General features: G+C 64.0%; 126 protein-coding genes and 1 pseudogene (1 of these 127 running past the window's edge). 52 read left to right on the top strand and 75 right to left on the bottom strand.

Going from position 1 to position 107,567, the window contains the following annotated elements; translation table 11 throughout:
* The 4 genes and pseudogenes from MTR64_RS14725 to MTR64_RS14740 form a co-directional block, all read left to right on the top strand.
* Window positions 1–79 (top strand): annotated as a pseudogene (locus MTR64_RS14725) (electron transfer flavoprotein subunit beta/FixA family protein); the annotation flags it as partial.
* Window positions 79–1,008, top strand: a complete 930-nt coding sequence (locus MTR64_RS14730; protein WP_243994939.1) for an electron transfer flavoprotein subunit alpha/FixB family protein — start codon at window positions 79–81, stop codon at window positions 1,006–1,008. The pseudogene MTR64_RS14725 and the gene MTR64_RS14730, both read left to right, overlap by 1 nt.
* Window positions 1,009–1,127: 119 nt before the next feature.
* On the top strand, window positions 1,128–2,003 hold the full coding sequence (locus MTR64_RS14735; RefSeq protein ID WP_243994941.1) for an energy transducer TonB: 876 nt from the start codon (window positions 1,128–1,130) through the stop codon (window positions 2,001–2,003).
* Between the two features lie 100 nt (window positions 2,004–2,103).
* Window positions 2,104–2,637 (top strand): nuclear transport factor 2 family protein, encoded by a 534-nt coding sequence (locus tag MTR64_RS14740; protein ID WP_243994943.1) that lies wholly within the window; start codon window positions 2,104–2,106, stop codon window positions 2,635–2,637.
* A 14-nt stretch (window positions 2,638–2,651) separates the two neighbouring features.
* Here the strand turns inward: MTR64_RS14740 and MTR64_RS14745 are convergent, their stop codons facing one another.
* The 6 genes from MTR64_RS14745 to MTR64_RS14770 all read right to left on the bottom strand — a co-directional run bounded on the left by MTR64_RS14745 (window position 2,652) and on the right by MTR64_RS14770 (window position 10,063).
* A complete protein-coding gene (locus MTR64_RS14745) occupies window positions 2,652–3,188 on the bottom strand; it encodes a GNAT family N-acetyltransferase (protein WP_243995206.1) in 537 nt (178 codons plus the stop codon).
* Window positions 3,185–4,405 carry a DUF445 domain-containing protein gene (locus MTR64_RS14750; protein ID WP_243994945.1) on the bottom strand — a complete coding sequence of 407 codons (1,221 nt, stop codon included), beginning with the start codon at window positions 4,403–4,405 and terminating at the stop codon, window positions 3,185–3,187. The genes MTR64_RS14745 and MTR64_RS14750 overlap by 4 nt, the downstream gene beginning before the upstream one ends.
* Window positions 4,406–4,485: 80 nt before the next feature.
* Window positions 4,486–7,920 (bottom strand): efflux RND transporter permease subunit, encoded by a 3,435-nt coding sequence (locus tag MTR64_RS14755; RefSeq protein ID WP_243994947.1) that lies wholly within the window; start codon window positions 7,918–7,920, stop codon window positions 4,486–4,488.
* A 7-nt stretch (window positions 7,921–7,927) separates the two neighbouring features.
* A complete protein-coding gene (locus MTR64_RS14760) occupies window positions 7,928–9,127 on the bottom strand; it encodes an efflux RND transporter periplasmic adaptor subunit (protein ID WP_243994949.1) in 1,200 nt (399 codons plus the stop codon).
* 298 nt (window positions 9,128–9,425) lie between these two features.
* Window positions 9,426–9,725 carry a DUF1153 domain-containing protein gene (locus MTR64_RS14765; RefSeq protein WP_243994951.1) on the bottom strand — a complete coding sequence of 100 codons (300 nt, stop codon included), beginning with the start codon at window positions 9,723–9,725 and terminating at the stop codon, window positions 9,426–9,428.
* Between the two features lie 2 nt (window positions 9,726–9,727).
* On the bottom strand, window positions 9,728–10,063 hold the full coding sequence (locus tag MTR64_RS14770; protein WP_243994954.1) for a hypothetical protein: 336 nt from the start codon (window positions 10,061–10,063) through the stop codon (window positions 9,728–9,730).
* A gap of 153 nt (window positions 10,064–10,216) precedes the next feature.
* On the opposite strand from MTR64_RS14770, the gene mnmA reads away from it, so the two are divergent.
* Window positions 10,217–11,380, top strand: coding sequence for a tRNA 2-thiouridine(34) synthase MnmA (mnmA, locus tag MTR64_RS14775; RefSeq protein WP_243994956.1), 1,164 nt, complete (start codon window positions 10,217–10,219; stop codon window positions 11,378–11,380).
* Window positions 11,380–12,075, top strand: a complete 696-nt coding sequence (locus tag MTR64_RS14780; RefSeq protein WP_243994958.1) for an aspartate/glutamate racemase family protein — start codon at window positions 11,380–11,382, stop codon at window positions 12,073–12,075. The genes mnmA and MTR64_RS14780 overlap by 1 nt, the downstream gene beginning before the upstream one ends.
* A 40-nt stretch (window positions 12,076–12,115) precedes the next feature.
* On the opposite strand, the gene MTR64_RS14785 is transcribed toward MTR64_RS14780, so the two are convergent.
* Entirely contained in the window at window positions 12,116–13,009 is an 894-nt protein-coding gene (locus MTR64_RS14785) for an SPFH domain-containing protein (RefSeq protein WP_243994960.1), read from the bottom strand.
* A 393-nt stretch (window positions 13,010–13,402) separates the two neighbouring features.
* Window positions 13,403–13,756 (bottom strand): hypothetical protein, encoded by a 354-nt coding sequence (locus tag MTR64_RS14790; protein ID WP_243994962.1) that lies wholly within the window; start codon window positions 13,754–13,756, stop codon window positions 13,403–13,405.
* A gap of 74 nt (window positions 13,757–13,830) precedes the next feature.
* Between MTR64_RS14790 and MTR64_RS14795 the strand changes: the two genes are divergently transcribed.
* Entirely contained in the window at window positions 13,831–14,979 is a 1,149-nt protein-coding gene (locus MTR64_RS14795) for a serine hydrolase domain-containing protein (protein ID WP_419144953.1), read from the top strand.
* 5 nt (window positions 14,980–14,984) lie between these two features.
* On the opposite strand, the gene MTR64_RS14800 is transcribed toward MTR64_RS14795, so the two are convergent.
* Together MTR64_RS14800 and pdxH are read right to left on the bottom strand one after the other, a co-directional pair.
* Window positions 14,985–15,917: a cation diffusion facilitator family transporter gene (locus MTR64_RS14800; RefSeq protein WP_243994966.1), complete on the bottom strand. Its 933-nt coding sequence runs from the start codon at window positions 15,915–15,917 to the stop codon at window positions 14,985–14,987.
* Window positions 15,918–15,927: 10 nt separating this feature from the next.
* Complete coding sequence (gene pdxH, locus MTR64_RS14805; protein ID WP_243994968.1) at window positions 15,928–16,539, bottom strand: pyridoxamine 5'-phosphate oxidase; 612 nt, start codon at window positions 16,537–16,539, stop codon at window positions 15,928–15,930.
* 222 nt (window positions 16,540–16,761) lie between these two features.
* Here pdxH and MTR64_RS14810 point away from each other — a divergent pair, with 222 nt between their 5' ends.
* The 3 genes from MTR64_RS14810 to fabI all read left to right on the top strand — a co-directional run bounded on the left by MTR64_RS14810 (window position 16,762) and on the right by fabI (window position 19,624).
* The gene (locus MTR64_RS14810) at window positions 16,762–17,700 is read left to right on the top strand and encodes a DnaJ C-terminal domain-containing protein (protein ID WP_243994970.1); all 939 of its coding nucleotides are present in this window, start codon (window positions 16,762–16,764) and stop codon (window positions 17,698–17,700) included.
* A gap of 125 nt (window positions 17,701–17,825) precedes the next feature.
* Window positions 17,826–18,824 carry a YihY/virulence factor BrkB family protein gene (locus MTR64_RS14815; protein WP_243995208.1) on the top strand — a complete coding sequence of 333 codons (999 nt, stop codon included), beginning with the start codon at window positions 17,826–17,828 and terminating at the stop codon, window positions 18,822–18,824.
* Entirely contained in the window at window positions 18,821–19,624 is an 804-nt protein-coding gene (fabI, locus tag MTR64_RS14820; protein WP_243994972.1) for an enoyl-ACP reductase FabI, read from the top strand. The genes MTR64_RS14815 and fabI overlap by 4 nt, the downstream gene beginning before the upstream one ends.
* 87 nt (window positions 19,625–19,711) lie before the next feature.
* Here the strand turns inward: fabI and MTR64_RS14825 are convergent, their stop codons facing one another.
* The 9 genes from MTR64_RS14825 to MTR64_RS14865 form a co-directional block, all read right to left on the bottom strand.
* Complete coding sequence (locus MTR64_RS14825; protein ID WP_243994974.1) at window positions 19,712–20,308, bottom strand: hypothetical protein; 597 nt, start codon at window positions 20,306–20,308, stop codon at window positions 19,712–19,714.
* Window positions 20,309–20,420: 112 nt separating this feature from the next.
* Window positions 20,421–20,936, bottom strand: a complete 516-nt coding sequence (locus tag MTR64_RS14830; protein ID WP_243994977.1) for a demethoxyubiquinone hydroxylase family protein — start codon at window positions 20,934–20,936, stop codon at window positions 20,421–20,423.
* Complete coding sequence (locus MTR64_RS14835) at window positions 20,933–21,421, bottom strand: disulfide bond formation protein B (protein WP_243994979.1); 489 nt, start codon at window positions 21,419–21,421, stop codon at window positions 20,933–20,935. The genes MTR64_RS14830 and MTR64_RS14835 overlap by 4 nt, the downstream gene beginning before the upstream one ends.
* A 25-nt stretch (window positions 21,422–21,446) precedes the next feature.
* Window positions 21,447–22,811, bottom strand: a complete 1,365-nt coding sequence (locus MTR64_RS14840; RefSeq protein ID WP_243994980.1) for a S41 family peptidase — start codon at window positions 22,809–22,811, stop codon at window positions 21,447–21,449.
* A gap of 150 nt (window positions 22,812–22,961) precedes the next feature.
* Complete coding sequence (locus MTR64_RS14845) at window positions 22,962–24,197, bottom strand: murein hydrolase activator EnvC family protein (protein ID WP_243994981.1); 1,236 nt, start codon at window positions 24,195–24,197, stop codon at window positions 22,962–22,964.
* Window positions 24,198–24,264: 67 nt separating this feature from the next.
* The gene (locus tag MTR64_RS14850; protein ID WP_243994984.1) at window positions 24,265–24,690 is read right to left on the bottom strand and encodes a 23S rRNA (pseudouridine(1915)-N(3))-methyltransferase RlmH; all 426 of its coding nucleotides are present in this window, start codon (window positions 24,688–24,690) and stop codon (window positions 24,265–24,267) included.
* Between the two features lie 101 nt (window positions 24,691–24,791).
* On the bottom strand, window positions 24,792–25,190 hold the full coding sequence (rsfS, locus tag MTR64_RS14855) for a ribosome silencing factor (RefSeq protein WP_243994986.1): 399 nt from the start codon (window positions 25,188–25,190) through the stop codon (window positions 24,792–24,794).
* 114 nt (window positions 25,191–25,304) lie between these two features.
* Complete coding sequence (locus tag MTR64_RS14860) at window positions 25,305–25,982, bottom strand: nicotinate-nucleotide adenylyltransferase (protein WP_243995011.1); 678 nt, start codon at window positions 25,980–25,982, stop codon at window positions 25,305–25,307.
* A 4-nt stretch (window positions 25,983–25,986) separates the two neighbouring features.
* The gene (locus MTR64_RS14865) at window positions 25,987–27,288 is read right to left on the bottom strand and encodes a glutamate-5-semialdehyde dehydrogenase (protein WP_243995012.1); all 1,302 of its coding nucleotides are present in this window, start codon (window positions 27,286–27,288) and stop codon (window positions 25,987–25,989) included.
* Between the two features lie 300 nt (window positions 27,289–27,588).
* Here MTR64_RS14865 and MTR64_RS14870 point away from each other — a divergent pair, with 300 nt between their 5' ends.
* Window positions 27,589–28,728 carry a M23 family metallopeptidase gene (locus tag MTR64_RS14870; RefSeq protein WP_243995015.1) on the top strand — a complete coding sequence of 380 codons (1,140 nt, stop codon included), beginning with the start codon at window positions 27,589–27,591 and terminating at the stop codon, window positions 28,726–28,728.
* Window position 28,729: 1 nt separating this feature from the next.
* Window positions 28,730–29,149 carry a bactofilin family protein gene (locus MTR64_RS14875; protein WP_243995017.1) on the top strand — a complete coding sequence of 140 codons (420 nt, stop codon included), beginning with the start codon at window positions 28,730–28,732 and terminating at the stop codon, window positions 29,147–29,149.
* A 32-nt stretch (window positions 29,150–29,181) separates the two neighbouring features.
* Here the strand turns inward: MTR64_RS14875 and MTR64_RS14880 are convergent, their stop codons facing one another.
* Genes MTR64_RS14880 through MTR64_RS14920 form a run of 9 tightly spaced genes read right to left on the bottom strand, consistent with a single transcriptional unit; the run spans window position 29,182 to window position 35,627 of the window.
* Window positions 29,182–29,535, bottom strand: a complete 354-nt coding sequence (locus tag MTR64_RS14880; RefSeq protein ID WP_243995019.1) for a HesB/IscA family protein — start codon at window positions 29,533–29,535, stop codon at window positions 29,182–29,184.
* A complete protein-coding gene (locus MTR64_RS14885) occupies window positions 29,532–30,041 on the bottom strand; it encodes a GNAT family N-acetyltransferase (RefSeq protein WP_243995021.1) in 510 nt (169 codons plus the stop codon). The genes MTR64_RS14880 and MTR64_RS14885 overlap by 4 nt, the downstream gene beginning before the upstream one ends.
* On the bottom strand, window positions 30,038–30,550 hold the full coding sequence (locus MTR64_RS14890) for an SUF system Fe-S cluster assembly protein (RefSeq protein WP_243995023.1): 513 nt from the start codon (window positions 30,548–30,550) through the stop codon (window positions 30,038–30,040). The genes MTR64_RS14885 and MTR64_RS14890 overlap by 4 nt, the downstream gene beginning before the upstream one ends.
* Window positions 30,547–31,746: an aminotransferase class V-fold PLP-dependent enzyme gene (locus MTR64_RS14895; RefSeq protein ID WP_243995025.1), complete on the bottom strand. Its 1,200-nt coding sequence runs from the start codon at window positions 31,744–31,746 to the stop codon at window positions 30,547–30,549. Before MTR64_RS14895 ends, MTR64_RS14890 begins: the two co-directional genes overlap by 4 nt.
* Window positions 31,743–32,492 (bottom strand): SufD family Fe-S cluster assembly protein, encoded by a 750-nt coding sequence (locus MTR64_RS14900; RefSeq protein ID WP_243995027.1) that lies wholly within the window; start codon window positions 32,490–32,492, stop codon window positions 31,743–31,745. Before MTR64_RS14900 ends, MTR64_RS14895 begins: the two co-directional genes overlap by 4 nt.
* Window positions 32,489–33,229: a Fe-S cluster assembly ATPase SufC gene (sufC, locus tag MTR64_RS14905; RefSeq protein ID WP_243995210.1), complete on the bottom strand. Its 741-nt coding sequence runs from the start codon at window positions 33,227–33,229 to the stop codon at window positions 32,489–32,491. Before sufC ends, MTR64_RS14900 begins: the two co-directional genes overlap by 4 nt.
* A gap of 2 nt (window positions 33,230–33,231) precedes the next feature.
* Window positions 33,232–33,723 (bottom strand): endonuclease domain-containing protein, encoded by a 492-nt coding sequence (locus MTR64_RS14910; RefSeq protein WP_243995028.1) that lies wholly within the window; start codon window positions 33,721–33,723, stop codon window positions 33,232–33,234.
* Window positions 33,723–35,219, bottom strand: a complete 1,497-nt coding sequence (sufB, locus tag MTR64_RS14915; RefSeq protein ID WP_243995030.1) for a Fe-S cluster assembly protein SufB — start codon at window positions 35,217–35,219, stop codon at window positions 33,723–33,725. The genes MTR64_RS14910 and sufB overlap by 1 nt, the downstream gene beginning before the upstream one ends.
* On the bottom strand, window positions 35,220–35,627 hold the full coding sequence (locus tag MTR64_RS14920; RefSeq protein ID WP_243995032.1) for an SUF system Fe-S cluster assembly regulator: 408 nt from the start codon (window positions 35,625–35,627) through the stop codon (window positions 35,220–35,222). It lies immediately after the preceding gene.
* Window positions 35,628–35,977: 350 nt separating this feature from the next.
* On the opposite strand from MTR64_RS14920, the gene MTR64_RS14925 reads away from it, so the two are divergent.
* Window positions 35,978–37,036, top strand: a complete 1,059-nt coding sequence (locus MTR64_RS14925; RefSeq protein ID WP_243995212.1) for a quinone-dependent dihydroorotate dehydrogenase — start codon at window positions 35,978–35,980, stop codon at window positions 37,034–37,036.
* Window positions 37,037–37,148: 112 nt separating this feature from the next.
* A complete protein-coding gene (locus tag MTR64_RS14930) occupies window positions 37,149–38,981 on the top strand; it encodes an AMP-dependent synthetase/ligase (protein WP_243995033.1) in 1,833 nt (610 codons plus the stop codon).
* Between the two features lie 72 nt (window positions 38,982–39,053).
* Here the strand turns inward: MTR64_RS14930 and MTR64_RS14935 are convergent, their stop codons facing one another.
* The 6 genes from MTR64_RS14935 to MTR64_RS14960 form a co-directional block, all read right to left on the bottom strand.
* Window positions 39,054–40,034 carry a ParB/RepB/Spo0J family partition protein gene (locus MTR64_RS14935; RefSeq protein ID WP_243995035.1) on the bottom strand — a complete coding sequence of 327 codons (981 nt, stop codon included), beginning with the start codon at window positions 40,032–40,034 and terminating at the stop codon, window positions 39,054–39,056.
* Window positions 40,031–40,807 (bottom strand): ParA family protein, encoded by a 777-nt coding sequence (locus tag MTR64_RS14940; RefSeq protein WP_243995037.1) that lies wholly within the window; start codon window positions 40,805–40,807, stop codon window positions 40,031–40,033. The genes MTR64_RS14935 and MTR64_RS14940 overlap by 4 nt, the downstream gene beginning before the upstream one ends.
* Window positions 40,804–41,445 (bottom strand): 16S rRNA (guanine(527)-N(7))-methyltransferase RsmG, encoded by a 642-nt coding sequence (rsmG, locus tag MTR64_RS14945; protein ID WP_243995039.1) that lies wholly within the window; start codon window positions 41,443–41,445, stop codon window positions 40,804–40,806. Before rsmG ends, MTR64_RS14940 begins: the two co-directional genes overlap by 4 nt.
* Entirely contained in the window at window positions 41,442–43,289 is a 1,848-nt protein-coding gene (gene mnmG, locus MTR64_RS14950; RefSeq protein WP_243995041.1) for a tRNA uridine-5-carboxymethylaminomethyl(34) synthesis enzyme MnmG, read from the bottom strand. The genes rsmG and mnmG overlap by 4 nt, the downstream gene beginning before the upstream one ends.
* 69 nt (window positions 43,290–43,358) lie before the next feature.
* The gene (mnmE, locus tag MTR64_RS14955) at window positions 43,359–44,636 is read right to left on the bottom strand and encodes a tRNA uridine-5-carboxymethylaminomethyl(34) synthesis GTPase MnmE (RefSeq protein WP_243995043.1); all 1,278 of its coding nucleotides are present in this window, start codon (window positions 44,634–44,636) and stop codon (window positions 43,359–43,361) included.
* A 38-nt stretch (window positions 44,637–44,674) separates the two neighbouring features.
* Window positions 44,675–44,944: a DUF6489 family protein gene (locus tag MTR64_RS14960; protein ID WP_243995045.1), complete on the bottom strand. Its 270-nt coding sequence runs from the start codon at window positions 44,942–44,944 to the stop codon at window positions 44,675–44,677.
* Window positions 44,945–45,045: 101 nt separating this feature from the next.
* On the opposite strand from MTR64_RS14960, the gene MTR64_RS14965 reads away from it, so the two are divergent.
* The 3 genes from MTR64_RS14965 to MTR64_RS14975 are packed head-to-tail and all read left to right on the top strand — an operon-like array spanning window position 45,046 to window position 48,331.
* The gene (locus MTR64_RS14965) at window positions 45,046–45,747 is read left to right on the top strand and encodes a dienelactone hydrolase family protein (RefSeq protein ID WP_243995047.1); all 702 of its coding nucleotides are present in this window, start codon (window positions 45,046–45,048) and stop codon (window positions 45,745–45,747) included.
* Window positions 45,748–45,750: 3 nt separating this feature from the next.
* Complete coding sequence (locus MTR64_RS14970) at window positions 45,751–47,331, top strand: FMN-binding glutamate synthase family protein (protein WP_243995049.1); 1,581 nt, start codon at window positions 45,751–45,753, stop codon at window positions 47,329–47,331.
* Window positions 47,332–47,362: 31 nt separating this feature from the next.
* Window positions 47,363–48,331, top strand: a complete 969-nt coding sequence (locus MTR64_RS14975) for a quinone oxidoreductase family protein (RefSeq protein ID WP_243995051.1) — start codon at window positions 47,363–47,365, stop codon at window positions 48,329–48,331.
* Between the two features lie 169 nt (window positions 48,332–48,500).
* On the opposite strand, the gene MTR64_RS14980 is transcribed toward MTR64_RS14975, so the two are convergent.
* The 5 genes from MTR64_RS14980 to MTR64_RS15000 all read right to left on the bottom strand — a co-directional run bounded on the left by MTR64_RS14980 (window position 48,501) and on the right by MTR64_RS15000 (window position 51,127).
* A complete protein-coding gene (locus tag MTR64_RS14980; RefSeq protein WP_243995054.1) occupies window positions 48,501–49,028 on the bottom strand; it encodes a hypothetical protein in 528 nt (175 codons plus the stop codon).
* A 305-nt stretch (window positions 49,029–49,333) separates the two neighbouring features.
* Complete coding sequence (locus MTR64_RS14985) at window positions 49,334–50,116, bottom strand: bifunctional sulfur carrier protein/thiazole synthase protein (protein WP_243995214.1); 783 nt, start codon at window positions 50,114–50,116, stop codon at window positions 49,334–49,336.
* A 5-nt stretch (window positions 50,117–50,121) separates the two neighbouring features.
* Window positions 50,122–50,511 (bottom strand): hypothetical protein, encoded by a 390-nt coding sequence (locus MTR64_RS14990; protein WP_243995056.1) that lies wholly within the window; start codon window positions 50,509–50,511, stop codon window positions 50,122–50,124.
* 3 nt (window positions 50,512–50,514) lie between these two features.
* Complete coding sequence (gene thiS, locus MTR64_RS14995; protein ID WP_243995058.1) at window positions 50,515–50,739, bottom strand: sulfur carrier protein ThiS; 225 nt, start codon at window positions 50,737–50,739, stop codon at window positions 50,515–50,517.
* A 16-nt stretch (window positions 50,740–50,755) separates the two neighbouring features.
* Window positions 50,756–51,127: a MerC domain-containing protein gene (locus MTR64_RS15000; RefSeq protein WP_243995059.1), complete on the bottom strand. Its 372-nt coding sequence runs from the start codon at window positions 51,125–51,127 to the stop codon at window positions 50,756–50,758.
* A 137-nt stretch (window positions 51,128–51,264) separates the two neighbouring features.
* Here MTR64_RS15000 and MTR64_RS15005 point away from each other — a divergent pair, with 137 nt between their 5' ends.
* From MTR64_RS15005 to rpsI, 4 genes are all read left to right on the top strand, one after another.
* Entirely contained in the window at window positions 51,265–52,359 is a 1,095-nt protein-coding gene (locus tag MTR64_RS15005) for a COX15/CtaA family protein (RefSeq protein ID WP_243995061.1), read from the top strand.
* Window positions 52,356–52,694 (top strand): divalent-cation tolerance protein CutA, encoded by a 339-nt coding sequence (gene cutA, locus MTR64_RS15010; RefSeq protein WP_243995063.1) that lies wholly within the window; start codon window positions 52,356–52,358, stop codon window positions 52,692–52,694. Before MTR64_RS15005 ends, cutA begins: the two co-directional genes overlap by 4 nt.
* Before the next feature lie 146 nt (window positions 52,695–52,840).
* On the top strand, window positions 52,841–53,320 hold the full coding sequence (rplM, locus tag MTR64_RS15015; RefSeq protein ID WP_243995065.1) for a 50S ribosomal protein L13: 480 nt from the start codon (window positions 52,841–52,843) through the stop codon (window positions 53,318–53,320).
* Window positions 53,320–53,832: a 30S ribosomal protein S9 gene (rpsI, locus tag MTR64_RS15020; protein WP_243995067.1), complete on the top strand. Its 513-nt coding sequence runs from the start codon at window positions 53,320–53,322 to the stop codon at window positions 53,830–53,832. Before rplM ends, rpsI begins: the two co-directional genes overlap by 1 nt.
* Window positions 53,833–53,926: 94 nt before the next feature.
* Here rpsI and MTR64_RS15025 read toward each other — a convergent pair whose 3' ends face one another.
* Window positions 53,927–54,619 (bottom strand): hypothetical protein, encoded by a 693-nt coding sequence (locus MTR64_RS15025; protein ID WP_243995069.1) that lies wholly within the window; start codon window positions 54,617–54,619, stop codon window positions 53,927–53,929.
* Between the two features lie 400 nt (window positions 54,620–55,019).
* Between MTR64_RS15025 and MTR64_RS15030 the strand changes: the two genes are divergently transcribed.
* Genes MTR64_RS15030 through MTR64_RS15040 form a run of 3 tightly spaced genes read left to right on the top strand, consistent with a single transcriptional unit; the run spans window position 55,020 to window position 56,686 of the window.
* The gene (locus MTR64_RS15030; protein ID WP_243995070.1) at window positions 55,020–55,394 is read left to right on the top strand and encodes a PadR family transcriptional regulator; all 375 of its coding nucleotides are present in this window, start codon (window positions 55,020–55,022) and stop codon (window positions 55,392–55,394) included.
* Window positions 55,384–55,950 carry a DUF1700 domain-containing protein gene (locus MTR64_RS15035; protein WP_243995071.1) on the top strand — a complete coding sequence of 189 codons (567 nt, stop codon included), beginning with the start codon at window positions 55,384–55,386 and terminating at the stop codon, window positions 55,948–55,950. The genes MTR64_RS15030 and MTR64_RS15035 overlap by 11 nt, the downstream gene beginning before the upstream one ends.
* A gap of 25 nt (window positions 55,951–55,975) precedes the next feature.
* Window positions 55,976–56,686 (top strand): GIN domain-containing protein, encoded by a 711-nt coding sequence (locus MTR64_RS15040; RefSeq protein WP_243995072.1) that lies wholly within the window; start codon window positions 55,976–55,978, stop codon window positions 56,684–56,686.
* A 227-nt stretch (window positions 56,687–56,913) separates the two neighbouring features.
* On the opposite strand, the gene MTR64_RS15045 is transcribed toward MTR64_RS15040, so the two are convergent.
* Genes MTR64_RS15045 through MTR64_RS15055 form a run of 3 tightly spaced genes read right to left on the bottom strand, consistent with a single transcriptional unit; the run spans window position 56,914 to window position 58,966 of the window.
* Window positions 56,914–57,801 carry a metallophosphoesterase family protein gene (locus MTR64_RS15045; RefSeq protein WP_243995073.1) on the bottom strand — a complete coding sequence of 296 codons (888 nt, stop codon included), beginning with the start codon at window positions 57,799–57,801 and terminating at the stop codon, window positions 56,914–56,916.
* Entirely contained in the window at window positions 57,791–58,660 is an 870-nt protein-coding gene (locus tag MTR64_RS15050; RefSeq protein WP_243995074.1) for a diacylglycerol kinase family protein, read from the bottom strand. The genes MTR64_RS15045 and MTR64_RS15050 overlap by 11 nt, the downstream gene beginning before the upstream one ends.
* A 36-nt stretch (window positions 58,661–58,696) precedes the next feature.
* Window positions 58,697–58,966 carry a hypothetical protein gene (locus MTR64_RS15055; protein WP_243995075.1) on the bottom strand — a complete coding sequence of 90 codons (270 nt, stop codon included), beginning with the start codon at window positions 58,964–58,966 and terminating at the stop codon, window positions 58,697–58,699.
* Between the two features lie 266 nt (window positions 58,967–59,232).
* Between MTR64_RS15055 and MTR64_RS15060 the strand changes: the two genes are divergently transcribed.
* Complete coding sequence (locus MTR64_RS15060; protein ID WP_243995076.1) at window positions 59,233–59,550, top strand: UrcA family protein; 318 nt, start codon at window positions 59,233–59,235, stop codon at window positions 59,548–59,550.
* Between the two features lie 82 nt (window positions 59,551–59,632).
* Here the strand turns inward: MTR64_RS15060 and MTR64_RS15065 are convergent, their stop codons facing one another.
* The 4 genes from MTR64_RS15065 to MTR64_RS15080 all read right to left on the bottom strand — a co-directional run bounded on the left by MTR64_RS15065 (window position 59,633) and on the right by MTR64_RS15080 (window position 63,552).
* The gene (locus MTR64_RS15065; protein ID WP_268740937.1) at window positions 59,633–60,388 is read right to left on the bottom strand and encodes a LytR/AlgR family response regulator transcription factor; all 756 of its coding nucleotides are present in this window, start codon (window positions 60,386–60,388) and stop codon (window positions 59,633–59,635) included.
* The gene (locus MTR64_RS15070; protein WP_243995079.1) at window positions 60,381–61,673 is read right to left on the bottom strand and encodes a sensor histidine kinase; all 1,293 of its coding nucleotides are present in this window, start codon (window positions 61,671–61,673) and stop codon (window positions 60,381–60,383) included. The genes MTR64_RS15065 and MTR64_RS15070 overlap by 8 nt, the downstream gene beginning before the upstream one ends.
* A gap of 88 nt (window positions 61,674–61,761) precedes the next feature.
* Window positions 61,762–63,282, bottom strand: coding sequence for a fumarate hydratase (locus MTR64_RS15075; RefSeq protein WP_243995081.1), 1,521 nt, complete (start codon window positions 63,280–63,282; stop codon window positions 61,762–61,764).
* Window positions 63,283–63,309: 27 nt separating this feature from the next.
* On the bottom strand, window positions 63,310–63,552 hold the full coding sequence (locus MTR64_RS15080) for a hypothetical protein (protein ID WP_243995228.1): 243 nt from the start codon (window positions 63,550–63,552) through the stop codon (window positions 63,310–63,312).
* Here MTR64_RS15080 and MTR64_RS15085 point away from each other — a divergent pair.
* Genes MTR64_RS15085 through MTR64_RS15105 form a run of 5 tightly spaced genes read left to right on the top strand, consistent with a single transcriptional unit; the run spans window position 63,505 to window position 66,967 of the window.
* Window positions 63,505–64,104 (top strand): protein-L-isoaspartate O-methyltransferase family protein, encoded by a 600-nt coding sequence (locus MTR64_RS15085; protein WP_243995082.1) that lies wholly within the window; start codon window positions 63,505–63,507, stop codon window positions 64,102–64,104. The genes MTR64_RS15080 and MTR64_RS15085 overlap by 48 nt on opposite strands.
* Window positions 64,105–64,106: 2 nt before the next feature.
* Window positions 64,107–65,567 carry a TolC family outer membrane protein gene (locus MTR64_RS15090; RefSeq protein ID WP_243995084.1) on the top strand — a complete coding sequence of 487 codons (1,461 nt, stop codon included), beginning with the start codon at window positions 64,107–64,109 and terminating at the stop codon, window positions 65,565–65,567.
* Between the two features lie 51 nt (window positions 65,568–65,618).
* Window positions 65,619–66,110, top strand: coding sequence for a DUF2497 domain-containing protein (locus MTR64_RS15095; protein WP_243995086.1), 492 nt, complete (start codon window positions 65,619–65,621; stop codon window positions 66,108–66,110).
* Between the two features lie 54 nt (window positions 66,111–66,164).
* Window positions 66,165–66,596, top strand: a complete 432-nt coding sequence (locus tag MTR64_RS15100; protein WP_243995088.1) for an acyl-CoA thioesterase — start codon at window positions 66,165–66,167, stop codon at window positions 66,594–66,596.
* Window positions 66,593–66,967, top strand: coding sequence for a (2Fe-2S) ferredoxin domain-containing protein (locus MTR64_RS15105; protein ID WP_243995090.1), 375 nt, complete (start codon window positions 66,593–66,595; stop codon window positions 66,965–66,967). The genes MTR64_RS15100 and MTR64_RS15105 overlap by 4 nt, the downstream gene beginning before the upstream one ends.
* Window positions 66,968–66,977: 10 nt before the next feature.
* Here MTR64_RS15105 and MTR64_RS15110 read toward each other — a convergent pair whose 3' ends face one another.
* Entirely contained in the window at window positions 66,978–67,274 is a 297-nt protein-coding gene (locus MTR64_RS15110) for a hypothetical protein (RefSeq protein WP_243995091.1), read from the bottom strand.
* Window positions 67,275–67,420: 146 nt separating this feature from the next.
* Here MTR64_RS15110 and MTR64_RS15115 point away from each other — a divergent pair, with 146 nt between their 5' ends.
* The 3 genes from MTR64_RS15115 (at window position 67,421) to xth (ending at window position 69,026) form a co-directional block, all read left to right on the top strand.
* Window positions 67,421–67,846, top strand: coding sequence for a CBS domain-containing protein (locus MTR64_RS15115; RefSeq protein ID WP_243995093.1), 426 nt, complete (start codon window positions 67,421–67,423; stop codon window positions 67,844–67,846).
* Window positions 67,847–67,920: 74 nt separating this feature from the next.
* Window positions 67,921–68,253, top strand: coding sequence for an iron-sulfur cluster insertion protein ErpA (erpA, locus tag MTR64_RS15120; protein ID WP_243995094.1), 333 nt, complete (start codon window positions 67,921–67,923; stop codon window positions 68,251–68,253).
* Window positions 68,250–69,026, top strand: coding sequence for an exodeoxyribonuclease III (gene xth, locus MTR64_RS15125; RefSeq protein WP_243995097.1), 777 nt, complete (start codon window positions 68,250–68,252; stop codon window positions 69,024–69,026). Before erpA ends, xth begins: the two co-directional genes overlap by 4 nt.
* A 38-nt stretch (window positions 69,027–69,064) precedes the next feature.
* Here the strand turns inward: xth and MTR64_RS15130 are convergent, their stop codons facing one another.
* The 10 genes from MTR64_RS15130 to MTR64_RS15175 form a co-directional block, all read right to left on the bottom strand.
* A complete protein-coding gene (locus tag MTR64_RS15130) occupies window positions 69,065–69,715 on the bottom strand; it encodes a cell wall hydrolase (protein ID WP_243995218.1) in 651 nt (216 codons plus the stop codon).
* 196 nt (window positions 69,716–69,911) lie between these two features.
* Complete coding sequence (locus MTR64_RS15135; protein WP_243995099.1) at window positions 69,912–70,241, bottom strand: DUF1491 family protein; 330 nt, start codon at window positions 70,239–70,241, stop codon at window positions 69,912–69,914.
* A 3-nt stretch (window positions 70,242–70,244) separates the two neighbouring features.
* Window positions 70,245–70,739, bottom strand: coding sequence for a PaaI family thioesterase (locus MTR64_RS15140; protein WP_243995101.1), 495 nt, complete (start codon window positions 70,737–70,739; stop codon window positions 70,245–70,247).
* A complete protein-coding gene (locus tag MTR64_RS15145; RefSeq protein ID WP_243995103.1) occupies window positions 70,729–71,190 on the bottom strand; it encodes a PTS sugar transporter subunit IIA in 462 nt (153 codons plus the stop codon). The genes MTR64_RS15140 and MTR64_RS15145 overlap by 11 nt, the downstream gene beginning before the upstream one ends.
* Window positions 71,191–71,307: 117 nt before the next feature.
* A complete protein-coding gene (gene hpf / locus MTR64_RS15150) occupies window positions 71,308–71,892 on the bottom strand; it encodes a ribosome hibernation-promoting factor, HPF/YfiA family (protein ID WP_243995105.1) in 585 nt (194 codons plus the stop codon).
* 27 nt (window positions 71,893–71,919) lie between these two features.
* Window positions 71,920–72,603, bottom strand: coding sequence for a DNA polymerase III subunit epsilon (dnaQ, locus tag MTR64_RS15155; RefSeq protein ID WP_243995108.1), 684 nt, complete (start codon window positions 72,601–72,603; stop codon window positions 71,920–71,922).
* A 50-nt stretch (window positions 72,604–72,653) separates the two neighbouring features.
* The gene (coaE, locus tag MTR64_RS15160; protein ID WP_243995110.1) at window positions 72,654–73,250 is read right to left on the bottom strand and encodes a dephospho-CoA kinase; all 597 of its coding nucleotides are present in this window, start codon (window positions 73,248–73,250) and stop codon (window positions 72,654–72,656) included.
* The gene (locus tag MTR64_RS15165) at window positions 73,247–74,098 is read right to left on the bottom strand and encodes a shikimate dehydrogenase family protein (RefSeq protein WP_243995220.1); all 852 of its coding nucleotides are present in this window, start codon (window positions 74,096–74,098) and stop codon (window positions 73,247–73,249) included. The genes coaE and MTR64_RS15165 overlap by 4 nt, the downstream gene beginning before the upstream one ends.
* 2 nt (window positions 74,099–74,100) lie before the next feature.
* Window positions 74,101–74,679, bottom strand: a complete 579-nt coding sequence (locus tag MTR64_RS15170) for a Maf family protein (RefSeq protein ID WP_243995112.1) — start codon at window positions 74,677–74,679, stop codon at window positions 74,101–74,103.
* Window positions 74,680–74,705: 26 nt separating this feature from the next.
* Complete coding sequence (locus MTR64_RS15175) at window positions 74,706–75,551, bottom strand: pyruvate, water dikinase regulatory protein (RefSeq protein ID WP_243995114.1); 846 nt, start codon at window positions 75,549–75,551, stop codon at window positions 74,706–74,708.
* A gap of 340 nt (window positions 75,552–75,891) precedes the next feature.
* Between MTR64_RS15175 and hemE the strand changes: the two genes are divergently transcribed.
* The 5 genes from hemE (at window position 75,892) to MTR64_RS15200 (ending at window position 79,968) form a co-directional block, all read left to right on the top strand.
* Window positions 75,892–76,917, top strand: coding sequence for a uroporphyrinogen decarboxylase (gene hemE / locus MTR64_RS15180; protein WP_243995116.1), 1,026 nt, complete (start codon window positions 75,892–75,894; stop codon window positions 76,915–76,917).
* A gap of 67 nt (window positions 76,918–76,984) precedes the next feature.
* Window positions 76,985–77,428, top strand: a complete 444-nt coding sequence (locus MTR64_RS15185; RefSeq protein ID WP_243995118.1) for a CopD family protein — start codon at window positions 76,985–76,987, stop codon at window positions 77,426–77,428.
* 12 nt (window positions 77,429–77,440) lie between these two features.
* Window positions 77,441–77,800: a hypothetical protein gene (locus MTR64_RS15190; protein ID WP_243995120.1), complete on the top strand. Its 360-nt coding sequence runs from the start codon at window positions 77,441–77,443 to the stop codon at window positions 77,798–77,800.
* A 182-nt stretch (window positions 77,801–77,982) separates the two neighbouring features.
* The gene (gene rho / locus MTR64_RS15195; protein ID WP_243995122.1) at window positions 77,983–79,239 is read left to right on the top strand and encodes a transcription termination factor Rho; all 1,257 of its coding nucleotides are present in this window, start codon (window positions 77,983–77,985) and stop codon (window positions 79,237–79,239) included.
* Between the two features lie 30 nt (window positions 79,240–79,269).
* On the top strand, window positions 79,270–79,968 hold the full coding sequence (locus MTR64_RS15200) for a YjbE family putative metal transport protein (RefSeq protein WP_243995124.1): 699 nt from the start codon (window positions 79,270–79,272) through the stop codon (window positions 79,966–79,968).
* Window positions 79,969–80,007: 39 nt separating this feature from the next.
* Here the strand turns inward: MTR64_RS15200 and MTR64_RS15205 are convergent, their stop codons facing one another.
* Together MTR64_RS15205 and MTR64_RS15210 are read right to left on the bottom strand one after the other, a co-directional pair.
* Window positions 80,008–80,664, bottom strand: coding sequence for a glycine zipper 2TM domain-containing protein (locus tag MTR64_RS15205; protein ID WP_243995126.1), 657 nt, complete (start codon window positions 80,662–80,664; stop codon window positions 80,008–80,010).
* A 131-nt stretch (window positions 80,665–80,795) separates the two neighbouring features.
* Entirely contained in the window at window positions 80,796–81,278 is a 483-nt protein-coding gene (locus MTR64_RS15210) for a GAF domain-containing protein (RefSeq protein WP_243995128.1), read from the bottom strand.
* 60 nt (window positions 81,279–81,338) lie between these two features.
* Here MTR64_RS15210 and MTR64_RS15215 point away from each other — a divergent pair, with 60 nt between their 5' ends.
* Window positions 81,339–82,823: a PQQ-dependent sugar dehydrogenase gene (locus tag MTR64_RS15215; protein WP_243995130.1), complete on the top strand. Its 1,485-nt coding sequence runs from the start codon at window positions 81,339–81,341 to the stop codon at window positions 82,821–82,823.
* A 22-nt stretch (window positions 82,824–82,845) separates the two neighbouring features.
* Here MTR64_RS15215 and MTR64_RS15220 read toward each other — a convergent pair whose 3' ends face one another.
* A complete protein-coding gene (locus tag MTR64_RS15220; protein ID WP_243995132.1) occupies window positions 82,846–83,685 on the bottom strand; it encodes a DUF815 domain-containing protein in 840 nt (279 codons plus the stop codon).
* A 49-nt stretch (window positions 83,686–83,734) separates the two neighbouring features.
* On the opposite strand from MTR64_RS15220, the gene MTR64_RS15225 reads away from it, so the two are divergent.
* Window positions 83,735–84,682 (top strand): L-threonylcarbamoyladenylate synthase, encoded by a 948-nt coding sequence (locus MTR64_RS15225; RefSeq protein WP_243995134.1) that lies wholly within the window; start codon window positions 83,735–83,737, stop codon window positions 84,680–84,682.
* Between the two features lie 9 nt (window positions 84,683–84,691).
* Here MTR64_RS15225 and MTR64_RS15230 read toward each other — a convergent pair whose 3' ends face one another.
* The 5 genes from MTR64_RS15230 to MTR64_RS15250 form a co-directional block, all read right to left on the bottom strand.
* Complete coding sequence (locus tag MTR64_RS15230; protein ID WP_243995136.1) at window positions 84,692–85,012, bottom strand: hypothetical protein; 321 nt, start codon at window positions 85,010–85,012, stop codon at window positions 84,692–84,694.
* 111 nt (window positions 85,013–85,123) lie between these two features.
* A complete protein-coding gene (locus MTR64_RS15235; protein WP_243995138.1) occupies window positions 85,124–85,657 on the bottom strand; it encodes a CarD family transcriptional regulator in 534 nt (177 codons plus the stop codon).
* Between the two features lie 355 nt (window positions 85,658–86,012).
* Window positions 86,013–86,351: a ferredoxin FdxA gene (gene fdxA / locus MTR64_RS15240; protein ID WP_243995140.1), complete on the bottom strand. Its 339-nt coding sequence runs from the start codon at window positions 86,349–86,351 to the stop codon at window positions 86,013–86,015.
* An 18-nt stretch (window positions 86,352–86,369) separates the two neighbouring features.
* Window positions 86,370–86,663 (bottom strand): RNA-binding S4 domain-containing protein, encoded by a 294-nt coding sequence (locus MTR64_RS15245; protein WP_243995142.1) that lies wholly within the window; start codon window positions 86,661–86,663, stop codon window positions 86,370–86,372.
* A gap of 16 nt (window positions 86,664–86,679) precedes the next feature.
* The gene (locus MTR64_RS15250; protein ID WP_243995223.1) at window positions 86,680–89,247 is read right to left on the bottom strand and encodes a helicase-related protein; all 2,568 of its coding nucleotides are present in this window, start codon (window positions 89,245–89,247) and stop codon (window positions 86,680–86,682) included.
* Window positions 89,248–89,458: 211 nt separating this feature from the next.
* Here MTR64_RS15250 and MTR64_RS15255 point away from each other — a divergent pair, with 211 nt between their 5' ends.
* From MTR64_RS15255 to MTR64_RS15275, 5 genes are all read left to right on the top strand, one after another.
* The gene (locus tag MTR64_RS15255) at window positions 89,459–91,105 is read left to right on the top strand and encodes a M23 family metallopeptidase (protein WP_243995144.1); all 1,647 of its coding nucleotides are present in this window, start codon (window positions 89,459–89,461) and stop codon (window positions 91,103–91,105) included.
* 68 nt (window positions 91,106–91,173) lie between these two features.
* Window positions 91,174–92,178, top strand: a complete 1,005-nt coding sequence (gene hemB / locus MTR64_RS15260) for a porphobilinogen synthase (protein WP_243995146.1) — start codon at window positions 91,174–91,176, stop codon at window positions 92,176–92,178.
* Complete coding sequence (locus MTR64_RS15265; RefSeq protein ID WP_243995148.1) at window positions 92,162–92,761, top strand: GNAT family N-acetyltransferase; 600 nt, start codon at window positions 92,162–92,164, stop codon at window positions 92,759–92,761. The genes hemB and MTR64_RS15265 overlap by 17 nt, the downstream gene beginning before the upstream one ends.
* Before the next feature lie 175 nt (window positions 92,762–92,936).
* Window positions 92,937–93,497, top strand: a complete 561-nt coding sequence (locus MTR64_RS15270) for a gamma carbonic anhydrase family protein (protein ID WP_243995150.1) — start codon at window positions 92,937–92,939, stop codon at window positions 93,495–93,497.
* The gene (locus tag MTR64_RS15275; RefSeq protein WP_243995152.1) at window positions 93,497–93,778 is read left to right on the top strand and encodes a DUF167 domain-containing protein; all 282 of its coding nucleotides are present in this window, start codon (window positions 93,497–93,499) and stop codon (window positions 93,776–93,778) included. The genes MTR64_RS15270 and MTR64_RS15275 overlap by 1 nt, the downstream gene beginning before the upstream one ends.
* On the opposite strand, the gene MTR64_RS15280 is transcribed toward MTR64_RS15275, so the two are convergent.
* The 4 genes from MTR64_RS15280 to MTR64_RS15295 form a co-directional block, all read right to left on the bottom strand.
* Window positions 93,762–94,406 (bottom strand): YoaK family protein, encoded by a 645-nt coding sequence (locus MTR64_RS15280; protein ID WP_243995154.1) that lies wholly within the window; start codon window positions 94,404–94,406, stop codon window positions 93,762–93,764. The two genes, MTR64_RS15275 and MTR64_RS15280, sit on opposite strands and share 17 nt — an antisense overlap.
* A 41-nt stretch (window positions 94,407–94,447) precedes the next feature.
* A complete protein-coding gene (locus MTR64_RS15285; RefSeq protein ID WP_243995156.1) occupies window positions 94,448–94,885 on the bottom strand; it encodes a group II truncated hemoglobin in 438 nt (145 codons plus the stop codon).
* Window positions 94,886–95,051: 166 nt separating this feature from the next.
* On the bottom strand, window positions 95,052–97,439 hold the full coding sequence (clpA, locus tag MTR64_RS15290) for an ATP-dependent Clp protease ATP-binding subunit ClpA (protein ID WP_243995158.1): 2,388 nt from the start codon (window positions 97,437–97,439) through the stop codon (window positions 95,052–95,054).
* 155 nt (window positions 97,440–97,594) lie between these two features.
* Window positions 97,595–97,813, bottom strand: coding sequence for a DUF1192 domain-containing protein (locus tag MTR64_RS15295; RefSeq protein WP_243995160.1), 219 nt, complete (start codon window positions 97,811–97,813; stop codon window positions 97,595–97,597).
* Between the two features lie 112 nt (window positions 97,814–97,925).
* Between MTR64_RS15295 and MTR64_RS15300 the strand changes: the two genes are divergently transcribed.
* The 3 genes from MTR64_RS15300 to MTR64_RS15310 all read left to right on the top strand — a co-directional run bounded on the left by MTR64_RS15300 (window position 97,926) and on the right by MTR64_RS15310 (window position 100,396).
* On the top strand, window positions 97,926–98,903 hold the full coding sequence (locus MTR64_RS15300) for an NAD(P)H-quinone oxidoreductase (RefSeq protein WP_419144952.1): 978 nt from the start codon (window positions 97,926–97,928) through the stop codon (window positions 98,901–98,903).
* 25 nt (window positions 98,904–98,928) lie between these two features.
* Complete coding sequence (locus MTR64_RS15305) at window positions 98,929–99,543, top strand: glutathione S-transferase family protein (protein ID WP_243995165.1); 615 nt, start codon at window positions 98,929–98,931, stop codon at window positions 99,541–99,543.
* Between the two features lie 145 nt (window positions 99,544–99,688).
* The gene (locus MTR64_RS15310; RefSeq protein WP_243995167.1) at window positions 99,689–100,396 is read left to right on the top strand and encodes a DUF1013 domain-containing protein; all 708 of its coding nucleotides are present in this window, start codon (window positions 99,689–99,691) and stop codon (window positions 100,394–100,396) included.
* A gap of 75 nt (window positions 100,397–100,471) precedes the next feature.
* Here the strand turns inward: MTR64_RS15310 and MTR64_RS15315 are convergent, their stop codons facing one another.
* Window positions 100,472–101,416 (bottom strand): hypothetical protein, encoded by a 945-nt coding sequence (locus MTR64_RS15315; protein ID WP_243995169.1) that lies wholly within the window; start codon window positions 101,414–101,416, stop codon window positions 100,472–100,474.
* 79 nt (window positions 101,417–101,495) lie between these two features.
* Entirely contained in the window at window positions 101,496–101,942 is a 447-nt protein-coding gene (locus MTR64_RS15320) for a hypothetical protein (RefSeq protein WP_243995224.1), read from the bottom strand.
* A gap of 133 nt (window positions 101,943–102,075) precedes the next feature.
* Between MTR64_RS15320 and MTR64_RS15325 the strand changes: the two genes are divergently transcribed.
* From MTR64_RS15325 to MTR64_RS15335, 3 genes are all read left to right on the top strand, one after another.
* Complete coding sequence (locus MTR64_RS15325) at window positions 102,076–103,071, top strand: adenosine kinase (protein WP_243995171.1); 996 nt, start codon at window positions 102,076–102,078, stop codon at window positions 103,069–103,071.
* A gap of 22 nt (window positions 103,072–103,093) precedes the next feature.
* Window positions 103,094–103,612: a hypothetical protein gene (locus MTR64_RS15330; protein WP_243995173.1), complete on the top strand. Its 519-nt coding sequence runs from the start codon at window positions 103,094–103,096 to the stop codon at window positions 103,610–103,612.
* A 154-nt stretch (window positions 103,613–103,766) separates the two neighbouring features.
* Window positions 103,767–104,282, top strand: coding sequence for a hypothetical protein (locus tag MTR64_RS15335; RefSeq protein WP_243995176.1), 516 nt, complete (start codon window positions 103,767–103,769; stop codon window positions 104,280–104,282).
* Here the strand turns inward: MTR64_RS15335 and MTR64_RS15340 are convergent.
* The 3 genes from MTR64_RS15340 to purD all read right to left on the bottom strand — a co-directional run bounded on the left by MTR64_RS15340 (window position 104,260) and on the right by purD (window position 106,990).
* Window positions 104,260–105,165 (bottom strand): helix-turn-helix domain-containing protein, encoded by a 906-nt coding sequence (locus tag MTR64_RS15340; RefSeq protein WP_243995178.1) that lies wholly within the window; start codon window positions 105,163–105,165, stop codon window positions 104,260–104,262. The two genes, MTR64_RS15335 and MTR64_RS15340, sit on opposite strands and share 23 nt — an antisense overlap.
* Window positions 105,166–105,233: 68 nt before the next feature.
* Window positions 105,234–105,713, bottom strand: coding sequence for a hypothetical protein (locus tag MTR64_RS15345; RefSeq protein WP_243995180.1), 480 nt, complete (start codon window positions 105,711–105,713; stop codon window positions 105,234–105,236).
* Window positions 105,713–106,990 (bottom strand): phosphoribosylamine--glycine ligase, encoded by a 1,278-nt coding sequence (gene purD / locus MTR64_RS15350; protein ID WP_243995182.1) that lies wholly within the window; start codon window positions 106,988–106,990, stop codon window positions 105,713–105,715. The genes MTR64_RS15345 and purD overlap by 1 nt, the downstream gene beginning before the upstream one ends.
* A 5-nt stretch (window positions 106,991–106,995) precedes the next feature.
* Between purD and xseA the strand changes: the two genes are divergently transcribed.
* Window positions 106,996–107,567 carry the 5' end (the start) of an exodeoxyribonuclease VII large subunit gene (gene xseA / locus MTR64_RS15355; protein ID WP_243995185.1) on the top strand. The gene runs 922 nt beyond the window's last position, so only the first 572 of its 1,494 coding nucleotides appear in the window; its start codon is at window positions 106,996–106,998; the stop codon falls past the right edge of the window.

The raw sequence follows: 107,567 nt of genomic DNA on the forward strand, positions 1-107,567 counted from the left end.
GCCGGTGCGCAGCGCGGGCATCAAGGTGCCCGACGTCGACACGCTGGTCGCCAAGCTCAAGGAAATGGGAGTCGCCTGATGAAGACGCTTGTTTGGGTCGAACACGACAACGCGTCGATGAAGGACGCGACGCTCGCCACTGTTACTGCCGCATCGAAGCTGGGTGAAGTCCACCTCCTCGTTGCCGGTTCGGGCTGCCGCGCGGTTGCCGAGCAGGCCGCGCAGATCGCGGGCGTGGGCAAGGTCCACCTCGCCGACAACGCCGCCTACGAGCACGGCCTTGCCGAAAACGTGGCGCCGCTGATCGTGGAGCTCATGGGCCACCACGACGCCGTGCTGTTTCCCGCCACCACCACCGGCAAGAACGTGGCGCCGCGCGTCGCAGCCCTGCTCGACGTGATGCAGCTCTCGGACATCATCTCGGTCGAGGGCGAGAAGACCTTCACCCGTCCGATCTATGCTGGCAACGCCATCGCCACTGTCGAATCGAGCGATGCCAGGCTGGTGATCACCGTGCGCGGCACCGCCTTCGAGAAGGCCGCCGCAACCGGTGGTTCGGCCGCGATCGAGGACGTCGCCGGGGCCGGTGACGCGGGTCTTTCCAGCTTCGTGGGCGCCGAAGTCGCCAAGTCGGAGCGTCCGGAACTGACCAGCGCCAAGATCATCGTCTCGGGCGGCCGCGCGCTCAAGGACTCGGCCACGTTCGAACAGTACATCATGCCGCTCGCCGACAAGCTCGGCGCTGCCGTCGGCGCCAGCCGCGCCGCGGTCGATGCAGGCTATGTGCCCAACGACTACCAGGTCGGCCAGACCGGCAAGATCGTGGCGCCGGAAGTCTACATCGCGGTCGGCATCTCGGGCGCGATCCAGCACCTCGCCGGCATGAAGGACTCCAAGACCATCATCGCGATCAACAAGGACGAGGACGCCCCGATCTTCCAGGTCGCCGACATCGGCCTCGTGGCGGACCTCTTCAACGCGGTGCCTGAGCTGACCAGCAAGCTCTAATCTCGCGTTAACATATTGAAAGAAACCCCCGGAGGCGACTCCGGGGGTTTTCTTTTGCGCGAATGCATGACGATAAGCATCGCCTTGCCGCCGGAAATTCAAAGGCCCGTATCCGCATCATGAAAAAGCTGCTCTCCGCTCTCCTGGGCATCGGACTGCTCCAGACCTCTTTCCCGGCGCATGCGGAAACGAAAACATACACGCTGCCCCCTGCATCGAAATGGGCCGTGGACTGGGGCCAGGACAGTTGCACTCTGATCCGGGATTTCGGCACGAAGGAACATCGTTTTCTCCTCGGCATGCGCAGCTATGCGCCCGGTTACAGATTCGAGATGACGCTGGCCGGCAAGGAAGCGACACCCCTGCGGGGAAGCTCGGCGCTCACCATTGCCTTCGGTGACGGGACCCCGGTTCCCATCCGACGGAAACAAATAGGGACGTCCGACCTCTACGGTCCGGCCGTGATCTTTTCGGCGCGAGTGGCGGACTGGGACGCCGGTGACAGCGGCGCCGGAGACATCTCCTACAAGCCCGGCCCGGACCCAGACATGGAAAAGAGGATCAATCGCATCACTGTCGAATCGCCTTCGACCAAGCTGGTCCTGCAAACCGGGCCGATGTCCGCGGCAATGGACGCCGTTCGCCAATGCACCGACGACCTTGCCCGCCAACTGGGCCTCGATCCTTCAAGCCTGCAAGGCATAGCGCGCCCGGTCAGCCCGATTAATCAAATTGCCTGGGTGCTCGATATCCAGTCGCTATTCCCCCAGGAATTGATAGCGCAGCGCAAGGATGCACGCGTCGAGCTGCGGGTGGTCGTCGATGCAAAGGGTACACCGGCCCGGTGCGATGCATTTCCCAGCTTCGGCAATGTCGATGTCAAAGACCGCGCCTGCTCGATCATCATGCACTTGGCGAAATTCAAGCCCGCATTGGACAATGCCGGTAACCCCACCGCAGCCATCTATTCCAACACGGTCTTGTACAAGAATTGAAGGCGGGGCCTCCGGCAATCCAGAAGAGAGGCACACTGCCCATGAAATATAGCAAATCCCTCACCGCAGTCTGCGCGCAAACAAGATGAGGAGAGGCTGGATGGGCGATGCCGACACGCGGCTGCAGGAACTCTGGGACCATCACGAGATCCGCCAGATGCTGGCCACCTACTGCCACGGCTGCGACCGCGCGGACCTGACCGAGATGGCCTCGGTCTACTGTGAGGACAGCTGGGACGACCATGGCCCGGACAAGTGTGACGGCAAGGCGTTCGCCCGGCTCATTCTCGACAAGGCCCGGGCGACGACCAAGGTGGTCAGTCATCTGCTGGGCCAGTCGCTGATCCGGATCGACGGGCAGAAGGCCGGGGCCGAAACCTACTTTGTCGCCACCTTGATTGCTGAAACGAAAGAAGGCGAGCGCATGACGCAGCTCGGCGGCCGCTATGTTGACGCCATAGAGCGCGAACAAGGCCATTGGCGTATCAAGGAGCGCCTCTGCGTGCGCGACTGGTCCTGCACGGGTGCGATTGACCCCAGCTATCTGGCGTGCGCAGGCTTCATCGAGGGCCAGCGCGGCCGTGCTGACGTTTCGTGGAACCGGCTAGGTCTGGTGCCCGGAACCACGGGATAAAGCCCCGTCCAGCGTTATGCGGGCAAACGCTGGAACAGGTTGATCACCGTCCGTTCGCCGTCTTCGGGCACGTGGCTGTCGTATTGCACGAACCCAAGCGCCGCAGCCAGCCGTTCGGAAGCGGTGTTGCCTGCCTCGATCATGCAGGCGACCCGCTGGCGCCCCTGCGTCTCGTCGAACCAGGGCATCACCGCTCGCATCACTTCGCCTGCAACGCCCTTGCCCCACCAGTCCTGGCGCACGATCCAGCCCGCCTCCGGCACATCGTCCATACCCTTGCCGAAGCCGCGCCAGGAGTGGAACACGCCGCAGCTGCCGATGATGCCGCTTTCCCCCCGGGGCCGGACGTAGAAAATGCCGTAGCCGTAGAGCGCCCAGCTTCCCGCGTTACGCAAAAGGCGTTCGGACTGCGACAGCACCGTGGGCCGTGCAGGACCCAGGAAGCGCGTCATGTCCTCGCCCGAGAGCAAGTGGACGAGATCGTCCAGATCGCCAGCCGCGGGTGTCCAGAGTTCGAAGCGCTCGGTGGCAAGTATCGGGCCGTGGGTCATAGCCACCGCTCTACGGCGTGGATGGCCAGACCGACAAGCCCGCCGACCACGGTGCCGTTTATGCGGATGAACTGCAGGTCGCGTCCCACCGCGCCCTCGATCCGGTCGGACACCGTCCTGGCATCCCATCGCCTGACCGTCTCGGACACCAGCCGCACGATTTCCGAACCGTAGCGCGAGGAAATGCCGACCAGCGTGCGGCGCGCGAAGCGGTTCACAAGCGCCTGCAGCCGCACGTCCTTATCGAGCGCCTGACCGAGCTGGCTCATCGAATCGCCGAGACTTCCCGCAAGCACCCTGTCCGGATTGCGCATGGCCCGCAGCAGCGCCTCGCGTGCACGCTCCCACATGGCATCCATCCACGCCGCAACGGCAGGGTTTGCCAGCAGTTCCAGCTTCACCCGCTCGACCTTGAGGCGCATCGCTGGATCATTGCGCAAATCGTTTGCCAGCTTCGCGAGCGCATCGTCGATCTTGCCCCGGAGCGGATGGTCGGGTTGCACGATCACTTCGGCCAGCAACCGGTAGGTTCCGTCGAGCACGCCGCTGGCGAGCCGTTCGTCGAGCCCGGTCCAGCGCATGATCGTATTCGCGCGCTGGTGGATCATCGACCGGATCATCGGCTCGTTGGCCTCGACTGTTTCGCCAACCTTGCGCAACAGGCTTTCCAGCACCGGCAGATGGCGTCTGTCGGCAATGGCATTGTCGAGCATCTGGCCCAGCAGCGGCGCAAGTTCGATTTTTTCCAGCTGCCGCCGCAGGCCCGCCTTGACCATGCCGCCCATCTGCTCGGGATCGAGTGATTCCAGAACGTCGGCGAACAGCCCTGCGGCACCCTCGCTCAGCCGCGACTGCTCGCCGCGCCGGGGATCGGCCAGGAATGCCCCCGCGCTCGCAGCCAGATTGAAGCCGTGCAACCGCCGCGCCACGACTTGCGGCGTCAGGAAGTTGTCACGCAGGAACCGGCCCATCGAATCGGCAATCCGGTCCTTGTTGACCGGGATGATCGCGGTATGCGGGATCGGCAGGCCGAGCGGACGGCGGAACAGCGCGGTCACCGCGAACCAGTCAGCCAGGCCGCCAACCATGGCCGCTTCGGCAAAGGCCGTCGCAAAGCCGAGCGGCACGCTCCATTCGGGGTGCAGCACCGCCAGACGCCGAAAAGTGAGGAACGCGGCTGCCATGCCCAGCAACAGACCAGTGGCGAACAGATGCATCCGCCTTGCCCTGGCGGGCATCATGCCTTGCGAAGTCGCGGCCGCTGTGCGCCGGGCTGGCGGCAAGGGTTTCCTTCCGGTTACTCCGCCGGGAACGCCTCGCCGCCCTGGTGGCCGCGATGCGCCTCTTCGGCATGATGGGGTTCGAAGGTCAGCAGCGACTTGCGCAGGCGCGGGCCGATCCGCTTTTCGAAACCGTCGGCAAGGCTGAAGGCTGCCGGCACGATCACCAGCGTAAGCATCGTCGAAAGCAGCAAGCCGCCGATCACGGTGAGCCCCATCGGTGCGCGGAAGGCGCCATCACCCGACAGCGAAAGCGCAGTGGGTACCATGCCCGCGGTCATCGCCACGGTCGTCATGATGATCGGCTGCGCACGCTTGTGCCCCGCATCCATGATGGCATGGAGCTTGTCGACGCCCTTGGCCATTTCCTCGATCGCGAAGTCGATCAGCAGGATCGAGTTCTTGGCGACAATGCCCAACAGCATCAGGATGCCAATATAGACCGGCATCGAAATCGGTTCCCCGATCACGGTCAGCGCGAGCAAGCCGCCGAGCGGCGCCAGCAGCAGCGAAGCCATGTTCACGAGCGGCGAGACGAAGCGCTTGTAGAGAAGGACCAGTACCGCAAAAACCAGGAAAATGCCGCTGATCACCGCGATGATGAAGTTCTGGATCATCTCGGCCTGCCACTTGTCCTCGCCGACGGCAGCGTTTGAAACGCCGCTAGGCAGGTTCTTCATGATCGGCAGGTTCTGAATCTGCTCCATGATCGGGCCCTTGACCTGACCCGAGCCGAGGTCGGCGCCCACGAAAATGCGACGGGCCTGATTATAGCGCTGAATCTGCGTCGGCCCCGCGCCGAAGCGTATCTCGGCGACCCGCTTGAGCGGCACCGAGCCCCCGCTCGCCGTGGCGACGGGGAGGTTTTCGATGGTCGAGAAATCCCGTCGCGAGGACCGGCCGAGAATGACGCGGATCGGCACCTGGCGGTCGCTGAGCGAGAACTTGGCGGCGTTCTGGTCAATTTCGCCCAGGGTTGCGATGCGAATGGTCTGGCTGAGCGCGGACGTGGTCACACCCAGCTGCGCCGCAAGATCGAGGCGCGGCACGATGACGAGCTCAGGGCGCTGCAGGTCGGCAGCGATGCGCGGTGCGACGACACCCGGAATCGTGCGCATCTGCTCCGCCAGCGTCTGCGCGGTCTTGTTCAGCAATTCGCTGTTGCTGCCCGACAGCATCACCGAAATGTCGCGCCCGCTTCCGAAGCCGCCCGACTGCGAAGCGAAGCTGACGCGGGCATCGGCAATCTGCTGAAGCTGTGGCGCAAGACGGCGTTCGAACTCGATGCTGGTCGCCTTGCGCTCATGTGCGGGCTTCAGGGAAACGTAGAGCGATCCCGAACCCTCGCGGCTCGCCTGCAGCACGTTCTGCACCTCGGGCTGCTGCTCTATCAGATGCGTAACCCGCGTCGCCACAGCATCGGTCTGCTCGATCGTGGTTCCGGGCACCATCTCGATGTTGACCTGGCTGTCATCATTGTTGGTGTTTGGCTGGAACTGCTGCGGCAGTCCCGCGAGCAGCGCGAATGTCACGACCAGCGCATAGATGCCGCCGCAGAACGCGTAGAAGCGGTGATCGTGCATGCGCGCACTGACGCGATCCGTGAAATATCGGTACCAGCGACCGAGCCCGCCCATTGCGGCGAGCACCACACGGGACACCTTGCCCAGGACCAGGACCCCGACCGGGATGCCGAGCGGAGCAATCACAGCAGCCAGAACGAACGCGGCCTTGTCCAGACCGAGGTGCTCCAGCCCCGTCTGCGTCATCCAGAATATGCCGCCTGCCAGCGCCATGCCCGCCCCCAGGATGACCACGGTCAGCAGCGTCGCGACGATGAAGTACCACCATTGGGCCGGCGCCGTTACCAGCGCCGCCTTGCGGCGGTGCGCCTCACGGGAATCCAGCGTCCAGGCGAGGACCTTCATGTAAAGATCCATGGCCTTGCCGCCGCCATGCTCCGCGTGGCCATGCGCCTTGAGGAAGTAGGCCGCGACCATCGGCGTGATCAGGCGTGCGACAGCAAGGCTCATCAGCACCGCGACCACGACCGTCAGGCCGAACGCCTTGAAGAACTGGCCGGGAATGCCGGGCATCAGGCCCACCGGCAGGAACACCGCGACGATCGAGAAGGTGGTGGCCACGACCGCCAGCCCGATTTCGTCAGCCGCGTCGATCGACGCCTGATAGGCGCTCTTGCCCATGCGCATGTGTCGCACGATGTTCTCGATTTCGACGATCGCGTCGTCGACCAGCACGCCGGCCACCAGACTGAGCGCCAGCAGCGACAGGAAGTTCAGCGTAAAGCCGAGCATGTCCATGAACCAGAACGTCGGGATCGCCGAAAGCGGGATCGCGATGGCCGAAATGAACGTCGCCCGCCAGTCGCGCAGGAACAGATAAACGATCACGATGGCCAGCACCGCGCCTTCGACCAGCGCCTCCATCGAACTGCTGTACTGGCCCTTGGTATAATCGACCGGTGCGAAGAGCCGTGTGATGTGAATGTTCGGGTTGTCTTGCTCGATCTTCTTCAGCTTCTCCATCGCCCCGTCGTAGACCGTGACGTCGGACGCGCCGAGCGCGCGCTTGAAGCTGAACGTGACGACCTGGCGGCCATGCAGCTTGGCGATCCGGGTCTGTTCGGAATAGCCATCGTAGACCTTCGCGATGTCAGTCAACTTGATCTGGCGGCCGCTGCCCAGATTGATCCGTGTCTGCGACAGGTCGAAGGCGGTATCCGCATTGCCCAGAACGCGCACCGACTGGCGCGATCCGGCAATCTCGGCCTGTCCGCCGGCCGCATCGGTGTTGACCTGGCGCAGGGCATTGTTGACGTCGCGCACGGTCACGCCAAGCGCATTCATCCGCTCGGGGTCAACAACGACTCGGATTTCCCGGTCGACGCCGCCATTGCGGTTTACTTCGGCCATTCCTTCAACGGATAGCAGCGACTTCGCGATGGTATCGTCGACGAACCAGCTGAGCTGCTCCATCGTCATGTCATCCGCGCTGACTGCGAAGTAGGCCAGCTCGTTGCCGCTCGACTCCACCTTGGTCACTTGTGGCTCAAGGATGCCGTCCGGCAGATCGCTGCGGATCTGGTCAACCGCGTTCTTGACCTGATTGGTCGCAACATCGGCATTGGTACCGACGGAAAAGAACACGACCGTCGTCGAGCCCCCCTCGGACGCGGTCGACTGGATTTCCTCGACGCCGGGCACCGAACGCGCCGCGCTCTCGATCTTCTGGGTGACCTGCGTCTCGATCTCGGTCGGCGCCGCACCCGGCTGGGTCACGCGGACGATCACGCCGGGAAACTCGATATCCGGCATGTTGTTCACGTCCATGCGATTGAACGAGACGATGCCGGCGATCATCACGCCGATGAAGAAGACGATGGGGATGATCGGGTTGCGGATCGACCATGCCGAGATGTTGCGCAGGCTCATGCGCCCCTCACTTGCCTTCGGTGACGAGCTTGGTTTTCACCTTGTCCCCGTCGTTGAGGAACCCGCCAGCGCGCAGCACGACTTTTTCCGAGCCCGTGAGCCCTGAACTGACGGCAATGCCGTTCGCCGTTACCAGACCGGTCTTGACCGGCGTGCGGTGGACCACGCCCTTGGCGTCAACGACATAGACGAACGAGCCTCTGGTATCGTTCTGGATCGCCGATTCCGGCAGCATTGGCGCCACCACGGTTCCGCTGTTGATAGTGGCGCTGGCAAAACCGCCGGGACGCAGCGCCTTGTCATAGCTGAGCGCAATGCGCGCCGTGCCCTGTCGGGTCTGCTGGTCGATGACCGGCGAAATCTGCCAGACCTGACCGGCAAAGCTCTGGCCCGATCCCACCGGCTTGACGCTGGCGGGAACACCGACAGAAATGGTTGCGAGATCATCCTCGCCCAACTGCGCCAGCAATTCCATCTGCCCGTCCTTGGCAATGCTGAACAGCACGGTGCCACCGCCGCCGACCACCTGCCCGGGCTCGACATTGCGAGTCAGCACGAGACCAGCTTCCGGCGCAACGATGTTGAGACGCGCGGCCTGGGCCTGCAGCTGCCGCAAGGTCGCCTGCGCGACCTTGACGCGGGCCACAGCGGCATCGCGGGTCGCAGTCAGCCGGTCGACATCGGCTGTCGAGATGAAGCCGCGATCCACCAGCTTGAGCGCGCGGTCGAGATTGGCCTGCGCCAGCTGCGCATCGGCCTCCGCCACGCTGACCTGCGCGGCCTGGCTGGCCTGCTGCTGGGTCTGGACCGAACGGTCGACCACCGCCAGCACCTGTCCCTTGTTCACCCAGTCGCCGGGCTCGACGAGGACCGAGCGGACCTCGCCACCCTCACCTACGGAACCGACCGGCATTTCGCGGCGGGCAGCCAACGTGCCGGTCGCATTGATCTCGCCGGCTACGGTCGTCTTGCCCGGGGCAATGACGGTCACGACAGGGATCTGTTCGGCAGCAGTGTTCGCAGCCGTACCCCCATCGCCGCGGTGCAGAAGGAACCAGATACCGATGATCGCGGCGACAGCGATCACAGCGACAATCCAGATCTTCCGGCCCGCCGCGCGATCCCTGTAAAAATCGCCCGCCAGTGGATTTCCGGGAGCCTCTTCCAGTTCCTCGTCCATCATTTCGATCTTGGTATCGTAATTCATCAAGTCACCGCACCAGTCACTGCCGCCCGGCGGGGCCTCGTGACCTTATTAGCCGCAAGAAGACATGTCACGCACGACATCGGCCACTTGCAAGGCCTAAAGCTATGCCTGCTGCCATATACGGGCAGCGGTAGAGTGGCAACGTGAACTCGGTTTGGAGCGGATCGGCATCGACGAACGACTTCATTGCGGAAAAGCACTGCAAGACGCTCCATTTATTACAAAAAACGACAAAAAAGCGGTGGCAAAATCGCTTTTGCCACCGCCTGATTGAACCTTTGAGCCTTGAAACGCCGTGTCAGTATTTCTGCTGGCGCTCGTAAAGGTCACGATAGTGTTGAATTCGGGTCACACGTAGTCCCTGCATCCCGGAACGGTCGACGGCGCGCTGCCACGACGCGAATTCCTCCAGAGTGAGCTGGTAGCGTTCGCACACTTCGTCAATCGAAAGCAGCCCGCCATTGACGGCCGCGACGACCTCCGCCTTGCGGCGCACAACCCAGCGGGTCGTGTTCGGCGGAGGCAGACTGTCCAGTGTCAGCGGCTCGCCGAGAGGCCCGATTACCTGCGCAGGACGGATTTTCTGGTTCTCGATCATCTTTACCCTCGTCCGCCGGTGCTGCTTGTGTCGGCGACTGGAGCGATTTTGGCCTCGCCAGACTTGCAATAGACTAAAGCAGTTGGGTTAACGGATCTTGATACATCTTCGTATGTGGTGAGCACGGATGCAGCGCAACCGTCGAAGCTGCCACGCAGCCTGAGCCGCAGAGGCCTTGCATCCCCGCTCATAACGGCGCCGACTTCATGCGCCGCGAACAGGCGCGAGCGCAGGTCCTGCCAATCGAGCGGCAACCGGAATTCTGTTAACGTATGGCCCGCCCCAACCTGTTGCGGCTGGCCTGTCATGCAGGTTTTGTGATCATGAGCGATGTTCATGACACAGCCTATAACCCGCAGTTGGTCAAAGGACGGTAAAGGAGAGCATTACACTTCTTTGACCAAGTTTAATGCAATCGTTAACTGCCTCGCCCGTCACGCCGGTGCCGTTCTGTGTAGGAAAGCGGCGCTGTCGGCTGTATGGGGCGCCTCATGAGCCTCCCGTTCCACCTGCCTGCCGGTTTTGATCCGGTCAAATTGTGGCAATTGCCCGGACCACTGTCCGAAAGCCGCATCGTTGTCGCCATGTCGGGCGGCGTCGACAGTTCGGTCGTTGCCGCGCTCGCTGCCGCCAGCGGCGCGGAAGTGATCGGCGTGACCTTGCAGCTTTACGACTATGGCGCCGCGACCGGCCGCAAGGGTGCCTGCTGCGCGGGCGACGACATCCGCGATGCGCGGGCCGTCGCCGATCGTCTCGGCATCGCGCATTACGTGTTCGACCACGAGAGCAGCTTTCGCGAGGAAGTGGTCGAACGCTTTGCCGACGATTACCTCTCCGGCCGCACCCCGATTCCCTGCATCCGCTGCAACATGGGTCCCAAGTTCACCGACCTGCTGGCCATGGCTCGCGAACTGGGCGCCGATTGCCTCGCCACCGGTCACTACGTGCGCCGCGTGACGGGGCATGCCGGGCCTGAACTGCACCGCGCCACCGATCCGGCCCGCGACCAGAGCTATTTTCTTTACGGCACGACCGAGGAACAGCTGGAGTTCCTCCGCTTCCCGCTCGGCGGTCTGCCCAAGACCGAAACCCGCCACCTCGCCGAGCTGGCGGGCCTGCGCGTGGCGGACAAGCCCGACAGCCAGGACATCTGCTTCGTGCCCGACGGCGACTATGCCAAGGTCGTTCGCTCGGTGCGCCCCGAAGGCGAAGCACCGGGCGAAATCGTCCACGCCGAGAGCGGCGAGATCCTGGGCACGCATCGCGGCGTGATCCACTATACCGTCGGCCAGCGCCGCGGGCTCGAGATCGGCGGCCAGCCGGAGCCGCTCTACGTCACCCGCATCGATGCCGAAACGCGCCGCGTCCTTGTCGGCGCGCGACGCCTTCTCGCCACAGCTTCGGCCCGAATTGCCGAGACCAACCGCATCGGCCCTCTGCCGGATGGGCTGCTCACGGCCAAAGTGCGCTCGCTGGCAAAGCCCGTGCCCGTCACGCTCGAAGGCCCGCTGGGAGATGGTGCTGAAGCGGTGATCCGTTTCGCCCAGCCCGAATATGGCGTCGCGCCCGGTCAGGCGGCGGTGATCTACGCCGGCGAGCGCGTGGTCGGCGGCGGCTGGATCGAAGAAACCACCCCCTGGGAGAACCCCGCCTGATGAAAACGATCGGACTGATCGGCGGCATGAGCTGGGAAAGCTCGGCAGAATATTACCGCATCATCAATCAGGCGGTGCGCGCCCGCCTCGGCCCCGAGGCTTCGGCGCAATGCCTGCTATGGTCGTTCGACTTCGCGGAAATCGCGGCGCTCCAGCGCGCGGGCGACTGGCAGGCCCTGACCAGGAAGATGATCGATGCCGCGCGGCGGCTGGAGGCAGGCGGGGCGGACATGCTGCTGATCTGCACCAACACCATGCACCGTATGGCCAGCGAAGTGCAGGACGCGGTTCCGCTTCCCCTGCTGCACATCGCCGATGCCACCGGTGCCGCAATAGCCGAACGGCAGCTGGACCGGGTCGCTCTGCTCGGCACCGCCTTCACGATGGAACAGCCCTTTTACCGGGAACGCCTGCGCGAACGGTTCGGGCTCGACGTCCTCGTACCCGATGAAACGGACCGCGCCACAGTGCACCGGATCATCTACGAGGAACTGATCGCGGGTCGGATCGAACCGGCCTCGCGGCAGGCTTACCGCGAGGTGATCGCCCGGCTGGTGGAACGCGGCGCGCAGGGGGCAATCCTGGGCTGCACCGAGATCCCGCTGCTGGTTTCGGACGAAGACGCAGCGGTGCCGCTCTTCGACACAACGCGGCTTCACGCCGAAGCCGCTGTCGCCGCCGCGCTGGACAGCTAGCGGGCGGCCGCTTCCCCCGGCACACCCGCCTGCCACGCCACTATTGCACCCCCAGAAACGGCACCGGCCCGCTGCCGCTGTAAGTCGGCAGCTTGCCGTCCCACTTCTCGACCGCGCGCAGCTTCACGATCTCCGGGTTGGTGCGGATCGCTTCGGCTTCCACCTGAATCGCCTTGGCATCGCCCTGCGCCTTGGCGACGCGCGCCTCGGCATCGGCCTTTGCCGTCGCGACATTGGCCTGTGCGGCAAGCGCGGCCTGTTCGTTGGCGATCTTGGCGTTGATCTGCTCGAGCACCTGCCTGGGCACGACGATATTGCCGGCCCAGTAGACCTGCTCCACCTGCAACCCGACCGGCGCGAAGAAGGCTTCCACTCGTTTCTGCGCGGTCTGGATCAGCTCCGCCTTGTGGTCGCCGTAGATCTGCTCGACGCCGAGTTGCGCCGCGCGCTCGACGATGGCATTGCGGATCGCGTTGCGCAGAGGGCCAGCGATAATCTGGTCCATGTCCGTGCGATAACGCTGGAACAGGATCGCCGCGCGCGCGGGATCGACGTGATAGCTCACCGCGACGTCGGCCGAGAGCGACAGGCCGTTCTTGTCCTGAAAGGTGAAGCTCTCGTCGATCGGGCTCTGCTCGGTAGGATTGGCCGTCCAGGTATAGGTGCGGGTGAACACCGGATACTCGTAGATATGCGTTCCTGGCGGCGCGAGATACCAGCCCACGCCGAGCGAATCCGGCGAGACGCCGCCCGCGATGTTGTTCACGCGAATGCCGACATTGCCCGGCTCCACGCGGGCCAGCGAGGTCGAAGCCAGCAGGCCCACGGCGACAAGCCCGGCCACCCATCCGGCCCGGCCGGGAAAGTGCCGCATCGCCCGGCCCAGCCTGGACAACGCGCCTCGGCGCGGATTCTCACTGTCGAGATAGCTCATTGTCATTCTCCATTCGGGGGAGAAGCGCTCCCCTGCCGTTGCCGACGGGCGGCACGCGAACGGGCATCCGGCAGACAGCCGGGTCCGGCCTTACGATGAAGGCATCATTGCTGGTGGGGTTTCGGGGTCGAGGGATGCGCGGGATGCCCGAAAGGGGCACCGCGCAGGCGCAGGACGACGAAAGCGACAGCCAAAATCACGTCGTGCAGAAGGGCTCATGCCCTCACGCACCGGACCTAAAGCTCAAGCCAGAACGCCGTTACACCTGCTCCTTTGCATGCCGGATGCATGCCTTACCGTTTCGACATGGGGAATTTACCAGCCCCCGCCCCCCGCGCAAGGAAAACCGGATGTGGCGTTGCCGATTTCCGGTGCGGCCGTGCGGCGAGGCGCTTACTCGTCCCAGGGTTCGAGCTGGCAGCCGGTCTTTTCGCTGAATACCGCGCTCTGGTGCGCCAGCAAGGGCAGTCCGGCACTGACCGTTTTCGTGGCCGGATCGTCCGACAGCGAAACGAGCCCAGCAACGCGCCCGAGACCGGCTGCCTTGAGATCGCCCTCGCAGCTCTTGAACGGCCTCTGTGAGACATAGCGGCACACGCAACCGACACGCGCGCCATAAGCCGCGCCAACGAGCGCCTTTTCATGCAGACCGCGCCAGTTCCAGCCGAGAAGTGCCAGCGCCGCCACGATAGTCAGCAAAATCAGGTTGCGAAGCCAGCGCGAAGGCTGGCGCGTGCGGTAAGACACGGCCTGTTTGTCCCCCATAGGCCATTTTCCGGGTGTTGCCATTCGCTCGCGCCTCGCACATCACACCGCGCGTCATGCCGGTGCGCCGCCTTCCCCATATCCTCGCCCTGCTCGCGCTGCCAACCCTGTGGGGCTGTGGACAGTCCGCGCCCGAAGGCCCACCCCCACCGAGCAATGCTTCGATTGCCGCGATCAAGGACGATGGCGGTGCCCCGCAAGTGCCGCTGGCCCGCGCCATCGACGCGCTGTTCGATGCGGAGAGCGTCGGCAAGACCGAAGCGCTGGTGATCATGAAACGCGGTTCGGTGATCTCCGAACGCTATGGCGAGGGCATCACCGCGAAAACGCGCCTGCCCGGCTGGAGCATGGGCCAGTGCGTGACCGCGCTGATGATCGGCCAGCTCGTCAGCGACGGACGCCTGCGCCTCAACGAATCGGCCCCGGTGCCCGACTGGCAACGCCCGGGCGACCCGCGCGGCGTGATCACGCTCAAACAGTTGCTGCAAATGCGCTCCGGCCTGCGCCACGAAGAAAACCCGGTGTTCGGTGACGGCGCAGAGCCCCCCCAATCCGACCGCATGCGCATGCTGTTCCTTGACGGGCGCGACGACATGGCGGCCTATGCCGAAGCCCAGCCGCTCGAGGCCCCGGCCGGACAGATATTCGAGAATTCCTCGGCTACGGCCATCATCCTCTCGGACCTTGCCGCGCGCGTGCTGGCGCCCGACCGCGATCCCGGCCGCCGCCGGGATGCCGTGAACGCCTATCTGAAGAACCGCGTGCTCGGCCCCATCGGCATGGTTTCGACACTGGTGGGATACGACCGGGCCGGCACCATGATCGGCGCCGGGATGGTCCACGCCAGTGCCCGCGACTGGGCGAAGCTGGGCGAGTTCCTGCGCCACACCGGTTCGGTAAGGGGCGCTCAGATCCTGCCGCGCCGCTGGGTTCAGTTCATGCTGGCGCCAAGCCCGCGCAACGAAGGCTACGGCGCGGGTGTATGGCTCAACAAGGCGCCGCCGGGAGACGATGCCCGCCTCTACCCCAATACGCTTCCCTCCAGTGTCTTCGGCTGCCTGGGCGAGTACGGGCAATATGTGATCGGCTCACCGGACCAGCTTCTCACCGTGGTGCGGCTGGGAGAGAGTGACGCGACCCAACAGCGCGTGCTGCACCAGCGGCTGGGAGAGCTGGTGGCACTTTTCCCGGGCGGGAAAGAGTAGGCGCGCTACTCCGCCGTTCCCACGTGGATCGGCGGCAGCACATTCTTGCCGGCATTGCCCCGTTCGTCGACAAGTCCGTCAGGATCGGTGTGAATCAGAACTTCAACATCAGGGAACTCGGCATGGATGCGCGCTTCGATGTCGTCCATGACCCGGTGCGCCTGCCGCACGGTCATCTTGGGATCAACCCAGATGTGGAACTGTACGAAATCCTTGTTGCCTGACGTGCGCGTGCGCAGGTCATGCACGCCGCTGATGTCCGGATAACGGGCAAGTACCTGCAGGAAGCGCGCCTTCTTCTCCGCCGGCCACTCATGGTCCATGAGTTGCTCGAGCACCTGTTTCGACGCGCCCCATGCGCCCCAGCCCAGCCACGCCGCGATGCCCAGACCGAACAGCGGATCGGCTCCCTTGAGCCCGGCGTACTGGTCCAGCGCCAGTGCCGCGATCACCGCGAGATTGAGCAGCAGGTCCGACTGGTAATGCACGTTGTCGGTGGTGATCGCGAGGCTGCCGGTCTTGCGGATGACATGGCGCTGCCAGGCCAGCAGCGCGAAAGTCACCACGATCGCCGCCACGGAAACGCCAATGCCTTGCGCCGCGGCTTCGACCCGGTGGCCGGCCAGGAACTGTTCTACCGCACGGCTGGCGATACCCAGGGCCGAAATGCAGATGAGCACGATCTGGAACAAGGCCGCGATCGCCTCCGCCTTGCCATGACCGAAGCGGTGCTTGTCGTCGGCGGGCTGCGCGGCAATCCATACGCCGAGCAAAGTCGCAAGGCTGGCGACGAGATCGAGCACGGTATCGGCAAGACTGCCGAGCATCGCCGTCGATCCGGTCGACCACGCCGCCCAGCCCTTGATGCCCAGAAGCAACGTCGCTGCGGAAATGCTGGCAAACGCCGCGCTGCGATTGAGATGTCCGTGTTCGGTCATGCCACCCCGCTCACGGATAGAGCAGCGTGCTGGACCAGCCGCCGTCCGTATCGCGCATGAAGCGGCGCCGTTCGTGCAGGCGATGCAACCGGTCCTGCCAGAATTCGATGGCGGCAGGCACGACGCGATAGCCGCCCCAGTGACCGGGCCGTTCCACGTCCTTGCCCTCGAACCGGTCGCGCGCTTCCTCGTAACGGGCAAGGAACGTCTCGCGACTGTCGAGCGGGGCAGACTGGTCGGATGCCACCGCGCCAATCTGCGAATCACGCGCCCGCGAATGGAAATAGGCGTCGGCCTCTTCCTGCGTTACCGGCTGGAGATGGCCTTCAATGCGGATCTGGCGGCGCAGGCTTTTCCAGTGGAACAGCAGCGCCACGTTCGGATTCGCGGCAATCTCGCGCCCTTTGCGCGAACGGCCGTTCGTATAGAATACGAAGCCATCCGGCCCGTAACCCTTGAGCAGCACCATGCGCACCGACGGGAACCCGTCCGGCGTGGCCGTGGCCAGAGCCATCGCATTGGAATCGTTAAGCTCGGTCGCCCGCGCCTCGTCATACCAGACCTTGAACAGGCCGAACGGATCGCCATGCGGGACGACTTCGCGCGCGAGTTCAGTTTCCATGGCGATATCCTGATGCGACTGACACGTTTGACACTGTCCTAAACTGAAAGAACCGGAGGATCGCTGCCCTGCCGCGAACCGCCACCCGGCACCTTGATCCGGGACAATTCGCGGGCACTCCAAAAGACATAGTGCAGGGATAGCCTTCAGGGCCCATGTAGGAAAGCGAACTCGCACACACAACTTGCCGTAGACGGCGGAGACACCTAGCTAAGCGTCATCATGGCAGCAGATCCTTACACCATCCTGGGCGTACCGCGCGGCGCAAGCGAAAAGGACATCAAGTCCGCCTATCGTAAGCTCGCGAAGGAACTCCATCCCGATACCAACAAGGACAACCCCAAGGCGGCGGAGCGCTTTTCCGACGTGACCCGCGCCTATGACCTGCTGTCCGACAAGGGCAAGCGGGCACAATTCGACCGCGGCGAAATCGACGCTGACGGCAATCCGACCATGCCGTTCGGCGGCGGCGGCAGCTATGGCGCCGGTTTCGGCGGCGGTGGCGGCCAACGCGGATTCTCGGGCGGATTCGGCGGCAACGAGGGGATCGACCTCGAAGACCTGTTCGGAGGCATCTTCGGCGGAGCCGGCGCACGCGGGCCCGGTGGCATGGGAGGAATGGGCGGCGCGCGCGCGGCTCCGCGCGGCGCCAATGTCAACTATCGCCTCTCGGTGCCGCTGACCGATGCGGCCGAGCGCAAGGACCAGCGCATCACTCTTTCCGATGGCAAGACCATCGACCTCAAGCTGCCCGCAGGCGTCGAGGACGGCACCCAGATGCGCCTCACGGGCAAGGGAGAGCCCGGTCCCGGCGGCCCCGGCGACGCGCTGATCACGATCCAGATCCAGCCGCACGCTTTCTTCAAGCAGGACGGTGACGACCTGCGGCTCGACCTGCCCATCACGCTCGACGAGGCGCTGAACGGCGCCAAGGTCAAGGCGCCGACAGCCTCGGGCGCCGTCATGCTCTCTGTGCCGCCCGGCTCCAGTTCGGGCAAGGTCCTGCGCCTCAAGGGCAAGGGGATGAGCCGCAAGAACGGCTCGCGGGGCGACCAGCTGATCTCGCTGGAAATCGTCCTGCCCGACCATGACGAGGACCTGGCGAAGCGGCTGGAAGGCTGGACCGACAATCGGGACGTGCGCGGCAAGCTGGGCGGCTGATCCTCCTGCCCCGCGCATTTCCGCAACCGGTAGCCCGATGCGGACGGTGACCTCACAAGCGAACAGTGCAAATTGAACACATCGCGTCCAGCGCCTATGACCGGCCCGTGCATGCCGATCCGCCAATGAAGCCCGCCGGTCCTCCCGACCTTTCTCCCGAAGGACGGCGGCGTGAAGCCTTGTTGGAGCGCGAGGGACTGCGGCAGCGGATCAGGCGGCGGGCAGGTCCGGGCTCGCACGTCTTCGCTGTTGTCATGCGGGTCGCGGGCGGGGCCTGGAAGGACGGGTTCATCCACGCCGGCAATCTCGCCTACATGACACTGCTGGCCCTGTTCCCCTTTTTCATCGCTTTGGCGGCCATCTTTTCGGCGATCGGCGAGAAGGCGCGGCTCGACGCCTCGATCGATGCGGTGCTGCGCGCCATGCCGCCGCGCGTGGCCGAAGTGCTGGGGCCGGTTGCGCATGACGTCGTGGCAGCACGGCACGGCTGGCTGCTGTGGATCGGCGGCCTGTTCGGCCTGTGGACCGCGACCAGCCTGATCGAGACGATCCGCGACATCCTCCACCGCGCCTATGGCACCAGCAAACGGCAGCGCTACTGGCGTTACCGTCTGTTCTCCACCGGGCTGATCTTCGGCGCGGTGCTGCTGCTGCTGATCTCGCTGTCCTCACAAGTGCTGATCGCGGCGATGCAGGCGATCATCTTCGCCCTGTTCCCGCAGTTCGACACGCTTTCCGACCAGATCGCCGTTTCCGGAATGATCAGCGCAGGCGCCCTGTTCGGCTCGATCTACATGCTGTTCTACCTGCTGACGCCAGCCGAATACCAGACCCGGATCTATCCGAAGTGGCCGGGAGCGGCGCTTGTGACAGCATGGTGGCTGCTGGTAGCCTTCGCGCTGCCCAAGGTGCTTCACAACTTTTTCGTCTACGATCTGACCTACGGAAGCCTTGCCGGAGTGATGATCGCGCTTTTCTTTTTCTGGCTGGTAGGCTTAGGGATGGTGGTGGGCGCCGAACTCAACGCGGCGCTCGCGGAATCGCCTGAAGAGAGGGACATGTTCAGGCGGTCCACTGCGGCCTCGGGGCCGAATGATAACGAAACACGGGAAGAACACGAATGACCGGTTTGATGCAGGGTAATCGCGGCCTGATCATGGGCCTCGCCAACGACAAGTCCCTGGCATGGGGCATCGCCAAGAAGCTGCACGAACAGGGGGCCGAAATGGCCTTCTCCTATCAGGGTGAAGCCCTGGAACGCCGCGTGCGGCCTCTGGCCGAAAGCCTGGGCAGCGATTTCCTGATCGAATGCGACGTGTCCTCGATGGAGGCTCTCGACGCCTCGTTTGCCACGCTGGCCGAGCGCTGGCCGACGATCGACTTCATCGTCCATGCCATCGGCTTTTCGGACAAGAACCAGCTGCGCGGAAAGTTCTACGACACCACGCTCGACAACTTCCTGATGACCATGAACATTTCGGCCTACAGCCTGGTCGCCGTGACCAAGCGGGCAATGCCGATGATGCCGAACGGCGGGTCGATCCTGACGCTGACCTACTACGGTGCCGAGAAGGTCGTACCGCACTACAACGTGATGGGGGTGGCCAAGGCCGCGCTGGAATCATCGGTGAAGTACCTCGCCAACGACTGCGGCCCGGACGGGGTGCGCGTCAACGCGATCTCGGCCGGTCCGATCAAGACGCTGGCTGCCAGCGGCATCGGCGATTTCCGCTATATCCTCAAGTGGAACGAGCTGAACTCGCCGCTGCGGCGCAACGTCACGATCGACGATGTCGGCGGTGCCGGGCTATATTTCCTCTCGGACCTGTCCTCGGGCGTGACCGGCGAAACACATCACGTCGATGCCGGTTATCACACCGTCGGCATGAAGCAGGAAGACGCGCCGGACATCGCGCTCGGCTAATCCCCGGGAAGACCTCTGGAACGCAAAAAGGCCGGAAGTTTTCTTCCGGCCTTTTTCGTTGCGTCAGAGCGAGGGACTGGCGACGTCTTACTTCGGTTCCTGCACCGGCGCTTCGACCGTCGCCTTCCCGCTTTCGTCCTCGGCGGCGCCCTGCTCGGCCTTCTGCTTGTCCTGCTCGTCGAAGTAGGCCTTTTCCTCCTTCTCGACTTCCGCCTGCTGGGTTGCAGCCTTGGCATCGATCGTCGAGAGGCGCTTTTCGCGTTCGGCCTGAATCAACTCGCTGAACTTCACGTCCGAGCCGTTCTTCTTTTCGGCATAAGCCTTGTCGATGAGTTGCTGCGTGCAACCCAGCGATCCGCCTGCACCGACCGGCGAACAGCTGAGTGTGCCAAACGCGCCAACCGTCTCGTAGGCCTGAACCTTGTTGGCCCAGGCCTGCGCCTTGGGCGAATCGACGCCCCGCAGCGGTTCGGGAATGCGGTAGCGCTCTTCCTCGGGCTTGCGGGCGCAGACGGTGATCTCGCCCTGCGTCGAGGCCGGACACGGGTCGTCACCATAGACGATCAACTGGTTGACCTTCTCATCGTTGGGAATGGACAGCTCATCATCCTGCGCGGCAGCAGGCACGGACGCCAGAGTCAGGCCGAAAGCGGCAGCGGCAACGGCGGTCATGACACGAGACATTCCGGAGGCTCCAATCAGATCAGGTTTGAGACGCACTATAGGAACGTGCGCCGTTGAACGATAGCTGAAGCGCTGGTGCCAGCCTTGCGCCAGAACAACAAGCCGCGAAAATTCAGATGCGTTCGGAGAGCTTGATGGCGGCGCGGCAGCCGAGGCGAATCGCGTTGAACAGCAGCGGATAGGCCGGCGCCCGTTCGGCTCCCGCCGCAAGCGCCGCATCGCGGTGCTCCCGCTCATCGTCACGGAACTCGCGGATCGCCGCGCTCAGTTCCGGATCGTCACCGTCCAGTTCCTCAAGCTGCTCGGTATAGTGCCGGTCGATCTCGGTCTCGATCGCGGCGGTGCAGGCCATCGCCGCCTCAGGGCCGATCAACGCGGTCGCCGCACCGAGCGCGAAGCCGGCAACCGACCACACCGGCTGCAACAGCGTCGGGCGCACGCCGCGTTCGGCGATCAGGGCATCGAAACGGGCGCGGTGATCCTCTTCCTGCGCAGCCATGCCGGCCACTTCGGTCGAATGCGGCGCGCGGCTGCCCATCACCGCCATTTGCCCGGCATAGATGCGGGTCGCGCCGTATTCGCCTGCCTGATCGACGCGCAACATGCGCGCACTGCGGGATGAAGTCATGCTTTCGCCTTTCCGCCAAGCGACAGCAGCCCGAAAGCCGCCAGCCCACCGGCTGTCGAGAAGATAAAGTTCCAGCCCGCCAGCGAGATCCCGAACAGGCTCCACTGCACCTCGTCGCAGCGCACGACCGGGGCGTTCATGATCGCCTCCAGCGGATCGACGCCCTTCGCGAAGGGGCTTGCAGTGCAGGCCGTCACGCCTTCCCACCAGCCATATTCAACGCCCGCGTGAAATGCGCCGATCAGGCCCGAGGTCACGATCCCCAGCGCTGCCACGGCCACCAGCGGACGCACCGGGCTCCAGAAGAAGGCGAGTGCCGCGAAGGGGAGCGCAAACATGTGCGGATAGCGCTGCCACCAGCACATCTCGCATGGCACCAGCCCGAAACCGTACTGCGAGAGATAGGCTCCGCCCAGCGCGGCCGCCGGAATCAACAGGACGAACCAGCGGGCCAGGCGCAGCGACGGATCGACGGCGACAGTCATGACATCGTTTCCCTGCCTGTACCCGTCAGTTTGCCTTCTTGGCCGCCGCAGCGGCAAGCGCGGGCTTGCCCGCCGTGCGCTCGAGCGTCGCAATGGCGTAGTGGAGCTGGAAGTCAGTAATGCCTTCCTTCTTCAGCTCCTCGGCGGAAATCTTGAAGCGCGGATCATCCTTGCTATCGGTTTCCAGATCCTTGTCCTTCAGGCCCGCGTCGTTGATCAGGTGGCCGCGCAGATCGGATTCGCGCACGGCCCGTTCGGCACGGGCGCGAGCATCGGGATCGGACAGCTGCGGCACCTTGATGTCAGGCACGATGCCGCCTTCCTGCACCGAGTGGCCTGAAGGCGTGTAATAGCGCGCCGTCGTCAGCTTCACCGCGCTGTCCTTGTCGAGTTGGATGAACGACTGGACCGAGCCCTTGCCGAAGGTGCGCTGGCCCATGATCACCGCGCGGTGCTGGTCCTGCAGTGCGCCCGCGACGATCTCGGAGGCCGAAGCGGATCCGGCGTCGACCAGCACGATGATCGGCAATCCGCGCGCGGCATCGCCCTTGAACATGGTTTCGGCGCGATAGAACTGGTTCTCGCTGGCAAGGCGCCCGCGTTGCGAGACGATGTCGCCCTTGTCGAGGAACAGATCGGACAGCGCCACCGCCTCGTCGAGCGAACCGCCGGGGTTCGAGCGCAGGTCCAGCACCAGGCCGGTCAGCTTGCCTGTGCCCTTGAGCGCGGCCTGCTTCTTGAGATCGGCAATCGCACCGTTCACGTAGTTGCCGACATCGCGCGAGAATTCGTTGACGCTGATCACGCCGACATCGTTCTGGAGCTCCCAGGTCACCGGCTTGAGTTCGATCACGCCGCGCGTCACGGTCACATCGAAAGGCTCGTCGCGGCCGGGGCGGAAGATCGTCAGCTTGATCGAGGTGCCGGCCGGCCCGCGCATCTTCTCCACCGCCTCATCGAGATCGCGATCGTAATAGAGCACACCATCGAGGTGCGTGATGTAATCGCCCGCCTTGAGCCCGGCCTTCTCCGCCGGGCTGCCCTTGAACGGCGAGATGATCTTCACCGCACCGTCATCCTCGACCACAGAAAGGCCGAGCCCGGTGTACTTGCCATCGATCATCGTTTCGAGCCGCTGCAGCGAGGGACCATCGAGATAGTTCGAATGCGGGTCAAGGCTTGCCAGCATCCCGTCGATCGCGCCTTTCAGCAGCTTGTCGTCGTCGACCGGGTCGACGTAGTTAGCCTTCACCAGTTCATAGATGGTGAAAAGCCTGTCGAACTCGTGGTTCGCGCGGCCATCGACCGCCGCGAGCCCGGAGGTCGCGGCGGGAAGCACGGCAACAGCGGACACCAGCAGCGCGGCGCGCATCAGGGGGGCGAATTTCATCGGGCGGTAAGCCTCTCGTTCTTCACGTCCGGGACCGGACAACGCCGGGCGGAGGGGTTACGGGTCCGTTCCTACCCGCCCTTTACCACAAACGCCAGCAATTGGGGCCCGGACAGTTTGACGCAGGTACGGTGTGAACCGGATGCTGCATCATAGCGAACGGATATATTGCAGGGGATTAACGGGTTCGCCGTCGCGGCGCAGTTCCACAACCACCTGCGGCGTCCCGGGGCCGGTCATGCCGACCGGCGATCCGGCAACGACATTATCCCCGACCGCCACGTCCAGCCGCGCCAGCCCCGTGACAAGCGAGGTCCAGCCGCCTGCATGCTCGATGATGATGATGCGGTGATAGCCCCGATAAGGCCCGGCGAAGGCCACGCGGCCCGGCGCGGGCGAGACCACCTGTGCATTGGCGCGCGGCGCCAGCACCAGCCCGCCCGACCGCGCCTGCCCCGGTGCGACCTCTCCGAAACCGGTCACCAGGCGGCCGGTGACGGGCAGCATGTAGCTTGGCAATCCCTCGGGCGGAGGCGTGAACTGCACTGTTTCGACGACCTGGGCCGACTCCGGCCGTGCCGGGCGCATGATCGGGCCGGGCAACGCGGCAAGCCGGTCGCGCAGTTCCCCCTGCCTGCCCATTTCCGCGACCAGTTCGCCCAGATCGCGCGCCTTCTCTGCCAGTGCCAGTGCCCGGTCACTCTCACGCGCGGCGATTCCGGCCACCTGACGGCTGGCAAGCCGCTGGCCCGCCTCGATCGAGGCGAGTTTCTGGCGGCGTGCGCGCATTTCGGTCTCGGTCCTCCCCAGATCCGCAGTGGCCGCCTGTGCGCTGCGTTCGAGGGCGCGGCCTCGCTCGATTTCGGCGCGCAGGTCGGCTGTGCGCGCCTGTACTTCGGGCAGCACGGTATCGAGCAGCGCACGCATGTAGACGGCATCGCGCACCGAACCAGGCCGCAACAGCGCCAGAAGCGGCGAGCGGCGCGAGAGCCGTTGCAGCGAACCGGTCAACCGGACCAGCGGTTCCTGCTGCTCGGCCAGCGCGGCGCGCAGCTGCGCACGCTGCGAGGCGATCAGCCTGATCCTGGCCTGCTGCACCGCCAGCGCCGCTTCGGTTTCCTGAATGCGCGCCGCCACCGCAGCGGCCTCGCGCGCCGTCTTCTCGGCCTGCACGGTCACATTCCGGGCGCGCGCTTCGAGCTTTTCCGCCCGCTTGCGCGCCGCCTCGCCCTCGCGCCGGGCCGCGCGCATGTCTTCCTGCGCCTTGCTTGCATCGGCCGTAGGGTCGAGCACGGCCAGCGCCCCCTGCTGCGTCATCGCCTGCGTCACAAGCACGGCAGTGGCACATGCGGCGAGGATCAGGGCAAGGCGGGTGGAAAGTTTCACAGGCGATTACCTAGAACGGCCTGAGTCCGGCGGGAAGAGAGAAGTGGCGGAGCGGAATGCGACTCGGTCACCCCGACCGGTGATAGGGGTGCCCCGCCAGAATCGCCGTCGCGCGCCAGAGCTGCTCGGCCAGCATCGCGCGCGCCATGAGGTGCGGCCAAGTCATCCTGCCGAAGCACAGCAGGTGATCAGCAGAGGCACGGGCCTCGTCGCCATGGCCATCGGCAGCGCCGATCAGGAAGCGGCATTCACGCACGCCTTCGTCGCGCCAGCGGCCGAGCAGGGCGGCGAATTCTTCCGAGGTCATGGCCTTGCCGCGTTCATCCAGCAGGACTTCGCGACAGGGTGTCTGCAAGGGTGGCGGCACCTTGCCGCCTGTGTCTGGCAGCTCGCTGTGCTTGAAAGGCCAGCTTATCCGCTTTGCATAGCGATCCAGCAGCTCTGCCTCTGGCGAGCGGGCGATCTTTCCGCGGGCGATGATATGAAGCAGCATGTCGGGAGCACGCAAAACGCCAAGGCGCCTCTTGCGCGGATGTCCTCTCGCTCTGCCCGGCCTCTTGGGAGCCGGGCTGTTCTTTCAACCGTGCGCGGCGGTCAGGCCGCGCCGGAGGGTCCGTCGAAGCCCCACATCCTCTCGAGGTTGTAGAAGCTGCGCACTTCCGGGCGGAAGAGATGGACGATCACGCCGCCGGCATCGACCAGCACCCAGTCGGCCGCGGGCAGGCCCTCGATACGCGGGTTGCCGAAGCCACCGTGTTTGAGCCGCTCGCCGAGTTTCTGCGCCATGGCGGCCACTTGCCGGGTCGAACGGCCCGACGCGATCACCATGTAGTCCGCAATGCTGGATTTGCCTTCGAGGTCGATGGTCACCAGGTCCTGCGCCTGATCGTCGTCGAGCGACTGCAGGACAAGGGCCAGAAGCGGGTCGTCGCTGTCGACCACCGCCGGGGGCGTGGTGCCGGCCGCAGCCGGCTGAATTTGTGCCTGTGGCATCTTAGTAGGTATCTGCTCCTTTCAGGGATCGTCCGGGCAAGATGGAAACCATCATGCCGTTTTCAATCATATGCTGGGTAAGCCGGGCGCGCTCGCGAAAGGTCTCAGGACCGTTCACGCCGCTGTTCCGGGGATGGGGCGGTGCGTGACAGCGTCCCGGCAGGGCATGGAACGCGAAGCCCGCGTTCCGCTTGTCCGGGCCCAGTCCGGATCGGTCTGGCGTATCGCCGTGGCCGACCGCGTATCGGGGTCGAATCGCAATGTCACAAGCGCAGGTGCGCTCCACCTTTCCGGACTGCGAAGACTGGACAAAGGCTTCCGGAATCGCCTCAACCAGACCATCGCGGGGCTCGCGAGGGCATCCGCATCATACCCCGGACGGGCAATCACTGCAATCGGCAAGAGATTCGCGATCCGGCGCCAGTCCTTCCACTTGTGGAATTGCGCCAGATTGTCCGCCCCCATCAGCCACACGAAGCGGCGTTTCGGATAGCGTGCCAGCAGCTTGCGCAGGGTGTCGACGGTGTAGCGCGTGCCCAGTTCGCGTTCGATGGCGGTCACACGGATACGCGTGTGCCGAGTAACCCGGCGAGCCGATGCCACACGCGCCGCCAGCGGCGCCATGCCTGCGGCGGGCTTGAGCGGATTGCCCGGCGAGACCAGCCACCACACCTCATCAAGCGCCAGTGCATCGATCGCGAAGAGCGAAATGCGCCGGTGTCCACCGTGGGCCGGATTGAAACTGCCGCCGAGCAGCCCGGTAATCGGACCACTGCGCCGCCGCGAGGTCATGGCTTTACGGCCGCGTCTGGCCGCTGCCACGCACTAGCCACTTATAGGTCGTCAGCCCCTCGAGCGCGACCGGGCCGCGCGCATGGAGGCGCCCGGTGGCGATGCCGATCTCCGCGCCAAGCCCGAACTCGCCGCCATCGGCGAACTGGCTGGAGGCATTGACCATGACGATGGCACTGTCGACTTCGTTGAGGAAGCGCTCTGCCGCCGTCGCGTCCGCCGTGACGATCGCATCGGTGTGGTGCGAGGAATGCGCCGCGATGTGGTCCATCGCCGCATCTAGCCCGTCCACCACCGCGACCGACAGCACCGAATCAAGATACTCGGTGTCCCAGTCCTCTTCGCTGGCGGACAGGATGCGCGAATCGAGTGCGCGGGCACGGGCATCGCCGCGCAGTTCACAACCGGCATCCAGCAGGCCTGCAACCACCGAGGCGCTTTCGGGGAACTGCGTGTCGAGCAGCAGGGTTTCCATCGAACCGCAGATGCCGGTGCGGCGCATCTTGGCGTTGAGCGTCACACTGCGCGCCATTTCCGGATCGGCCGCAGCATGGACATAGGTGTGGCAGATTCCGTCGAGGTGCGCGAGCACCGGCACCCGCGCATCGGCCTGCACGCGAGCAACAAGGCTCTTGCCGCCGCGCGGCACGATCATGTCGATGAACCCGGCCGCCGTCAGCATGGCGCCGACGACCGCGCGGTCCTGCGTGGGTACGAGCTGGATCGCGGCGGCAGGAATGCCGGCACTCTCCAGACCCGTGGCAAAGGCCGCCGCGATCGCACGGTTCGAATGCAGCGCCTCGCTGCCCCCGCGCAGCAGCACGGCATTGCCCGAACGCAGGCACAGCGCCGCCGCATCCGCCGTGACGTTGGGCCGGCTTTCGTAGATGATTCCGATCAGCCCGATCGGAATGCGCACGCGGCTGAGCTTCAATCCGTTGGGACGCTCGCTCTCTGCGATCACTCCCCCGACCGGATCAGGCAGGCCAGCAACCTGCTCCACTGCATCTGCAATCCCCGCGAGACGCGCGGGATCCAGCCGCAGGCGGTCAAGCATGGCGCCGGTCAGCCCCTTGGCCTCGCCCGCCGCGATATCATGTGCATTGGCTTCAAGAATTGCTGGCCCGGCAGCGCGAAGAGCGGCGGCGGCAGCACGCAGGGCATCCGCTTTTTGAGCGCCGGTCAGCCGCGCAAGGACGCGCTGCGCCGCACGTCCGTCACGGGCAAGGCGCGCAACGAGGTCTTCAGGCGATTCGGCAGCCGCACCCGAAGGGCGGTCGGCCAGAGGAGCAGTCTCTACAGTCATGGCTGCGGCCTAACATCAACCTTCAGGATTGTCACCGTTTCGCGCGGTTTCCGGCAGCTGTGCCCGCTAGGCCACAGCGGTTAGGATAATGTCAACATGCTCCATACTACAGCAGTTTTCATTTGACACAGCCCCGGTGCCAGCCGTGACCCAGGTCAAGAAGTTTCCTCAACTCATCGCGCCGGACGGTCACTTCACCCCGATTCAACAAGGGTTTACGGTAAGTCGATTCGCCTTTGCCCCCCTCCCCTGCTAGCTCACTGCTCCGGGACTGAGATAGAAAACTCAAGCGGGGTCGTTTTGAATTTCACATCTTCCGGGGCGTTTCTGTCGCGCCTGCGGACTGCGTTTCCTGATCGCGAGTTCATCATGCGATCGCAGGGGCAGGTCCGGTTTATTCATGTCTCCTCTCGCGTGCAGATGGCAGCGGCCGGCGCCGCGACGGCGCTTCTCGCCGTCTGGCTCGGCACCATCGGCACCGCAGCGGTCGCCCGGATCTACGCCGACCATGAACAGGCAGCGCTGCTGAACCGCGAAGCCGCTGTCGCCAAGTCCGAAAGCCGCGTCCAGGCCTACCGCGACAACATCAGCGAAACGACCGCCGATCTTGCCCGCCGCCAGCAGTTCATCGAACAGATGGTCGAAGCCCACATTGGTGACCTTCCGGACGACAAGAAGGCCGGTGAAACGGTGTCCGACAGCTCCGGCGAAGCCGCCAAAACCGTCCGCAAGATCAGCGCAGTCCTCCCTGAAGCGCGCGGCCTGGCTGAAGTCGAGGCCGAACAGCTCGCCTTCGTTGAACGCCTGACCCGTTATGCCGACCGCCGCTCCGCCAGCGCCAGCGCCGCGATCCGCAAGCTCGGTCTCAATCCGAACGCGATCATCGCCAATTCCAGTGGTGCCGAGGGTGGCCCGCTGATGCGCCTCGCCACGTCAGCCGACGGCAGCCTTGATCCCCGCTTCCAGCGCATGGGCGTGAGCCTTGCCCGCATGGACGCGCTGGAAAACGGGCTCGCGTCGATCCCGCAGGTGCGCCCGGCCCATGTCGCCTATGTCTCGTCGAGCTATGGCTATCGCGCAGACCCGTTCACCGGTGCTGCCGCCTTCCATGCCGGGCTTGACTTCCCGGGCCCGCGCGGCTCCGCCATCTACGCCGCCGCCAAAGGTACCGTCAGCTTCGTCGGCCGCCGCAGCGGTTATGGCAATTGCATCGAAATCAGCCATGGCAACGGCCTCATGACCCGTTACGGTCACCTTTCCGGCTTCAAGCAAACCCACGTCGGCGAAAGAGTCGATGCCGGTACCGTGATCGGCGCGATGGGGAGCACTGGCCGCTCCACCGGCCCGCACCTGCATTTCGAAGTCCGTGTCAACGGCCGCCCGGTCAATCCGCGCCCCTTCCTTGAGGCCGCCCGCAATGTTCAGCAAAAAGACTCCTAATATGGCCCGGACACCTTCCGCCCCCCGCCCTGCCGGTGCTTCGACATTCTCGATGCTCGGCCCCGATACGGTCATCACCGGCAATATCGAGGCCACGGCCGATCTGCACATCGACGGCCGCGTCGATGGCGACATCGCGTGCAGTTCGCTGGTACAGGGCGAGGACAGTCAGATCACCGGCGCCATCCGCGCCGAGACGGTGCGTGTGGCCGGTCTCGTGCGCGGCACGATCGCAGCGCGCGAAGTGGTGATTCTCAAGACTGCCCGGATCGAGGGCGATGTCGCTTACGACACGCTCACCATTGAGCAGGGCGCGCGCCTCGAAGGGCGCCTCAGCCCCAACGGCGGCCAGACCCCGCCCGCCGTTGCGCATCTGCCCAAGGCCAGCGGTGAAGCCGAACTGGTGCTGACAGCGCAGTGATAAAATGGCAGCCGGTCACCCCCGGCTGCACGTCAAACTGTAAAGCTTTCCCCGCAACCGCAGGCTCCCTTGGCGTTGGGGTTGTCGAACACGAAGCCGGCGGTGAAGTCGTCTTCCTTCCAGTCCATCGTGCTGCCGATCAGGTAGAGCACCGAGGCGCTGTCGATGTAGAAATTGCCGCCGGGCGTCTCGATCTTCTCGTCGAACTTGGCTTCCTCGGTCACGTAGTCCACCGAATAGGCAAGGCCCGAACAGCCCCGGCGCGGCGTGGACAGCTTCACACCAATCGCGCCCTCGGGCGCCTGGCTCATCAGTTTGGCGATCCGCGCTTCGGCGCCCGGAGTCAGCACGACAGCGGCCGGACGTTCGCGAGTAGTCGTGGTCATAGCTTCATTTCCCAGAACTGCGCCGTCCCGGTTGCGGGATCGAGAGCATAGTTTCCGTATCCAAGCGCGGCGTAAAGGGCCTTGGCCCGCTCGTTGCCGCCCAGCACCTCGAGCGTGATCTTGCAGGCACCGCGCGCGCGAGCCTCCTGCTCGACGGCCTGCATCAGGGCACGGCCGATTCCCTTTCCGCGCGCGCCCGGCTTTACGGCGATATCATGGATGTTGATCAGCGGCCGGGCCGCGAAAGTAGAGAAGCCGGTGAAGCAATTGGCAAGACCCACCGCATCTTCGCCATCGAACGCCAGCAGTGTGAATGCACCGGGAAAGGCCTTTAGTGCCGCTGCCAGCCGCTCGCGCACCGCCGGATCCAGCGGTGTCCCGCCGCCCATCGGATCGCGCGCATAGGCATCCAGCAAGGCGACCATGGCTCCGGCATCGGATGCCTCGCCAAAATCGGCCAGCCGCACCGTCACGGCAGGCGTATCGAGGGCAGCAGCTTCGCTCACAGCATGCCCAGTTCGAGCTTTGCCTCGTCGGACATCTTGGCCATGTCCCACGGCGGATCCCAGACGAGATTGACGTCGCAATCGCGCACGCCCGGCACTGCCGCAACGCGCAGTTCGACTTCACCCGGCATCGATTCAGCCACCGGGCAATGCGGCGTGGTGAGCGTCATCGTCACCGCCACCGAAGCCTCGGGCGAAACATCGACGCCATAGATCAGGCCAAGATCGTAGATATTTACTGGGATTTCCGGGTCGAAGATTTCCTTGAGCGCAGAAATCACGCCTTCATAGATTGCGCCGCCCGGCTCTCCGGGAATTTCACCCTGCGGCGTCTCGGCAAGGAAGCCTTCGAGGTAGTCGCGCTTGCGTTCGATTGTTTCTTTCGGGGATTCCACGTTCTCTTCTTCCGGCAGGGGCGCATCCTCGACCCGGGCGCGCTTGGGCACTGGTGCTTCGCTGAGTTGGACGAACTTGATGGGCCGCTGCCCGTCGTGATCGTGTTCGCTCATCCGAAAATTCTCCTGGTGCGCTCGATCCCTTTCAGGAGCGCCTCGATATCGTTGTCATCACTGTAGAGGCCAAAGCTGGCCCGGGCGGTGGCGGGAACGCCAAGGTGGTCCATGAGCGGTTGCGCACAATGGTGCCCGGCCCGAATCGCCACGCCCTCTTCGTCCAATATGGTGCCAAGGTCGTGCGGATGCACCCCGTCGAGCGCGAAACTGACGATTCCCACTGAATCCTCGGGACCGAACAAGGTCACGTCGTTGCGCTTGCCCAGTTCGGCGCGCAGGCGAGCGGCCAGATCGCGTTCGTGCTGCTCGGCGCGAGCCAAGCCGATGCCGGAAAGCCAGTCCATGGCCGCCGCCATTCCCAGCGCCTCGACGATCATCGGCGTGCCCGCCTCGAAACGCTGCGGCGCGGGGGCGTAGGTGCTCTTCTCGAAGGTCACCCGGTCGATCATCGCCCCGCCGCCGTGCCAGGGCGGCATCGCATCCAGGATCGCCTTGCGTGCCCACAGCGCGCCGATCCCGGTCGGGCCATAGAGCTTGTGCGCGGAGAAGACGTAGAAATCGCAATCGAGCGCCGCCATGTCGAGCGCGATGCGCGGCGCGGCCTGACAGCCATCGACCAGCAGCAGGGCGCCAGCGGCATGAGCCAGATCGGCGGCGCGGCGCACATCGAGCACCGAGCCCAGCACGTTCGAGACATGCGCCAGGGCCACCAGCTTGTGCGCAGGCGTCAGGATGCGTTCGGCCTCATCGACGTCGATCCGGCCGTCTGCCGTAAGCGGGCAGACGTCGATCGCCACGCCGGTGCGCTCACGCAGCATCTGCCAGGGCACGATGTTCGAATGGTGCTCCAGCGTGGACAGCAGGATGCGATCGCCCGCCTTGAGGTTTTCCACGCCCCAGGTCTGCGCCACGAGGTTGATCGCCTCGGTCGCGCCGCGGGTGAAGACGATCTCCTCTTCCGCGCCGCCAAGGAAAGCTGCCGTGCGGCGCCGCGCCGCCTCGAAAGCCAGAGTCATTTCAGCAGAGCGTGCATAGACGCCGCGATGCACGGTCGCGTAGTCACGGCCCAGCGCATTCACGGTGGCGTCGATCACTGCCTGCGGCTTCTGCGCGGTGGCGGCAGTATCAAGGTAGTGCCAGCCGCCCGCGATGCCGGGGAACTCGTCCTTGAGCGCGAGTATCGCCGTACTCACAGCGCCGTCCCCACCAGCTTGGCGAGCCGGGCCATGGCCGCTTCGTCGAGCGCCTCTTCTCCCGGCGCGCCGGCGAACGCCTCGGCAATGAAAGCCTGCAACATCAACCGCTTGGCATCGGCTGGCGGCAGGCCGCGCGACATAAGGTAGAAAAGGCCGTTTGCGTCGAGTTCACCCACCGCGCAGCCATGTGCCGCCTTGACGTCATCGGCGAAGATTTCGAGTTCTGGCTTGGCATTGGCGGTCGCCGTGCGGTCGAGCAGCATGGCGCGCACCGACTGCTCGGCATCGGTCCCGTCGGCGCCACGTTCCACCGCGATGCAGCCGAGATAAGTCCCGGTCGCATTGCCCGCGAGCACGGTGCGCACGATCTGGCTGGAGGTGGCGTTGAGCCCGGCGTGCGTCACCTTGGTAACGATCTCCAGCGTTTCCTTGCCGGTGGCAAGCTGTGCGGCGCCCAGCGTGAAGTCCGCGCCTTCCTCCAGCCGCACATCGATGGCAATGCGGCCGTAGCCCGGACCCGCCGTCAGCACGCGCAAGTCCAGCTTCGCGCCCTTGCCGAGCCGGACATCGAGATGCCGCGCGACGGCCCCCTCACCCAGCTCTATCACCTGCCGCGATTCTTCCAGTCCGGCGATGACTTCGATATCCTCGCGCACCACCGGCCAGACCGTGGCCAGCGCGTCGAGGTCCGAATAGCGGAAATCCTCGTCCTTGCGGGTGGGAAGCGTGAGTTCGACGTTCACGCTACCGCCTCGTAGCCTTCTTCCTCAAGCTGCAGCGCCAGCTCGGGGCCACCCGACTTGACGATGCGGCCACCCGCGAGGACGTGCACGAAGTCGGGCTTCACGTAGTCAAGCAGGCGCTGATAGTGCGTGATCAGCAGCACCGCCTTGTCCGGCGCGCGCATGATCGAATTGATGCCCTCGCCGCAGATGCGCAGCGCATCGATGTCGAGGCCGGAATCGGTCTCGTCCAGGATGGCCAGCTTGGGGTCGAGGATGCCCATCTGCACCATCTCGGCGCGCTTCTTCTCGCCACCGGAGAAGCCGACGTTCACCGGGCGCTTGAGCATATCCATGTCCATTTTAAGCAGCCTGGCCTTTTCCTTGGCCAACTTGAGGAACTCGCCGCCCGACAGCGGTTCTTCCCCGCGCCCCTTGCGCTGGGCATTGGCCGCCTCGCGCAGGAACTGGACGAAGGACACGCCCGGAATCTCGACCGGGTACTGGAAGCCGAGGAACAGCCCGGCAGCGGCACGCTCGTGCGGCTCGAGCTGCAGCAGGTCCTGCCCCATGAACTCGACCGAGCCGCCGGTCACTTCGTAGCCCGGACGCCCACCCAGCACATAGCCGGTGGTCGACTTGCCCGCGCCATTCGGCCCCATGATCGCATGAATCTCGCCAGGATTGATCGTGAGCGAGAGGCCCTTGAGGATGGGCTTGTCGGCAACGGAAGCCTGGAGGTTTTCGATCTTGAGCATGGTCATCCTTCGGCACCCTCGAACGTAGGGGCGGGGCTATTGGCGGCGGGGCCACGGCGGGCGGCGCGCTTGTCGAACGGCTGATTCACGGCGGTATTGATCGCCCGGACCACCGTATCGGCATCGGCCAGCACTTCGGCTTCGCTGAAGCGCAGCACGCGGATGCCGACATCGGTCAGCTTCTTGTCCTGCAGTGCATCCACCTCGGGATTGGCGCCTTCAGGCGAAAGCGAAATCACGATCCAGCGCGAGGGGCACGAGAAATCGACGACGGTGGAGCCAACCACCGTCTGGCGCATGAACTTCACGCCGCCCAGCTTCGAACCCGACAGTTCCTCCCAAAGCGCCTTCTGCGCCTCAGTCGGATGACGCCGCTGCTCGCGCGCGCGCTCCTTGAGCGTTTCGAGCCGGGCGCCCGTCACATTGAACGTGGCGCGGGCATCGGCCTTTGGCGTGGCGGTCTTGCTGACGCCCAGAGTCTTGCGTTCAGACATCAACCGACACTCCCTTCAAGCGAAATACCCAGCAACTTCTGGGCCTCGACGGCAAATTCCATGGGCAATTGCTGCAGCACTTCCTTGGCGAAACCATTGACGATCAGCGCCACCGCCTGCTCGGTATCGAGCCCGCGCTGCATGGCGTAGAATAGCTGGTCGTCGCTGATCTTGCTGGTGGTCGCCTCGTGCTCGATCTGCGCACTCGGATTGCGCACTTCGATGTAGGGCACGGTGTGTGCGCCGCATTCCTTACCCAGCAGCAACGAATCGCACTGGGTGAAGTTGCGCACGTCCTCCGCCCCCGCCGCCACGCGCACGAGGCCGCGGTAGGTGTTGTTCGACTTGCCCGCCGAAATGCCCTTGGAGATGATCGTCGAGCGGCTGCCCCGCCCGTTGTGGATCATCTTGGTCCCGGTATCGGCCTGTTGGTAATTGTTGGTGACGGCCACCGAATAGAACTCGCCCACCGAATCCTCACCGTTGAGCACGCACGAAGGGTACTTCCAGGTCACAGCGGAACCGGTCTCGACCTGCGTCCATGAGATCTTCGAGCGCGCGCCCTGGCACAGCCCGCGCTTGGTCACGAAGTTGTAGATGCCGCCCTTGCCCTCGGCGTTGCCGGGATACCAGTTCTGCACCGTCGAATACTTGATCTCGGCATCTTCCATCGCGACCAGCTCGACCACGGCGGCGTGAAGCTGGTTCTCGTCGCGCTGCGGTGCCGTGCAGCCTTCGAGGTAGGAGACGTAGGCCCCCTTGTCGGCAACGATCAGCGTGCGTTCGAACTGCCCGGTATTCTCGGCATTGATGCGGAAATAGGTGGAGAGCTCCATCGGGCAGCGCACGCCCTCGGGCACATAGACGAAGGTGCCGTCCGAAAAGACCGCACAGTTCAGCGCCGCGAAGTAGTTGTCATGCTGCGGCACGACCTTGCCCAGCCACTTCTTCACCAGCTCGGGATATTCGCGGATCGCCTCCGAGATCGAGCGGAAGATGACGCCCGCCTGTTCCAGCTCCTTGCGGAAGGTGGTGGCGACGGAAACCGAGTCGAACACCGCGTCCACCGCGACCTTGCGCGCGCCCTCGACACCGGCGAGCATCTTCTGCTCTTCCAGCGGAATGCCCAGCTTCTCGTAGACGCGCAGGATTTCGGGATCGACTTCGTCGAGGCTCTTGGGGCCGTCCTTCTTCTTGGGCGCGGCCCAGTAGTAGGCGTCCTGATAGTCGATCGGCGGCACGGAGAGCTTGGCCCAGTCCGGCGGCGTCATTTCCAGCCAGCGGCGATAGGCCTTGAGGCGCCATTCGAGCATCCATTCCGGCTCCTCCTTCTTGGCGGAGATGAAGCGGACGGTGTCTTCGGACAGGCCCTTCGGCCCGAATTCCTGCTCGATATCGGCGACCCAGCCATGCTCGTAGTCGGCCACGCGCGCGGCAGCCTCACGGGCGGCGGCATCGCGTTCCTCGGGCACGGCGGGGACAGTTTCGTCAGTCATTCATGCTTCCTCGGCAAGCTGGGTCAGCGGCACTTGCGCCAGGGCGCCGCGCAGGGCGGCGTTCACCAGCGGCCAGTGCCCACGCACATTGCAGCATCCCTCCAGCGAGCAATCGCTCTTGTTTTCTCCGACGCAGGCTGTGAGCGCGATCGGCCCTTCCACTGCCTCGACAATATCCGCCAGCGTGATCGCGGCGGGCGGGCGGGCAAGCTTCAGCCCACCGCCAACTCCGCGCGAAGAGCGCATCAGCCCCGCCGCCGTGAGCTTGCTCACCAGCTTCTGCACGGTCGGTACCGGCAGGCCGGTTTCCTCCGCCAGTTGCCCGGCGGCCACACGTGCGCCGCCGCAATGCCGCGCGGCGGCGGACATGATGACAACGGCATAATCGGCCATACTGGACAGGCGCATAAGGCTGGCTTCCGAACCCGCTCGATAAATCGGATCAAATCTTTCCGATTTCACCTAGTGCAGCAGCAGCCGAGTTTCAATGGGTGTTTTGCAGAGGCGAAACGACGCCTGACCAGAGAAAAAAGGCGGTTCCCGGAAAGCCGGGAACCGCCATCAAGGTATGTAAGAACTCGTGCGCATCCCGCTACGAGCCCTTCGGGTCGCAAGGTCCGTGTATGCCCGCCCCTTGGTGATTTATTGTATAAATGCGACACCGGACGCGTGACCGGCACGGATGCAACCGATTTTGGGTATCGGCGCAACGAAGTTGTGCAGGATAGAAGCATTTGAGCAACAGGCCTTACCGGTTTATGCGCTCTCCCGTGCTCTATTCTTTTCTCCGCCCCGCCCTTTTCCGAATCGATGCCGAAAAGGCCCATGCCCTCGCCATCACCTCGCTCAAACTCACCGCGCCGAATCGTGTGCCCGCCGTTCCGGCGAGTCTCGCTACACGGGTATCCGGGATCGATTTTCCCAATCCCGTCGGCATGGCTGCAGGCTTCGACAAGGACGGCGAAGTCCCCGACGCGCTGCTCGCACTGGGTTTCGGCTTTGCGGAAGTCGGCTCGATCACCCCGCTGCCACAGGCCGGCAATCCGAAACCGCGCCTGTTCCGGCTTGCCGAGGACCACGCGGTGATCAACCGCATGGGCTTCAACAACGGTGGCGCACAGGCCGCCGTCGACCGGCTCGAAGCCCGCCTCGGCCGTCCGGGTGTGGTCGGCATCAATATCGGTGCCAACAAGGATTCGGCGGACCGCGTCGCCGACTATGCGATCATGGCCCGCCTCATGGCTCCGCTTGGCACCTATCTGGCGGTCAACATCTCCAGCCCCAACACGCCCGGCCTGCGGGCCCTGCAGGACGAATCGGCGCTCACCGGCCTGCTCGACGCCGTCATCGAGGCTCGCGATTCGGTCTGCGACGCCGACAACCGCCCGCCGGTGTTCCTCAAGGTCGCCCCCGATCTCGAACCCGCCGACATTGACGCCATCGCGCGCATCGCCATCGACAGGCAGCTCGGCGCCCTGATCGTGTCCAACACCACGATTTCGCGCCCGCCGCTCCGGTCGGTCCATGCGGGGGAAACCGGCGGCCTCTCGGGCGCGCCGCTGCGCGACCTCGCCCAGCAGCGCCTGCGGGATTTCCGCAAGGCCACCGGCGGCGCCCTGCCCCTCGTCGGCGTGGGCGGCATTGCCACGGCCGAGGACGCATGGGCCCGCATCCGGGCCGGGGCCAGTCTCGTCCAGCTCTACAGCGCCATGGTCTACGAAGGCCCGATGATTGCCCGCGCGATCTGCAAAGGGCTGGTGGAACTGATGAAGCGGGACGGCTTCTCTTCGATTGGCGAGGCTGTGGGCACCGAATAACGGCACTTTTCAACCGCAGTTGCCGCAGCCCCCTCCCGCCCCTAGACGTTGGCCTGTAACATCGGTCTCCGAATAGGGACCCATGACATACTCGGGAGAACATCGGGGCATTATGAACCTCGCGGATTTCGACAAGAGCAGGAATATCGTCTCGCTGTTTCTCCAGCGGGCCGATGCGCGCGGCGAAGCTCCGATGCTGTGGGCCAAGCGCGATGGCCAGTGGGTCTCGCTGAGCTGGGCCGAAGCGGCCCGGCGGGTCTGCCTCCTGGCCGCCTCGCTGCGCCGGCTCGGGCTGCAGGCCGGAGACCGCGTGCTGATCGTCTCCGAAAACAGGCCGGAATGGTGCCTGGCAGACCTCGCGATCATGGCCGCTGGCTGCGTGACCGTGCCCACCTACACCACCAACACCACGCGCGATCACATCCATATCCTGGAAAATTCGGGCGCGCGTGCCGCTATCGTGTCGACCGCCAAGCTGGCAGGGACTCTGCTCCCGGCGATCGTGCAGACCGACATGTGCCGGCATGTGATCGGCATGGAGAGGATCGCTCCCCTGCAGGGCGGCGCCTTCGACATTTTTGACTGGCACGCGCTGATCGACGGCGACCCGGTTCAGGCGCGCGCGGAAACGGAAGCACGGCTCGTGAACATCGGCCGGGACGACCTCGCCTGCATTATCTACACCAGCGGCACCGGCGGTGCACCGCGCGGTGTGCGCCAGCATCACGGCATGCTGCTGATGAACATCGGTGGCGCCGCCGAGATCATCGCCCAAGACTTCAGCTGGGACGACCACGAGACCTTCCTTTCGTTCCTGCCGCTCAGCCACGCCTACGAACACACCGGCGGGCAGTTCTTCCCGATCGGACTCGGTGCGCAGATCTATTATGCCGAAGGCCTCGACAAGCTGGCTGCCAACATCGAGGAAGTGCGCCCCACGATCATGGTCGTCGTGCCGCGGCTTTTCGAAGTGCTGCGCACCCGCATCATGAAGCAGATCGAAAAGCAGGGCCCGATTCCCCGGCAATTGATGGACTGGGCGATTTCCAGCGCCTTGCGCAAGGATCATGGCCGCCGTCGCCTTACCGACTATCCGCTGAGCCTGCTACTCGAACATACGCTGCGGCCGAAGGTGCGCGCCAGGTTTGGTGGCCGTATCAAGGCGATGGTTTCGGGCGGGGCACCGCTCAATCCGGAAATCGGCTCGTTCTTCAGCGCCATGGGGCTCACCCTGCTGCAGGGCTATGGCCAGACCGAATCCGGGCCGATCATCAGCTGCAACCGCCCCTCCGCCGGGATCAAGTTCGACACCGTCGGCCCGCCCATGCGCGGCGTCGAGGTGTGTATCGCCGAGGATGGGGAGATCCTCGCGCGCGGCGAACTGGTCATGCACGGCTACTGGCAGAACGACGCGGCCACCGCGAACGTCCTGAAGTCCGATCCCTCAGGTGCACCGGGGAGCGCGCCCTGGCTGCACACGGGCGACATCGGCCATATCGACGACAAGGGCCGCATCCTCATCACCGACCGCAAGAAGGACATGATCGTCAACGACAAGGGCGACAACATCTCCCCGCAGCGGGTTGAATCGATGCTGACCCTGCAACCGGAGATCGCCCAGGCCATGATCTACGGTGATCGTCGCCCCTACATCGTCGGGCTGCTTGTTCCCGATGCCGAATGGGCCCTGCAATGGGCCACCGAGAACGATGAACTTTTCGATTTCAAGGCCTTGCAGAGCCTGCCTGCGTTCCGGACAGCCTTGCGTAGCGCCGTCGACCGCGTCAATGCGGACCTTTCCATCATCGAAAAGGTTCGCCAGTTCGCCTTCGCCGACGAGCCCTTCTCGATCGAAAACGAAGAAATGACGCCGAGCCTCAAGATCCGGCGCCACAAGCTCAAGGAGCGGTACGCGGCACGGCTGGACGCGCTGTACAAGGGATAGCGCCGTGCCCAGCACCCTTCGACAAGCTCAGGGTGAACGGAACTTGCTGCAACTACAACGAACGGAAACCCGTCAGATCGCGCCGCCAGTCAGACGCTGGCAGATCAGGTCAAGCTGATCGAGGGTCGAATAGCGGATCGTCACCGTGCCCGATTTGGGATCGGCATCAGCATTGATCTTCACCGGCAACCCGAGGAACTCCTCGAGGTGACCCTGTACTGCCGCGATATCGGCATCGTCGGACGCATTACGAGCGGCACGGGCAACGCGGCGCGGCGCAGCATCGCCGCGTTGCTTCTTGCGCACGTGCTTTTCGACGTCACGCACCGACATCTGCTTCGCGACGGCGGCTTCGGCAATTTCCTCGGCATCGTCGCAACCAATCAGGGCACGGGCGTGCCCCATCGACAGATCGCCCTTTTCGACCAGCGCAATCACGCCATCGGGCAAGGCCAGCAGACGCTGGAAGTTGGCGACATGGCTGCGGCTCTTGTCGACCATGCGCGCGATCTCGGCCTGGGTCATGCCTTCCAGTTCCGCAAGACGGCTGTAGGCGCGCGCCTCTTCGATCGGGTTGAGATCCTCTCGCTGGAGGTTCTCGATCAGCGCGAGTGCCATGACATCGCGTTCCGTGAGGTCGCGGACCAGCGCCGGGATTTCATGCAGCTGCGCCTTCTGCGCGGCGCGCCAGCGGCGTTCACCGGCGACAAGCTGATAACGCCCGTTGTCCATGGGCCGCACGATGATCGGCTGGATCACCCCCCGCTGCGCGATCGAAGCCGCCAGCTCCTCAAGCGCTGATTCCTCGAAGATGCGGCGCGGCTGGTCGGGATGCGGCGTGATGTCGGCAATGGCGAGCGTAGCCAGCCCCCCTGCCCGCGCCGGAGCGACCATGCCACCTTCGCTTTCGCCAGCCGAGGATGCCACCGGCTCTTCCCGGCGCGATTCGCCCAGCAGGGCACCAAGCCCACGGCCCAGCCCCTTGGACTTCTTCGCCATGGCCGGTGCTTGCACGGGTGGAACGCTGATGCGGACAATAGGCTCGTCGTTCATGCCGCTTTCCTCTTCTCGGGCAGTCGGGTGATCAGTTCGCGCGCAAGCGCCATGTAGGCGCGGCTGCCTGCGCAGGCATGATCGTAGATAAGCGCCGGCACCCCGTGGCTCGGTGCTTCGGACAGGCGCACGTTACGCGGAATCGTGGTTTCGAAGACAAGCTGGCCAAGACATGAGCGGACATCTTCGGAAACCTGGTCCGTCAGACGGTTGCGCCGGTCGAACATGGTGAGCGCAATGCCGATGATGCCAAGTTCGGGATTGAAGCGCTGCTGCACGCGGTCGACCGTCTGCAGAAGCTGGCTCAGGCCTTCCAGAGCGAAGAACTCGCACTGCAGCGGCACCAGCAGCGTATCGGCCGCCGTCAGTGCATTGAGGGTGAGCAGACCGAGCGAAGGCGGACAATCGATCAGGCAGACGTCATAGCCGAGATCATCACCCAATGCCTTCTGGAGACGATGTGCGCGGTCATCGACATTGACCAGTTCGACTTCGGCGCCGGACAGATCGACCGTAGCGGGGAGAAGATCAAGGCCCGGGATGCTCGTCGGCATGACGCAATCGGCCACCGGTGCGCGGTCCACCAGCACGTCGTACGAGGACGCTCCGCGCTCGGACGCCGAGATTCCGATGCCGGTTGAGGCATTGCCTTGCGGGTCGAGGTCGATCATCAGCGTCTTCCATCCCGTCGCCGCCAGCGCGGTCGAGACGTTGATCGCCGTCGTGGTCTTTCCGACGCCGCCCTTCTGATTGGCTATGGCAATGCGGATCACCTGGTCTTGTCCTTCCTGCCGGCGAGGGTGCCGGCAATTATGCCTGCTTGCGGGTCGGTAAGCGACTGTTCCACGTGGAACATGTGCCGCCACTTGCGAAGGTCATCCAATTCTTGCTGTGCAGAGCGCCCCTTGGGCAACAGCCACACCGTGTCACTTGTGGAAAATCGCGCGGATAAGGCCAGTAACTTATCCAAAGGCGCAAAAGCCCGTGCGGATATGACGGAAACCTGACGCGTTTCGACCATTTCGAGGCGCTGACCGATAACCCGTGCCCGGTCGAGCCCCATGGCGATTCGCGCACGGTCGAGCCATTCAATTCGACGTTTACGCGATTCGACCATCATCACTTCGCACTCGGGTCGCAGCGCGGCGATCACAAGACCGGGGAAACCGGCCCCAGTGCCAAGGTCCAGCCAAGGCCCCGGAGTTTCACGTGGAACATGCGGAAGGAGCTGCGCGCTGTCGACGATGTGCCTCAGCCAGACGTGATCGAGGCTTGCAGCCGAGACGAGGTTCTGGCGCTCGTTCTCCTCTCTCAGCAAGCTGCAAAGCAATTCCAGCCGTTCCAGCGCAGTGGCGTCACACTCCGGCAGCCGGGCAAGCCAGGCCCGTGCCTGATCTTCGGTCACGATCATGCGGCCTCCCGACGGGCATGAACGAGCAGCGCTGCGAGCGCCGCAGGAGTGATGCCAGGGATGCGGCCCGCCGCCGCGAGCGTGGCTGGACGGGCCGAGGTCAACCGCTCGACCATCTCGCGCGACAGGCCGGGAATGCGCTCGTAAGGGAAGTGATCACCCAGCGGCAGCGCCTCGCTTGCGCGAAGGTCGCGCAACTCACGCTCCTGCCGGTCGAGGTAAGGCGCATAGGCCGCGTCCTCGACCGTCTCGTCGACAAGACGGATGTCCTCCAGCAGCGCAGGATTGATCCAGTTCGAAAGGGCTTCAAGATCGACGCCGCCGAAACGCAGCCATTCGCGAATGGGCAACTTTCCAATGTCGGTCCGCACCGGAAGGCCTGCCGCAGCCAGCTCGACCGCCGGGACGGGCATATCGAATGCGGTATCCAGCGCAGCCTTCGCAATCTCGCGTTGCGCGAACCAAACCGTGCGCTCTGGCCCCACCGCCCCCACTGCCATCGCCAGCGAGGTCAGCCGCGTCGTCGCATTGTTGGCGCGCAGGCGCAGGCGGTACTCGGCACGAGCAGTAAGCATCCGATAGGGCTCGCTCACCCCGTGCAGTGTGAGGTCATCAATCATCACCGCCATGTAGCTGTTGGCGCGGTCCAGCGGTGCGGCCTCACGTCCGAGCACCGTCGCTGCGGCATGCATGCCTGCGACCAGCCCCTGCGCCGCCGCCTCTTCATACCCGGTGGTGCCGTTGATCTGGCCGGCACAGTAGAGCCCCGGAATCTCGCGCAGCTCCAGACTGGAGCGCAAGGCACGCGGATCGATGTGGTCGTATTCGACAGCATAGCCCGGCACGACCATCTCTACCGTCTCCAGCCCCTCCATGGTGCGCAGCATCTCCAGCTGCACATCGGCGGGGAGCGAAGTGCTCACCCCGTTGGGATAGACGAGGTGCGTATCGAGACCTTCCGGTTCGAGGAAAATCTGGTGGCCATCCCGGTCGGCAAAGCGATGGATCTTGTCCTCGATCGACGGACAATAGCGCGGCCCCCGCGCCCCGATCGCACCCGAGAACAGGGGCGAGCGATGCAGGTTGGCGCGGATCACGTCATGGCTACGCGGATTGGTCCGTGTTATCGCACAGAACACCTGCGGGTTCGCGCGGCCGTGCTCCATCGCCGACATCGTCCAGGCTTCGGTATCGGAGGGCTGCTCGTCCAGCCGCGCCCAGTCGATCGTACGGCCATCCAGACGCGGTGGAGTGCCCGTCTTGAGGCGGGCCATCGGCAGCGCCGCCTCGCGCATCTGCGCCGCCAGCTTCTGCGCGGAGGCCTCGCCGATGCGTCCGCCGGTCAGACGCTCCTCGCCGCGGAACAGGGCCCCTCCGAGGAAGGTGCCGGTGCAGAGTACGACTGCCCTCCCATCGAGACGGGTACCGTCGGCCAGATCAATGCCGGTCGCCCTGCCCCCTTCGAGAAACAGCGCAGCAGCTTCGCCCGCCACCAGAGTCAGGTCGCCCTGCTCCTTGAGCAGCCGGTGGATCGCCCCCTTGAACAACTTGCGATCGGCCTGCACGCGCGGCCCCTGCACCGCGCTGCCCTTCGAGCGGTTGAGCATCCGATAGTGAATGGCGGCAGCGTCCGCGGCACGTCCGATCAGTCCATCAAAGGCATCGACCTCGCGCACGAGGTGCCCCTTGCCAAGCCCACCGATCGCCGGGTTGCAGCTCATTGCGCCAACCGCTTCGAGATCGAAGCTGACCAGCGCAACGCGCGCGCCCATGCGCGCAGCCACGGCTGCCGCCTCGCAGCCGGCATGGCCGCCGCCGATTACAATCACATCGAAGGAGTGCATGACGCGCGCATACCCCAGAGCAGGATTCTCGTCAAAGCCGCTTCGCGTGTTTCACGTGAAACACCGCACTTACTTCCCGATGCAGAACCGTCCGAACAGCGCATCGAGCATGTCTTCGGTTGTCGCCCGCCCGATCAGAGAATCGAACGCCACCCGAACCAGTCGCAGGGCCTCGGCCACAAGCAAGGGATCGGTCTCACGCAAGGCATCGCGCAACACCCCCTCCGCCTGCGCAAGCAAAGCATGCTGGCGCTGGTTGAGTGCAGCATCGCCCGGCCGTGGCATCGCCCGAGCGGCCGTGCCAATAAGGTCCCGCCGCAGACCGACTAGCCCTTCCCCGGTCACGGCGGAAACACGATGGCGCGGATGAGCCTTGCCCGCCAACGCGTCCCGATCACATTGCGCCGCGACCTCCCAGCAGCCTGCAGGTCCTTCGCCCTCTGGCCCGAGCCACAGCACGAGGTCCGCCCGATCCAGTGCAGCCCGCGCTCGGGCAATACCAATTACCTCGATCTCGTCGCCAGACTCATCACGAAGGCCGGCCGTGTCGGCAAAGACAAAAGGCACACCGCCGATCGCCACAGCGCGGGTGAGCACGTCCCGCGTCGTTCCGGCCAGCGGCGCAGTGATGGCCGCCTCATCCTCAACCAGCGCATTGAACAGCGTGCTCTTGCCAGCGTTGGGTGGTCCTGCGAGCACGACCCGGAAGCCCTCCTTCAGCGCCTCGGCCCGCGGACGGGAGAGCCAGTCCGACAACTCTCCGGCGAGGCGTTCGAGCCTCTCGGCAAAATCTGACGGCAGTTCGGCAACGTCATCTTCATCACCGAAATCGAGCACGGCCTCGACTTGCGCGGAAGCCGCCAGCACACGCTCGCGCCAGTCCTCGACCTGCCGCGAGAAGGCCCCGCCCGCCATGGCAATGGCAGAGCGACGTTGCAGTTCGGTCTCGGCGGAGAGCAGATCGGCAAGCCCTTCGGCCTCCGCCAGATCAATGCGGCCATGGGCAAAGGCCCGGCGGGTAAACTCCCCCGGCTCGGCACGGCGCAGTCCAGGCATGTCCGCTAGTGCCACTTCCACTGCAGCAACAACCGCCCTGCCCCCATGCAGGTGCAGCTCTGCGAGGTCCTCTCCCGTCGCTGTACGCGGACCGGGAAACCAGAGCACCAGTGCCTGATCGAGCACTGTTCCACGTGAAACACGCAAGGTCCGATAAGTCGCCATACGCGACTTCGGCAGATCGCCCGCCAGTGCTGCCAGCGCGGCACCTGCCTGCGGCCCGCTTATCCTGACGACGGCGATGGCCGCAGGCGGTGAACCGCTTGAGAGCGCGAAAATCGTATCGGCCATAGCGCTAACCGTTCACCCGGCTTCGGGTGCGATCAATCCTACTTGGACTTGCCCGAGGAAGACCCGCCGGTCCCGCTCATGGCCATGGCAACGCCACTCTCGAGGAACTTCTGGAACATCTTCAGCCCGAACTCGCCCATGGGGGCGATCTGCTTGGTCAGTTCCTGGAGTTGGTCGAAACTGCCCGCGCCCTGCATTGCACTGGTGAGCGCATCGACGTAGACTTCGTTGGCCTTGGTCACATCGGGCAGCCCCAGAAAGCGGCGTGCTTCCTCCGGCGAACATTCAACCTCGACATTGACCTTCATCCGGGCCTCCCCTTGGATTTCTTTGCCATAGCTGACACATGCGCTTCACAAAGTCCATTGCAAGAGCCTAACACAGCACAAACCAGATGCAGGAGAGACTCATGGCCACGACCAACACCGAAATCCCCACGCTTGATGGCGACGGCATGATTCCGGCCTACGTGGTCCGGCCCGAAGGCACCCCGCGCGGCGCAGTGATCGTCCAGCAGGAAGTTTTCGGCGTGGATGCCGGCATCCGCAAGAAAGCCGACGGCTGGGCCGCCAAAGGCTATCTCGCAGTGGCTCCGGATGCCTTCTGGCGGCAGGAGCCGGGCGTAGAACTCGACGCCGACAAGCCCGAAGAGTTCCAGCAGGCCATCGCGCTCATGATGAAGCACGATTTCAACCTGGGCATTCGCGATCTCGAGGCCGTAATCCACTGGATCCGCCGCGAAGCGGGTGTGCCCAAGGTTGGTCTGGTCGGCTACTGCATGGGCGGCAAGGTCGCCTACATGGTCGCCGCCCGCACCGACGTCGACGCCTCGGTCGGCTATTATGGCGTGGGCATAGACCAGATGCTCAACGAGAAGCACGCGATCGCCAGGCCGCTCCTGCTTCACGTGCCGACCGCCGATGGGTTCGTTCCGCCCGAAGCGCAGAAGGCCATGCACGAAGGGCTCGACGATCATGCCCGCGTAATACTCTACGACTACGACGGGCTCGACCACGGCTTCGCCGCCGAGATCGGCTCCCGCCGGGACGAGGCCGGAGCCGCACTGGCCGACAGTCGCACCGAGGCCTTCTTCGCGGAGCACCTGGGCTAATCCATGGCACCGCGCTATGCCGTACCGCTGGCGGTCGTGGCGATCACGACCGTCTGCTGGCTGCTTCCTCCACTGCGCTGGATGCTCGCATTCCTCGTCCCCGTGCTGCTGCTGACGCTCTGGGATTTTCTGCAGAACCGCCACGCCCTGCGACGCAACTACCCAGTGATAGCCCGCGTGCGATGGCTGTTCGAGGACCTGCGTCCTTACCTGCGCACCTATATCGTCGAGAGCGATCGCGAAGGCCGCCCCTTTACTATCGACGAACGCAGTCTGGTCTATGCCCGCGCCAAGGGCGACATCTCGACACACCCGATGGGTACCGAGCTAGACGTCTATTCGGATGAATATCAATGGCTCGGCCATTCAATCACGCCCAATGAAGAAGCGCCGGAGACCTGGCACGTCAGGGTTGGCGGCAGCGATTGCGCCAAACCCTATCACACTGCCCTGCTCAACATCTCGGCCATGAGCTTTGGTTCGCTGTCAGCCAATGCGATCGAAGCACTGAACAAGGGTGCGGCGCTGGGCGGTTTCGCGCACGACACCGGCGAAGGATCGATCAGCCGCTATCACCGCAAGCACGGCGGCGACCTGATCTGGGAACTGGGCAGCGGCTATTTCGGCTGCCGCCACAGGGACGGCCGCTTCAACCCCGACCTCTTCGCCGAACAGGCGCAGCAGGATCAGGTCAAGATGGTCGAGATCAAGCTGAGTCAGGGCGCCAAGCCCGGCCACGGCGGCATGTTGCCCGGTGCCAAGGTCACGCCTGAGATTGCCGAAGCCCGCAGGGTCGATGTCGGCGAAAGCTGCATCTCGCCACCTTCGCACTCGACTTTCTCGACCCCCATCGAACTGCTCGAATGGGTTGCGCAGTTGCGCGAGCTGTCGGGCGGCAAACCGGCCGGATTCAAGCTCTGCGTCGGCCAGCCCCACGAAGTCATGGCGATCGTCAAGGCCATGCTCGAAACCGGCATCACGCCCGATTTCATCGTCGTCGACGGGGCCGAGGGCGGCACCGGCGCCGCACCGCAGGAACTGACCGACAATGTCGGCATGCCGCTGCGCGAAGGGCTGATCCTGATGCGTAATGCGCTCGTCGGCGCCAACCTCAAGGACCGCATCCGCCTTGGCGCTTCGGGCAAGATCCATTCGGGCGCCGGTATGGCCCGCGCCTTCGCGCTGGGAGCTGACTGGTGCAATGCTGCCCGCGCCTTCATGTTCTCGCTGGGCTGCGTCCAGTCGATGAAGTGCCACACCGGCGAATGCCCCACCGGCATCGCCACGCAGGTGCCCTGGCGCCAGAAGGGTCTCGTCGTCGACGACAAGGCCGAACGCGTGGCGCGGTTCCAGAAGGAAACGCTCAAGGCGCTGCGCGAGATCGTCGTCGCGATGGGCTACGACAGCCCGTGGGACCTGACCCAGCACGACATGTACCAGCGGATCGACAGCGCCAAGGCCGGGGCGCTCGACGAGGTCTACCACTTCGTGAAGCCCGGCCAGCTTCTGGCCGATCCGGGCTCGACCCAGTATGCCCATGCCTGGAACGTGGCACGAGCCGAAACCTTCCGCCGCGTTCTCTGATCCCCTACTGCCAAGACGAAAGACCTTAGCCATGACTCAGGGATACCGCATGATCGTCCGGTCCCACGGCGGACCCGAAGTGATCGAGCGCGAAGACTTCACGGTCCCCTCCCCCGGTCCCGGCGAAGTGCTGATCGAAACCGAAGCGGTGGGGCTCAATTTCATCGACACCTACTACCGCAAGGGACTCTATCCCGATGCCCTGCCCATCACGCTCGGCTCGGAAAGCGTGGGTCGCATCGTGGCGCTGGGCGAAGGCGTGAACGGTTTTGCAGTGGGCGAGCGCGTGGGCACGACGCAGAACGGCGGCGCCTATGCCTCGCACCGGCTGATCCCGGCGGACAAGGCCATGCGCATCCCTGACGGCATCGCGCCCGAGACGGCTGCCGCGGTGATGCTCAAGGGGCTGACCGCCTGCTATCTGGCAGAGGACACTTTCCCCGCAAGCGCCGGGCAGGTCGCGCTCGTCCATTCGGCAGCGGGCGGTGTAGGCTCGCTGCTGGTGCCCTGGCTGCTCGACAAAGGCGTGACGGTAATCGCGCATTGCGGATCGCCGGAAAAGGCCGCTCAGGTGCCTGCGGAGCACTCTCTATCCTGTGACTTCAAGGATTTACCGGAACAGGTGCGCGCCATCACCGGTAACGCCATGTGCCACGTGGTCTATGACGGCGTGGGCGCCGCCTCGTGGGACGCCTCGCTCGCCTGCCTGCGCCGCCGGGGCATGATGGTAAGCTACGGCAATGCTTCGGGTGCGGTTCCGCCGATCGGCCTGCTCGACCTGATGCGCGGCGGCTCGCTCTGCGCCACGCGCCCTACCCTCGCCGACTACATCGCCACGCCGGACATGCTGGCTGCCAGCGCCGCGAAACTGTTTGATCGCATCGCCAGCGACGTGCTCACACCGTACATCGGCCAGACCTGGAGACTGGAAGAGGCGGCACAGGCCCACAAGGCGCTGGAGAACCGCGAAACCACCGGCTCGACCGTGCTGCTGCCGTAGGGTCATCCGGCACAGCGTTGTCATTAATCCACCTGCTATCCCCACCGTCAGCTCCAAAAACACGAAACGCGCTGGTAACAACCAGCGCGTTTCGTGTTCCTAGCGTGAGACCAGATCAAACTTCGTGCCGCTTAGCAGCCGTCCAATTTGACCAGGCTTTGCGAAGATATCAGGCGGCTTCCTTCTCGATGAACTCGGGATAGAAGCTCGGTTCTCGCTCCGACCAGCCTGGCGCAGTGGCGGCGGCTTCGCTGATCGAGTGGAGGAGTTTTTTGCGCCGGTCGGGCCGGATCTGCGGCAGCGCGGCGGCGCCACAAAAGGCACCCGGCAGCCAGGGACGAACCCAGGCACCAAGCAGACGCTCGTAGAGGAAGCGGAAAGCGGAGAAGCTGACGATTCTGTCCTGAGCCAGATCAAACGCGGCCATCCGCACCAGCTTGCCCATGAAGGCCTCGAGATCCTCGAACCCGATATCGTCGGGGCGCATCGTGCGCAGCACCTTGAGGTCCTGATAGGCAATGTACTGGCCGCGGATGGACGACATCTCAGCATCGTCGCGGCCCCAGAGCTTGAAAGCATCCTGACGGCCCAGCCCGATATCCAGGCTGCGGCGGATATAACGCTGCTCGCAAGCCGTAAAACTGGCAAACTCGCGCAATTCGCTAATCGTTAGAGTTGCCGTTCCCGCATAAGTCATGGTCGTAAGAGCCCCCGTGACCGTCCTAACTGCAATTCGAAGGATCCCCCTTCTCGAATCACAATTAACCATTGTGGCGGTTACGAAGTGGTTAACTATGTGGCGGTTTGTGTACGCGCGGAGCGGTAAGCAATTGGAAACTATTGCGTTAACCATGGCAATGGCCGGGTTTTGCGGCAACCCGCCCGTTCACGAACTCGATGGCTTTACGAAAAGCCCGTCCTCCCGGCCAACAGTCCAGGCGGCGCGCGGTAACGATAATCACCGGGCCCGTTACCATCCATAAGACCAGTGACAATTCGCACTCAGATCAGGCCAGCCAGCGGGCTCGACGGATCTGCATAACGCCGCGTCGCCATGCGCCCGGCCAGATAGGCATCGCGCCCGGCCTCCACGGCCAGCTTCATCGCGCGAGCCATGCGAAGCGGGTCCTTCGCCTCGGCAATCGCCGTGTTCATCAGCACGCCGTCGCAGCCCAGTTCCATCGCCACAGCCGCGTCGGATGCCGTGCCGACACCGGCATCGACCAGCACCGGCACATTGGCGCCTTCGACGATCAGGCGCACGGTCACCTTGTTCTGGATACCGAGGCCCGAGCCGATCGGTGCGCCCAGCGGCATGATCGCCACCGCGCCCGCTTCCTCGAGCTGCTTGGCCGCGATCGGATCATCCACGCAGTAGACCATCGGCGCGAAGCCTTCCTTCGCCAGCACTTCGCAGGCCTTCAGCGTCTCGCGCATGTCCGGATAGAGCGTGCGCGCCTCGCCCAGCACTTCCAGCTTCACCAGATCCCAGCCACCCGCCTCGCGCGCCAGACGCAGCGTGCGGATCGCGTCATCGGCGGTGAAGCAACCGGCGGTATTGGGCAGGTAGGTGATCTTCCTGGGATCGATGTAGTCTGTCAGCATCGGCGCCTTGGGATCGGAAATGTTCACCCGGCGCACGGCAACGGTGACAATTTCGGCGCCCGAGGCTTCCACCGCCGCCGCGTTTTGCGCGAAATCCTTGTACTTTCCGGTTCCCACGATCAGGCGCGACGTAAAAGTCCGGCCGGCAACCGTCCAGGTATCGGCGACGGTCTTGGTCATCTCGTTCATTCTAATGCCTCGTTGGGATAGCTCTGCATGGCCTCGAGGCCTGCCTGGGTACTGGTAAAATAGGCCTTCACAATGGCATCCAGTTCCTCCCGCTCATGCAGGTGGATCAGCCATTCGCGGCGGCCGAAGATCTTGCCGATAAACCCGTCGCGCTCCGGTTCATGGCGCACGGTGATCAGGCTGGACGACACAATCTCAATCTCGATGAAGTCTTCATCGTCGCGGTAGAAGCCGAACATGCTCTTTTCGACGGCCTCATCGTCCGTCTCGCAGACGTCGTCGGCAAAAGCCCAGTGGGCATCGACCAGGGCAAGCGCGCCTTTCAGATCCATCTGCCCAAGTTCTTGCGCCGGGCCGTCCGCCCGGCAGTTGTAGGCCTTCAGCACGGCTCAGCCTCCGCCGACGAAGTGGACGATTTCCAGCACGTCGCCATCCGACAGCGTGATTTCGGGCAACATCGAGCGCGGAGCGATCTCGGCGTTGTGCTCGACTGCGACCTTCTGCGGATCAAGCCCGAGACTGGACACCAGATCCGCGATCGACGCGCCGGACGCAATCCGGCGCAGTTCGCCGTTGACGGTGAGCAGGAGTTCGCCAGAAGTTTCCAGTGCCATGCACCGCAGATAGCGTTCAGCAGGCGGCGTGCAAGTTCCGAATGTGCGCGAAAGCCACCAGAGAGACACCCATCACCGTCAGCACGGCTTCGGGCAACCCGTGCCCGACCAGGATCGCCGCGGCCATCAGTGCAAGTCCGAGGCCACCCAGCACCAGCGGGCCGACGCGGCCATGGCGCATCACACCGAAACCGAGCGAGACCAGGCCAACCACCAGCGCCAGTGCCAGTCCGACCCGGTGAATGGCCGGAGACAGCAGAACACCACCGCCCAGTCCCAGCACACCGACAAGCACGGCGCCGAGCAGGCAATGCACCATGCACAACCCGCTCAGAATGATCCCCGTCCCGTCCAGCCGGTCTCGAATCGATAGGAATGTCCTGCGCATGGGGGTCATGTATGTTATGTTGTATCATCATTCAAGACCCGTCCCGCATGCCACTGCACGCGAACGGCCTTGCGCAGCCCCCCTTGCGTAAGGCACGGGGAAATCGCAGGGAATAGGATCATGAAAGTCGAAAAAGCATGAGAGTTCCGGACGGTCGTCCCCTTATCGGCACATCTGACGACATTGCGCCCATGGTGCGATGGCTGCTGTTCGTCGCGACGCTGGTCGTGCTTATCGTGGCCATCGGCGGCATCACGCGCCTCACCGAATCGGGCCTCTCGATCACGCAGTGGAAACCGATCACCGGCGCCATTCCGCCGCTGACCGAGGCGCAGTGGCAAACCGAATTCGCCGGTTACAGGAAGATCCCGCAATATCTCGACGTCAATGGCCCGGCCGGGATGACGCTGGCGCAATACAAATTCATCTATTTCTGGGAATGGGCCCACCGCCTGCTCGCACGCCTGATCGGCCTTGCCTTCGCGCTGCCACTGGCATGGTTCTGGTACAAGCGCACCATCCCGCTCGGCTACAAGCCGCGCCTGCTGGCCCTGCTCGCCCTCGGCGGGCTGCAGGGCGCAGTCGGGTGGTGGATGGTGTCCTCCGGCCTCACGCCCGAAGCAGCGGACCGCGTCAGCCATTTCCGCCTCGCGGCGCACCTGCTCGTGGCCCTCACGACACTCGGCGGCCTTGTCTGGACCGCACTGGACCTCAAGGCACTTGCCCGCGGCGAGCCGCCTGCCCGATTGACCGGCTTTGCCACGATGGCGCTGACCGCCCTCTTCTTCCAGTTGTTCATGGGGGCCATGGTGGCCGGGCTACGCGCCGGATACGTCGCGGGCGCCGGATGGTTCAGCCTGGACGCCTGGCCACTGATGCAGGGCCGCCTGTTCCCCGAAGGAGTCGAATGGACCGCCGGGCTCGGGCACACCTTGTTCAGCGATCCCTATTTCACCCATTTCATCCACCGCTGGTGGGCCTGGGTCGTGGTCCTTTTGTTGATCGTCATGGGCCGCCGCCTGCGCGCGCGGCGCCAGCGGCTGGCTTCCGTGGCCATTCACAGCGCCTTCGGAGCGCAGGTGATCCTCGGCATCTGCACGATCTGGTCCGGTGTGGCGCTGTGGCTCGCCGTCTCGCACCAGTTGTGCGGCGCGCTGCTCGTTGCGGCAACCGTATGGGGTGCGCACGCGCTGGGTCGCCGCGATCCGGTAAACGCCCTGAGCGCGCCGTGAGCGAACCGAAAGGGCCCGGCGCGGCACTGATCTGGTGCCCCTTCCCCGGCAAGGAAGAGGCTCTCGGGGCCATCCACATTCTTCTCGACGAAGGCCTCATCGCCTGCGGCAACGTGCTGCCGGACATGACCTTGGTCTTTGCCTGGAACGGGGAAAGGGACACCGAGCGCGAAACCGGCACGCTCCTGAAGACCAACACCGACCTGCTTGGCCGCGCGGTCCTGCGGCTCACCGAACTGCACCCCTATGACGAACCGGCCGTTCTCGGCTGGCACTGCGAAACAGCGTCCCCCGGCACCCTCACATGGCTGACCGGCATCACCGCGAAAGCTTGACGGTATTATTTTACCTCTCTGCGATCCCGCAGTATGCTTGACTTAGCGCCACATTTCGACGAATTGGCCGCCTTCCCGCGCGGCGGAAGATTCGTCAGTCCGGCGATTCCTTGGCAGCGCGACCGAAACATAGGGATAGACCAGCCATGAAGGCGCTCACGAAGGTCACCCGGTCGATCAAGCCGGCCGAGGTGGAAAAGAAGTGGCATCTGATCGATGCCGAAGGTCTGGTGGTTGGCCGTCTCGCGGTCATCGTCGCCGACCTGCTCCGCGGCAAGCACAAGCCAAGCTTCACCCCGCACGTCGATTGCGGCGATCACGTCGTCGTGATCAACGCCGACAAGGTGAAGTTCACCGGCAACAAGCTCAAGCAGCACACCTACTACAAGCACACCGGCTATGCCGGCGGCATCAAGGAAGTGACCGCGGACAAGGTTCTCGCCGGCCGCTTCCCCGAGCGCGTCCTCGAAAAGGCCGTTGAGCGCATGATCCCCCGTGGTCCGCTCGGCCGCGCCCAGATGCGTGCCCTGCACCTCTATGCCGGCACCGAGCACCCGCACGGCGGCACCCAGCCGCAGCCGCTCGACGTCGCTTCCATGAACCGCAAGAACAAGGTGGGCGCGTAATGTCCGACACCGATACCGTCTCCAGCCTGTCCGATCTCGCGGACATCGCCGGCGCCGTGGCTGACGAAACCGTCACCGCCGCTCCCGTTTCCAACGCACCGCTGCGCGATCAGGAACTCGACGCCCAGGGCCGCGCCTACGCCACCGGCCGTCGCAAGGACGCCGTGGCCCGCGTGTGGATCAAGCCGGGCACCGGCAAGGTTACCGTCAATGGCCGCGACCAGGAAGTCTACTTCGCTCGTCCGACCCTGCGCCTCGTGATCAACCAGCCCTTCGTGGTTGGCGCCCGTGAAGGCCAGTACGACGTCGTCGCCACCGTCAAGGGTGGCGGTCTGTCGGGTCAGGCCGGCGCCGTGAAGCACGGCATTTCGCAGGCCCTCGCCAAGTACGAGCCCGCCCTGCGTGCTGCCGTCAAGGCCGCCGGTTTCCTCACCCGCGACAGCCGCGTGGTCGAGCGTAAGAAGTACGGCCGCGCCAAGGCACGCCGCAGCTTCCAGTTCTCGAAGCGCTAAGCGTTTCGCAGAGCTCCGGCTACCGAAAGGGGTCGCGGGAAACCGCGGCCCTTTTTCGTTGCGCGGCTCTCGCAGCGGACCGGTGCAGATACGCTCAGAATGCGGCCGCGAGTTTCAGGGCGATTTCGCCGCGATGCGCCAGCGGCATGCCGCCGGACACTCCCTTGGTCCCGGTCACCGCCTCGATGCTCACCGCCGGCCCACCCGATAGAGAAGGCATCTGCAGCGCCAGACGCATGCCCCTGGCCGCGGCAGGCTCGCCATTCGCCATCCGCGCGGCATCACCTGCAAGCGAGTGCCCACCCCAGCCGCCCTGTGCGAACCATCCGCCTCTGAGCTGCCAGCCGCCCGCATATTCGACGGCCGCTTCGACGGCCATGTTGCTGCTCCGCGTCTTGCGCGTGGACACCGGTGAATCCCGATCGAACCGGCTGGTTACCCCGGCAAGGGCATGAATGCGCAGGACAGCGTCCATTCCGAGATCGTGCCAGCCCCCGATCCGGAGTTCGCGCACGTGCATTTTCATGCGGTCAGGGCCCAGCGCTGCGCTCGTCGCCAGATTCGATCGCAACGACAGGAACTCCACACCGAGCCCGGCGTCGTCGTTATCCGTCACCAGATCCCTGGATTTCGCACGATCGACCGCCGTGCGGTCCGACATCGACCATTCCAGCGTCGCGGGCATAAGCAGGACAGCGTTGCCCTGCACCGCCTTCGTCTCGGCTGCATGAGCCACATACGGCACGCCCTGCAGGACGAGAGAAAAGGCAAACAGGTGTCGGCGCATCGTTCCACCCCTCGCGACAAGACCGGCTCCCTGACCGGCAGACAGGAAACAGACGCCGCCAGACGCCGCAGCCCTCACCTGCCCTGATCGCAACAGACTCCCGCTGAACCCCATCCACCGCCCGGGCGGATCGGCGAATCGGCCGCATGCCGCACACACACTCCAACACCGCAAGCCGAAATCGCGTGGCCGGCAAGGCTCTTCTCAGACCACGATGACACGCCACCACCGACATTCTTTCTAATGAACATCTATAATTACCTGATTTTTTGTAGTGATGTGAAGCATGATACCATGCTTAAAATGGTACCTATCGTAATATCTGTATATCACTTTAATTGGTACCTTGCATTATACACTACCATGCAATATACACTCCTCATCCACAGGAGTTGATTCGATGTCCGAAATCGAAATCCAGTTGAAGAAAGGGGTGCTCGGCCTGTGCGTGCTCGCCCTGCTGTCACGCGGTGACAGCTACGCCTACGAGATCGCGAGTCGCATGGCGGACGCAGTCGATATGGGCGAAGGGACGATCTACCCGCTCATGCGCCGCATGCAGTCCGAAGGCCTTGTGACGACGTACCTGGAAGAATCGCCCTCGGGCCCGCCGCGCAAGTATTACTGCATCACCGAGACCGGCCGTGCACGGCTCGCCGCACAGGTCAGCGAATGGCGCGGCTTCACCGCCGCCGTCGACAGCCTCATCGACGATACGCAGACCACTTCTCCCGCCAACGCCGCTCAGGAAGGGGAACCCAGCCATGACGCGTAACGAGTTCATCAAGCGCCTGAAGGCCGGCCTCAAGGGCATGCCGCAGGCCGATATCGACGAGATCGCCGCCGACTACGAAGACCACTTCATGGCCGGCATGGCCGAGGGCCGCAGCGAAGAGGAGGTCGCCGCTGCCCTCGGCAATCCGGCCCGTCTGGCCCGCGAACTCCGCTTCGAGGCCGGCTTCCGCAACTGGGAAAGCGACCGCTCGCCATCCTCCGCATGGGCCGCGATCCTCGCCTTCATGGGTCTGGCGACGATCGACATCCTGATCCTGCTGCCGATTGTTCTGCCGATCATCGGCGTCGTCTTCGGCCTGTTCGTGGCCGTGCTATCCTGCTTCGTCGCAGGCGGCTTCGTGCTGATTGTCGGGCCATTCAACGGCTTTCCCGGAGGATGGCTCGTCGCGATCCTTGGAGGCCTCGGCATCATGAGCGCTTCGGTCGCCGCAGGCGCCCTGCTCACCCTGATCAGTATCTGGATCATCAATGCCCTCATGTGGTTCGGCCGGCTGCACTACCGCGTGATCGAACCCGCGATCCATTCCGAAGACTGACGAGACGAAAGAAAGGAACCACAAGATGTTCAGGAAACTGCTCATCGTATTCGCCAGCGGCGTGATCCTCTCGATCGTCGCTTTCAGCACAGCCTGGGTCGTGGGCGGCGACAGCCTGAAGAAGACCTTCACCGAAGGCGACGGCTGGTCATGGACGATCGGGGACGACGAAGATCAAGGGCCCCGCAAGAGCCGCAGCTTCACCGTCGACCCGGGCGCCCAGCTCGCCATGGAAATCCCGGTGGAGCTCAGCTTCACCCGGGGCGACAAGGCCGAGATGGTCGTCTCCGGTCCGGCCAACGTCGTCGACCGTCTGGTCTGGGAAAACGGCCACCTGTCGGTCCCCGGCAATGTCCACATGCGCCACGGCCTCAAGGTGCGGATCACCGCACCCGAAATCACCGGGCTGGACCTCGACGCACCAGGCGACGTGACGCTCACCGGCCTGCAACAGGACCGGTTCACGCTGAAGTCGGAAGGCGCCGTGAACCTCGAAGCGGACGGCAAGGTCCGCAAGGTCTTCGTTACCACTGAAGGCGCCGGCAACATCGACCTCGAGAAGCTGGCCGTCGAAGATGCCACCGTGCGTATGGATGGCGTCGGTAATGTCACGATCGGTGCCAGCGGTCTGGTCGATGTCGAAATCAATGGCGCAGGCCACGTAAGCTTGGTCCGCAAGCCTGAAACGCTGCGTAGCCAGATCAACGGCATCGGTTCGATCGACCACGATTACTAAGCAAAATCAGGGAGGAGAGCCGCCGGAGATTGCGTGTCCCCTGCTCCGGCGGTCCCACAAAGAAGGCCGCGCCGTTCCCCCCGACGGCGCGGCCTTTTTCATGTGCAGATCAGATACGACCGCGTCATACAAGGGCTCGATGAGCCTGACTCATCGAGCCTTTGTTACGCCGTGCAGCGCTTGAGCATTTTCCAGGTCTGATGCGTCAGCATCTCAGAGACTTGGCATCAGTGCACCGGCGGATCGGCGAGCGGAACCGTGCCCACCGGGGCAACGGGTTCACCCCGCTCGCGCGGCGGCAGCGCATTTTCGGGCACGCCGCCAATCTGCATGTCCGGTGTCGCCACATGTTCCAGATTGCGGGCCTCGACGCGCAGGCCATCGCCATCAATGACGATCTCATTGAAGCTGGGAGGTGTCGAGCGGATACGCTTCGACAATGTGCCCGCCCCGATCATGCGCAATGGGCCTGCGGCAGTCTGCACGGTGAGATCGAAGGGATCATGGATATGCCCGGACAGCACGCCCATGACCTTGCGCCCGGCCAGTGCCTCCATCGCCCTCGTGCCGTTGATCGTCAGCAGCTTGCCGTCACGCTCGCGCCGCTCGGTCAGCGGATGGTGAGCCGCCACCAGAATGCGCGTACCTTCGGGATGCGCATCGATCGCGGCCAGGCATTCCGCCAGCGCCTTGTCCGTCACCCAGCCATTCGACCAGGGAAAGCGCTGGTATTGCGCCCGCGTTGTCGTGCGCAGCGGAACGATCGCCAGACCGGGCAGGTCCAGCTCCGTCTCGACCAGCTTCTCGATCGCGCGAAACCTGTCGTAAGGCGCGAAAAAGCGCTGGTAGAGGTTGAAGTAGGGAATGTCGTGATTGCCCACCTCGACCGTGACCGGCACGTCGAGCGCATTGATCCAGTTACAGGCAGCGCGAAATTCCCGGTGCCGCGCGCGCATCGTGAGATCGCCGGTAATGACGACGGCATCCGGCCTTTCGCGGACAATGCACTCTTTTGCCCAGGCAATCGCGCGCGTGTCTTCCAGCCCGAAGTGAATGTCGCTGAGCTGGAACAGCCTGAGCGCGCGTTGCGGCATCGCGGAAACCTTACCGTGCATCGATCGTCGTCACCAGATCGACCTCGCAAAGCGCGGGTTCGAACAGTTCTTCGGCACCGCCATCGAAGGGTTCGCCATCGATCAGCAGCCCCATGGGCTCGCCGTCCGGGCATGCCAGCCGGATCTTGCCATGCCGACCCAGTTCATCGTGCGGGCCGTTGCGGAAGTTGCGGTTGAGCAGGGCAATCCCCTGCCCGGCGTAGTCGCCAAGCGATTCGGCATAGTAGCCGTTCGCTTCAAGGCCATCGTCGTGCGGTGTCACAGTGATCGCGGCATAGCCTTCCTCGCGCCCGCAGTCGACCTCCTCGCACACCACCCTCGGACCATTGGCGGATTGACTGATCGCCTCGCGCGTGGTGGCAACGATTTCCAGCACATCGGCCGCGCGCATGGCCTCGCGAACTTCGTTCCAGATAGTGCCGGGACCGGCCAGAATCCCGGTAAGCCCTGTGCCATGGCGCGTGCGTATCACCGGCGGACGCACGCGGCACAAGGGCGCTCCTGCGAGGCGGGCAATTATCTCCGGCGCTTGTGCGTCGCCGTGCATCCGCCTGGACAGCATGTTCATCGTACCGCCGGGCAAGACCAGCACCGCGCCGCGCCATCCGGCCACATTCGCCACAGCCTCATGAATCGAGCCATCCCCGGTGAACACCGCGAGAATGGAGACACCGGCCGCGTCCAGGTCCGCTGGTCCGGGCAATGGTTCGTCGGGAAAGGCTATGATGCGATCGACCATAAAGCCCGCTTCGGCCAATGCGGACTGCACTCCCGCCCTGGCCTCTTCATCGTTGCTGCCGCTGGCAGCATTGCAGACGAGCCAGGCATGCACGCCGCTGTTGTCATCCAAGTCTTCCATGCGAAGAAAAACCGGTCATCCGCTGCGGAGTTCCCGCTAGACCCGGCCGCTCGAAATCAGCCAGGCAGAGAGGCCGTTGAGCACCGAGTAGAGAAAATAGATCCAGGCCCACCCCATCGATCCGGCAGCCGCCATGATCATCGCGCCGAGAAGCATGACGAATTCGACCACCAGGCTCAGCCGGCCGCCCAGCGGCTTGAACAACCAGGGGACCTGAGCCAGCATTGGATGCCCGCTTTCCAGCACGGCCTTGTGCGCGGCGAAGTTGAAAACACCCAGACAGAAAACGACGAGCAATGGCAGCATCGTCTCTTTTCTAGCGCGCCAGCCTCCCCCTGACCAGAACCCGCCGTGCAAGGACCAAATCACAAGCGAATCGGACCGTGCAGATACCGCCACAAGGGCATGTCGTTTGTCGACTACAAATGTCGTTCGTCCATCCCGCCTGCGCTTTGTCGAGGGTCGATGACCGGCAATCGACCTCCACGTGAATGGCGGGGAGGAGTGGCGCACAACACACTCATCGAGCCGGAAGCACCCCCCGGCACGGCTCGCCAGAGGAGGAAATCACCATGTTCAAGAATGCCCCGATCGCCGCCGCCCTGCTTGGCCTCGCCCTGACCACCGCTCCGGCATTCGCCGCCGAGAAGACCAAGGTCCGCGTGGAATATACCGATCTCGACCTGACCACGGCCGAAGGCCAGCACACGCTGGAACGCCGCCTGGACATCGCCGCCCGCAATGCCTGCGGCATGGACCAGCACACCACCGGGTCGCGCCTGCCGAGCCCTCAGGCCCGCGCCTGCTACAAGCAGGCCACCGCCCGCGCGCAGGATGTGATGGCCACCGCCATCGACAATGCCAGTGAAGAAAGCCGCATGGGTGGCTGATACTCAGGAAGGACGTGGCCTCCTTCCCTTCACCGGTTTTTCCAGGTCCCTAAAAAATAAACCCGGAAAAAAACTGGCGGGCTTAACGGCCCGCCATTTTTTTAACGGCCGGCAGATAGGTGCGGCCGATCCGCAAGGTCTCTCCATCACCGGTCTCGACGGACCAGACGCCCAGACCCTCGTGCTTGAGGCCGGAAACATAGTCCCGGCGCACGATGCAGCTGCGGTGAATGCGAATGAACTGCTGCGGATCGAGCCGCTCTTCCAGACCGGTGATAGTCTGGAGCAGGAGAAAGCTCTGCCCGTTCACGTGCAACCGCACGTAATCCCTCTCCGCGTCGATCCGCTGAACGTCTTGCGCGGGCACGCGCACCAGTTCCGAACGGTGCGGCACCCAGAACTCCGAAAGCCACTGGCTCGACAATTCCGTTCGCTGGCCCCGGCGCGCGACAACGCGGCTGACGGCGCGCTCCAGGCGGTCCGGCGCCACAGGCTTGAGGACATAGTCGATGGCATCGAGATCGAACGCCTCGACGGCGAACTCGTCATGCGCGGTCACGAAAATCACCGCAGGGGGATTTTCCCGGCCGGAGAGTTGCCGGGCCACAGTAAGTCCGTCAGTTCCCGGCATCGTCAGGTCGAGCAGCAGGAGATCCGGCGTAAGCGCATCGACCAGCCGCAACGCCGCTTCGCCGTCGCTGGCCGTGCCGACGACGGTGACGCCATCGATCCGGGCACAGATCACCTGCATCCGTTCGACCGCAAGCGGTTCGTCATCGACGATCAGCGCGCGCAGGGCGCTCAATTCGGGCGGCGCAGCCGGTGCAATCTCAGACAAGGCCGCGCTCCAGCGGCATGCGCAGAACCGTCTCGAAGCCGCCATCGGGCCGCTTTCCGGACGTCAGGGTTCCAGCCTGGCCGAAACGAGCACGCAAACGGTCACGGACGTTGTTGAGCCCGATGCCGCATCCTTCCGCCTTGGGTCCACGGTCCTTGCCCGGCCCATCGTCGCTGACGGCAATGACGAGCTGTCCGCCTTCGCGGCGGGCCTTGATGGCCACCGTCACCGGCCGCTGGGTGGCCGCAACGGCATATTTGACCGAATTTTCGACGAGCGGTTGCAGGATCATGCCCGGCACCATCGCATTGACAGCTTCCGGGTCAACATCAATTCGCGTCAGCAATCGATTGGGGAAGCGCACGGCCTCGATCGCGAAGTAGAGTTTCTGCAATTCGATCTCGTCCGCCAGCCGCAAATCGTTGGTCGGATCGCCTGAAAGCGTCCGGCGGTAGAACGTCGAAAGCGTCTGGATCATCTCTTCCGCGTCTTCCTGCCGTCCTGTCATGACCAGCGCGGAGAGCGAGTTCAGCGTGTTGAACAGGAAGTGCGGATTGACCTGATAACGCAGGCTGCGCAGCTCCGCCGCCTCGGCCGCGCGCCGGTATTCGCCCTCGCGCCGCTCCGCCGCGCGTGCATCCTCGGCCTTGGCCAGCGCGAAATAGAGCGCGGCCCAGGCCAGAACGAGGAAATAGCGTCCGAACGCATTGTCCGCGATCGCCGCCCAGCGAGCGTAGCTCTGGCCCAGCACCGAGCCGGTGTGAATCGTGATCGCCGATCCCTTGGTCGCCAGTTCCGGTTCGCCGGTTTCCTCAGGCGCCGCAGTATCACCAACGCGAGGAGGGGCAGGCGGTGCCGGCGGCACTTTCGGCAGGTCGACCAGGATATTACCGGCTTCATCGCGCGAAATGCGGACATTGCCGGCCTTGATAGCCGCCACATCGTTTTCGTCGCCATAGGCCTGCGTGACGTCGATATCGGAAAAGATCGCGTCATTGATGATGCTGAGCAGCAGCGATAGCGGCAATGCTCCGACCAGCACCACCGCAAGCCGCACCGGCCCCGACTTGCGATCCAGCAGTTGCAGCAGCGGCCAGACCGCAGCCATCACCAGCATCGAAAGAATGCAGATCGTCAGGCGGCGCGAGATAATCGGCCAGGCGAAGTCGAAGCCCATGAAGGCCCCGCGCAACGTCGCCACGATAAAATAGCACGCCCACAACGCCGCCAGCGACAGCAGCACAAGGCGCGCAGAGACGCGCGGAGTGTCGGCTTCATCAATCATGAACGCTTCGCTTATCGCGAATGCCGGGCTGCGCGCCAGCCTTCCGGTCGGCGCGCATATGCCCTTCGTCGATCAGGAAGGCCGGTGCTCAGGCGAGCAGGCCTTCCTTCGCGATCTTTTCCTGCCACACCAGTGGAGCCAGCTGGTGGACATTCTTGCCTTCCGAATCGACCGCCACGGTCACCGGCATGTCCTGCACGGTGAATTCGTAGATCGCTTCCATGCCCAGATCCTCGAACCCGACGACCCTGGCTTCCTTGATCGCGCGCGCGACAAGATAAGCCGCACCGCCGACCGCCATGAGATAGGCGGACTGGTGGTTGGCGATCGACTGGGTCGCTGCAGGGCCGCGTTCGGACTTGCCGATGCAGGCCAGCAAGCCCTGATCGAGCATCATGTCCATGAACTTGTCCATGCGCGTCGCGGTGGTCGGGCCGGCCGGGCCGACGACTTCGTCGCGCACCGGATCGACCGGGCCAACGTAGTAGATCACGCGGCCCTTGAAATCGACCGGCAGCTCCTCGCCCTTGGCGAGCATGTCCTGGATGCGCTTGTGCGCGGCGTCGCGGCCGGTCAGCATCTTGCCGTTGAGCAGCAGGCGGTCGCCCTGCTTCCAGCTCTTGACGATTTCGGGAGTCAGCGTGTCGAGATCGACGCGGATCGCTTCCTTGCTAGGCTTCCACTCGACCTCGGGCCAGTCGGCGAGGTTGGGCTTTTCGAGGTACTTCGGGCCCGAACCATCGAGCGTGAAGTGCGCGTGGCGGGTCGCGGCACAGTTGGGGATCATCGCCACCGGCTTGCCCGCAGCGTGGCATGGCCAGTCCATGATCTTGACGTCGAGGATGGTCGAAAGCCCGCCCAGTCCCTGCGCGCCGATGCCCAGTGCGTTGACCTTGTCGAAGATCTCGATGCGCAGCGCCTCGATGTCGTTCTGCGGGCCGCGCGCCTTGAGCTGACCCATGTCGATCGGGTCCATCAGGCTCTGCTTGGCGAGCTTCACGCAGTGCTCGGCGGTGCCGCCGATGCCGATGCCCAGCATGCCCGGCGGGCACCAGCCGGCACCCATCTGCGGCAGCATCTCGATCACCCAGTCGACGATCGAATCGCTCGGGTTCATCATCTTGAATTTGGATTTGTTCTCCGAACCGCCGCCCTTGGCAGCGACGTCGACCGAGACTTTCGAGCCCGGCACCATGCTGACCGACAGCACGCAAGGCGTGTTGTCCTTGGTGTTGCGTCGGGTGAAGGCAGGATCGGCGAGAACAGAGGCGCGCAGCTTGTTCTCGGGATTGTTGTAGGCGCGGCGCACGCCTTCATCGACCACGTCCTGAAGCGAGCGATCAGACTCGAGGCGGCAGTTCTGGCCCCATTCGATGAACACGTTGACGATGCCGGTGTCCTGGCAGATCGGGCGATGCCCTTCGGCGCACATACGGCTGTTGGTGAGAATCTGCGCGATCGCGTCCTTGGCGGCAGGACCCTGCTCGGCCTCATAGGCTTCACCCAGCGCACGGATGTAATCCATCGGGTGGTAATAGCTGATGTATTGCAGGGCGTCGGCGACACTCTCGATCAGGTCGTCTTCGCGGATGGTCACCATTTCGGCCATGGACAATGCGCTCCCGGGTTAGGCGGATCACGTGAATTTCGCGCCGCCCCCATAGGCCGCAGGCGATCCATCGTCAAAGTGCTTGAATGGATCGACGAAGGTATCGTCAAAGCCCTTGGCCTTGCAGGCGCCTTCGCCTAGAAGGCCCGCATAAATGCTGTCCTTGCGGATTTTCGATGCGCTCCGGCGTGTTACCCGCGATGCATGAGGGAATTGCACCAGATGACCTTGACCGAGGAACGGTCCGCCGACATGTCCGCCGCCCGCCATGCCATGATCGTCAGCCAGCTGCGCACCAGCGGCGTCAACGAACCCTGGGTTCTTGCAGCGATGACCGGCGTGGCCCGTGAAGACTTTGTTCCTGAAGCGATGCGTGATGCGGCCTATATCGACCGGGCCATCCCGCTCGCGAACGGCCGCTTCCTCGCCGCTCCGCTGGTGCACGGCAAGATGCTGGCGGAAGCTGCCCTGGAAAAGGCGGACAAGGTTCTGCTTGTCGGCGATGGTCAGGGCTACCTTGCCGCACTGCTGCGCCCGCTGGCCGGTTCACTCGACTCGGTTGATCCCGCGGCAGCCACCGGCATGACCGGCGAAGGCGGTTACTCGCTGGTGATCATCGACGGAGCGGTGGAAGAACTTCCCGAAGCCATTGGTGCCCAAATGGCCGAAGGCGGCCGCATCGTGACCGGCCTCATGGTACGCGGCGTCAGCCGCCTCGCCACTGGCTGCAAGACGGCCGGTGCGGTCTCGCTTTTGCCGCTCGCCGAGCTTGGCATTCCCGCCCTGCCCGAATTTACTGCCCCGAAACGCTGGAGCTTCTGAGCGTGACCCGGTTCGCAGGTCGGGCCGGTTTGCTGGCCAGTGCCACCTTGTTCATCGCCACGGCGCCCGCGCATGCAGACACACTGCGCGATGCGCTGATTCTCGCCTATCAGACCAACCCTTCGCTCCAGGCCGCCCGCGCCCAGCAGCGCGGCGTCGACGAGAACGTGCCGATCGCCCGCGCCTCGGGCTTGCCCAGCGTCAGCACCGATGCTGCATACACAGAGTTCCTGAAGCAGAGCGCGACCTCGTTCACGGCCCCGGAACGGCTGATTACGGCCGGCGCCGATCTGGGTGTGCCGGTCTATTCCGGCGGCGCCGTGAAGAACCGGGTCAAAGCGGCCAAATTCCGCGTGGAAGCCGGTCAGGCCAGCTTGCGCGGCTCCGAAAGCGAAACCTTCACGGCGGTTGTCGCCGCCTACATGGACGTCATCCAGAACGAAGCCATCGTCGGGCTCAACCGCAAGAACGTGGACGTTCTTCAGGTCAATCTTCAGGCTACCAGCGATCGTTTCGAGATCGGTGACGTGACCCGCACCGACGTTGCGCAATCGCAGTCGCGTCTCGCCGTCGCGCAAAGCGATGCGCGCGCCGCCGAAGCGAATCTTGCCACAGCCCGCGAAGCCTACATCCAGCTGGTCGGCAAGGCGCCGGAAACACTCGAAGCGCCGCCGCCGCTGCCCAACCTGCCCGCCTCTCCTGAGGAAGCGGTCGAGATTGCGCTCGACAGCAATCCCAACCTGATCGCCGCACGGGAGCAGGCCAAGGCCGCCAACAAGGACATCGACGTGGCGGGCGCGGGGCGTCTGCCGCGCGTGAGCCTCTATGCCAGCGGCACCTACAACAACTACCTCGACACCCTGGGCGGCGTGAACCACAATCTCGTCGCCCAGACCGACACTTCGGCGCAGGCAGGCGCGCAGATCACGATTCCGATCTTCCAGGGCGGGTTGCCCGCGGCACAACGCCGGCAGGCCCAGGCCCAGGCGTCCGCAGCCCTAGAGAACGAGATCGCCGCCGAACGCGGGGTAATCGCACAAGTTCGCTCCGCCTACAGTTCGTGGATCGCCGCGAACGACGTGATCCGCTCCTCCAAAGTCGCGGTCGATGCCGCAGCGCTCAGCCTTGAGGGCGTGCGGGCGGAAAACTCGGTCGGCAATCGCACGATCCTCGACATCCTCAATGCCGAACAGGAATCGCTGAACGCGCAGGTCCGGCTAGTAACGGCCCGCCGCAACGCCTACGTCGCCGGGTTCAACCTGCTTGCCGCCATGGGCAAGGCCGAAGCACGCGATCTCAACCTCGACAGCGACATCCTCTACGATCCCGAAGTCAATTACGAACGGGTGCGCGGCAAGATCTTTGACTGGGAGAATGATCCGGCCCCGGTCGCAAAATCGACCCGCACCATTGACTCACCGGTGCAGGAGGGAGACATTTCCGGGCAGCAAGCAACACCCTGATTCGGCATCAGGGTATTTGCGCCTGAATGGGCCAGGCAGGGGAATGTGGGAATGCGTCAGAACGGTGAGCCTTCGGTCGAGGAGATTCTCCAGTCGATCAAGCATGTCATTGCCCGCGACAATCGTACTGGTGCCCAGTTCGAACGCCAGCGCCGTAGAACCTTTGGCATGGGCGCAGGTGTCATTGAGGACGAACGCGTCGTCGACGAAAGCATCACTGAAGACGCTGCGGAAGATGACGACGTCCTTGAACTGGGCGAGACCGCACAAGTCGAGGCCGAAGCCGTTGAACACGATGCCGAACCGGCGCTGATTGGTGATCGCGTGTGCAACTCGATGCGCGAATCGCTCGCCGCACTGGCCGTGCTGTCAGAGCCCAGGATGCCGCCGCAGATCGTCCGGTCGGGTGAAACGTCGCTCGAAGGGCTTACGCGCGAGTTGCTGCGTCCGGCCCTCGCCGAATGGCTCGACAAGAACCTTCCCCCCATGGTGGAGCGTCTGGTCGCCGCCGAAATCGCGCGGATCGTCGGCAAGAAGGGCTGATTCGTTCGATTTCCGGGCTGGACCTGCCGGGCCACCCACCCTACTTCGCCCTGTATGGCCAAACCCGATCCTGCGTTGCTTGATCTTGCACGCTATCCCTTTACCTGCACCATTGAACCGCGTTTCGGCGATCTCGACATCAACATGCACGTCAACAATGTCGCGATGGCAGGCATCCTTGAAGATGCGCGCATCCGGCTCGGACGGCAAACGGACTATCGCAGTTTGTTGCCGGGATCGACCACGATGGTCGCAAGCATCGCCATCGAATATATCGGCGAGGCCAATTACCCTGATCCCATCAATGTTTCCGCGGCTCTGGAGCGCATAGGGCGCACCAGCCAGCAGATCGTCCAGGTCGGGACCCAGAAAGGCAAACCGCTGGTCTTCGCACGCACGGTGCTGGTCATGGTAGGCCCTGACGGCCCTGTACCGTTCCCCGAATCCTTCGCAGCCTCGGTCGAACCCTGGATGCTCCGCCCGTGACCGGCACCGAAAAGGAAATCGCGCAGGCCCGCGAGGCGCTGGCCAAGGCCGGTGGGGACGAAATCCAGCGGCACATCTTCATCTGCGCGGAACCACAAAAAGGCGAATGCTGCGCTCCCGACAAAGGGCAGGCGGCATGGAAATATCTGAAAAAGCGCCTGAAACAGCTCGGACTCGATGGTGCAGGCGGAGTTGCCCGTACCAAGGCCGACTGCCTGCGAATCTGCTTCGCCGGCCCGGTGGCGGTCGTCTGGCCTGATGGCGTCTGGTATCACTCCTGCACCGAAGAAGTGCTGGAAAAGATCATCCAACAGCACCTGATCGGCGGAAAACCTGTCGAAGAATACCGGCTCCGTCCCAAACCGGATTGAGGAGTCGCCCCTAGCGGCGCGAATCCTCTTCTTCCAGCGGATCAATGATGCATTCATCGTGACCGGTCCCGCTCGAGAGGAACACCAGTCCCATCAGCGCCGAAGTCAGCAGCATCGTGAAACCGATGCCGAGCGCGGTCGCGATGTAGAAGTGGATCGAGACCATTCCGTTGGAGCGGTAAAGCAGGATCACTGCCGCCGCGACCAGTCCCACGGTTAGCACCATCATCCAGCGCATGATGCGCAGATAGCGCGCCCAGGCGTGCGCGGCCTTCTCGGGGTCTTCAAGGGGAGAGGAGGGTATCATCGCGAGTCCATGTGAGAGCTTTGCTCCCGCCTCGCAAGAGGCAGTTACGCCATCGGACGAAGTGGCGGATACGCGCCCTCTGTGGTATTCTCAGCCAGCCTGCACCTTTGGGTACAGGTCCAAGCAAAAACAGGGAGAGTACGACAATGACCATTGGCCGCCTTATTGAAGGCCGTGACGCCGTTCTGACCTGCGATGTGTCCACCTGTGTGCGTGATGCCGCCGGTATTCTCGCCGAACGCCGCATCGGCGCGCTGCCGGTGATGGAAAACGGAAAGATCGCCGGCATCTTCTCCGAACGTGACGTGATCTACCGCTTGCGTGAATTCGGTCCCGACATGCTGGCAAAGCCAGTTGGCGAGATCATGACGGCACCGGCCGTCACGGTCGACCCGGAGACCTCCGTCATGGCGGCGCTGTCGCTGATGACGCGCCGGCGTATCCGCCATCTTCCCGTCGTGGCAGACGGCGAAATGATCGGTTTCGTCTCGATCGGCGATCTCGTGAAGCACCGGATCGACAAGATCGAATCCGAAGCCGCCGCGATGCGCGATTATATCCAGATGGCCTGAGCCCGTCTGGCAACAGCAGAAAGCTGGTCCGCTCCCGGGTTGCCGCACGGGGCAGGGGCGCTTACATCCCGGGCATGGACCAGCAAAACCTCACACTCAGCCCTTCCGCTGCAGCCCGCGTGGCGGCGATTGCAGAAAAGCAGGGAAAACCCGCGATCCTGCGCCTGTCGGTCGAAGGCGGCGGGTGTTCGGGCTTTCAGTACAAGTTCGGTTTGGCCGACACACCCGAACCGGATGACATGATTGCCGAAACCGATGGCGTGCGGCTGGTGGTCGATCCTTCAAGCCTCGATCTCGTCAACGGTTGCGTGGTCGACTTCGTCGAGTCGCTGGGCGGTGCGGCCTTCAAGGTCGAAAACCCGAATGCAGCGGCAGGGTGCGGCTGCGGATCGAGCTTCTCGGTGTGACAAAGGTCGCCTCGTTCAACATCAACGGGGTCAAGGCGCGCCTTCCCCGCCTGCTTGAATGGCTCGAGGAGACCCGTCCCGCGGTCGCCTGCCTGCAGGAGATCAAGTCGCAGGACGAAGGCTTCCCGATCGCCGAGTTCGAAAAGCTGGGCTACAAGGGCATCTGGCACGGCCAGAAGGGCTTCAACGGCGTCGCGATCCTTGCCGACGGGGAAATGCCCGAGGAAGTGCAGCGCGGGCTCGATGGCGAGCCCGAGGACGATCACTCGCGCTATCTGGAAGCCAATGTCTTCGGCCTGCGCGTGGTGTGCATCTATCTGCCCAACGGCAATCCGGTGCCCGGCCCGAAATTCGACTACAAGCTGCGCTGGATGAAGCGCCTGCGCGACCGCATGGCCGCCATCAGGGCCGAGGAAGTGCCGGCGATCGTCACCGGCGACTTCAACGTGATCCCGACCGACCGCGATGTCTGGTCACCGCAGGCCATGGCTTCTGATGCCCTCATGCAGCCGGAATCGCGCGATGCCTATTTCCGACTGCTGGGCGATGGCTGGACCGACGCAATTGCCACACACAACCCTGCGGGCGGCGTGTGGACCTACTGGGACTATCAGGCGGGCGCCTGGCAACGCGATCACGGGTTTCGCATCGATCACGCTCTGCTTTCGCCAGAGCTCGCCGACCGCCTTGCTGCCTGTGGTGTCGACAAGGCGCATCGCGGGCGGGAAAAGGCGAGTGATCACGCCCCCGTCTGGGTCGAGCTCCGAGACTGAAAACAGGCGGGAACTTTCAACAGTTCCGCCCGTTTCCCTCAACGATAGAAAATGTGGTTGTCGATCCGGCCGACCCGGGTCAGCCGCCAGTTCGGCGACACGCGGGTCGCGTGGAAGAACAGGGCCCCCTTAGCAGGGCTCTTCCAGCTGCCGTCGCGGGCGATCTGGGCAATTGCCACGGCCTGCTGCCAGCTGGCGGAATGCTCCCGCACAGAGGGCATCGCATGGCCACGGACGAACGAAAACTGCGAGCGCTGCAAGACCACGCCGCAATAGCTGTCCGGGAACTTCTCCGACGCCGCACGGTTGATGATCACGCGGCCAACAGCAAGCTGGCCTTCCAGCGTCTCACCGCGCGCCTCGAAATAGATGGCGCCGGCAAGGCAGCGCATTTCCCGGCTCAAAGTCCCGGGCATATCCTGCTCGGCCACGAGTTCGGCCAGGGAAGCCACGTCGGAATTCTCTTCGACGCCTTCCTGAGCAGTGGTGTCATCCGTTGCGCGCTCGCCATTGTCGGAAGCAACTGCCTGCACGACCGGCTCGGAAACGAATGTCACTGCGGATTCCTGTTGGGCCGGTACCGGAAGCATATCCGAGGCGGCCGCGCCCGAACCCTGGGCGCCAAACAAAGTAGCAAGTACCGTAGCGGCGAGCGCAATCGCGCTGGCCCACTGAACCTTGGTTCGCATTACATCTTGATCAAATGCGGTGAACCCATCCGACACAGGCTGAAACGTGAAACCCCTCCGGGCATCATGATCACGTCCGGGCCTGCCGATAGTCCCCCGTCTGCGTGCTAGCCGGAAAGCCGGAATGCTTCCCATGCCGCCTGCGCGTTTGCGAAGGCGCCCATAGCTTGCAAAGCTTGCAAGTCAACCGGAAAAGTTAATTGAGGCCGATGAACCGTTCGCCCTGTGCGATGTCGAGCTCCACGATCCACAGATCGGGGTCCTGATCCCTGCGGCGACTTAGATAATCTGAAAATTCGTATTTATTTTCAGTATCTTGCTTCTTTACGCATTGCCATTGTCGAGTGCCGTCAATCTGCGGCATGCGCTCGTAAGCCTGTGAGTTTTCGCCCTTTTCCGTGGTCACGACCATGATCGTCCCGGCGTCACGCTCGCCTTTGTTAACTATCATTGCAAACCCGCCGGCCACCTCTACCGCCCGGATCATCGCCGCAACTTCAAGATGTGCCGGAAGCCGAGCGTCCATCACTCAGGACGCCGTCTGAGGCCCGGAATAGCCCGGCAGGCCGGAAAGAGCGATGCGCGAGCGCATGAACGTACCGGTTCCGCGGCCGACTTCGTCGCCTTCCTCATCGACCAACCGCGATTCAGCCACGAGCACCCGCCGGCGGCCGCTGACCCAGCGCCCCTCCGCCACGATTGTGCCGCCCTTGATGGGCTTGCTGAGGTGCAGGTTGAAAGAGGTGGTCAGCAGGAACCGGTCGGTCACCAGCGTGTTCGCTGCGTAGAATGCGGCATCATCCAGCATCTTGAAATAGATCGTGCCATGCGCTGCGCCCGCTGCATGGAAACAATCGGGTTCCACAACGAAAGTGATGCGCGAAAGCCCTTCGCCAAAGATCTCCAGTGAGGAACGGAACTTGTGGTTGATCGGCGCGGATGCGTAGAGCCCCTCCAGCGCACGCCAATGCAGGCTGGCTCCGGATTCTTTCGGCACCACGCCCGGCGCTGAATCAGGCGACATCGCGATCGATGACGTTGCAAAGCAGGCTGTAGAGGGCCTCGGAGCCGGGCGCGGCCAACAGCGCTTCATGCATGCGCTCATCCCGCATCATCCGCGAAATCGCTGCCAGAGCATGGAGATGCGTGGCGCCGGCGCCTTCTGGCGACAGCAACCCGAACACGAGATCGACCGGCATGCCGTCGGCAGAATCAAATTCCACCGCTGATTCGAGGCGCATGAAAGCGGCAACCGGGCGGCCAAGGCCTGGGATACGGGCATGGGGGATCGCGATCCGGCGCCCGAAGCCGGTACTGCCAAGCTCTTCGCGCTCGACGATACGTTCCAGAACCTTGTCGCGGTCAAGGTCATAGACCTCGCCAAAAAGCACCGCGAGCTGTCCCAGAATGATGTCCTTGCTGTCTGCGCTCGCCGTGATCACGGCTTCGGGCAACAGCGTGAAAAGACCACTCATTTCGAATCTAATTCTAGGATTTGATCGGTTTTCAATTTATAAATGCCCCCAACCCCCGGCAAAACCGGGGGTTTTTCTTTCTCCTCCGATCAGAAGTATGTCACGCCGAAGTAGGCGTCAGTGCGGTTCAACCCAGCCGATCGACCCGTCGCCGCGGCGATAAACCATATTATGCCGTCCAGTGCCAGCATTTTTGAAGAACAGCGCCGTCGTGTTGCGCAAATCCAGCATCATGACTGCGTCGGAAACGGTGGCCTCGGGCACGTCCACACGCGTTTCGGCGATGACGACCGGGGCATCGGCCTCAAGCTCGTCCTCGTGCTCAGCCGGAGTTTCCTCGAAGATGGTGTAGGCGGCCTGTTCAAAGGCGGCATCCTCCACCGACATCGCGTGGGCGGCCTGTTCGTGCCGGTCCTTCAGGCGGCGCTTGTAGCGGCGCAACTGCTTGTCGATCTTCTCGGCGGCCTGATCGAGCGCGAGATGGGCATCCTGAGCCAGTCCGGTGCCCTTGAGCACCAGGTTCTGCATGACATGCATGATGATATCGCACCGGAACGCGCCGGCGGGAGCGCGCCCGAACGTCACATGCGAGGACAGGGCCTTGCTGAAGTACTTTTCGATGATCGACGTCAGTCGCTCGCTGGCGTGGATCTGAAGGGCTTCACCAGTTTCGATCTGATGACCGGAGACGCGAATGTCCATGAGCGATTTCTCCTCGTACTAGTTGCTCTAGGCACCCCAGAGCGGGGTATCGACCGACTTGAGGAATTCCGCATGAGCGACCCTTTCCTCTTCGGTGGGCGCGTGGGGACGCGCCTGACGGTAAATACGGTCCTTTTTTGTGAAGACTTTGATTTCCGTCACGATTTCGGTATTTTCCGCGACCAGCTCCAGGCCGATCTGCCGGCCGCCACGCAATTCAACGTAGACCTGCGCAAGCAGCTCGGAGTCGAGCAGGGCGCCGTGCTTGGTGCGATGGCTGCGATCGATGCCGTAGCGGGTGCACAGGGCATCGAGTGAAAGCTTGGCGCCTGGATGACGGACCTTGGCGAGCGCCACGGTATCGACCATCCGGTCGCGGCTCACCTCGGGCAACCCGCAGAGCTTCAGTTCGGCATTGATGAAGTTGAAGTCGAACCCGGCGTTGTGCGCGACCATCGGGCTGTCCTCGATGAACTCGAGAAATTCCTGCGCGCATTCGGAAAACAGGGGCTTATCAGCCAGGAACGCGTCAGACAGCCCATGCACGGCCTCGGCCTCGGCGGGCATCGAACGCTCGGGATTGAAATAGGCGTGGTAGGTCCGGCCGGTCAGCACCCGGTTGACCATTTCGATGCAGCCGATTTCCACCATTCGGTCCCCGCTTTTGGGGTCGAAACCGGTCGTTTCGGTATCGAAGATGATCTCTCGCATCTCTACCCATATCTGCCTGCATCGGCCCCTGTGCAAGAGCCTGCGGGCGATTATTCTGCCCGGCCCAGCGCCTTTACGATGACGGCAACCTGCTGGCGGGTCTCGTCCAGCGAGCCGCCGGTGTCGATGACATAATCGGCCCGGGCCCGTTTTTCCGCATCGGGCACCTGAAGTGCCAGAATCCGTTCGAATTTTTCCACGGTCATGCCGGGCCTGGCCAGCACGCGCTCGCGCTGTGCCTCTGCCGGAGCGGACACCACCGCCACGGCATCGAGTCCTTCATGACCCCCTTTTTCATAGAGCAACGGGATATCGAAAACGATCAGCGGCACCTCCGCGTTTTCCCGCAGAAACGCACGGCGCATCTCCGCAACGGCAGGGTGGACGATTCCCTCGAGTCGCGCGAGCTTGTCCTTGTCGCCGAAAACGGCCGCGCCGAGCTTTTGCCGGTCGACACCATCTGGCCCGGTCGTTCCGGGAAAAGCCGACTCGATTTCCCCCAACAACACACCGCCCGGACCCTGCAGAACATGGACTGCGGCGTCGGCGTCGAACACCGGCACGCCGAGTTCGCGCATCATGCCCGCGACCGTCGACTTGCCCATGCCGATCGAGCCAGTGAGGCCAAGGATCTTCGAGCCACTCATGACAGGATCAGCCTGCGCAGCGCTTCATCATGCTCGCGCGGCGGCTTCCGGCCGAAAAAGTGGGCAAAGGCGATGTCCGCCTGCCCGATCAGCATCGAAAGGCCATCGACCGTCGCAAAGCCCGCCCCACGCGCGGCCTGCAGGAACGCGGTGTCGAGCGGACTGGTGACGATGTCATAGACCACACTGCCGGGCGGAGCATGGCTGAAGTCGAAAGCCAGCGGCGGCTGCCCGGTCATGCCCAGCGGGCTGGCATTCACGATCAGATCGAAACAGCCTTCGCGATCATCGAATGCGAAATCTGTGGGATCGCAGAAGTGCGCAAGGTCGATGGCATGATGGTCGGTGCCCGCCGCCAGTTCGTCGAGCATGGCCTGCGCCTTGGCCGGATCGCGCCCGGCCAGCACGATCACGAAGTTTTCCCGCGCCAGCGCCGCCACGATCGCACGGGCCGCACCGCCGGTGCCCAATACCCGGGCCATGCGAAACAGGTGCGTCTTGTCGAGGTCGCCCTGCAAGGGTTCGAGAAAACCAGGCGCATCGGTGTTATACCCCGTCAGCGTTCCGTCGGCTTCGCGCACCACCGTGTTGACAGCGCCGATCCGGGCCGCGAGCGGATCCAACCGGTCGAGCAGCGGGATAATCGCAAGCTTGTGCGGCATGGTAACATTGCACCCGCGCCAGTCCGGATCGGCCCGCCGTGCCGCGAGATACTCTCCAAGACCCTCCAACTTGACGAGACAGTGGCGGTAATCTGCTGCAATACCCAGCTTCTCCAGCCAGAAGTTGTGGATCGCCGGGCTCTTTGACTGGGCAATCGGATCGCCGATCACTTCGGCGTAAGGCATGGTCACTGCGACAACACTCCCATCCTGCGCAGCGCCGCCTGCACCATCAGCAGCGGCATGCCAAGGATTGTGAAGTAATCGCCCTCGATCCGGTCGAACAGTTGCACTCCGCGCCCTTCGATCCGGAACACACCTACGCATCCGGAAACCTCGGGCCATTCCGCTTCGAGATAGGACTCAATGAAATGATCGGACAAGGCCGCGACATGCAGCCGCGCCAGCGCCGGTTCAGCCCAGAGAACTTCGCCATCGCGCACCAGCGCTGCCGCGCTGTGCAATTCCATGACCTTGCCCGAAAAGAAGTGGAGATGTTCTGCCGCCTGATCGCGCGAAGCAGGCTTGTCGAACCGTCGGCCACCGCAGGAGACCAGAGAGTCACTGCCCAGCACGATTTCACCCGGCGCAAAGACTGCCAGCGCCTTGGCCCTCGCCAGTTCAAGAGCGATGACCTCTGCCGGAGCCTCGCCCAGACCCGTCTCGATGCGTCGTTCGTCGACATTGGCGGGTTGCGCACGAAATGGAATGCCGGCAGCTTCCAGCATGGCACGGCGCGAAGCGCTTTGAGAGGCAAGAACGATCATCGAAGTCATTTCCGGAATAAGGCGGATCAGATCGGTTTGGGACCGACTTGTCCCTGAGCCCCGGCCGCACGGCGCTCATTGTACAGATTGATGATGGCGGCGGCGGTCTCCTCGATCGACCGGCGCGTCACGTCAATCACGGGCCAGGAATTGTCCGCAAACATGCGCCGCGCATATTTGAGTTCGCTCTCTACCTTCTCCGACTGGACGTAATCCGTGTCGGGCGCTTGGCTCAGCGACAGCAGGCGGTTGCGGCGGACCTGAATCAGGCGGTCGGAAGCCGTCGTCAGTCCCACCACCATCGGGCGCCTGAGGCCGAACAAGGCAGAGGGCGGCGGACTTTCCACAACGATGGGAATATTGGCCACCTTGTACCCACGGTTGGCGAGATAGATGCTGGTTGGCGTCTTGCTGGTGCGCGAGACACCCGCAAGAACGATGTCAGCGTCCTCCCACTCTTCCCAGGCAATGCCATCGTCGTGCGCAATGGTATATTGAATGGCATCGACGCGCGCAAAATAGGCATCGTCTAGCTTGTGCTGGCGACCCGGCCGGCCCTTGGCTTCCTGCCCAAGGTGCGCCTCGAGCGCGTCAGTCACGCCATCGAGCACAGCAATCGCGGGCAGGCCCAGCACCTGACAGCGCTCTTCCAGCCGTCCGCGCGTATCCTCGTTCACCAGCGTGAAGAAGACGAGTCCAGGATTGGACGCGATTTCCCCCATGATCCGGTCGAGATGCTGCTGCGAGCGCACCATTGGCCAGAAGTGTCGCAATACGTCGGAATCGTCGAACTGGGCCAGCGCAGCCTTGGCGATCATCTCCAGCGTTTCACCGGTGGAATCCGAAAGGAGATGCAGGTTAAATCGCGCCATAAAGTGGGGTCTGGACCGCTTGTGGATATCTTCTGGCATAAACCACGGGAGCAATCCGGTGACAACCGATGGAGAACTTCCGATGCGGATTTCCTGCCCGATAACGGCATTCCACAGGCAGGATTATGGACAGGCCGGAAGTGCATTCCACACCCTGTGGACAAGGCGAACAACCTTTCCTTGACCGAGCAGGACCTGAGAGTCGTATGGCGCACTTCACCCTGTTCATGACGGGACAAATCGGGCAAGGCGCGCTCATCCCCGATATCCACAGGGCCAACAGACTCCATAATCCTTTATATAAATTATCTTTTATTTTTTTGATCGGACCCGAAACGCGATGCCCGGCCTTCTCCTGAACACGCTACGTGGCGAAAATTCCAGCAAGCGGCCCGTCTGGCTCATGCGCCAGGCTGGACGCTATCTTCCCGAGTACCGGGCACTCAGGGCAGAGAAGGGCGGCTTCCTCGCGCTCGTCTACGATACCGACGCGGCAGCCGAGATCACCTTGCAGCCGATCCGTCGTTTCGGCTTCGACGGGGCCATCCTGTTTTCCGATATCCTGATCGTTCCCTATGCCATGGGGCAGGATCTCCAGTTCCTGGCAGGCGAGGGACCCAAATTGTCGCCGAGGCTGGTCGATCACGCACTGGCCGGGCTCACCGCAGTGCCGGAGCGGCTCTCTCCGATCTATGAAACCGTCCGGAAAGTGCGGGCTTCGCTGGATGTGGATAAAACCATGCTGGGTTTCGCAGGGTCGCCGTGGACTGTCGCAACGTACATGGTGGCAGGCGAGGGCAGCCGCGACCAGCACGAGACGCGTGCGATGGCATACCGTGATCCGCAAGCCTTCGGAGCAGTCATCGAAAGCGTGATCGCAGTGACTGTGGACTATCTGTGCGGCCAGATCGAAGCGGGCGCCGAAGCGGTCCAGCTGTTCGATTCATGGGCGGGAAGTCTTGCGCCCGCCCAGTTCGAAAAGTGGGTGATCGCACCCAACGCCGCGATCGTCTCGGCGCTGAAGGAGCGCCATCCGCAAGTACCGGTGATCGGCTTCCCCAAGGGTTCCGGGGAGAAACTGGCCGCCTATGCCCGCGAAACCGGCGTCGATGCCGTGGGTGTGGATGAAACCATCGATCCGCTCTGGGCTGCAAGCACCCTGCCCGAGGGGCTGCCGGTGCAGGGCAATCTCGATCCGCTTATCTTGCTGTCAGGCGGGGACGAACTCGACGATCAGACCTGCCGCGTGCTTGATGCCTTTGCGGGACGTCCCCACGTTTTCAATCTTGGCCACGGCATTGGCCAGCATACGCCGATTGAAAACGTCGAGCGTCTTCTGGCAAAAGTACGGGCGTGGGAACACTGAAACGAAACCGATAACCACAGACAGGGGCGAACCGGCGCCAAGGGGCGGGCGCCTGTAGGGTGACCTCATGGAGCAGATCTTGCTGACGACCTATCTCTGGCTGAAAGCCGGGCACATCATCTTCGTGATCTTCTGGATGGCCGGCCTGTTCATGTTGCCGCGCTATTTCGTCTATCATCAGGAATCAGAGCCCGGTTCGGCCGAGGAGGCGCGCTGGATTGATCGCGAAGCCAAGCTGCGCAAGATCATCCTGACTCCCTCGCTGATCATGGTCTGGCTTTTCGGCGTCGCGCTGGCCACGGCGATGAACTTCTGGAGCGAACCCTGGCTGCACGCCAAGCTGTTGTTCGTGCTGGGCCTTACTGGCTATCACGGCTGGCTGGTGGGCTATGCGAAAAAACTGGCCAAGGGACAGCGCCCGCTGACGGGCAAGAAGCTGCGCCTGCTCAATGAAATCCCCGGGCTTGCCGCGGCCGTTATCGTGGTTCTCGTCGTCGTCAAACCGTTCTGAGGTATTGCCGGGATGATTGCCCTTCTTGCCTCGGTTGCGCTTGCTGCGATGGATCCTTCTGTCGAGCAGGATCTACGATGCATCGGCGTCTTTGCTATTGCCGCATCCCGGAATGAAGAGATGAGCGCGGGAGAACAGGCCGGGATAACCGGTGCGATGATGTTCTACCTTGGCCGCATCGAAGGACACGAGCCGGAATTCCACCTGCAGGATAGTCTGACGGAACTCCTGCAATCCCCGTCCTATCTCAAGGGTTTGCCCGAGGAGGCAAAGCGCTGCGGTGCCGAAATGATGGCCAAGGGGAAGGAACTGACGGATCTTGGCAACGCCATGCAGCAGGCGGGCCGGGAAGAGGTTCCCGGTGGCAAGTGACTCGATCCGGCGTGCGCGGCATCCGGTCTGACAGATGATCCGTTGACCGCGCGGCGCACTGCGCCTATTTAAGCGGTGTTCCGGCAACGGGGCGGCGAGCCCTTTTCGCATGCCCGGATCTGCTTTCCCCAAGCCCATCGATCCGCCGGCCGACACTATTTTTCCATTCGGAATCCAGCAATATGCACCTGAAAGAACTCAAGAAAAAGAACGCGGCCGAACTGGTCGAAATGGCAGAGGAAATGGGCGTCGAAGGCGCCTCGACGATGCGCCGGCAGGATCTCATGTTCGGGATCCTCAAGGAAGTGGCCGAGGACGGTGAGGAAATCATTGGCCAGGGCACGATCGAGGTTCTGCCTGATGGCTTCGGCTTCCTGCGCAGCCCGGAAGCGAACTATCTCGCCGGTCCAGACGATATCTACGTTTCGCCCAACCAGGTCCGCAAATGGGGCCTGCGCACCGGCGATACGGTCGAAGGAGAAATTCGCGCGCCGAAGGACGGTGAGCGCTACTTCGCCATCACCAAGCTCATGAGCGTCAACTTCGACGATCCCGACGTGGTGCGCCACCGCGTCAACTTCGACAACCTGACGCCGCTCTATCCCGATCAGCGCCTGAAGCTCGACAGCCTCGACCCGACGGTCAAGGACAAGTCGGCCCGCGTGATCGATCTCATCTCGCCGCAGGGCAAGGGCCAGCGTGCGCTGATCGTGGCACCGCCGCGCACCGGTAAGACGGTCCTGCTGCAGAACATGGCCAAGGCCATCACCGACAACCATCCGGAAGTCTTCCTGCTGGTGCTGCTCGTCGACGAGCGCCCGGAAGAAGTCACGGACATGCAGCGTTCGGTGAAGGGCGAGGTCATTTCCTCGACCTTCGACGAGCCCGCACAGCGCCACGTGCAGGTCGCCGAAATGGTGATCGAGAAGGCCAAGCGCCTCGTCGAGCACAAGCGCGATGTTGTTATCCTGCTCGACTCGATCACGCGTCTGGGCCGCGCCTACAACACTGTGGTACCGAGTTCGGGTAAGGTTCTGACCGGTGGTGTCGATGCTAACGCCCTGCAGCGCCCGAAGCGCTTCTTCGGCGCCGCGCGCAACATCGAGGAAGGCGGTTCGCTCTCGATCATCGCCACGGCCCTGATCGACACCGGCAGTCGTATGGACGAAGTCATCTTCGAGGAATTCAAGGGCACCGGTAACTCGGAAATCGTCCTCGACCGCAAGGTGGCCGACAAGCGCATCTTCCCGGCACTCGACGTGGGCAAGTCCGGCACCCGCAAGGAAGAGCTGCTGGTTCCCAAGGACCAGCTCTCGAAGATGTGGGTCCTGCGCCGCATTCTCATGCAGATGGGTACGGTCGATGCGATGGAGTTCCTCCTCGACAAGATGAAGGATTCCAAGACCAACGAAGATTTCTTCGCGACCATGAACCAGTAAGCGGGGTAATTCGGTTTGATCACCCTTGGAATGCTAGCTGTCGCGGCCTCTCTGGGTGGTCCGGCCGAAATCCTGCAGCACATCGCGGCCGATTTCTCGAACATCACCGAACCGGCGGCTATGGCGGCTTTCGGTCAGGTGCTGATGATCGACCTCCTGCTTGCCGGCGACAATGCGATTGTCGTCGGTGCGCTCGCCGCTGGGCTGCCTGCTGCGGACCGCAAGAAGGTGATCCTGATCGGTATCGGCGCCGCGCTTGTCCTGCGTATCGTCTTTGCGCTGATGGTCACATGGCTGCTTGGAATTGTCGGGCTGATCTTCGCCGGTGGACTGCTGTTGCTGTGGGTCGCGTGGAAATTCTGGCGCGAACTGCATCACGGCGGTGAAAGTGCTGGCTCGCCGGAGATCGAAGGTGACGAGGAAAGCGGGTTGCGCGCCGCCAGGAGCTTTGCCGGAGCGGCCTGGGCTGTTGCGGTGGCCGACGTCTCGATGAGCCTCGACAATGTGCTCGCCGTCGCCGGCGCGGCGCGCGAGCATCCGGGCATCCTGATCGTCGGTCTGTTGCTGTCGGTGGTCCTGATGGGCGTCGCGGCGAATTTCATTGCCAAGTACATCGAACGCTACCGCTGGATCGCCTATATCGGCCTGGCCGTGATCCTCTACGTTGCCGTGAAAATGATCTACGAGGGCTGGATCGACCCGCACCTCGGCGTTTCGACTCTATTCTGACAAAAAGGCCGGAGAGTACGAAACTCTCCGGCCTTTTTGTCATTTCACCGGTTGCAGCTTCACGCGCTTGTCCGGAACGGTCTTGGTCCGTTTGGGGATGGTGCGGCGCGCAGGGCGTTCTGGTACGTCTTCATAGACGGTTTCGACGGTTTCCGTGCAATGCGGCTTGGGCCGGATGATGGGGACCATCATCATCGGCCCTGCCGTGCAGCAACCCTGCGCGGAGTAGCCATAGGCAGAATAGTAGCTCTGGCCGTAGCCATAACCGGGATACCCGCCGCCATGGGTATAGCGGGCATAGTAATCATCAAGATAGGCTTCACACTCGTCGCGGTTGCGGCCCGCGTCCTCAGTCTTGTCGATGGCTGCACCGGCGGCGGCGCCAACGGCGGCTCCGGCGAATGTACCCATGGTGCGGTGATGCCTGCCGGCAATGCGGTTACCCGCGATCCCGCCCACCACGCCGCCGATCACGGCACCGCCTGCCGCGGAATCGCGTGCCGCCACGCGGCGGCGGCAATCGGCCAGCCAGGCATCGCGTGCCGCCGGATCGAAGCCGCCGTAATGGGGCCCGGCGGGATAGGCTGGTAGTGCATCGCCTGATGCCGGTCGTGGTGAAGGCGGAGCGTCCTGTGAGGCGACGGGACTGGCGAGGAGAGTCAGTGCTGCCGCGGCAGCCGTAAGACAGAGACGCATCGGGAAGGCCCTTTCGCGACAACCGGACAGTCACGTCCGTTAGTTAACACGAATTTTACCATCGTAACCCGCGCAATACCAAGTCTGCGGCGGTCCTGACTGGGCGCGTGTCCCGATTCGGCTCAGTTCCGTCAGATCGAAAGTGCAGCCACTTGAGCAATCAGCTGCATCCCGGCGGCATCCCCGTCATCGAAGCGGCCCGGCGTCGGGCTGTCGAGATCGATCACGGCAATCACCCTGCCCTCCACGGTTACCGGCACGACCAGTTCGGAACGGCTCTCCGTGTCGCAGGCAATGTGCCCGGGAAAGGCGTGGACGTCGGGCACGACCTGCGTCGATCCCAACGCGGCGGCGGTGCCGCATACACCCACACCAAAGGGGATGCGGATGCAGGCGGGCTTGCCGATGAACGGGCCAAGGACAAGTTCATCGCCGATCGCCCGGTAGAATCCCGCCCAGTTGAGATCGGGCACGAACTGCCAGATCGCGGCGGCAAGATTGGCCATGTTCGCGACGGGGTCGCGCTCACCTTCGACCAGCGCGTGGGCGGCGCGGGCGAGGGCGCTGTAGAGTTCGGGCTTTCCAAGATCGTGTTGTGGGGCAAAGTCGTACATGGCAGCGCGTTAGCGCAACTCGCGGTTGCCGCCTAGGCGCGGCGGGCCTATCTCCTCGCCATGCGCTCGATCCTCAAGAAGGCCGCCCTGGTCCTGCTCGTCCTCGTCCTCGCAATCGCAGGGGTGATTGGCTGGTCTCAGTATTCCAACACATCGGACCTGCCGAGCGATGCGACGGCCGGGAAAGACCCGAAGCTGGTCGAGCCCGATCCGCAATGGATTCCCAGCGTCGGTCTGGTGAAGCCGGTCGGCTGGGGCAAGGACGAGATGCCCAAGGCGGCCGATGGCCTTGCCGTGACACGTTTTGCCGAAGGCCTCGATCATCCGCGCACGATGCTCACGCTGCCCAATGGCGACGTGCTGGTCGCCGAAACCAATGGACCTGCCGGCGAGCCGCCGAAGGGCCTGTTCGGTCTGGCGGCCCGCTGGGCGATGGCGAAGGTCGGCGCCGGCGTTCCCTCGCCCGACAAGATCGTGCTGCTGCGCGATTCGAATGGTGACGGCGTGGCCGACCAGCGGTTCGATTTCCGCACGGCGGACATGCACTCCCCCTCGGGCATGGCTTACCGCGACGGCACGCTCTACATCGCCAACCACGACGCCATTCTCGAATTCACGTTCACGCCGGGCGCCACTACGCTGGAGGGTTCTGCGAAAAAGCTGATGGACCTGTGGCCCGCCGGCAATCACTGGATGCGCAACGTGCTGCTGAGCGACGATGGCAAGCACCTCTATGTCGCAGTTGGTTCGGCGACCAATATCGCCGATAACGGCATGGAAGAGGAAGCGGGCCGCGCGGCGATCTGGGAAGTCGATACCACCACCGGCCGGCGCCGTCAGTTCGCGGCGGGGATGCGCAATCCCAACGGCATGGACTGGAATCCGCAGACCGGCGAAATGTGGGCCACGGTGCAGGAGCGCGACATGCTCGGACCCGATCTGGTGCCCGACTATTTCACTAACGTGCCGGTCGGCGTGCAGTATGGCTGGCCCTGGGTCTACTGGAAGAACACCTTCGACGACCGTGTTCAGTGGCCGATGCAGACCTACATGATCGAATACACCCGCAAGCCCGAATACGCGATGGGGGCGCATACGGCGGTGCTGGGCATGACTTTTGACAAGGGCGGCACGCGGCTTGGCGCAAAATTCCAGAATGGTGCTTTCATTGCCCGCCACGGCTCATGGAACCGCCGCCCGCCGGTGGGCTACGATGTCGTCTTTATCCCGTTCGACGATCACGGCAATCCCAAGGATGTGAAGCCGCAGCCCGTGCTGAGCGGATTCCTGATCGACAACGGCAAGACTCACGGCCGCCCCACATGGGTTGCCTGGGACAAGTCCGGCGCGCTGCTGGTCAGCGACGATACCGCCGGGATAATCTGGCGTGTCGAAAAGCCGGACGCCGCGTCTTCGCCTGAGGTCAAGCCGGTGGTGACCGAGCACATGAAGCCGCTCAAGGAAATCAAGGACCCGACGCTGCCGAATATCCCGGGTGAGCTGGATGCCGGCTTCACCGCCGGGAAGGACAAGCTGCTGCCCTGAGCCGAACCTCAGGGTGCAGTGATCAGATCACCTTGCCTGCCCGTCCTGCCAGTTCGTTGACATATTGCCAGGCCACGCGCCCGGACCGGGCGCCGCGGCGGCGGGACCATTCGAGCGCATCGCCGGTCTCCCAATCGAGGCCGAATTCGCGGGTATAGCCTTCAATGATGGCGAGGTAGGCATCCTGATCGCAGTTGTGGAAGCCGATCGACAGGCCGAAGCGGTCAGCCAGCGCCAGCCGGTCGTCGACGGCATCGCGCGGGTTGATCGGGTCGTCCTGCTCCGACATCGACCGTGCCACGATTGCCCGGCGGTTCGAGGTGACGGCAAGCCGGACATTGGCCGGACGCGCTTCCACCCCGCCTTCCAGCCAGGAGCGCAACAGGCGCGGGCCCGCGCCATCGTCTTCCTCGAAACCGAGATCGTCGATGAAGACAAGAAAGCGGCGGTCGATCTTGCCGAGCGTCGCGAACAGCGCTGTCACGCCCGAAAGCGCTTCCTGCGCCACCTGAACGAGCGCGATACAGCCTGGATGCCCGCTGTGCGCCGCGCGGATTGCCGCACGCAGCACGGCCGACTTGCCCATGCCGCGCGATCCCCACAGCAGCATGTCGTGCGCGGCATGGCCGGCGGCGAGGCGCTCGACATTGGTGACCACGCGTTCCTTCTGGGTGTCGATCCCGCGCAGCAGGTCCAAAGCAGGGGCATCGAGCCGCTCGACGGCGCGGGCGGCACTGCCGGTCCATACATAGGCCGGGTGCGCCAGCCAGTCGCAAGGCGGCGCGGGCGGCGGTGCCAGACGGTCGAGTGCATCGGCAATGCGAGAGAGGAGCAGGCCGTGATCGGGCTGTGTGGAAGTCATTCGCGCGCTTTTCCTTGGCATTCGTCGCGCGCGGCTATAGCGGCGGGTCATGGATCACACCAGCCGACCTGTTGTCTTGCCTGCCGATGCGGCGGGAATTGCCGAGGCCGCGCGTCTGCTGCGCGAGGGTGGTCTGGTCGCGGTGCCCACCGAGACGGTCTACGGCCTTGCCGCCAGAGCCGACCGCGACGAATCCGTAGCAGCGATCTATCAGGCCAAGGGCCGTCCGAGCTTCAATCCGCTGATCGTCCATGTCGCCAGTGTCGAGGCTGCGCAGGAGCTGGCGTCGTTCGATGCATGTGCCCTGAGGCTGGCCGAAGTTTTCTGGCCGGGGGCGCTGACGCTGGTCCTGCCCTTGCAGCCAGGTGCACCGGTGGCCGCTGCCGTGACCGCCGGATTGTCGACGATAGCGCTGCGCTGTCCGGCTCATCCGGTGATGCGTGCGATTATTGCCGAAGCGGGCCTGCCGCTGGCAGCGCCCTCGGCCAATCGCAGTGGCGGCGTGAGTCCGACCGGGGCCGGGCATGTGCTGTCCTCGCTGGGGGACCGGATCGATGCTGTCGTGGATGGCGGCGCTTGCGAGGCCGGGCTGGAATCGACCATCGTGGCCTTGCGCGCTGATGGCCGCTGGCAGGTTCTGCGCCCCGGCCCGATACCAGAGTTGGCCATTTCTGCCGTTCTGGGCACAGTCAGTGACGCCGTGACGTCACAGGCTATCGAGGCGCCGGGCCAGCTGATCAGCCACTATGCACCGGGAAAGCCGGTGCGGCTTGACGCGGCAACGGCGGACGAGGACGAATTTCACATCGGTTTTGGCGAGGTGGCAGGTGACGTCACGCTGTCAGCTTCGGGCGACCTGATCGAAGCGGCGGCGCGGCTCTATGCCTTGCTGCATGAAGGTGCCGCATCGAACCGGCCGCGCATCGCGATCGCGCCGATCCCCGTGCACGGGGTCGGTGAAGCCATCAACGACCGGCTGAAGCGCGCGGCCGCCTGAGAAGCGGATTCAGTAAGGCGAACTGGCGCGCAAATGCTGGATGTCGGCGTTGTCGTCGCGAGCCTTGAGGCAGGCCCGGTCATCCCCTTGGTCGCATTCGCGCATGTGCTTTTCATAGCTGCGCTGGGCCTTGCCCAGCTTTTCCTCGTGTTCCCGCATTCGGCGCCCACGATTCTCGTCAGCTTCGGACTGGCTGGTTGTCGCCATGTCGACTGCCTTGCTGGTCACGCGCACAGGTGCGGTCACGACCTTGGTGGCGGTGCTGATGCATCCGGAAACCAGCGGCAGAATGCCTAGCGCCAGAGCGGGAAACAGGGCTGGGATTTTCATGGCGCGGACTTTCTCACAATCGTGTTGAGGTACGATGAATGATCCTGCTGCCGCAAACAAGAAGGCCGCCTCCTTGCGGAAGCGGCCTTCTGCGTCATCGAAATCGCCGGATCAGGCGGTTTCGGTGGTCTCGTAGTATTTCGGCGCATGCTCGTTGAGAATCACGAGGATCTTCTTGAGCGCCGCGGGCTCGTCGGTCTTTTCCATGGCCGCGAGCTCGCGGGCCAGGCGTGACGAAGCTGCTTCGAAGATCTGCCGTTCCGAATAGCTCTGTTCCGGCTGATCATCGGCGCGGAACAGGTCACGGGTAACTTCGGCGATCGAAACGAGATCGCCCGAATTGATCTTGGCTTCATATTCCTGGGCGCGGCGCGACCACATGGTGCGCTTGACCTTGGGCTTGCCCTTCAGGGTATCGAGCGCTTCGCGCAGGGTCTTGTCCGAAGACAGTTTGCGCATACCGATCGACTCAACCTTGTTCATCGGAACACGGAGCGTCATGCGCTCTTTTTCGAAACGAAGAACGTAAAGTTCGAGCTGCATCCCGGCAATTTCCTGCTTCTGCAACTCGATCACACGGCCTACACCGTGCTTCGGGTAAACGACATAATCTCCAACATCGAAGGCGTCGGCCTTGGTTGCCATGTATCGTCCTTTCACCTGCAGGGGCGGAGCAATGTGTGCGGAAGGGTGTTCCAGGGGGCGTGCGACCCGGAGGCATGAAACCTCCGCCGCCCGGTCAGATCACTCTCCCAACCGCTTGCTTTCGAACCCTGCCTCGCAATGAAAACGCCTGCCAAACGGGCAGGGGGCCCGGGCAGTTGGCGTATTATATAGCACCAATGCGACAAAATTGCCAGAGGCGAGCAAACGTTTCCGTTCGGCTCGCCTCAAGCCATGCCGAAACGGGACGTTCCGGACTTAATAGCAATGCTCAAGCGTCCCAGCCACCGCCAAAAATCGGCGGAAATCCGGAACCTTTCCGTCCCGGAGCAATCAATCAGTCGCCTTCGCCGGGCTCAGCCGAGAAGTACTTGTCGAACTTGCCTTCCTCGTCCTTCATCTCGTCGGCGTCTTCCGGCGGATCCTTTTTCGAAGTGAGGTTGGGCCATTCGGCCGAGTACTTCGCATTGAGTTCCAGCCACTGCTCGAGGCCGCTTTCGGTGTCGGGCAGAATCGCTTCGGCCGGACATTCCGGTTCGCACACGCCGCAGTCGATGCACTCGTTCGGGTTGATCACGAGCATGTTCTCACCCTCGTAGAAGCAGTCCACGGGGCAGACCTCTACACAGTCGGTGAACTTGCACCGGATGCAGGCGTCGGTGACGACATAGGTCATTGCGGCGTATTCCTTCCCTCAGGCATCGTTACGAATGGCCGCTGCTATTTTATCAACCGGGCTGCCGTCAAGCACTCTGTAGCAGGCTTGTGCTTCGGGGGCAGGCCCGCGCCGGGCAGGCAGTTCGACGATCTCGATCACGCGCACCCCGGCGCCAAAGGGCACGGTCAGCACGTCGCCTGTCGAAATGCGCTGGTGCGCCCGTTCAATACGCCGACCGTTGAGCCGCATGTGGCCGTCTTCTGCCATCGCCTGTGCGACGGGGCGGGTCTTGGCCAGCCGCAGGTACCACAGCAGCTTGTCGATCCTCATGAGCGGCCGGCCCGCATCAGCGGACCATGTCCGCCAGTGCCGCAAAGGCGCTGTTCTGGGGAGCAGCGGTCTTGCGCTCGGGTTGTGCTTCCCGGCGCGGCGGACGCCAGCGCCAGCGCACCGGTGCAGGCGGGCCCTGGACCCCTTCCGCGAGCGCACGGGGCATCACGGGCTGGAATCCACCCAAGCGCAGCAGGCGGGCGTAGCTGGCCGTCGTCAGGCCCATCGAGACCGCCCGGGCCGGATCGAGCTTGAAATCGCGTGCCCTGGCTTCCTTGCGGCTGCCGGAATCTCCGCGGGCTTCATGAGCCTCGCGCAGCAGCTTTTCGGCCATGTCGAGGCGGATCAGCTGCTTGCCCAGATTGCGGTAGCCCGGCAGGCGGCCATGCGCAGTGGCGGGCAGGGCCGGGGGCATGTCCGCTTCGGGCGGCCCGCCCGGCGCGGACTTGCCAGCGACCCTGGACAGTTGGCGCCAAAGTGCAATCGGACGCGGGCGCAGCATGGCTGGCACGAATAGATCCAGTGCGCCTACCCGTACGCCGAGCTTGGCGAGCATGGTGCGGCGCTGCTTGTCGAGCTGGTCGACCCCGCATTGCTCGCGTGACGTCATGCCGCCGCGCTCGACCAGAGTGATCAGCAGGGCGCGCAAATCCGGGCCGGCATCCTCTGCGCGGCTGGCTTCGTCCAGCTTTTGCAGGGGTTCGAGCGGCGCGAGGACCTTTTCCAGCCAGGCTTCAAGCGCGGCGACGAGCGCCTTTCGTGCAGGACCGGGAATGGCATCGAGCGTGCGGTCAGGTACCAGCGTGGGAGCCAGCAGGGTGCGTCCGGCTTCCAGCGTGGCGATGCGCTCGCCGTCCCAGGCCAGCACGCCATCTTCCAGAGTGATCTCGGCCGAGTCCGCATGAATGGCGTCGGCCAATGCGTCGGCGCGCGACTGGAGCAGGGCGGCGAGGTGCTTTTCCGCCGCGGCCAGCAGCAGCTTGCGGTCCGAAAGCCGTGCGCCGGGATCGACCTTGAAAGCAAAGCCCCGCAAGCTGCCGATGTGTTCGCCTTCCACCAGGACTTCCTCGTCCTCGAGACGGACCGAGAGCAGTCCGGAGTCGGGTCCCAGTTTTTTCATCAGTACGGCGGTCCTGCGGTTGATAAATCGTTCGGTCAGCTTGCCGTGAAGGGCATCGGAAAGTCTAGCCTCGACGGCACGGGCGCGGGCAGCCATCTCGTCGCGCGCAAGCACCCAGTCAGGCCGCTGGGCGATATAGGCCCAGGATCGGATCGCGGCAATCCGGCCCTGCAAGGTGTCGATATCGCCGCCGGTACGGTCGAGCTGGGCGATCTGTGACGCCACGAAGTCTGCGCCCAGTTCGCCCACGCGCAGGTCCTGCCACAGCCGCGCGACGAAGCGTGAATGGGTCTCGACGCCCTGCTGGCGGAAATCGGGCAGGCGGCAGGCTTCCCAGAAGCGCTCGACCTGCGCCGCGCCGCGCACCGTCTCTGCTATCGGCGACTCTTCAGCGAGGCGCTTGAGCACGGCGAGGTCAATGGCTTGCGGTGCGGGTGCCAGTTCGGGCAGCATCGGCGGCGTTTCGAGATCGGCGATGAGCGTGGTGAGGCTGTCGAAGCGCGGCTCGGGTTCCCGCCAGAACAGTCTGGTCAGCGGCGGGAAGCGGTGTTCCTCGATCGCGTAGATTTCTTCCGGCTCGAATTCGGAATCGTGCCCCCCTGATCCGGCGAGCGTACCGAAGCTGCCGTCCTTCTGGTGGCGACCCGCGCGCCCGGCGATCTGCGCCATTTCCGAAGTGGTCAGGCGGCGGTGGCGCTGTCCGTCGAACTTGGATAGTCCGGCGAAGGCGACATGCTCAACATCGAGGTTGAGCCCCATGCCGATGGCATCGGTGGCGACAAGATAATCGACCTCGCCCGACTGATAGAGTTCGACCTGCGCATTGCGCGTCTGCGGGCTAAGGGCACCCATCACGACGGCAGCACCGCCGCGGAAGCGCCGGAGCATCTCGGCAATGGCGTAAACCTGCTCGGTGGAGAAGGCGACGATGGCGCTGCGCGGCGGAATGCGGCTGAGCTTCTTCGCCCCGGCATGCGTCAACGTGGAGAAGCGCGGGCGAGTGACGATCTCGGCTTCCGGCACCAGGGCCTTCACCATTGGTTCCAGCGTGGAGGAGCCGAGGATCATCGTTTCCTCGCGCCCGCGTGCGTGCAGCAACCTGTCGGTGAACACGTGGCCGCGCTCGCGGTCGGCACCGAGCTGGGCTTCGTCGATCGCGACGAAGGCCATCGAGCGGTCCATCATCGGCATGGCTTCCGCCGTGCACAGCAGGTAGCGGGCCTGTTTCGGCTCGATGCGCTCCTCGCCGGTGATCAGCGCGACGCTGTTTTCGCCCTTGATGTGACGGACCCGGTCGTAGACCTCCCGCGCCAGCAGCCGCAGGGGAAAGCCGATCATGCCGCTCGAATGCGCGCAAAGCCGTTCAATGGCGAGGTGCGTCTTGCCGGTATTGGTCGGCCCGAGCACGGCCTTGACCCTGCCGGAGGCGTCATGCCGCGATGAGGCGTGCGGGGTGTGAACCATCACAGGGGCAGATGTGGCATTGCCGTCTGCCGCTCGCAAGTATCGGCTTGCCGAAAAAGGGGGCGGAAATCCACAGCCTTAGGGAGGTGTTAACCTTGAGGGCGCAGATGTTTTGATAGAGGTCCTCCATCGCGGATCTCGGCTCCAGGGGCAAAACCCCGGGGAGATCCGTGGGTTGCAACGTCGCAAGTGAGACGGAAGGCGGGGCGTTTTGTTCAAGGCGCTGGACGACAATTGCGAGGATATCGGCGGGGATGCGGGCAAAGCCGCAGCTCTTTCGCACGCGCAGGTCGTTGCTGAACACGCCGTGGCCGCACCGCCTCTGGCAGACAAAGACGAAGCCGAACATGCGGCAGAGCCGCACCCCGGTCCTGATGTTCGTCCAGCAGGGCTTGTCCGCCGTTTTGAGGCATGGTGCGCGCGGGCCGATCTTGCTCCCGATCTCGGCAGCGACATTGGCAGCCGCAAATGGCTGCGCGGGCTGGCGACGCTGCTTGGGCTGAGCGCAGTGGCGATTGCCATGTGGCCCGACTTTTCTGCGGTGGAAGCCGCGACGGGCACGCCCGTAAACAGCCGCGAGCGCGACGAATTTCGCAGCCAGTCGATTGCCCCGCTGGCGCTGGGTGCCGACAGTGGCCGTCACATGGGCGCCAGCCCGCTGGTCCATCCGCTGGCGCACGTGCCCGAACGCCCCAGCATTCAGCTGGTCTCGACGCTGGGGCAGGGCGACAGCTTCGGCCGTATGCTCGAACGCGCCGGTGTCGGGGGCAGCGACATCTCGCGCATTACCGAACTGGTCGGCAATGCCGTGCCGGTGAGCGACATCACATCGGGCACGCAGTTCGACATCACTCTGGGCAAGCGTCCTGCAGCGAATGCGCCGCGTGCGCTCGATTCAATGGATTTTCGCGCGCGCTTCGACCTCGACTTGTCGATCGAACGCGGCGCCGACGGTGCGCTGTCGCTCGTGCGGCATCCGATTACAGTCGATGCAACGCCGCTGCGCATTCGCGGGACGGTAGGCTCCAGCCTGTACCGGTCCGCCCGAAACGCCGGGGCGCCGGTCGCGGCCATCCAGTCCTATCTGCGTGCGGTAGACAAATACATCAATCTCGAGGACGGTATCGGCGCGTCGGACGAGTACGACATGATCGTGGCCTACAAGCGCTCGGCGAAGGGCGAGCACGAAGTGGGCGATCTGCTCTATGCCGGGCTTGAACGCGATGGCAAATCGCGGCTGCAACTGCTGCGCTGGGGCAAGGACGGCCAGATGTTCGCGGCCTCGTCGATTGGCCAGCCACGCAGCGTGCCGATCGGCCAGCCGGTTGCCGGCCGCATCACCTCGACGTACGGCATGCGCCGGCATCCTATCCTCGGCTATGTGCGCATGCACGCCGGTATCGATTTCGGAGCGGCTTACGGGTCGCCGATCTATGCGGTGGCCGACGGCAGGGTTACGTATGCCGGACGGCATGGCGGGCACGGCAATTACGTGCGTATCCAGCACTCGGGCGGTCTCGGCACGGGTTATGGCCACATGAGCCGCATTGCCGTGGCCAATGGCGCGCATGTGCGGGCCGGGCAGGTTATTGGCTATGTCGGTTCGACCGGTCTTTCGACCGGCCCGCACCTCCATTTCGAAGCCTATCGCAACGGGCACACGATCAATCCGGCCGGCATCAGTATCATCGCAAGGCCGCAGATCGACGGGAAGGAACGCGATGCCTTCAAGGCGCAGCTCCGCGCGTTGCTGGGGGTCGAACCGGGTGCGGCTCTGGCGCCGATTGCCCAGCCCGAGAGCGAACATGCCGAGGCCGAGCGCGAGATCGACCGGCTGGCGCCCAGGAAGGTCGGCTGACCGCGCGCAACAGCACGCCCGTTTCTTGCAATTGAACCGCCGGGATTTTTCCGGCAATCCCCCCGGCCATGACCGGTACTTATCCCCACACTCGCCTGCGCCGCGTGCGCGCCACGGCCTGGAGCCGTGCGATGCATCGCGAAACAATCCTCACCCCGGCCGACCTGATCTGGCCGCTGTTCGTCACCGAAGGGCGTGGCGTGGAGCAGGCCATCGCCTCGCTGCCGGGCGTATCGCGCTGGTCGGTCGACCAGATCGTCGCGCGCGCGGAAGAAGCGGCTGAGCTCGGCATTCCCTGCCTCGCGCTGTTTCCGCACACCCAGCCCGAACGGCGCAGCGAGGACGGCAAGGAAGCGCTCAATCCGGACAACCTGATGTGCCGCGCCATCCGCGCCATCCGTGACAGGCTGGGGGATTCGATCGGCCTGCTGACCGACGTGGCGCTCGATCCCTATACCAGCCACGGGCAGGACGGACTGATCGACGACGCAGGCTATGTCCTCAACGACGAGACGGTGGAAATGCTTGTCGGCCAGTCGCTGAATCAGGCGGCCGCCGGTGCCGACATCATCGCACCGTCCGACATGATGGATGGCCGCATCGGCGCGATCCGCGATGCGCTCGAGGATGAAGGGCACGTCAATGTCCAGATCATGAGCTATGCGGCTAAGTACGCTTCGTCCTTTTACGGCCCGTTCCGCGATGCGGTCGGTTCGCGCGGCCTGCTCAAGGGCGACAAGAAGACCTATCAGATGGACCCGGCCAACACCGAGGAAGCGCTGCGCGAGGTCGAGATGGACCTTGCCGAAGGCGCGGACAGCGTGATGGTGAAACCCGGCCTGCCGTATCTCGACATCGTGCGCCGGGTGAAGGAGACTTTCGAGGTTCCCGTCTTCGCCTATCAGGTGTCCGGCGAATACGCGATGATCGAGGCTGCCGTTGCCGCCGGCGCGGCCGATCGCGACGCGATGGTGCTGGAGACGCTGCTGGCATTCAAGCGCGCGGGCTGTTCGGGTGTGTTGACGTACCATGCCGCGCACGCAGCAAGGCTGCTCCATGGCCGAAACGCCTGAACCGTTCCGGCTGGAGACGCCGCGGCTGGTGTTGCGTGACTGGGCGCCGGGTGATTTCGGCCGCTTCGTGGAGGTGACCAACACGCCTGCGGTCATGCGCTGGCTGGGTGGGGTGATGGATGCTCCAAGACTGGATGCTCTGGAAAGCCGCTTGATGGCTTTTCAGGCGACTCTCGGGCACACCTTCTGGGTGGTCGAGCGCAAACGGGATGGTGGCCACCTTTCCGACGAACTGCTTGGCTTTTGCGGCCTCAAGAAAATCGATGCGGAAGGGGCGCTGTTCCAGGGGGAATTCGAGATCGGATGGCGCTTGCGTCAGGATGCCTGGGGCCGGGGCTACGCGAAGGAAGCGGCGAGGGCTTCGCTCGAGGCCGGATTTGGCCGTTTTGGTGCGCAGGAAATCTTTGCCATTACCAACGTCGAGAACGCCGCCAGCTGGGGTCTGATGGAGCGTTTGGGCATGCGCCGGCGCAGCGAGCTGGATTTTGTCGATCCTCGCTTCGATCCGCCGGTTTGCGATACGATTGTCTATGCGATTGAACGCGATATTTTGCTGAGCAAGTGTTCAGCAAATTGTGCGTGAAGTCAGGCTGGAAACAGAACGGCTGATCCTGCGCTCCTGGTGTAAGGACGATATTGCGCCATTTGCCCTGATTTGTGACGGCCCCTTGCGTTCGCATGTCACCTATCGGTCGGAGCGGCTTGCCTGAGGCCGGGCTCTGCCCCATGGAGGCGCGGAGACGATCCGGAGGGCACCCATGACCGAACGCACCGATATCACGCTGGCCTCGATCAACGGCAAGGGTCCGAAGATCCATTCGAGCGCGTTCATTGCGCCGGGCTGCCGGATCATCGGCAATGTCGAGATCGGACCGGACGCGAGCGTCTGGTACAACTGTGTGATCCGCGCGGATGTCCACCGGGTGGTGATCGGCGCGCGCAGCAATATCCAGGACGGCACTGTCGTCCACTGCGACAGCCCCAAGCCCGGCAATCCGGACGGATTCCCGACGATCATCGGTGACGACGTGCTGATTGGGCACATGGCGATGGTCCACGGTTGCACGCTGGAGGACCGGGCTTTTGTCGGTCTGGGCGCGATTGTCATGGACGGTAGTTACATCGAAAGCGACGGGATGCTGGCGGCGGGCGCGATGCTCACCGGCAAGCGCATTGGCGCGCGACAGCTCTGGATGGGCCGTCCGGCCAAATACCTGCGCGATCTCGACGAGGCAGCCATCGCGGGCAATCAGGCGGGCGTGCAGGGCTATGTGATCAACGGTCGGATGCACGCCGAGGCGCTGGGCCTCAGCGACTGATGGCAAAGCCGAAGGCCGATCTTCCTCCGGCCGAAGCCGTGCAGGCTCTGGCCGATGAAGAGGGTCGGCTGGCGGTGCGCGTCACGCCCGGAGCGCGCAGCGAAGCACTGGAAGTGGCCGATGGCAAGCTGCTCGCCAAGGTCCGGGCCAAGCCGCAGGATGGCAAGGCCAACGATGCAGTGCGTGACCTTCTGGCTGCCGCGCTCGGGCTGGCGCCCTCGCGCGTCGAATTGTTGCGCGGCGCAACTTCGCGCGAGAAGCAGTTCAGGATTGACCGTTAGTCCGGGCGATCCGGTAGCCTGCAAAAGTCAGCAGGGCCGATAAGGCGACGGCGATGCTGAGGCTTTCCGGGCCCAGTGACAAGAACGCCGCCGCGCCTGCAGCCGCTCCGCTTGCCAGAGACAACCACATGACTACGAATGGCCAGGCCGGGTCCTGATGCTGCCCGGTTGCTGCACTGCCCAGCGCCTTGCCGATGCGGACCAGTGCGCCGGTAAGATAAGTGAGTGCCACGGGCGTCTCGCCGCGCTGCAGGGTGTTGTTGATGGCGCCCATGGCCAGCACCAGACAGGCCATCATCGCTTCCAGCCATCCGTTCAATGCGCAGGCCGTGCCGGTTGCGAGAAGCAGCGTGACCAGCGCCAGAACCGCGGGTTTGCGCCAGCGTCCGGCCTTGTGTGCGGTCACGGTTCCCGCAGCTACACCGAGCACGAAGCCCGCGATAAGCAGGGCCGGGATTGCCGCACGTGTGCCTTCGGTCACCAGATCGGTCGCGAGACGGGTGGTGTTGCCGGACATGAACGAAACAAAGTAGCGGTCTGCCGACAGATATCCGGACGCATCGACATACCCCGCAAGGGCGGACAGGGCAGCAGCCAGAATTTGTCGGGGCTTGTCGAGGTGAAGCACCGCGCCACCCTAACGTGGTGGCGGCGCGCTGGCGAGTGGGATCAGCGGCCCATTCCGCGTGCCAGGTCGCCCAGCACTTCGCCCATGGCCTTGGCCATGTCCGCCGGTTCCGGCGCGACGTCGGCGATCGCGCGCTGCATTGCCTCGGCCCATTGACCGGCGGTGTCGCTGGTCATGGTGAAGGGCTTGTGGATGCTCATCATGCAGCGGCCGGGATTGGCATCGAACCAGTCGCGTGGCCCGCCCGCCCAACCGGCGAGGAACTTCGGCAGAGATTCGCGCATCGGCGCGAGATCGGGCGCGTGCATCGCGCGCAGTTCTGCATAGGCAGGTTCCTGCTCCATCAGATCGTAGAAGCGGTTGCAGATCGCCTCGAACACCGGAGCGCCGCCAAGCCGGAAGAACGGCGCGTTGGGGTTGGGCTCGGGCCTGGCTGTTTCGGTTTGGGTCGGGGCGGGGGCTTCGGCTTCGACGGTCACTTCAGGTCTCTCCGGAAAACAGGGGGCTTATGATGCTGTCCTAGCGCGAAAGTTTCACGTGGAACCTTGATCGCGGTCAAGATGCGGTGTGCGTTTGCGATGCCCGAACGAAAGCGGGGCGGCTCCATCAGGTGCCGCCCCGTCTTGCTGGGTTCTCGTACCGGCCTCAGTCGTCGGTATCGGTGTTTTCCTCCGGCTGCGGGCCTGCCTTCTTCGCCGCAGGCTTCCTGGCCGCAGCCCTGGTCTTCTTGGCCTTGCTCACTTTCGGCGCGGACGGTGTCAGTTCGAAGTTGAGCGCGTCCTCCTTCACCGAGACATGAACTTCGCCGCCATGCGCCAGCTTGCCGAACAGCAGTTCCTCCGCCAGCGGCTGCTTGACCTTCTCCTGGATGACGCGGGCCATCGGGCGGGCGCCGTAAAGCCGGTCGTAGCCACGGTGGCCCAGCCATTCGCGGGCGACGGTGTCGAACTGGATGTGGACGTTCTGGTCGGCCAGCTGCAGTTCGAGCTGGAGGATGAACTTGTCCACCACACGGCTGATGGTTTCCTTGCCGAGATAGCCGAAGGGCACGATGGCATCGAGGCGGTTGCGGAACTCTGGAGTGAAGAGCTGCTTCACCGCCTCGTCGCCTGCGTCTGCCTTCGACACGTCGCCGAAGCCGATGCCCGACTTGGCCATGTCCGACGCGCCTGCGTTGGTGGTCATGATCAGGACCACGTTGCGGAAGTCGACGGTCTTGCCGTGGTGATCGGTCAGCTTGCCGTTGTCCATCACCTGCAGCAGGATGTTGAACAGGTCCGGGTGCGCCTTCTCGATTTCGTCGAGCAGCAGGACGCAGTGCGGCTGCTGGTCGATGGCATCGGTGAGCAGACCGCCCTGGTCGAACCCGACATAGCCCGGAGGCGCTCCGATCAGGCGGCTGACCGAATGGCGCTCCATGTATTCGGACATGTCGAAGCGCTGCATCGGGATGCCCATGATCGAGGCGAGCTGCTTGGCGACCTCGGTCTTGCCGACGCCGGTCGGGCCGGAGAACAGGAACGAGCCGATCGGCTTGTCCGGATCGCGCAGGCCGGCACGGCTCAGCTTCATCGCGGTCGAGAGGACTTCGATCGCCTTGTCCTGGCCGAACACCACGCGCTTCAGGTCACGTTCGAGATTTTCCAGCGCCTTCTTGTCGTCGGAGCTGACCGACTTGGGCGGGATGCGCGCCATCGTCGCGATCACCTGTTCGATTTCCTTGGCGGTGATCGTCTTCTTGCGGCGGCTGGGCGGTACCAGCATCTGCATCGCGCCCACTTCGTCGATCACGTCGATCGCCTTGTCGGGCAGCTTGCGGTCATTGATGTAGCGGGCCGAAAGCTCGACCGCGGTCTTGATCGCGTCAGGAGTGTAGCGCACGCCGTGGTGTTCCTCGAAGGCCGAGCGCAGGCCCTTGAGGATCTTGATCGTGTCTTCCACTGTCGGCTCGTTCACGTCGATCTTCTGGAACCGGCGCAGCAGCGCGCGGTCCTTTTCGAAGTGGTTGCGGAATTCCTTGTAGGTGGTCGAACCGATGCAGCGGATCGTGCCGCCCGACAGTGCGGGCTTGAGCAGGTTCGAGGCGTCCATTGCGCCGCCACTGGTGGCGCCGGCACCGATCACCGTGTGGATCTCGTCGATGAACAGGATCGCGTGCGGCATCTTCTCCAGTTCGGAGACGACCTGCTTGAGGCGTTCCTCGAAATCGCCGCGATAGCGGGTGCCCGCCAGCAGCGAGCCCATGTCGAGCGAGTAGATCACCGCTTCGGAGAGCACCTCGGGCACTTCGCCCTCGACGATCTTGCGCGCCAGACCCTCGGCGATGGCGGTCTTGCCGACGCCCGGATCGCCCACGTAGAGCGGGTTGTTCTTGGAACGGCGGCACAGGATCTGGATGGTGCGGTCCACTTCGGGGCCGCGGCCGATAAGCGGGTCGACCTTGCCCGCCAGCGCCTTTTCATTGAGATTGACGCAGAACTGGTCGAGCGCGGAGTCCTTCTTGTTGCCCGCGCTGCTCTTGGTCTCGGCCTTGTCTTCCTGCGGTGTGGCGCTTTCGTCGTTGCCCTTCGGGTTGCGATCCTCGATCCGCTTGCCACCCTTGCCGATGCCGTGGCTGATGTAGCTGACGGCATCGAGGCGGCTCATGTCCTGCTGCTGCAGGAAGTAGACCGCGTAGGAATCGCGTTCCGAGAACAGCGCCACCAGCACGTTGGCACCGGTCACGGTGTCCTTGCCGGAGGACTGCACATGCAGGATAGCCCGCTGGATAACGCGCTGAAAACCGGCGGTGGGGGCGGGATCGCCCTTTTCCTCGGTCTTGAGCGACTGGTATTCCTGATCGAGGTACTGGCGAACGACGTCGCCCAGATCACCCAGATCAACGCCACATGCCTGCATGACCTGTGCCGCGTCCGGATCGTCGATCAGCGCGAGCAGAAGATGCTCGAGCGTCGCGTATTCGTGACTCCGCTCAGACGCGTGAGACAGAGCCGAATGCAGGGTCTTTTCAAGGCTTTGGGCGAAACTGGGCATTTAGGACACTTTCATTGAGAGAGTGGACGCTCCTTGCGGGAGTTTGTGGGCGACGTTGGGCTTGGAAAACAATACCGGGTGTTTGGGAACTATATAGGCGTGCTCGGTGCGCTTGCGAGATGCCGGCATGGGCAGAAAGGCACACCTTGCTGAAATCACGTTGTTTTTGGCTTGAATAAAGAGTCGGCTGCGAGCATGTGGGCAGCCGATTTCTGTTTGTGAGCCCTGACGCGGGTGATTTCATCTTCGAGAAGCAGGACGCGTGCATCGAGTTCATCCAGCGAATAGCGCTCCAGGCTTTCGCTGGCGAGAAGGCTGGCGGCACCGAGATTACTCTCGGGCGACCGCCGCCGCGGTCGATCGTCCTCGTCCATTGCAGTGCAGCATCGGACTGATATTCTCCGCTGTCAATGGCCTGAAAAGAGTTCCCCTCCACTAGTACCGTGTGGCAACAGGAATAATATGTTAGCTAACTTGCCATCCAGCATGATTGCCGTCGGGTTCGATCAACCTGGCGATGCCAACGTCTTGCAACCGGCAACTCTGGCCGTCCCGACGCCAGGGCCGGGAGAGGTTCTCGTCAAGGTGGCGTTCGCGGGCGTTAACCGGCCCGACGTTGTGCAGCGCAAGGGGCTTTATCCGCCGCCGCCGGGGGCCTCGCCGATACCGGGGCTCGAGATTTCCGGTACGGTAGCCGTTATGGGCGAGGGCGTGGACACGCTGGCGGTGGGCGACACCGTCTGTGCGCTGGTTTCGGGCGGCGGTTATGCCGAATACTGTCTGGCCAAGGCCGGGCACTGCCTGCCCGTCCCCGCCGGGCTGCCACTCGATGAGGCCGCGGCGCTGCCCGAGACGCTGTTCACCGTGTGGCACAACGTATTCGAGCGGGGCTTTGCCCGCGAGGGTGAGACCCTGCTGGTCCACGGCGGCACCAGCGGCATCGGCACCATGGCGATCATGCTTGGCCGGCATTTCGGCCTCAAGGTTATCGTCACTTGCGGCTCGCCTGAAAAGTGCGCGAAGGCGCGGGAAATCGGTGCTGCGCATGCAATTGACTACAAGGCCACGGACTTTGTCGAGGAAGTGGCGCGGATTACCGGTGGCAAGGGCGTCGACCTCGTGCTCGACATGGTCGCGGGCAGTTATGTCGCGCGGAACCTGAAGTGCCTGGCTGTGGATGGGCGTCACGTCACTATCGCGGTACAGGGCGGCGCCAAGGCCGAGATCAACATGGCCGTGGTGATGAGCCGCCGCTACACGCTGACCGGATCGACACTCAGGCCGCGTTCGGACGAATTCAAGACGCTTCTGGCGCAGGAAATTGCCGAGACGGCCTGGCCATTCGTCGAAAGCGGCATGCTGCGCCCGGTGATGGACGCGCGTTTCCCGCTGACCCAGGCCGCTGCAGCCCATGCGCGGATGGAAGCAGGCGATCACGTCGGCAAGATCGTGCTGGAGGTCTGACGATCCGCGTGCCATCACATCTCGCATGGACAGACTGACTCTTCACGAAGACCCCCGCAGCGGCAATTGCTATAAGATCGTTCTGACAGCGGCACTGCTTGGCAAGCCGTTGAACCGCGTGCAGTACGACATCATGAAAGGCGAGACGCGCACGCCGGAATTCCTGCGCGACGTCAACGCAAATGGCCGCATTCCCGTGCTGCAGGTGGGCGACAGGTTCCTGCCCGAAAGCAATGCCGCCTGCTGGTATCTCGCGGAAGGGTCAGCGCTGATTCCCGCCGAGGCGTTCGACCGGGCGGACATGCTGCGCTGGATGTTCTTCGAACAGTACAACCATGAACCAAACGTCGCGACGCTGCGGTTCTGGCTGCAGTTCGTGGGCGAGGCCAATCTCACCCCGTTCCAGCAGGGCCAGATCATGGCCAAGCGCGCGGGCGGCGAGGCGGCGCTGGCGGTGATGGAAGAACATCTCACCGCGCGCGACTGGTTTGTGGGCGGAAGCGTGTCACTGGCCGATATTGCACTCTATGCTTATACGCACGTGTGCGAGGCAGGTGGTTTCCGCCTTCACGACTATCCGGCGGTATGCCGCTGGCTGAAGCGCGTTTCGGCGCTGCCGGGCTATGTCGCGATGGATTGATCGGGATCGGAGGCCGCGCATTATCGCGGTCGTGCTTGGAAATGCGCGGCTTTTGCTTGCCGAATCCGCAAAGTTTGCCTACACCGCCCCCGGTACGGCCGCTCCGCGAAGGGGCGGCCCTTATTGTTTCCGCCGGAGATAGAGAATGAGCCAGCCCACTCCGCTGATGCCGCACGCGACCGCTTCCTGGCTGGTCGACAACACCGCGCTGACCTTTGAGCAGATCGCGGAATTCTGCGGACTGCACATGCTTGAGGTCCAGGCCATGGCCGACGATCTCGCGTCGAGCAAGTACACCGGCCGCGACCCCGTGCGCGCCGGCGAACTGACCATGGAAGAGATCGAGAAGGGGCAGGCAAGCCCGGACTACAAGCTCCGGATGCACAAGGTCCCGGTGACGGTCAGCCGCACCAAGGGCCCGCGCTACACCCCGGTCTCGAAGCGTCAGGACAAGCCGGACGGCATCGCCTGGATCCTGCGCAATCATCCCGAGGTTTCGGATGCGCAGATCGGCAAGCTGATCGGCACGACCCGCAACACGATCGCCGCGATCCGCGACCGTTCGCACTGGAACATCGCCAACATCACGCCGAAGGACCCTGTCACGCTGGGCCTGTGCTCGCAGCGCGAGCTGGACTCGATCGTCGCCAAGGCTGCCAAGAAGGCAGGCATCGAGGACGAACTGCCCGGAGATGAGCGTCTGGTCGACGACCGCGAGGCGCTGATCGAGGAACTGCGCGCTGAGCGCGAAGCTGCCGCCAAGGCTGCCAGCGAAGCCGCGCAGGAAGCCGAAGCCGCCGCATGGCTCGAAGCCAAGCGCGCCGCCGAGGCCGCCGAACAGAACGGCGAATAAGCGAATTTATGCAGTGAACCCGGCAGCGGCGGCGAGTGCCGCGGCTGCCGGTCTGTTTCCGGCCCTGTTCAGAACTCAGTGCGCGTAGCCGTCCTCGGCGAGGAATTCGAGCAGCGCCTGATCGTATTCGTCGACCTGCCCGTTGGCTTCGATCCGCTCCTCGAGCCAGACCTTCTCGTCCTGCGTGACCTGCCTTGCGGTTTCCACCAGCGTTTCCAGATGCACCGGCGCCTGCTTGCGGCCGAACACCACTCCAGCCCGGTTCGGCGTGCCGATGGCGCGCCCGGCCCGGACCATGAACCGGCCGACCGACGAGGAATTGTCGTTCATGAAGCTCTCGAGTTGCGCCGCACGCTCGCGGGAGAGCGGGCTGTGCAGGGTGAAGCCCTGAAGGTAGTTGCCCACGCCCTGCACGAACAGGCGCTTCCACTCGGGCGCATTAGTGCCGGCGAGCGTTTCATCCTTGATGCGGAACAGCAGCTCGGCCTCGCGGCGGCTTACGCCGGCCGGGCGTTCGCTGCCTGACGCGAATAGCACCCGGCGCATGATGCGTGCTTCGGCATCGGTCACATTGCCCTTGCCCAGCTCGCCGCCGCAGCGGGTGGGGCCTTCGCCGGTGAGCACGGTCTGTTCGATCTGTGCCAGCGCATAGGCCCGCAGTGCCTCGGGTACCTGCGTGGCCTTCTCGAACACGCGCACGAGCAGTTCGAGCTCGGTCAGTGAATGCAGGCGGCCGTCGTGTTCGATATGCGCGATAAGCCAGTCGCCATTGGCTTCGGTGATGTAGCCGCACGGCTCGAGTTGGTTCACGACATATTCGCCGATCGCCTCGACGAAGAAGTCCGTCCATTCGGCCGAGGGATGGTTCAGCTTGTGGTTGATCGCGAAAATGACATCGGCCTGATCGGGATCGATCTGCCCGTTCGCCCAGCCGGCGCGCCGCAGCGCGAGAACGTCGCCGGCGCAAATCACACCGTCGGCCAGCGCCTGCTCGGCGATTTCGCTGAAATGCATGCTCATCGTGTCGGGGCTCCCCAAGCGCACGTCAGGAAGCGGTCTGGCGCAATAAGTCTAATTTGCGGTTAAACCGCCGCTTGCTTCACTTCTGGCGCAGTGCCGCAACGCAAGCGGCGCGGTCCACATCGCGGCCGTCCGATGCGCGTCGGGCATCGACATAGGCCGCCAGTGGCTCGTGCGAGCGTGAGGTGGGATAGAGGTAGATGTCGAGCACGCAAGGCGTGCCGGTAAACTGCAGCTTGCGCGCATCGCCTTCCCATACGTCGAGCCGGGGCGCGCCGAACTGGCGCACGAGCTGCTTTTGCGTCGCGCCGATCACGTCTTCGAGGCCGGGGATCGACTGGAACTCCGGATCGCGCAGGGCTGTCCGGCTCGGCTGGCGGACCGGCGGCACGGCGGAGCCGTGCCTGGGCGGGCGCGGTGTGCTGGCCACACCGCCGCCGCAGGCCGACAGCAGCAGCGCGAGCGAACAGGCGGCCAGTGCCGCATGGATGCGATGACGGGCCCCGCCCCGGTGAATGTCCTGCATAGTCGCGGCCACGCATTGCGTGCCGGCGCCGCACTGTCAACGGCCGCGGGCCCGCCGCGTGCTTGCGGAGCGGCAGGCCGCGCGCTAGGCGCGTTCCAACGCTATTTCCCCAATGCAAGGACAGACCCTTTCCATGACGCAACCGAGCCTGGATGTCATCGCCATCGGTAACGCCATCATCGACGTCATCGCCAATTGCGAAGACAGCCTGATCGAGGAGCTGGATCTGGCCCGCGGCGGCATGATGCTGATCGACGACGAGCAGGCCGGCAGCCTCTACGACGCGATGGGCCCTGCGCGTGAGATCTCGGGCGGTTCGGCCGCCAATACGCTGGCCGGCCTTGCCCAGCTCGGCGCCAAGTGCGGCTTCATCGGACAGGTCGCGCAAGACCAGCTTGGCGATGTCTTCACCCATGATATCCGGGCCGGCGGCATCCACTTCGACGTCCCGGCCCGTCCCGGCAATCCTCCGACGGCGCGCTGCCTGATTTTCGTGACGCCCGATGGCCAGCGCACGATGAACACCTTCCTCGGCGCCTCGCACTACCTGCCCGCCGAAGCGCTCGACGAAGCGCTGATTGCCGATGCCGCGGTGCTCTATCTCGAGGGCTACCTGTGGGATCCGGAAGAGCCCCGCGCGGCCATGCGCAAGGCGATCAGCGCGGCCCGCGCCGCCGGGCGCAAGATCGCGTTCACCCCGTCGGAAACGTTCGTGATCGATCGTCACCGCGCCGATTTCCTCGACCTGATCGAGGCCGGCCAGATCGACGTGCTGTTCTGCAACGAGCATGAAATGGCCGCTCTCACCGGTGAAGAGGATTTCGAAGCCGGCATCGCCGCGCTGGCGCCGAAGATTCCGACGCTTGTTGTCACCCGCAGTGCCGATGGTGCCGTGGCCGTGGCTGGCGGCGTGCGTTCGCAGGTGGCCGCCGAGCCGATCGACAAGGTCGTCGACACCACCGGCGCGGGCGACCTGTTCGCCGCCGGGTTCCTCTTCGGCCACGTTCGCGGTATGCCGGTGCAGGACTGCCTGCGCATGGGCGCGATCTGCGCGAGCGAAATCATCTCGCACTATGGCGCCCGTGCCGAAACGGACCTGAAGGCCTTCGTCGCAGCCCGCATGGGATAAACCCGCCAGAAGGGAACGCGTATTGATCTGTCCGGCGCTGATCGACTTCGAAGCGAGCTGCCTGCCCGAATACGGGCGGTCCTTTCCCATCGAAGTCGCCATCGCCCGGATGGACGGCAAGAACCACGCCTGGCTGATCCGCCCCGCGCCCGCCTGGGAATTCTGGGACTGGTTCCCGGAGGCCGAAGCGCTGCACGGCATCAGCCGCGAGCTGCTTGCCCGCGAGGGCCTGCCGCCCGCGCAGGTCGTGGCCGAGATGGCCGATTTCGTGCGCGATTGCCGCGTCTATGCCGATGCGGATCTCGATCAGTACTGGCTGGAAGTGCTGTGCCAGGCGGTCGGTGCCAAGCTGCCGTTTCCGGTGCGCTATCTGGGGGAACTGATGCAGAAGCGCGGCTATACCCGCCCGCAGGTGGTTGCCGCGCTTGAAGAGGCCAAGCGCCAGTTGCCCAAGGAACACCTTGCGCGCGAGGATGCCAAGCGGCTGGCGCTGACGGTGAAGCTGCTGTTCGACGAGCCGCCACAGGGGGTGAGTTCCTGAAGCGATTGAGCGGTCATGGCGCATCGTGCCGTTGGTCCGATGTTGCAACAGGTTGCAACGCCATGTGCACGGCGTTGCAACTCAATTCCCCCGCTTCGTGCCACTAGACCCGGATCCACAAACGGGATTTCCTGCCGGAGCGAGGAGACGGGTCATGAATCGAGAGCGATTGACGGCCATTGCACTGTCCGCAGTGCTGGCCTCGGGGTGTTCGTCCACGCCACGGACCTTCACGCCGCAGTTGACGGCAGCGCCCGATGATAGCGCGGCCTATGAGGAAGCCTTGGCGACCTGCCAGCAGCAAAGCGTGGTTCTGGGGCGCGGGCGAACAACGGACAGGATTGCGAACGGGGCCGGGACGGCTACCGCTGGTGGAATGGTCGCTGGCGGTGCAAGCTACGGCGCGGCTGCGGTGGCCGGAGCCGTCGCGGTCGTTGCGGTTCCGGTCATGGGCGTGGTCTGGGGAATCACCAGGGCGAATCGCTCAAAAAAGGAGAGGCGAATCAAGGAGGCTTCCGGCCGCTGCCTCATGGAGCAGGGCTATACGGTGGCAAGCTGGCAGCGGGTCAAGCGACCGCGTCATGCGGAGCAGGCCAAGATCGAAGAGGCTAGACTGGAATTGCCGTTGAACGGGGAATCTTCGATTCCTAGCCCCGCAACTGTCCAGTAAGCGTCGTGCCTTGCGTGAACGGGCTGTTCGCGCCGACCGTCAGGAACATGTCTCCGCCGCAGGCCGCTGCATCGGGGCCGACATTGCGCGTAAGGTGGTCGATCACGGCCGGATCGATATCCTCCCTGCGCGCCAGCGCATCGCCGGAAAACAGTTCCTGGCATTGCAGGTCGTCGCGGTGCTCTTCGCCGGACAGATCGCCAATCCTTTCCAGGATGACGGGCACGGCGGCAGGCGACCGGTCTGCGTTCAGGGCAGCCATGACCAGAAGCCCGTCCAGAATATGGGCCTTGGGCAGCGGCACGCCCCTGAAGACAAGAAAGATCGGTGTTGCGCCAATCGTGTCGTAGAGCACCGAGAAGATGTTGCCTTCGGCAGGGAACACATAACCTTCGAACACCAGCCCCTGACTGCCCATACGGACCTGCAGCATGCCGTTCGCGGTGATCCGGATCATGCCGTAATCATGAAAGAACTGGCCATCCATGATGACGGAAGGCCGGGTGGTGCGCCAGAAACCCTCGTAGGTTTTGCCTCTTTGGCCGGTAACCTGCCGCGTGTGCTCCAGAAAAACCGGCGGAAGTACGGCCACATCGCTGGCATAGCCCTCAGCTGCGACTGAACTGACGGGATCCAGCCCCAGCAGACTGGCGAATGCGGTCAGGTCCCGGTCCCAGTCCGCCATCGTAAAGCTGGGCTGGCGGGATGCGATCAGTTGCGTGATGCGCGACAGGTTGTGGTCGGTCGGCTTGACAGCGCCCGAGGCCCAGCGGCCAACCAGCGACTTGTCTACGCCAAGCCCCGCCGCGACTGCAGCCCGGCTGAGAGACAAGGCCTTGAGAACAAGCCTGAACCGCGCGGAAAAGGGCGATTGCGCATCCATTTCTGATGAGGGAACACATTTGTCCACGCAATGCAATGCATTGTATCGCGTGCTGGTCAGCGCCCTGATCAGCTCCCCGTAACCGCCTGCAGTTTCGCCAGACACTCCGCCTTGCGCTTGTCGCGAGCACCGGCGATGTCCTGCGCGACCTTGCCGGGCAGCGCGCAGTCCTTCGCCGGGCGCACCGGGTGCTTCGCGCGGCAGCCGCGTTCGGTGGTGAACCAGTCGTCGGCGCAGTCCTCGTAGGCCGCCTGATCTGCGTCGCGCAGGCTCTGGCAGCTGCGTGTCCAGCGTTGCTTGTAGGCGAGTTCGGCGAAGTTGACGCAGTCGTCGTAGTCGACTTGCGCTGCCTGCACCCGCCGGGCTTGGTCGGCCAGCGCCTTAGTCTGCTTGTCTGCCGTTGCCTGCTTCTCGTTCATCGCCTCTGTCTGATGGCGAATGTCCTGCGACGGCAGGTAGATACCGTAATAAAAGCCTACGCCGCCGCCCGCGAGCAGCGCGCCCAGGGCCAACGAGAGCTTGAGGATGGCGTCGGCGTGCCTAGTCATCAGTCCTGTTCGCGGGCCACTTCGCGCCAGCCGATGTCGCGGCGGCAGAAGCCGCTCGCAAAGTCGATCGCATCGACTGCCGCATAGGCCCTGGCCTGTGCTTCGGTTACCGAAACGCCGCGCGCGGTCACGTTGAGCACGCGCCCGCCGCTGGCGACAAGCTGGCCATCCTTCAGCGCGGTGCCCGCGTGGAAGACCTTGGCACCGCCCGCTTCGGCAGTCGCGATACCGTTGATTGCGCCGCCCTTCTCGGGGGTGCCGGGATAACCGTTTGCCGCCATGACCACGGTCAGCGCGGTATCATCCGAAAAGCGCGGCGGCTCGATCGCGCCGAGGCGGTTCTCGGCGCAGGCGTGGAGCAGCTCGACCAGATCCGATTCGAGCCGCAGCAGCATCACCTGGCATTCGGGATCGCCGAAACGGCAGTTGTACTCGATCAGCTTGGGGCCTTCGCGCGTCAGCATCAGACCGAGGAACAGCACGCCGGAATAGGGCATGCCTTCGTCCGCCAGCGTCTTCACGGTGGGGGCGATGATCTTCGTCATCGCTTCGGCTTCGAGAATCGGCGTGAGCACCGGGGCGGGGCTGTAGGCGCCCATGCCGCCGGTGTTGGGGCCGGTATCGCCGTCGCCCACGCGCTTGTGGTCCTGCGCCGAGGCGAAGGGCACGATGGTGGAGCCGTCGGTGAGCGCGAAGAAGCTGGCTTCCTCGCCTTCGAGGAACTCCTCGATCACCGCTTCCGCGCCGGCTTCACCGAAGCGGCCCGCGAAGATGTCACGCACGGCTTCCTCGGCTTCGGCCATGGTCATGGCGACGGTGACGCCCTTGCCGGCGGCGAGGCCGTCGGCCTTGATCACTACGGGCGCGCCGAATTTGGCGAGTGACGTCATGGCGTCAGCCTCGGTGGAAACGCGCACATAGCCGCCGGTGGGGATGTTTGCGCGGGCGCACAGGTCCTTGGTGAAGCCCTTGGAGCCTTCGAGCTGGGCCGCCGCCCTGCTGGGGCCGAACACGGCAAAGCCCTTGTCGCGCAGGGAATCGGCAAGGCCGTCCACCAGCGGCGCTTCGGGGCCGATGACCACGAGGCCGATCACGTTTTCCTCGCAGAAGGCGATCACGGCGGCGTGGTCGGCGGCGTCGAGCGCGATGCAGGTGGCATGTTCGGCAATCCCCGGATTTCCGGGGGCAGCCCAGAGCCTATCGCAGAGCGGGGATTGCGCCAGCTTCCAGGCCAGCGCATGTTCGCGGCCGCCCGAGCCCAGAAGAAGGATGTTCATTTCCCGTGCCTTTCAATGACGACGAATACGATGATGGTCGTTCGGGGGGGCTGGTAGCGAAGCAGGGCGCCGGGGACAACGCTGCCCCGCTCTCGATCAGCGAGATTTCGGCGATTCTAAAGCGCACGGTGGAGGACCGCTTCGGTTTCGTGCGCCTGCGCGGCGAGCTTTCTGGGGTGAAGCGGGCGGCCTCGGGCCACCTCTATTGTGCGCTCAAGGACGACAAGGCGGTGATCGACGGCGTGATGTGGCGCGGCGGCGCCCAGCGTCTTGCCTTCCGGCCCGAGGACGGGATCGAGGTGATCGCCACTGGCAAGCTGACGACCTATCCGGGCCGTTCGAAGTATCAGATCGTCATCGAGACGATGGAGATCGCGGGCGAGGGCGCGCTGCTGGCGCTGCTCGAAAAGCTGCGCGCGCGGCTTGCGTCAGAAGGGCTCTTCGCGCCCGAGCGCAAGCGCGCCCTGCCGTTCCTGCCCGGCGTGATCGGCGTCGTGACGTCACCTACCGGCGCGGTGATCCGCGACATCCTCCACCGTCTCGCTGATCGCTTCCCCAGCCGGGTGCTGGTCTGGCC

The organism is Novosphingobium album (ex Hu et al. 2023) (genome assembly GCF_022832385.1).
In the GTDB taxonomy this organism is placed as follows: domain Bacteria; phylum Pseudomonadota; class Alphaproteobacteria; order Sphingomonadales; family Sphingomonadaceae; genus Novosphingobium; species Novosphingobium album.

Excerpts from the sequence above, each read along its gene's own strand:
- MTR64_RS15275 (WP_243995152.1), top strand. The coding sequence starts at position 93,497 with ATGGCAAAGCCGAAGGCCGATCTTCCTCCGGCCGAAGCCGTGCAGGCT.
- MTR64_RS15000 (WP_243995059.1), bottom strand. The coding sequence starts at position 51,127 with ATGCGCAGGACATTCCTATCGATTCGAGACCGGCTGGACGGGACGGGG.
- MTR64_RS15345 (WP_243995180.1), bottom strand. The coding sequence starts at position 105,713 with ATGACTAGGCACGCCGACGCCATCCTCAAGCTCTCGTTGGCCCTGGGC.
- rplM (WP_243995065.1), top strand. The coding sequence starts at position 52,841 with ATGAAGGCGCTCACGAAGGTCACCCGGTCGATCAAGCCGGCCGAGGTG.
- MTR64_RS15165 (WP_243995220.1), bottom strand. The coding sequence starts at position 74,098 with ATGCCTTACGCCGAAGTGATCGGCGATCCGATTGCCCAGTCAAAGAGC.
- MTR64_RS15145 (WP_243995103.1), bottom strand. The coding sequence starts at position 71,190 with ATGAGTGGTCTTTTCACGCTGTTGCCCGAAGCCGTGATCACGGCGAGC.
- MTR64_RS15295 (WP_243995160.1), bottom strand. The coding sequence starts at position 97,813 with ATGGACGAGGACGATCGACCGCGGCGGCGGTCGCCCGAGAGTAATCTC.
- MTR64_RS15115 (WP_243995093.1), top strand. The coding sequence starts at position 67,421 with ATGACCATTGGCCGCCTTATTGAAGGCCGTGACGCCGTTCTGACCTGC.
- MTR64_RS14980 (WP_243995054.1), bottom strand. The coding sequence starts at position 49,028 with ATGACTTATGCGGGAACGGCAACTCTAACGATTAGCGAATTGCGCGAG.
- MTR64_RS15325 (WP_243995171.1), top strand. The coding sequence starts at position 102,076 with ATGACGCAACCGAGCCTGGATGTCATCGCCATCGGTAACGCCATCATC.
- erpA (WP_243995094.1), top strand. The coding sequence starts at position 67,921 with ATGGACCAGCAAAACCTCACACTCAGCCCTTCCGCTGCAGCCCGCGTG.
- thiS (WP_243995058.1), bottom strand. The coding sequence starts at position 50,739 with ATGGCACTGGAAACTTCTGGCGAACTCCTGCTCACCGTCAACGGCGAA.
- MTR64_RS15225 (WP_243995134.1), top strand. The coding sequence starts at position 83,735 with ATGGATCACACCAGCCGACCTGTTGTCTTGCCTGCCGATGCGGCGGGA.
- clpA (WP_243995158.1), bottom strand. The coding sequence starts at position 97,439 with ATGCCCAGTTTCGCCCAAAGCCTTGAAAAGACCCTGCATTCGGCTCTG.
- MTR64_RS15060 (WP_243995076.1), top strand. The coding sequence starts at position 59,233 with ATGTTCAAGAATGCCCCGATCGCCGCCGCCCTGCTTGGCCTCGCCCTG.
- MTR64_RS15300 (WP_419144952.1), top strand. The coding sequence starts at position 97,926 with ATGATTGCCGTCGGGTTCGATCAACCTGGCGATGCCAACGTCTTGCAA.
- MTR64_RS15205 (WP_243995126.1), bottom strand. The coding sequence starts at position 80,664 with ATGCGTCTCTGTCTTACGGCTGCCGCGGCAGCACTGACTCTCCTCGCC.
- MTR64_RS14735 (WP_243994941.1), top strand. The coding sequence starts at position 1,128 with ATGAAAAAGCTGCTCTCCGCTCTCCTGGGCATCGGACTGCTCCAGACC.
- MTR64_RS15235 (WP_243995138.1), bottom strand. The coding sequence starts at position 85,657 with ATGGCAACCAAGGCCGACGCCTTCGATGTTGGAGATTATGTCGTTTAC.
- MTR64_RS15085 (WP_243995082.1), top strand. The coding sequence starts at position 63,505 with ATGACCTTGACCGAGGAACGGTCCGCCGACATGTCCGCCGCCCGCCAT.
- MTR64_RS15210 (WP_243995128.1), bottom strand. The coding sequence starts at position 81,278 with ATGTACGACTTTGCCCCACAACACGATCTTGGAAAGCCCGAACTCTAC.
- dnaQ (WP_243995108.1), bottom strand. The coding sequence starts at position 72,603 with ATGCGAGAGATCATCTTCGATACCGAAACGACCGGTTTCGACCCCAAA.
- MTR64_RS14750 (WP_243994945.1), bottom strand. The coding sequence starts at position 4,405 with ATGCATCTGTTCGCCACTGGTCTGTTGCTGGGCATGGCAGCCGCGTTC.
- MTR64_RS14835 (WP_243994979.1), bottom strand. The coding sequence starts at position 21,421 with ATGACTGTCGCCGTCGATCCGTCGCTGCGCCTGGCCCGCTGGTTCGTC.
- rpsI (WP_243995067.1), top strand. The coding sequence starts at position 53,320 with ATGTCCGACACCGATACCGTCTCCAGCCTGTCCGATCTCGCGGACATC.
- MTR64_RS15025 (WP_243995069.1), bottom strand. The coding sequence starts at position 54,619 with ATGCGCCGACACCTGTTTGCCTTTTCTCTCGTCCTGCAGGGCGTGCCG.
- MTR64_RS14985 (WP_243995214.1), bottom strand. The coding sequence starts at position 50,116 with ATGACCAAGACCGTCGCCGATACCTGGACGGTTGCCGGCCGGACTTTT.
- mnmE (WP_243995043.1), bottom strand. The coding sequence starts at position 44,636 with ATGGCCGATACGATTTTCGCGCTCTCAAGCGGTTCACCGCCTGCGGCC.
- MTR64_RS14770 (WP_243994954.1), bottom strand. The coding sequence starts at position 10,063 with ATGAACATCGCTCATGATCACAAAACCTGCATGACAGGCCAGCCGCAA.
- MTR64_RS15130 (WP_243995218.1), bottom strand. The coding sequence starts at position 69,715 with ATGCGAACCAAGGTTCAGTGGGCCAGCGCGATTGCGCTCGCCGCTACG.
- MTR64_RS14795 (WP_419144953.1), top strand. The coding sequence starts at position 13,831 with ATGCCGGTGCGCCGCCTTCCCCATATCCTCGCCCTGCTCGCGCTGCCA.
- MTR64_RS15035 (WP_243995071.1), top strand. The coding sequence starts at position 55,384 with ATGACGCGTAACGAGTTCATCAAGCGCCTGAAGGCCGGCCTCAAGGGC.
- hpf (WP_243995105.1), bottom strand. The coding sequence starts at position 71,892 with ATGGACATTCGCGTCTCCGGTCATCAGATCGAAACTGGTGAAGCCCTT.
- MTR64_RS14910 (WP_243995028.1), bottom strand. The coding sequence starts at position 33,723 with ATGTCTGAACGCAAGACTCTGGGCGTCAGCAAGACCGCCACGCCAAAG.
- MTR64_RS14875 (WP_243995017.1), top strand. The coding sequence starts at position 28,730 with ATGGCCCGGACACCTTCCGCCCCCCGCCCTGCCGGTGCTTCGACATTC.
- hemB (WP_243995146.1), top strand. The coding sequence starts at position 91,174 with ATGACCGGTACTTATCCCCACACTCGCCTGCGCCGCGTGCGCGCCACG.
- rho (WP_243995122.1), top strand. The coding sequence starts at position 77,983 with ATGCACCTGAAAGAACTCAAGAAAAAGAACGCGGCCGAACTGGTCGAA.
- MTR64_RS14740 (WP_243994943.1), top strand. The coding sequence starts at position 2,104 with ATGGGCGATGCCGACACGCGGCTGCAGGAACTCTGGGACCATCACGAG.
- MTR64_RS15170 (WP_243995112.1), bottom strand. The coding sequence starts at position 74,679 with ATGATCGTTCTTGCCTCTCAAAGCGCTTCGCGCCGTGCCATGCTGGAA.
- MTR64_RS14865 (WP_243995012.1), bottom strand. The coding sequence starts at position 27,288 with ATGACTGTAGAGACTGCTCCTCTGGCCGACCGCCCTTCGGGTGCGGCT.
- mnmA (WP_243994956.1), top strand. The coding sequence starts at position 10,217 with ATGAGCCTCCCGTTCCACCTGCCTGCCGGTTTTGATCCGGTCAAATTG.
- MTR64_RS15215 (WP_243995130.1), top strand. The coding sequence starts at position 81,339 with ATGCGCTCGATCCTCAAGAAGGCCGCCCTGGTCCTGCTCGTCCTCGTC.
- MTR64_RS14935 (WP_243995035.1), bottom strand. The coding sequence starts at position 40,034 with ATGAACGACGAGCCTATTGTCCGCATCAGCGTTCCACCCGTGCAAGCA.
- MTR64_RS15080 (WP_243995228.1), bottom strand. The coding sequence starts at position 63,552 with ATGGCGGGCGGCGGACATGTCGGCGGACCGTTCCTCGGTCAAGGTCAT.
- pdxH (WP_243994968.1), bottom strand. The coding sequence starts at position 16,539 with ATGGAAACTGAACTCGCGCGCGAAGTCGTCCCGCATGGCGATCCGTTC.
- hemE (WP_243995116.1), top strand. The coding sequence starts at position 75,892 with ATGCCCGGCCTTCTCCTGAACACGCTACGTGGCGAAAATTCCAGCAAG.
- MTR64_RS14810 (WP_243994970.1), top strand. The coding sequence starts at position 16,762 with ATGGCAGCAGATCCTTACACCATCCTGGGCGTACCGCGCGGCGCAAGC.
- MTR64_RS15070 (WP_243995079.1), bottom strand. The coding sequence starts at position 61,673 with ATGATTGATGAAGCCGACACTCCGCGCGTCTCTGCGCGCCTTGTGCTG.
- MTR64_RS15200 (WP_243995124.1), top strand. The coding sequence starts at position 79,270 with ATGCTAGCTGTCGCGGCCTCTCTGGGTGGTCCGGCCGAAATCCTGCAG.
- MTR64_RS15140 (WP_243995101.1), bottom strand. The coding sequence starts at position 70,739 with ATGTCGCCTGATTCAGCGCCGGGCGTGGTGCCGAAAGAATCCGGAGCC.
- purD (WP_243995182.1), bottom strand. The coding sequence starts at position 106,990 with ATGAACATCCTTCTTCTGGGCTCGGGCGGCCGCGAACATGCGCTGGCC.
- MTR64_RS15005 (WP_243995061.1), top strand. The coding sequence starts at position 51,265 with ATGAGAGTTCCGGACGGTCGTCCCCTTATCGGCACATCTGACGACATT.
- MTR64_RS14925 (WP_243995212.1), top strand. The coding sequence starts at position 35,978 with ATGCGCTCTCCCGTGCTCTATTCTTTTCTCCGCCCCGCCCTTTTCCGA.
- MTR64_RS14850 (WP_243994984.1), bottom strand. The coding sequence starts at position 24,690 with ATGCTGCTTCATATCATCGCCCGCGGAAAGATCGCCCGCTCGCCAGAG.
- MTR64_RS15045 (WP_243995073.1), bottom strand. The coding sequence starts at position 57,801 with ATGCACGGTAAGGTTTCCGCGATGCCGCAACGCGCGCTCAGGCTGTTC.
- MTR64_RS14880 (WP_243995019.1), bottom strand. The coding sequence starts at position 29,535 with ATGACCACGACTACTCGCGAACGTCCGGCCGCTGTCGTGCTGACTCCG.
- MTR64_RS15050 (WP_243995074.1), bottom strand. The coding sequence starts at position 58,660 with ATGGAAGACTTGGATGACAACAGCGGCGTGCATGCCTGGCTCGTCTGC.
- MTR64_RS14975 (WP_243995051.1), top strand. The coding sequence starts at position 47,363 with ATGACTCAGGGATACCGCATGATCGTCCGGTCCCACGGCGGACCCGAA.
- MTR64_RS14890 (WP_243995023.1), bottom strand. The coding sequence starts at position 30,550 with ATGAGCGAACACGATCACGACGGGCAGCGGCCCATCAAGTTCGTCCAA.
- mnmG (WP_243995041.1), bottom strand. The coding sequence starts at position 43,289 with ATGCACTCCTTCGATGTGATTGTAATCGGCGGCGGCCATGCCGGCTGC.
- MTR64_RS14815 (WP_243995208.1), top strand. The coding sequence starts at position 17,826 with ATGAAGCCCGCCGGTCCTCCCGACCTTTCTCCCGAAGGACGGCGGCGT.
- MTR64_RS15315 (WP_243995169.1), bottom strand. The coding sequence starts at position 101,416 with ATGAGCATGCATTTCAGCGAAATCGCCGAGCAGGCGCTGGCCGACGGT.
- fdxA (WP_243995140.1), bottom strand. The coding sequence starts at position 86,351 with ATGACCTATGTCGTCACCGACGCCTGCATCCGGTGCAAGTTCACCGAC.
- MTR64_RS14930 (WP_243995033.1), top strand. The coding sequence starts at position 37,149 with ATGAACCTCGCGGATTTCGACAAGAGCAGGAATATCGTCTCGCTGTTT.
- MTR64_RS15320 (WP_243995224.1), bottom strand. The coding sequence starts at position 101,942 with ATGCAGGACATTCACCGGGGCGGGGCCCGTCATCGCATCCATGCGGCA.
- MTR64_RS15335 (WP_243995176.1), top strand. The coding sequence starts at position 103,767 with ATGAATCGAGAGCGATTGACGGCCATTGCACTGTCCGCAGTGCTGGCC.
- MTR64_RS15265 (WP_243995148.1), top strand. The coding sequence starts at position 92,162 with ATGGCCGAAACGCCTGAACCGTTCCGGCTGGAGACGCCGCGGCTGGTG.
- MTR64_RS15270 (WP_243995150.1), top strand. The coding sequence starts at position 92,937 with ATGACCGAACGCACCGATATCACGCTGGCCTCGATCAACGGCAAGGGT.
- MTR64_RS15040 (WP_243995072.1), top strand. The coding sequence starts at position 55,976 with ATGTTCAGGAAACTGCTCATCGTATTCGCCAGCGGCGTGATCCTCTCG.
- MTR64_RS15245 (WP_243995142.1), bottom strand. The coding sequence starts at position 86,663 with ATGAGGATCGACAAGCTGCTGTGGTACCTGCGGCTGGCCAAGACCCGC.
- MTR64_RS14920 (WP_243995032.1), bottom strand. The coding sequence starts at position 35,627 with ATGCGCCTGTCCAGTATGGCCGATTATGCCGTTGTCATCATGTCCGCC.
- MTR64_RS14960 (WP_243995045.1), bottom strand. The coding sequence starts at position 44,944 with ATGAAGGTCAATGTCGAGGTTGAATGTTCGCCGGAGGAAGCACGCCGC.
- MTR64_RS15185 (WP_243995118.1), top strand. The coding sequence starts at position 76,985 with ATGGAGCAGATCTTGCTGACGACCTATCTCTGGCTGAAAGCCGGGCAC.
- MTR64_RS15095 (WP_243995086.1), top strand. The coding sequence starts at position 65,619 with ATGCGTCAGAACGGTGAGCCTTCGGTCGAGGAGATTCTCCAGTCGATC.
- MTR64_RS14970 (WP_243995049.1), top strand. The coding sequence starts at position 45,751 with ATGGCACCGCGCTATGCCGTACCGCTGGCGGTCGTGGCGATCACGACC.
- MTR64_RS15030 (WP_243995070.1), top strand. The coding sequence starts at position 55,020 with ATGTCCGAAATCGAAATCCAGTTGAAGAAAGGGGTGCTCGGCCTGTGC.
- fabI (WP_243994972.1), top strand. The coding sequence starts at position 18,821 with ATGACCGGTTTGATGCAGGGTAATCGCGGCCTGATCATGGGCCTCGCC.
- MTR64_RS15135 (WP_243995099.1), bottom strand. The coding sequence starts at position 70,241 with ATGGACGCTCGGCTTCCGGCACATCTTGAAGTTGCGGCGATGATCCGG.
- MTR64_RS15055 (WP_243995075.1), bottom strand. The coding sequence starts at position 58,966 with ATGCTGCCATTGCTCGTCGTTTTCTGTCTGGGTGTTTTCAACTTCGCC.
- MTR64_RS15220 (WP_243995132.1), bottom strand. The coding sequence starts at position 83,685 with ATGACTTCCACACAGCCCGATCACGGCCTGCTCCTCTCTCGCATTGCC.
- sufC (WP_243995210.1), bottom strand. The coding sequence starts at position 33,229 with ATGCTCAAGATCGAAAACCTCCAGGCTTCCGTTGCCGACAAGCCCATC.
- MTR64_RS14755 (WP_243994947.1), bottom strand. The coding sequence starts at position 7,920 with ATGAGCCTGCGCAACATCTCGGCATGGTCGATCCGCAACCCGATCATC.
- MTR64_RS14965 (WP_243995047.1), top strand. The coding sequence starts at position 45,046 with ATGGCCACGACCAACACCGAAATCCCCACGCTTGATGGCGACGGCATG.
- MTR64_RS15110 (WP_243995091.1), bottom strand. The coding sequence starts at position 67,274 with ATGATACCCTCCTCTCCCCTTGAAGACCCCGAGAAGGCCGCGCACGCC.
- MTR64_RS15175 (WP_243995114.1), bottom strand. The coding sequence starts at position 75,551 with ATGGCGCGATTTAACCTGCATCTCCTTTCGGATTCCACCGGTGAAACG.
- rsfS (WP_243994986.1), bottom strand. The coding sequence starts at position 25,190 with ATGCCACAGGCACAAATTCAGCCGGCTGCGGCCGGCACCACGCCCCCG.
- sufB (WP_243995030.1), bottom strand. The coding sequence starts at position 35,219 with ATGACTGACGAAACTGTCCCCGCCGTGCCCGAGGAACGCGATGCCGCC.
- rsmG (WP_243995039.1), bottom strand. The coding sequence starts at position 41,445 with ATGATCGTGACCGAAGATCAGGCACGGGCCTGGCTTGCCCGGCTGCCG.
- MTR64_RS14860 (WP_243995011.1), bottom strand. The coding sequence starts at position 25,982 with ATGACCTCGCGGCGGCGCAGTGGTCCGATTACCGGGCTGCTCGGCGGC.
- MTR64_RS14780 (WP_243994958.1), top strand. The coding sequence starts at position 11,380 with ATGAAAACGATCGGACTGATCGGCGGCATGAGCTGGGAAAGCTCGGCA.
- MTR64_RS14785 (WP_243994960.1), bottom strand. The coding sequence starts at position 13,009 with ATGAGCTATCTCGACAGTGAGAATCCGCGCCGAGGCGCGTTGTCCAGG.
- MTR64_RS15340 (WP_243995178.1), bottom strand. The coding sequence starts at position 105,165 with ATGGATGCGCAATCGCCCTTTTCCGCGCGGTTCAGGCTTGTTCTCAAG.
- MTR64_RS14745 (WP_243995206.1), bottom strand. The coding sequence starts at position 3,188 with ATGACCCACGGCCCGATACTTGCCACCGAGCGCTTCGAACTCTGGACA.
- MTR64_RS15190 (WP_243995120.1), top strand. The coding sequence starts at position 77,441 with ATGATTGCCCTTCTTGCCTCGGTTGCGCTTGCTGCGATGGATCCTTCT.
- MTR64_RS14825 (WP_243994974.1), bottom strand. The coding sequence starts at position 20,308 with ATGTCTCGTGTCATGACCGCCGTTGCCGCTGCCGCTTTCGGCCTGACT.
- MTR64_RS14730 (WP_243994939.1), top strand. The coding sequence starts at position 79 with ATGAAGACGCTTGTTTGGGTCGAACACGACAACGCGTCGATGAAGGAC.
- MTR64_RS15100 (WP_243995088.1), top strand. The coding sequence starts at position 66,165 with ATGGCCAAACCCGATCCTGCGTTGCTTGATCTTGCACGCTATCCCTTT.
- coaE (WP_243995110.1), bottom strand. The coding sequence starts at position 73,250 with ATGAGTGGCTCGAAGATCCTTGGCCTCACTGGCTCGATCGGCATGGGC.
- MTR64_RS14800 (WP_243994966.1), bottom strand. The coding sequence starts at position 15,917 with ATGACCGAACACGGACATCTCAATCGCAGCGCGGCGTTTGCCAGCATT.
- MTR64_RS15310 (WP_243995167.1), top strand. The coding sequence starts at position 99,689 with ATGAGCCAGCCCACTCCGCTGATGCCGCACGCGACCGCTTCCTGGCTG.
- MTR64_RS14760 (WP_243994949.1), bottom strand. The coding sequence starts at position 9,127 with ATGAATTACGATACCAAGATCGAAATGATGGACGAGGAACTGGAAGAG.
- MTR64_RS15075 (WP_243995081.1), bottom strand. The coding sequence starts at position 63,282 with ATGGCCGAAATGGTGACCATCCGCGAAGACGACCTGATCGAGAGTGTC.
- MTR64_RS14840 (WP_243994980.1), bottom strand. The coding sequence starts at position 22,811 with ATGAAATTCGCCCCCCTGATGCGCGCCGCGCTGCTGGTGTCCGCTGTT.
- MTR64_RS15230 (WP_243995136.1), bottom strand. The coding sequence starts at position 85,012 with ATGAAAATCCCAGCCCTGTTTCCCGCTCTGGCGCTAGGCATTCTGCCG.
- MTR64_RS14830 (WP_243994977.1), bottom strand. The coding sequence starts at position 20,936 with ATGACTTCATCCCGCAGTGCGCGCATGTTGCGCGTCGATCAGGCAGGC.
- MTR64_RS15250 (WP_243995223.1), bottom strand. The coding sequence starts at position 89,247 with ATGGTTCACACCCCGCACGCCTCATCGCGGCATGACGCCTCCGGCAGG.
- MTR64_RS14765 (WP_243994951.1), bottom strand. The coding sequence starts at position 9,725 with ATGATCGAGAACCAGAAAATCCGTCCTGCGCAGGTAATCGGGCCTCTC.
- MTR64_RS15305 (WP_243995165.1), top strand. The coding sequence starts at position 98,929 with ATGGACAGACTGACTCTTCACGAAGACCCCCGCAGCGGCAATTGCTAT.